Annotated in this window: 113 protein-coding genes, 4 tRNA genes, 8 pseudogenes and 1 riboswitch (1 of these 126 running past the window's edge); of the genes and pseudogenes, 48 read left to right on the top strand and 77 right to left on the bottom strand. The window is 39.3% G+C overall.

What is annotated here, in order from left to right:
* The 8 genes from F908_RS16215 to F908_RS02085 all read right to left on the bottom strand — a co-directional run.
* Positions 1-112, bottom strand: a 112-nt coding sequence (locus F908_RS16215; RefSeq protein WP_228127616.1) for a helix-turn-helix domain-containing protein, incomplete at its 3' end; no start/stop codon positions are given.
* A 3-nt stretch (positions 113-115) separates the two neighbouring features.
* Positions 116-409, bottom strand: coding sequence for a helix-turn-helix transcriptional regulator (locus tag F908_RS02060; protein WP_005156672.1), 294 nt, complete (start codon positions 407-409; stop codon positions 116-118).
* 126 nt (positions 410-535) lie between these two features.
* Positions 536-1,378 carry a hypothetical protein gene (locus tag F908_RS02065; RefSeq protein ID WP_005156675.1) on the bottom strand — a complete coding sequence of 281 codons (843 nt, stop codon included), beginning with the start codon at positions 1,376-1,378 and terminating at the stop codon, positions 536-538.
* 194 nt (positions 1,379-1,572) lie between these two features.
* Complete coding sequence (locus F908_RS15860) at positions 1,573-1,710, bottom strand: type II toxin-antitoxin system Phd/YefM family antitoxin (protein WP_155756591.1); 138 nt, start codon at positions 1,708-1,710, stop codon at positions 1,573-1,575.
* 24 nt (positions 1,711-1,734) lie between these two features.
* The gene (locus F908_RS02070) at positions 1,735-2,949 is read right to left on the bottom strand and encodes a tyrosine-type recombinase/integrase (RefSeq protein ID WP_005156680.1); all 1,215 of its coding nucleotides are present in this window, start codon (positions 2,947-2,949) and stop codon (positions 1,735-1,737) included.
* A gap of 227 nt (positions 2,950-3,176) precedes the next feature.
* Positions 3,177-3,252 (bottom strand) — tRNA-Phe (locus tag F908_RS02075).
* A 138-nt stretch (positions 3,253-3,390) separates the two neighbouring features.
* Positions 3,391-3,466: transfer RNA gene (locus F908_RS02080), tRNA-Phe, on the bottom strand.
* A gap of 109 nt (positions 3,467-3,575) precedes the next feature.
* On the bottom strand, positions 3,576-3,953 hold the full coding sequence (locus F908_RS02085) for a GNAT family N-acetyltransferase (RefSeq protein ID WP_005156683.1): 378 nt from the start codon (positions 3,951-3,953) through the stop codon (positions 3,576-3,578).
* Positions 3,954-4,057: 104 nt separating this feature from the next.
* On the opposite strand from F908_RS02085, the gene hisB reads away from it, so the two are divergent.
* The 4 genes and pseudogenes from hisB (at position 4,058) to hisA (ending at position 6,452) form a co-directional block, all read left to right on the top strand.
* Positions 4,058-4,651 carry an imidazoleglycerol-phosphate dehydratase HisB gene (gene hisB / locus F908_RS02090; RefSeq protein WP_000194096.1) on the top strand — a complete coding sequence of 198 codons (594 nt, stop codon included), beginning with the start codon at positions 4,058-4,060 and terminating at the stop codon, positions 4,649-4,651.
* Entirely contained in the window at positions 4,651-5,268 is a 618-nt protein-coding gene (gene hisH / locus F908_RS02095; RefSeq protein ID WP_005156686.1) for an imidazole glycerol phosphate synthase subunit HisH, read from the top strand. The genes hisB and hisH overlap by 1 nt, the downstream gene beginning before the upstream one ends.
* A 153-nt stretch (positions 5,269-5,421) precedes the next feature.
* Positions 5,422-5,633: pseudogene (locus F908_RS16220) on the top strand (3'-5' exonuclease domain-containing protein 2); the annotation flags it as partial.
* 87 nt (positions 5,634-5,720) lie between these two features.
* Positions 5,721-6,452, top strand: a complete 732-nt coding sequence (gene hisA / locus F908_RS02100) for a 1-(5-phosphoribosyl)-5-[(5-phosphoribosylamino)methylideneamino]imidazole-4-carboxamide isomerase (RefSeq protein WP_004659990.1) — start codon at positions 5,721-5,723, stop codon at positions 6,450-6,452.
* 43 nt (positions 6,453-6,495) lie between these two features.
* On the opposite strand, the gene F908_RS02105 is transcribed toward hisA, so the two are convergent.
* Positions 6,496-7,047 carry a helix-turn-helix domain-containing protein gene (locus F908_RS02105; protein WP_005156701.1) on the bottom strand — a complete coding sequence of 184 codons (552 nt, stop codon included), beginning with the start codon at positions 7,045-7,047 and terminating at the stop codon, positions 6,496-6,498.
* 102 nt (positions 7,048-7,149) lie between these two features.
* On the opposite strand from F908_RS02105, the gene F908_RS02110 reads away from it, so the two are divergent.
* Positions 7,150-8,037 (top strand): DMT family transporter, encoded by an 888-nt coding sequence (locus tag F908_RS02110; RefSeq protein ID WP_005156703.1) that lies wholly within the window; start codon positions 7,150-7,152, stop codon positions 8,035-8,037.
* 84 nt (positions 8,038-8,121) lie between these two features.
* Here F908_RS02110 and F908_RS02115 read toward each other — a convergent pair whose 3' ends face one another.
* Genes F908_RS02115 through F908_RS02125 form a run of 3 tightly spaced genes read right to left on the bottom strand, consistent with a single transcriptional unit; the run spans position 8,122 to position 10,124 of the window.
* Positions 8,122-8,514 carry a DUF4870 family protein gene (locus F908_RS02115; RefSeq protein ID WP_005156704.1) on the bottom strand — a complete coding sequence of 131 codons (393 nt, stop codon included), beginning with the start codon at positions 8,512-8,514 and terminating at the stop codon, positions 8,122-8,124.
* Between the two features lie 31 nt (positions 8,515-8,545).
* Positions 8,546-9,163 (bottom strand): DUF1294 domain-containing protein, encoded by a 618-nt coding sequence (locus F908_RS02120; protein WP_005156707.1) that lies wholly within the window; start codon positions 9,161-9,163, stop codon positions 8,546-8,548.
* A gap of 4 nt (positions 9,164-9,167) precedes the next feature.
* The gene (locus F908_RS02125) at positions 9,168-10,124 is read right to left on the bottom strand and encodes a homoserine kinase (RefSeq protein ID WP_005156711.1); all 957 of its coding nucleotides are present in this window, start codon (positions 10,122-10,124) and stop codon (positions 9,168-9,170) included.
* Between the two features lie 101 nt (positions 10,125-10,225).
* Here F908_RS02125 and hisF point away from each other — a divergent pair, with 101 nt between their 5' ends.
* Entirely contained in the window at positions 10,226-10,984 is a 759-nt protein-coding gene (hisF, locus tag F908_RS02130; protein ID WP_004659983.1) for an imidazole glycerol phosphate synthase subunit HisF, read from the top strand.
* A 326-nt stretch (positions 10,985-11,310) separates the two neighbouring features.
* Here the strand turns inward: hisF and F908_RS02135 are convergent, their stop codons facing one another.
* On the bottom strand, positions 11,311-11,955 hold the full coding sequence (locus F908_RS02135; protein WP_005156713.1) for a sterol desaturase family protein: 645 nt from the start codon (positions 11,953-11,955) through the stop codon (positions 11,311-11,313).
* A gap of 115 nt (positions 11,956-12,070) precedes the next feature.
* Here F908_RS02135 and F908_RS02140 point away from each other — a divergent pair, with 115 nt between their 5' ends.
* The gene (locus F908_RS02140; RefSeq protein WP_005156716.1) at positions 12,071-13,078 is read left to right on the top strand and encodes an AraC family transcriptional regulator; all 1,008 of its coding nucleotides are present in this window, start codon (positions 12,071-12,073) and stop codon (positions 13,076-13,078) included.
* Between the two features lie 39 nt (positions 13,079-13,117).
* Here the strand turns inward: F908_RS02140 and F908_RS02145 are convergent, their stop codons facing one another.
* From F908_RS02145 to F908_RS02155, 3 genes are all read right to left on the bottom strand, one after another.
* Positions 13,118-13,360 (bottom strand): hypothetical protein, encoded by a 243-nt coding sequence (locus tag F908_RS02145; RefSeq protein WP_005156717.1) that lies wholly within the window; start codon positions 13,358-13,360, stop codon positions 13,118-13,120.
* 71 nt (positions 13,361-13,431) lie between these two features.
* Positions 13,432-14,505 carry a DNA/RNA non-specific endonuclease gene (locus F908_RS02150; RefSeq protein ID WP_034602596.1) on the bottom strand — a complete coding sequence of 358 codons (1,074 nt, stop codon included), beginning with the start codon at positions 14,503-14,505 and terminating at the stop codon, positions 13,432-13,434.
* 155 nt (positions 14,506-14,660) lie between these two features.
* Complete coding sequence (locus F908_RS02155) at positions 14,661-16,538, bottom strand: potassium transporter Kup (RefSeq protein WP_005156719.1); 1,878 nt, start codon at positions 16,536-16,538, stop codon at positions 14,661-14,663.
* Between the two features lie 122 nt (positions 16,539-16,660).
* On the opposite strand from F908_RS02155, the gene F908_RS02160 reads away from it, so the two are divergent.
* The 3 genes from F908_RS02160 to F908_RS02170 all read left to right on the top strand — a co-directional run bounded on the left by F908_RS02160 (position 16,661) and on the right by F908_RS02170 (position 18,837).
* Positions 16,661-16,750 (top strand) — tRNA-Ser (locus F908_RS02160).
* A gap of 183 nt (positions 16,751-16,933) precedes the next feature.
* Positions 16,934-18,109: a tyrosine-type recombinase/integrase gene (locus tag F908_RS02165; protein WP_005156720.1), complete on the top strand. Its 1,176-nt coding sequence runs from the start codon at positions 16,934-16,936 to the stop codon at positions 18,107-18,109.
* 134 nt (positions 18,110-18,243) lie between these two features.
* Positions 18,244-18,837 carry a hypothetical protein gene (locus tag F908_RS02170; protein ID WP_005156723.1) on the top strand — a complete coding sequence of 198 codons (594 nt, stop codon included), beginning with the start codon at positions 18,244-18,246 and terminating at the stop codon, positions 18,835-18,837.
* A gap of 123 nt (positions 18,838-18,960) precedes the next feature.
* Here F908_RS02170 and F908_RS02175 read toward each other — a convergent pair whose 3' ends face one another.
* The 3 genes from F908_RS02175 to F908_RS02185 form a co-directional block, all read right to left on the bottom strand.
* On the bottom strand, positions 18,961-22,095 hold the full coding sequence (locus F908_RS02175) for a type I restriction endonuclease subunit R (RefSeq protein WP_005156726.1): 3,135 nt from the start codon (positions 22,093-22,095) through the stop codon (positions 18,961-18,963).
* A gap of 85 nt (positions 22,096-22,180) precedes the next feature.
* Positions 22,181-23,446 (bottom strand): restriction endonuclease subunit S, encoded by a 1,266-nt coding sequence (locus F908_RS15245; RefSeq protein ID WP_005156729.1) that lies wholly within the window; start codon positions 23,444-23,446, stop codon positions 22,181-22,183.
* Between the two features lies 1 nt (position 23,447).
* Positions 23,448-26,204, bottom strand: a complete 2,757-nt coding sequence (locus F908_RS02185; RefSeq protein WP_005156731.1) for a type I restriction-modification system subunit M — start codon at positions 26,202-26,204, stop codon at positions 23,448-23,450.
* Between the two features lie 290 nt (positions 26,205-26,494).
* Here F908_RS02185 and F908_RS02190 point away from each other — a divergent pair, with 290 nt between their 5' ends.
* The gene (locus F908_RS02190) at positions 26,495-27,562 is read left to right on the top strand and encodes a hypothetical protein (RefSeq protein ID WP_005156734.1); all 1,068 of its coding nucleotides are present in this window, start codon (positions 26,495-26,497) and stop codon (positions 27,560-27,562) included.
* Positions 27,543-28,139 (top strand): hypothetical protein, encoded by a 597-nt coding sequence (locus F908_RS02195; RefSeq protein ID WP_005156739.1) that lies wholly within the window; start codon positions 27,543-27,545, stop codon positions 28,137-28,139. The genes F908_RS02190 and F908_RS02195 overlap by 20 nt, the downstream gene beginning before the upstream one ends.
* Positions 28,140-28,170: 31 nt before the next feature.
* Here the strand turns inward: F908_RS02195 and F908_RS02200 are convergent, their stop codons facing one another.
* The 5 genes from F908_RS02200 to F908_RS02220 all read right to left on the bottom strand — a co-directional run bounded on the left by F908_RS02200 (position 28,171) and on the right by F908_RS02220 (position 32,124).
* Positions 28,171-28,398 carry a helix-turn-helix transcriptional regulator gene (locus F908_RS02200; RefSeq protein ID WP_005156740.1) on the bottom strand — a complete coding sequence of 76 codons (228 nt, stop codon included), beginning with the start codon at positions 28,396-28,398 and terminating at the stop codon, positions 28,171-28,173.
* Positions 28,399-28,413: 15 nt separating this feature from the next.
* Entirely contained in the window at positions 28,414-29,310 is an 897-nt protein-coding gene (locus tag F908_RS02205) for a recombination directionality factor (protein WP_005156741.1), read from the bottom strand.
* A 242-nt stretch (positions 29,311-29,552) separates the two neighbouring features.
* Positions 29,553-30,641 carry a YqaJ viral recombinase family nuclease gene (locus F908_RS02210; protein ID WP_005156743.1) on the bottom strand — a complete coding sequence of 363 codons (1,089 nt, stop codon included), beginning with the start codon at positions 30,639-30,641 and terminating at the stop codon, positions 29,553-29,555.
* Positions 30,642-30,802: 161 nt separating this feature from the next.
* The gene (locus tag F908_RS02215) at positions 30,803-31,852 is read right to left on the bottom strand and encodes a DUF932 domain-containing protein (RefSeq protein WP_005156745.1); all 1,050 of its coding nucleotides are present in this window, start codon (positions 31,850-31,852) and stop codon (positions 30,803-30,805) included.
* 38 nt (positions 31,853-31,890) lie between these two features.
* A complete protein-coding gene (locus F908_RS02220) occupies positions 31,891-32,124 on the bottom strand; it encodes a hypothetical protein (RefSeq protein WP_005156747.1) in 234 nt (77 codons plus the stop codon).
* A 577-nt stretch (positions 32,125-32,701) separates the two neighbouring features.
* Between F908_RS02220 and F908_RS16390 the strand changes: the two genes are divergently transcribed.
* From F908_RS16390 to F908_RS02240, 6 genes are all read left to right on the top strand, one after another.
* Entirely contained in the window at positions 32,702-32,836 is a 135-nt protein-coding gene (locus tag F908_RS16390; RefSeq protein ID WP_005156748.1) for a hypothetical protein, read from the top strand.
* Positions 32,837-32,881: 45 nt separating this feature from the next.
* Complete coding sequence (locus F908_RS02225) at positions 32,882-33,154, top strand: hypothetical protein (protein ID WP_005156749.1); 273 nt, start codon at positions 32,882-32,884, stop codon at positions 33,152-33,154.
* A gap of 19 nt (positions 33,155-33,173) precedes the next feature.
* Positions 33,174-33,323: a hypothetical protein gene (locus F908_RS16065; RefSeq protein WP_005156752.1), complete on the top strand. Its 150-nt coding sequence runs from the start codon at positions 33,174-33,176 to the stop codon at positions 33,321-33,323.
* A gap of 75 nt (positions 33,324-33,398) precedes the next feature.
* Positions 33,399-33,818, top strand: coding sequence for a hypothetical protein (locus F908_RS02230; protein WP_005156754.1), 420 nt, complete (start codon positions 33,399-33,401; stop codon positions 33,816-33,818).
* Between the two features lie 60 nt (positions 33,819-33,878).
* Positions 33,879-34,514, top strand: coding sequence for a hypothetical protein (locus F908_RS02235; RefSeq protein WP_005156755.1), 636 nt, complete (start codon positions 33,879-33,881; stop codon positions 34,512-34,514).
* 17 nt (positions 34,515-34,531) lie between these two features.
* Positions 34,532-34,720, top strand: a complete 189-nt coding sequence (locus tag F908_RS02240) for a hypothetical protein (protein WP_005156756.1) — start codon at positions 34,532-34,534, stop codon at positions 34,718-34,720.
* 84 nt (positions 34,721-34,804) lie between these two features.
* Here the strand turns inward: F908_RS02240 and F908_RS02245 are convergent, their stop codons facing one another.
* Positions 34,805-35,950, bottom strand: coding sequence for a hypothetical protein (locus F908_RS02245; protein WP_155756592.1), 1,146 nt, complete (start codon positions 35,948-35,950; stop codon positions 34,805-34,807).
* 199 nt (positions 35,951-36,149) lie between these two features.
* Here F908_RS02245 and F908_RS02250 point away from each other — a divergent pair, with 199 nt between their 5' ends.
* The 6 genes from F908_RS02250 to F908_RS02275 all read left to right on the top strand — a co-directional run bounded on the left by F908_RS02250 (position 36,150) and on the right by F908_RS02275 (position 41,430).
* Positions 36,150-36,380, top strand: a complete 231-nt coding sequence (locus F908_RS02250; protein WP_005156758.1) for a helix-turn-helix transcriptional regulator — start codon at positions 36,150-36,152, stop codon at positions 36,378-36,380.
* A 309-nt stretch (positions 36,381-36,689) separates the two neighbouring features.
* Positions 36,690-37,847, top strand: coding sequence for a YagK/YfjJ domain-containing protein (locus F908_RS02255; RefSeq protein ID WP_005156759.1), 1,158 nt, complete (start codon positions 36,690-36,692; stop codon positions 37,845-37,847).
* A 23-nt stretch (positions 37,848-37,870) separates the two neighbouring features.
* Entirely contained in the window at positions 37,871-38,869 is a 999-nt protein-coding gene (locus F908_RS02260; RefSeq protein WP_005156760.1) for a hypothetical protein, read from the top strand.
* Positions 38,870-39,226: 357 nt separating this feature from the next.
* The gene (locus F908_RS02265; RefSeq protein WP_005156761.1) at positions 39,227-39,535 is read left to right on the top strand and encodes a DUF4031 domain-containing protein; all 309 of its coding nucleotides are present in this window, start codon (positions 39,227-39,229) and stop codon (positions 39,533-39,535) included.
* A gap of 6 nt (positions 39,536-39,541) precedes the next feature.
* Complete coding sequence (locus tag F908_RS02270; protein WP_005156762.1) at positions 39,542-40,546, top strand: thymidylate synthase; 1,005 nt, start codon at positions 39,542-39,544, stop codon at positions 40,544-40,546.
* On the top strand, positions 40,543-41,430 hold the full coding sequence (locus tag F908_RS02275) for an alpha-glutamyl/putrescinyl thymine pyrophosphorylase clade 3 protein (RefSeq protein ID WP_005156763.1): 888 nt from the start codon (positions 40,543-40,545) through the stop codon (positions 41,428-41,430). Before F908_RS02270 ends, F908_RS02275 begins: the two co-directional genes overlap by 4 nt.
* On the opposite strand, the gene F908_RS02280 is transcribed toward F908_RS02275, so the two are convergent.
* Together F908_RS02280 and F908_RS02285 are read right to left on the bottom strand one after the other, a co-directional pair.
* Positions 41,427-42,539 carry a hypothetical protein gene (locus F908_RS02280; RefSeq protein WP_005156765.1) on the bottom strand — a complete coding sequence of 371 codons (1,113 nt, stop codon included), beginning with the start codon at positions 42,537-42,539 and terminating at the stop codon, positions 41,427-41,429. The genes F908_RS02275 and F908_RS02280 overlap by 4 nt on opposite strands.
* Positions 42,529-42,858, bottom strand: a complete 330-nt coding sequence (locus F908_RS02285) for a hypothetical protein (protein ID WP_005156766.1) — start codon at positions 42,856-42,858, stop codon at positions 42,529-42,531. Before F908_RS02285 ends, F908_RS02280 begins: the two co-directional genes overlap by 11 nt.
* Positions 42,859-42,891: 33 nt before the next feature.
* Between F908_RS02285 and F908_RS02290 the strand changes: the two genes are divergently transcribed.
* Both F908_RS02290 and F908_RS02295 read left to right on the top strand, forming a co-directional pair.
* Entirely contained in the window at positions 42,892-43,284 is a 393-nt protein-coding gene (locus F908_RS02290) for a (deoxy)nucleoside triphosphate pyrophosphohydrolase (RefSeq protein WP_005156767.1), read from the top strand.
* 444 nt (positions 43,285-43,728) lie between these two features.
* Positions 43,729-43,804: transfer RNA gene (locus tag F908_RS02295), tRNA-Thr, on the top strand.
* A 48-nt stretch (positions 43,805-43,852) separates the two neighbouring features.
* On the opposite strand, the gene F908_RS02300 is transcribed toward F908_RS02295, so the two are convergent.
* From F908_RS02300 to F908_RS02325, 6 genes are all read right to left on the bottom strand, one after another.
* The gene (locus F908_RS02300) at positions 43,853-44,680 is read right to left on the bottom strand and encodes an SAM-dependent methyltransferase (protein WP_005156768.1); all 828 of its coding nucleotides are present in this window, start codon (positions 44,678-44,680) and stop codon (positions 43,853-43,855) included.
* A 2-nt stretch (positions 44,681-44,682) separates the two neighbouring features.
* Positions 44,683-45,981 carry an FAD-dependent oxidoreductase gene (locus F908_RS02305; protein ID WP_005156769.1) on the bottom strand — a complete coding sequence of 433 codons (1,299 nt, stop codon included), beginning with the start codon at positions 45,979-45,981 and terminating at the stop codon, positions 44,683-44,685.
* 435 nt (positions 45,982-46,416) lie between these two features.
* Positions 46,417-47,277: a pirin family protein gene (locus tag F908_RS02310; RefSeq protein WP_005156771.1), complete on the bottom strand. Its 861-nt coding sequence runs from the start codon at positions 47,275-47,277 to the stop codon at positions 46,417-46,419.
* Positions 47,278-47,556: 279 nt separating this feature from the next.
* Complete coding sequence (gene ssb / locus F908_RS02315) at positions 47,557-48,141, bottom strand: single-stranded DNA-binding protein (protein WP_005156773.1); 585 nt, start codon at positions 48,139-48,141, stop codon at positions 47,557-47,559.
* Between the two features lie 51 nt (positions 48,142-48,192).
* Complete coding sequence (locus F908_RS02320; RefSeq protein ID WP_034602552.1) at positions 48,193-49,557, bottom strand: MFS transporter; 1,365 nt, start codon at positions 49,555-49,557, stop codon at positions 48,193-48,195.
* Positions 49,558-49,708: 151 nt separating this feature from the next.
* Complete coding sequence (locus F908_RS02325) at positions 49,709-50,791, bottom strand: DUF475 domain-containing protein (protein ID WP_005156777.1); 1,083 nt, start codon at positions 50,789-50,791, stop codon at positions 49,709-49,711.
* A 170-nt stretch (positions 50,792-50,961) separates the two neighbouring features.
* On the opposite strand from F908_RS02325, the gene tenA reads away from it, so the two are divergent.
* Positions 50,962-51,636, top strand: a complete 675-nt coding sequence (gene tenA, locus F908_RS02335) for a thiaminase II (RefSeq protein WP_005156779.1) — start codon at positions 50,962-50,964, stop codon at positions 51,634-51,636.
* A 156-nt stretch (positions 51,637-51,792) separates the two neighbouring features.
* Here the strand turns inward: tenA and F908_RS02340 are convergent.
* Both F908_RS02340 and F908_RS02345 read right to left on the bottom strand, forming a co-directional pair.
* A pseudogene (locus tag F908_RS02340) lies at positions 51,793-52,056 on the bottom strand (DUF1304 domain-containing protein); the annotation flags it as partial.
* A gap of 30 nt (positions 52,057-52,086) precedes the next feature.
* Positions 52,087-52,313: pseudogene (locus tag F908_RS02345) on the bottom strand (TetR/AcrR family transcriptional regulator); the annotation flags it as partial.
* A 367-nt stretch (positions 52,314-52,680) separates the two neighbouring features.
* On the opposite strand from F908_RS02345, the gene uvrA reads away from it, so the two are divergent.
* Together uvrA and omp33-36 are read left to right on the top strand one after the other, a co-directional pair.
* Entirely contained in the window at positions 52,681-55,512 is a 2,832-nt protein-coding gene (gene uvrA / locus F908_RS02350; protein WP_005156792.1) for an excinuclease ABC subunit UvrA, read from the top strand.
* 711 nt (positions 55,513-56,223) lie between these two features.
* Positions 56,224-57,093 carry a porin Omp33-36 gene (gene omp33-36, locus F908_RS02355; RefSeq protein ID WP_005156794.1) on the top strand — a complete coding sequence of 290 codons (870 nt, stop codon included), beginning with the start codon at positions 56,224-56,226 and terminating at the stop codon, positions 57,091-57,093.
* Positions 57,094-57,209: 116 nt separating this feature from the next.
* Here omp33-36 and F908_RS02360 read toward each other — a convergent pair whose 3' ends face one another.
* Positions 57,210-57,860 carry a response regulator gene (locus F908_RS02360; protein ID WP_005156795.1) on the bottom strand — a complete coding sequence of 217 codons (651 nt, stop codon included), beginning with the start codon at positions 57,858-57,860 and terminating at the stop codon, positions 57,210-57,212.
* 351 nt (positions 57,861-58,211) lie between these two features.
* Between F908_RS02360 and msuE the strand changes: the two genes are divergently transcribed.
* The gene (gene msuE, locus F908_RS02365) at positions 58,212-58,952 is read left to right on the top strand and encodes an FMN reductase (protein WP_005156796.1); all 741 of its coding nucleotides are present in this window, start codon (positions 58,212-58,214) and stop codon (positions 58,950-58,952) included.
* A 121-nt stretch (positions 58,953-59,073) separates the two neighbouring features.
* Positions 59,074-59,520, top strand: a pseudogene (locus F908_RS02370) (LLM class flavin-dependent oxidoreductase); the annotation flags it as partial.
* A gap of 79 nt (positions 59,521-59,599) precedes the next feature.
* Here the strand turns inward: F908_RS02370 and F908_RS02375 are convergent.
* Positions 59,600-60,012, bottom strand: a pseudogene (locus tag F908_RS02375) (Lrp/AsnC family transcriptional regulator).
* A 104-nt stretch (positions 60,013-60,116) separates the two neighbouring features.
* Between F908_RS02375 and F908_RS02380 the strand changes: the two are divergent.
* Positions 60,117-60,659 (top strand): cysteine hydrolase family protein, encoded by a 543-nt coding sequence (locus F908_RS02380; RefSeq protein ID WP_034602602.1) that lies wholly within the window; start codon positions 60,117-60,119, stop codon positions 60,657-60,659.
* A 55-nt stretch (positions 60,660-60,714) separates the two neighbouring features.
* On the opposite strand, the gene acs is transcribed toward F908_RS02380, so the two are convergent.
* Complete coding sequence (acs, locus tag F908_RS02385; RefSeq protein WP_005156805.1) at positions 60,715-62,658, bottom strand: acetate--CoA ligase; 1,944 nt, start codon at positions 62,656-62,658, stop codon at positions 60,715-60,717.
* Between the two features lie 282 nt (positions 62,659-62,940).
* Here acs and F908_RS02390 point away from each other — a divergent pair, with 282 nt between their 5' ends.
* Both F908_RS02390 and F908_RS02395 read left to right on the top strand, forming a co-directional pair.
* Positions 62,941-63,510 (top strand): DUF805 domain-containing protein, encoded by a 570-nt coding sequence (locus tag F908_RS02390; protein ID WP_005156807.1) that lies wholly within the window; start codon positions 62,941-62,943, stop codon positions 63,508-63,510.
* A gap of 134 nt (positions 63,511-63,644) precedes the next feature.
* Positions 63,645-64,616 (top strand): mechanosensitive ion channel family protein, encoded by a 972-nt coding sequence (locus tag F908_RS02395; RefSeq protein ID WP_005156809.1) that lies wholly within the window; start codon positions 63,645-63,647, stop codon positions 64,614-64,616.
* Here the strand turns inward: F908_RS02395 and F908_RS02400 are convergent.
* Both F908_RS02400 and F908_RS02405 read right to left on the bottom strand, forming a co-directional pair.
* The gene (locus F908_RS02400; RefSeq protein WP_005156814.1) at positions 64,605-65,315 is read right to left on the bottom strand and encodes a 16S rRNA (uracil(1498)-N(3))-methyltransferase; all 711 of its coding nucleotides are present in this window, start codon (positions 65,313-65,315) and stop codon (positions 64,605-64,607) included. The two genes, F908_RS02395 and F908_RS02400, sit on opposite strands and share 12 nt — an antisense overlap.
* Entirely contained in the window at positions 65,312-66,628 is a 1,317-nt protein-coding gene (locus F908_RS02405; protein WP_034602556.1) for a 3-deoxy-D-manno-octulosonic acid transferase, read from the bottom strand. The genes F908_RS02400 and F908_RS02405 overlap by 4 nt, the downstream gene beginning before the upstream one ends.
* Positions 66,629-66,782: 154 nt before the next feature.
* On the opposite strand from F908_RS02405, the gene F908_RS02410 reads away from it, so the two are divergent.
* Entirely contained in the window at positions 66,783-67,040 is a 258-nt protein-coding gene (locus tag F908_RS02410) for a hypothetical protein (RefSeq protein WP_005156819.1), read from the top strand.
* A gap of 166 nt (positions 67,041-67,206) precedes the next feature.
* On the opposite strand, the gene F908_RS02415 is transcribed toward F908_RS02410, so the two are convergent.
* From F908_RS02415 to prfB, 3 genes are all read right to left on the bottom strand, one after another.
* Positions 67,207-68,271, bottom strand: a complete 1,065-nt coding sequence (locus tag F908_RS02415) for an alkene reductase (protein WP_005156821.1) — start codon at positions 68,269-68,271, stop codon at positions 67,207-67,209.
* A gap of 26 nt (positions 68,272-68,297) precedes the next feature.
* Positions 68,298-68,600, bottom strand: a complete 303-nt coding sequence (locus F908_RS02420) for an ArsR/SmtB family transcription factor (RefSeq protein ID WP_034602558.1) — start codon at positions 68,598-68,600, stop codon at positions 68,298-68,300.
* Positions 68,601-68,866: 266 nt separating this feature from the next.
* A protein-coding gene (gene prfB / locus F908_RS02425; protein WP_111313900.1) for a peptide chain release factor 2 occupies positions 68,867-69,962 on the bottom strand; the annotation gives its coding sequence in 2 pieces (ribosomal slippage) (positions 68,867-69,889 and positions 69,891-69,962; 1,095 coding nt in all).
* Positions 69,963-70,362: 400 nt separating this feature from the next.
* Between prfB and F908_RS02430 the strand changes: the two genes are divergently transcribed.
* Positions 70,363-71,169: a putative porin gene (locus tag F908_RS02430; protein WP_005156830.1), complete on the top strand. Its 807-nt coding sequence runs from the start codon at positions 70,363-70,365 to the stop codon at positions 71,167-71,169.
* A 76-nt stretch (positions 71,170-71,245) separates the two neighbouring features.
* Here F908_RS02430 and recJ read toward each other — a convergent pair whose 3' ends face one another.
* The 14 genes and pseudogenes from recJ to F908_RS02495 form a co-directional block, all read right to left on the bottom strand.
* Positions 71,246-72,946, bottom strand: a complete 1,701-nt coding sequence (gene recJ / locus F908_RS02435; RefSeq protein ID WP_005156831.1) for a single-stranded-DNA-specific exonuclease RecJ — start codon at positions 72,944-72,946, stop codon at positions 71,246-71,248.
* Between the two features lie 19 nt (positions 72,947-72,965).
* Complete coding sequence (locus F908_RS02440; RefSeq protein ID WP_005156833.1) at positions 72,966-73,940, bottom strand: HaeIII family restriction endonuclease; 975 nt, start codon at positions 73,938-73,940, stop codon at positions 72,966-72,968.
* Positions 73,940-75,022 carry a DNA cytosine methyltransferase gene (locus F908_RS02445; RefSeq protein WP_005156837.1) on the bottom strand — a complete coding sequence of 361 codons (1,083 nt, stop codon included), beginning with the start codon at positions 75,020-75,022 and terminating at the stop codon, positions 73,940-73,942. Before F908_RS02445 ends, F908_RS02440 begins: the two co-directional genes overlap by 1 nt.
* 145 nt (positions 75,023-75,167) lie before the next feature.
* Positions 75,168-75,254, bottom strand: a pseudogene (locus F908_RS16475) (hypothetical protein); the annotation flags it as partial.
* Positions 75,255-75,908, bottom strand: a complete 654-nt coding sequence (gene pdxH / locus F908_RS02450) for a pyridoxamine 5'-phosphate oxidase (protein ID WP_005156839.1) — start codon at positions 75,906-75,908, stop codon at positions 75,255-75,257.
* Between the two features lie 12 nt (positions 75,909-75,920).
* Positions 75,921-77,258, bottom strand: coding sequence for a phosphoglucosamine mutase (glmM, locus tag F908_RS02455; protein ID WP_005156841.1), 1,338 nt, complete (start codon positions 77,256-77,258; stop codon positions 75,921-75,923).
* 126 nt (positions 77,259-77,384) lie between these two features.
* The gene (gene guaB / locus F908_RS02460) at positions 77,385-78,851 is read right to left on the bottom strand and encodes an IMP dehydrogenase (protein ID WP_004659900.1); all 1,467 of its coding nucleotides are present in this window, start codon (positions 78,849-78,851) and stop codon (positions 77,385-77,387) included.
* A gap of 141 nt (positions 78,852-78,992) precedes the next feature.
* Entirely contained in the window at positions 78,993-79,358 is a 366-nt protein-coding gene (locus tag F908_RS02465; RefSeq protein WP_005156844.1) for a YkgJ family cysteine cluster protein, read from the bottom strand.
* A gap of 104 nt (positions 79,359-79,462) precedes the next feature.
* Positions 79,463-80,260, bottom strand: a complete 798-nt coding sequence (locus F908_RS02470) for an oxygen-binding di-iron domain-containing protein (protein ID WP_005156846.1) — start codon at positions 80,258-80,260, stop codon at positions 79,463-79,465.
* A gap of 160 nt (positions 80,261-80,420) precedes the next feature.
* Positions 80,421-80,996 (bottom strand): TMEM165/GDT1 family protein, encoded by a 576-nt coding sequence (locus tag F908_RS02475; protein ID WP_004659895.1) that lies wholly within the window; start codon positions 80,994-80,996, stop codon positions 80,421-80,423.
* An 84-nt stretch (positions 80,997-81,080) separates the two neighbouring features.
* Positions 81,081-81,221, bottom strand: a riboswitch (yybP-ykoY riboswitch).
* Between the two features lie 34 nt (positions 81,222-81,255).
* A pseudogene (locus F908_RS02480) lies at positions 81,256-81,543 on the bottom strand (hypothetical protein).
* A gap of 136 nt (positions 81,544-81,679) precedes the next feature.
* Positions 81,680-83,635 (bottom strand): 2-oxo acid dehydrogenase subunit E2, encoded by a 1,956-nt coding sequence (locus tag F908_RS02485; RefSeq protein ID WP_005156849.1) that lies wholly within the window; start codon positions 83,633-83,635, stop codon positions 81,680-81,682.
* A gap of 2 nt (positions 83,636-83,637) precedes the next feature.
* Positions 83,638-86,361: a pyruvate dehydrogenase (acetyl-transferring), homodimeric type gene (gene aceE / locus F908_RS02490; RefSeq protein WP_005156850.1), complete on the bottom strand. Its 2,724-nt coding sequence runs from the start codon at positions 86,359-86,361 to the stop codon at positions 83,638-83,640.
* A 205-nt stretch (positions 86,362-86,566) separates the two neighbouring features.
* The gene (locus F908_RS02495; RefSeq protein WP_005156851.1) at positions 86,567-87,271 is read right to left on the bottom strand and encodes a M23 family metallopeptidase; all 705 of its coding nucleotides are present in this window, start codon (positions 87,269-87,271) and stop codon (positions 86,567-86,569) included.
* A 107-nt stretch (positions 87,272-87,378) separates the two neighbouring features.
* On the opposite strand from F908_RS02495, the gene F908_RS02500 reads away from it, so the two are divergent.
* Complete coding sequence (locus F908_RS02500) at positions 87,379-87,819, top strand: hypothetical protein (RefSeq protein WP_005156852.1); 441 nt, start codon at positions 87,379-87,381, stop codon at positions 87,817-87,819.
* A 98-nt stretch (positions 87,820-87,917) separates the two neighbouring features.
* Here F908_RS02500 and lpxC read toward each other — a convergent pair whose 3' ends face one another.
* From lpxC to F908_RS02545, 9 genes are all read right to left on the bottom strand, one after another.
* Positions 87,918-88,820: a UDP-3-O-acyl-N-acetylglucosamine deacetylase gene (gene lpxC, locus F908_RS02505; protein ID WP_005156853.1), complete on the bottom strand. Its 903-nt coding sequence runs from the start codon at positions 88,818-88,820 to the stop codon at positions 87,918-87,920.
* A 111-nt stretch (positions 88,821-88,931) separates the two neighbouring features.
* Positions 88,932-90,113: a cell division protein FtsZ gene (gene ftsZ / locus F908_RS02510; protein WP_005156855.1), complete on the bottom strand. Its 1,182-nt coding sequence runs from the start codon at positions 90,111-90,113 to the stop codon at positions 88,932-88,934.
* A 166-nt stretch (positions 90,114-90,279) separates the two neighbouring features.
* Positions 90,280-91,542, bottom strand: a complete 1,263-nt coding sequence (gene ftsA, locus F908_RS02515; protein WP_005156862.1) for a cell division protein FtsA — start codon at positions 91,540-91,542, stop codon at positions 90,280-90,282.
* Positions 91,543-91,607: 65 nt separating this feature from the next.
* Positions 91,608-92,465 carry a cell division protein FtsQ/DivIB gene (locus tag F908_RS02520; protein ID WP_005156864.1) on the bottom strand — a complete coding sequence of 286 codons (858 nt, stop codon included), beginning with the start codon at positions 92,463-92,465 and terminating at the stop codon, positions 91,608-91,610.
* 6 nt (positions 92,466-92,471) lie between these two features.
* A complete protein-coding gene (locus F908_RS02525; protein WP_005156868.1) occupies positions 92,472-93,398 on the bottom strand; it encodes a D-alanine--D-alanine ligase in 927 nt (308 codons plus the stop codon).
* Between the two features lie 46 nt (positions 93,399-93,444).
* Positions 93,445-94,890 carry a UDP-N-acetylmuramate--L-alanine ligase gene (gene murC, locus F908_RS02530; RefSeq protein ID WP_005156872.1) on the bottom strand — a complete coding sequence of 482 codons (1,446 nt, stop codon included), beginning with the start codon at positions 94,888-94,890 and terminating at the stop codon, positions 93,445-93,447.
* Positions 94,891-94,903: 13 nt separating this feature from the next.
* Positions 94,904-96,001: an undecaprenyldiphospho-muramoylpentapeptide beta-N-acetylglucosaminyltransferase gene (gene murG, locus F908_RS02535; RefSeq protein ID WP_081399858.1), complete on the bottom strand. Its 1,098-nt coding sequence runs from the start codon at positions 95,999-96,001 to the stop codon at positions 94,904-94,906.
* A 226-nt stretch (positions 96,002-96,227) separates the two neighbouring features.
* A complete protein-coding gene (gene gshB, locus F908_RS02540) occupies positions 96,228-97,172 on the bottom strand; it encodes a glutathione synthase (protein ID WP_005156877.1) in 945 nt (314 codons plus the stop codon).
* A 222-nt stretch (positions 97,173-97,394) separates the two neighbouring features.
* Positions 97,395-97,877, bottom strand: a complete 483-nt coding sequence (locus F908_RS02545) for a glutathione peroxidase (protein WP_005156879.1) — start codon at positions 97,875-97,877, stop codon at positions 97,395-97,397.
* Positions 97,878-98,056: 179 nt separating this feature from the next.
* Here F908_RS02545 and F908_RS02550 point away from each other — a divergent pair, with 179 nt between their 5' ends.
* From F908_RS02550 to F908_RS02560, 3 genes are all read left to right on the top strand, one after another.
* On the top strand, positions 98,057-98,509 hold the full coding sequence (locus F908_RS02550; protein WP_005156881.1) for a MarR family winged helix-turn-helix transcriptional regulator: 453 nt from the start codon (positions 98,057-98,059) through the stop codon (positions 98,507-98,509).
* Complete coding sequence (locus F908_RS02555; RefSeq protein WP_005156883.1) at positions 98,510-98,707, top strand: DUF3565 domain-containing protein; 198 nt, start codon at positions 98,510-98,512, stop codon at positions 98,705-98,707. It abuts the gene before it with no gap.
* Between the two features lie 220 nt (positions 98,708-98,927).
* On the top strand, positions 98,928-99,335 hold the full coding sequence (locus F908_RS02560) for a hypothetical protein (RefSeq protein WP_005156886.1): 408 nt from the start codon (positions 98,928-98,930) through the stop codon (positions 99,333-99,335).
* Between the two features lie 83 nt (positions 99,336-99,418).
* Here F908_RS02560 and F908_RS15865 read toward each other — a convergent pair.
* Both F908_RS15865 and F908_RS02565 read right to left on the bottom strand, forming a co-directional pair.
* Positions 99,419-99,484, bottom strand: a pseudogene (locus tag F908_RS15865) (type II toxin-antitoxin system RelE/ParE family toxin); the annotation flags it as partial.
* 242 nt (positions 99,485-99,726) lie between these two features.
* Entirely contained in the window at positions 99,727-100,101 is a 375-nt protein-coding gene (locus tag F908_RS02565) for a DUF1413 domain-containing protein (RefSeq protein ID WP_005156891.1), read from the bottom strand.
* A 198-nt stretch (positions 100,102-100,299) separates the two neighbouring features.
* Here F908_RS02565 and F908_RS02570 point away from each other — a divergent pair, with 198 nt between their 5' ends.
* Positions 100,300-101,328, top strand: coding sequence for an IS701 family transposase (locus F908_RS02570; RefSeq protein ID WP_081399852.1), 1,029 nt, complete (start codon positions 100,300-100,302; stop codon positions 101,326-101,328).
* Positions 101,329-101,589: 261 nt separating this feature from the next.
* On the opposite strand, the gene pyrE is transcribed toward F908_RS02570, so the two are convergent.
* Complete coding sequence (gene pyrE / locus F908_RS02575) at positions 101,590-102,240, bottom strand: orotate phosphoribosyltransferase (protein WP_005156895.1); 651 nt, start codon at positions 102,238-102,240, stop codon at positions 101,590-101,592.
* Positions 102,241-102,281: 41 nt separating this feature from the next.
* On the opposite strand from pyrE, the gene F908_RS02580 reads away from it, so the two are divergent.
* Both F908_RS02580 and F908_RS02585 read left to right on the top strand, forming a co-directional pair.
* Entirely contained in the window at positions 102,282-103,106 is an 825-nt protein-coding gene (locus tag F908_RS02580; protein ID WP_005156898.1) for an exodeoxyribonuclease III, read from the top strand.
* 440 nt (positions 103,107-103,546) lie between these two features.
* Entirely contained in the window at positions 103,547-103,897 is a 351-nt protein-coding gene (locus tag F908_RS02585) for an arsenate reductase (RefSeq protein ID WP_034602562.1), read from the top strand.
* Between the two features lie 57 nt (positions 103,898-103,954).
* Here the strand turns inward: F908_RS02585 and F908_RS02590 are convergent, their stop codons facing one another.
* Complete coding sequence (locus F908_RS02590; protein ID WP_005156909.1) at positions 103,955-104,392, bottom strand: DUF2147 domain-containing protein; 438 nt, start codon at positions 104,390-104,392, stop codon at positions 103,955-103,957.
* Between the two features lie 187 nt (positions 104,393-104,579).
* On the opposite strand from F908_RS02590, the gene F908_RS02595 reads away from it, so the two are divergent.
* On the top strand, positions 104,580-105,491 hold the full coding sequence (locus tag F908_RS02595) for an alpha/beta hydrolase (RefSeq protein WP_005156912.1): 912 nt from the start codon (positions 104,580-104,582) through the stop codon (positions 105,489-105,491).
* Between the two features lie 278 nt (positions 105,492-105,769).
* The gene (locus F908_RS02600; protein WP_005156915.1) at positions 105,770-106,939 is read left to right on the top strand and encodes a GGDEF domain-containing protein; all 1,170 of its coding nucleotides are present in this window, start codon (positions 105,770-105,772) and stop codon (positions 106,937-106,939) included.
* 62 nt (positions 106,940-107,001) lie between these two features.
* Here F908_RS02600 and F908_RS02605 read toward each other — a convergent pair whose 3' ends face one another.
* The 5 genes from F908_RS02605 to F908_RS02625 all read right to left on the bottom strand — a co-directional run bounded on the left by F908_RS02605 (position 107,002) and on the right by F908_RS02625 (position 111,489).
* Entirely contained in the window at positions 107,002-107,700 is a 699-nt protein-coding gene (locus F908_RS02605) for a glutathione S-transferase family protein (protein ID WP_005156916.1), read from the bottom strand.
* Positions 107,697-109,547 (bottom strand): protein-disulfide reductase DsbD, encoded by a 1,851-nt coding sequence (dsbD, locus tag F908_RS02610; protein ID WP_005156919.1) that lies wholly within the window; start codon positions 109,545-109,547, stop codon positions 107,697-107,699. The genes F908_RS02605 and dsbD overlap by 4 nt, the downstream gene beginning before the upstream one ends.
* A gap of 82 nt (positions 109,548-109,629) precedes the next feature.
* Positions 109,630-110,397 carry a transporter gene (locus tag F908_RS02615; protein WP_005156922.1) on the bottom strand — a complete coding sequence of 256 codons (768 nt, stop codon included), beginning with the start codon at positions 110,395-110,397 and terminating at the stop codon, positions 109,630-109,632.
* 31 nt (positions 110,398-110,428) lie between these two features.
* Positions 110,429-110,974: an ankyrin repeat domain-containing protein gene (locus F908_RS02620; RefSeq protein WP_005156927.1), complete on the bottom strand. Its 546-nt coding sequence runs from the start codon at positions 110,972-110,974 to the stop codon at positions 110,429-110,431.
* A gap of 140 nt (positions 110,975-111,114) precedes the next feature.
* Positions 111,115-111,489, bottom strand: a complete 375-nt coding sequence (locus F908_RS02625) for an HPF/RaiA family ribosome-associated protein (protein ID WP_004909977.1) — start codon at positions 111,487-111,489, stop codon at positions 111,115-111,117.
* A gap of 373 nt (positions 111,490-111,862) precedes the next feature.
* Between F908_RS02625 and F908_RS02630 the strand changes: the two genes are divergently transcribed.
* From F908_RS02630 to F908_RS02640, 3 genes are all read left to right on the top strand, one after another.
* On the top strand, positions 111,863-112,588 hold the full coding sequence (locus tag F908_RS02630) for an outer membrane protein OmpK (RefSeq protein ID WP_005156941.1): 726 nt from the start codon (positions 111,863-111,865) through the stop codon (positions 112,586-112,588).
* A 92-nt stretch (positions 112,589-112,680) separates the two neighbouring features.
* Positions 112,681-113,229, top strand: a complete 549-nt coding sequence (locus tag F908_RS02635) for a GNAT family N-acetyltransferase (RefSeq protein ID WP_005156944.1) — start codon at positions 112,681-112,683, stop codon at positions 113,227-113,229.
* A 77-nt stretch (positions 113,230-113,306) separates the two neighbouring features.
* Positions 113,307-114,044 carry a hypothetical protein gene (locus tag F908_RS02640; protein ID WP_004909982.1) on the top strand — a complete coding sequence of 246 codons (738 nt, stop codon included), beginning with the start codon at positions 113,307-113,309 and terminating at the stop codon, positions 114,042-114,044.
* A 294-nt stretch (positions 114,045-114,338) separates the two neighbouring features.
* Here F908_RS02640 and urtE read toward each other — a convergent pair whose 3' ends face one another.
* Positions 114,339-115,037: an urea ABC transporter ATP-binding subunit UrtE gene (gene urtE / locus F908_RS02645; protein WP_005156948.1), complete on the bottom strand. Its 699-nt coding sequence runs from the start codon at positions 115,035-115,037 to the stop codon at positions 114,339-114,341.
* 9 nt (positions 115,038-115,046) lie between these two features.
* Positions 115,047-115,343: the 3' end of an urea ABC transporter ATP-binding protein UrtD gene (gene urtD, locus F908_RS02650; RefSeq protein WP_005156952.1), read on the bottom strand. Its footprint extends 531 nt past the window's final position; the window shows 297 of its 828 coding nt (coding positions 532-828); its start codon lies beyond the right edge, outside the window; it ends in the stop codon at positions 115,047-115,049.

The raw sequence follows: 115,343 nt of genomic DNA on the forward strand, positions 1-115,343 counted from the left end.
ATCGGTCAATGACAGCCGAAAGGCGGTAGCAGTCGCATAGCTCTATGGCTTCGGCTTGGCTTATGGTTTTGCCTTGTTGGAGGTGGTCTAGGATGACAGTTTGATGATTCATTGATTATGCCCCCAGTCCTTGCGCCTGCATCCATGCCTGCACATCAGATAAACGCCATACAGTGACGTTGCCTAGCTTGATCGGTTGAGGAAATTCACCTTGTTTCACCCATTGCCATATCGTCTTGTCAGATACGCCTAGAATGCCCCTGGATGCTGGACGTGCTGATATACGCTTGGTTTGCCCTTTACACTTGCCTGCTTTATGGAGTTGGATGCGTTCCTTGCGTTCAGGGAAATTAGCAAGGTCTTTGATGCGTAGGAAAGCGTCAGGGTTTTGTAGAATGGCTATTGTCATAGATTCACCTATCAATTAAATGTTTCCCCTGTCAGTTCGTGGCAAGGGTTGATAGGTGAAGTATTTATCTTGTTGTTTTTTAATTCATTTCATGCAATGAACATAAAATTGCATTGCAATATTAAATCATTGCATTTTATTTGTTATCAAAGACTTATAAATACCGTTTGCCTTTTTCATTATCTTATCAGTCGTACTTTTTGATAATCCACTCCCAACGCCGTATTCAGTTTCGATAGACTGCAATATAGCATTTTGTGACTTGTGTCTTTTTATAGTGATTGCACTTTGTAGTTTTTTTAATAGCACAGCAATAAATAGTAGTTCACTGTTTTTCAAAGATATTTCAATATCATTTATTGCATTTTCAGCTACAAGACTGCCATTTTTCTGCTGTAGTTCAGCTATGGTTTGATCTTTACTAACCATTTCCTGCTTTAATCGTGCAATTTCAGCATTCAAGTTTTCAATGGTTGGCTCGGTTTGTTGGATGGTTGGATTTCCACAGCCTATAGGCTCTTGGGTTGGTAATTCATCAAAATTAGGCGGGGGAATGTCTTTAAATGGTGTAAAGCTGTCATGACCTGCTTTGATATAATGATAGTTTAGATAATGATCTATAATTTCGTATGTTATCCCGATTTTTCTTATTGACTCAAGTTCTAAAAAATCCGATTTTTTCCAATATTTTTCATGAATTGAACCAGGGAAATAGCTTGTTGTATCAACTCCTCCAGACAATACATAATCATCCGCCTCAACAAAAGTACCCCCTTTGTCGATGATATTAAAAGAAAGGTTTTTCCCTTTTTCATAAACTTCTAGGTCGCCAAATACATGATTTTGACTAAGATAAATCCATGTAGTTCTGTAACTCTCACGAAAAAGGTGTTTAACAATTAATATTGCTTGATCTATTTTTAAGAATTTTTTAGCTTCATTTTGAATTATTTTGGCTAATAATCCCATATACGCCTCCCACAGCACCCCAAAGTAGCTAGGTCAACATATTGGGTATATGCTTTCGGATGCCTCCTAGACCTAGCTTATCCAGTATATTAAACCGCTTAGGTAATGGCTAGGCGTGGAAAGTATTAGCACGGCGTTATTTGTCGTTTATGTGTTATGCGGTCTTATGCTTGGGATAAATATAAACTATCACACTATTTCAACTCTTTTAGGTCTTTAACCTTTACAGCATATAAACCGTCTTTATGCTGTTGGATAGATTCCATTAAATGTTTGGTATTGGCTGGATTAGACATTAAATATTTAGTGTCATTACGGCATTTTTTGGTCATGGATTCTTTATTCATTGGGTATATTTACGCTCGTTTGTTTTTAGGGAATGGAATGACATCCTGTTTTAGACTATCGAGATAGTCCGCCCATTGCTGCATCATCTTTTTACGCTGCGCTATAAACTTGGTACGGTTGTAGGCTGTACCCAAGTTATCAGGTACTTTGTGGGCCAGTTGATGCTCAATAACACTTACAGGGATGCCCATTTCTTCATTCAGAATGGTTCTGGCCATTGCCCTAAAACCATGTCCTGTGATTTCTTCCTGTGTGTCATAACCTAAACGGCGTATTGCTGCATTGATTGCGCCGTCACTCATGGGAATTTTATTGTTTCGGTAGCCAACAAATATATATTCATGCTGACCTGTTAAGCATTGCAGTTCTTTTAAAATCTCGATTGCCTGTTTTGACAAAGGTACAATATGGTCTTGCTTGGTTTTGGTAATGAAGTAACGCCATTCCTGTTTATCAAAGTCTATCTCGCTCCATTTGGCTTTTCTTAATTCGCCAATTCTCACAAAAAACAAAGGTGCTAACTTAAATGCACTTTTTACAACAAGTGTTGTATTGGGAATGCTATCTATTGCCCTTAAAAATTCGCCTACTTTGCTTGGGTCTGTAATCGCTGCAAAGTTCTTTGTTTTTACGGGGAGTAATAAACCGTGTAATGCTTGGCTTGGGTCGTTTTCATTTTTACCTAATGCCATGCCGTATCTAAATATCTGCCCACATTCCTGTAATGCTCGTTTGGCTGTATCAGGTGAGCGTCCCTCAATACGTTTAATCACGCTCAATAGATCAGGTGATTTAATACTGGCAATATCCATTGCGCCGATAAACGGAAATATATCCGCCTCTAAACGTGCTTTGGTTTTTACACTGGTGCTTTGCGCCCAGGTCTCTACTTTTTTCCTATACCACTCCATTGCCACATATTCAAAGCTATGCTCGCCGTTTAACTGAGTTAGGTTGCTCTTTTTGGCTTGGTTTGGGTCAATGCCCTCACTCAAGTTCTTTTTTGCTTCTGATAGCTTAATCCGTGCATCTGCTAACGATAGGTCGGGATAACCTCCCAAAGTGAGTGAACGTTGCTTATTTTGGTATCGGTAGGCATATATCCAAGTCTTACGACCAGTCGGAAAAACATGCAGTTGTAGCCCGTTGGTATCGCTGTATTTATCAGGCGTTTTTTTATTGGGATTGGCTTTAATTCGTCTTAGCTGTGCATCAGTCAACATAAGGCTTTCCCCCTTATTTGTTGGTATAAAATCTAGCGGACTGTTGGTATGAAATTAGGGCATTTGTTGGTATTAAATTGTTGGTATTGCTTTATACCAACAAAAATACCAACAAAGTATAGGTGATTAAGGGGGATGGATGGTAGTGGCTAGGGGTATAAAAAAAGGCTTAAACCTTTATGATTTAAGCCTTTGGTAGTGTCTAGTAATATCTATTCTTATCAATTTGGTGGCGGGACCCAGGATCGAACTGGGGACACACGGATTTTCAATCCGTTGCTCTACCGACTGAGCTATCGCGCCAATGGGGTGTATTAAGCCGTATCTCAGCTCAATAGTCAATAATTATCATGAGCTTTTGATTTGATTGCCCATTTTTCACGCAATCAATTTTGGGTAAAAAAAATCCCCGATGGGATCGGGGATTGAAAATACAAATTATGGTGGCGGGACCCAGGATCGAACTGGGGACACACGGATTTTCAATCCGTTGCTCTACCGACTGAGCTATCGCGCCAAAGTGGGCGTATTAAACAATGTTTAAACACGTGCGTCAAGCAAATTTGCGGATTTTCCTATCAAACGTCTAATTTTACTGCAAATCGCAAACCAATTAGACTTTAATTCTAGATTTTGCCCAAATGCGATAAACAACGATGAATTGCTCCACAACCTGGTTCAAAATGCTTTACACCTTGTTCCTCTTCTATACGGCACACTTCTTCAACCAAACGCTCTGCAACCCCACGTCCACGATTGGATGGATGTACGACAATATATTCTAAAACACGGCTTTCACCTTGTCCTGTTGCCCAAATTGCACCTATAATTTTGGTGTTAAATTCAGCGGTATAAACTGTGGTATATTGCTGTAGATTTTGCGCAAGTTGCTCCATTGCATCTTGCCCATCACCAAACTCTGGGCTGGTATCGTAGAGTCGCTCGAGCTGAGTACGAATTCCTAGATTATCTAGTGTACTGTAAGCATGTACGGTAATAGGCATTGATAAACCCTCCTGAGCAAACTATGATGCTGTCACTTTTTCGTCACAGCGAAACTATCGGTTTTTAATTCTATCATTTTTAACGTTTTTTGAGGAACGTGTCCATGACGCAACGTATCAGTGAAGTGGTAAGAAACACCAACGAAACCAAAATTCGAGTTCGTCTCAATCTCGATGGTACGGGTCAAGGCACACTCAACACTGGGGTTCCATTTTTAGACCATATGATTGATCAAATCAAGCGTCATGGTCTATTTGATATCGATATTCATTGTGATGGTGACCTTGAAATTGATGACCACCACACGGTGGAAGACTGTGGAATCACGCTGGGACAAGCCTTTGCGCAAGCTTTAGGTGATAAAAAAGGCTTACGTCGTTATGGTCATTTTTATGCACCATTAGACGAAGCATTGTCCCGTGTTGTGGTTGATCTGTCTGGTCGTCCGGGTTTATTTATGGATATTCCATTCACTCGCGCTCGTATCGGCACGTTTGATGTCGATTTGTTCTCTGAGTTTTTCCAAGGTTTTGTCAACCATGCGTTAATGACCCTGCATATTGACAACCTGAAAGGCAAAAACAGCCACCACCAGATTGAAAGTGTGTTTAAGGCGTTGGCTCGCGCATTGCGTATGGCATGTGAAATTGATCCACGTGCAGAAAATACCATTGCTTCGACCAAAGGTAGCTTGTAATGACACGTATTGCTTTACTTGATTATGGTATGGGTAATTTACACTCTGCAGCAAAAGCTTTAGAGCATGTGGGTGCAACTGTCGATGTGACCAATGATCCAAAACTGATTGCTAAAGCAGATAAAATTGTATTTCCTGGTGTTGGTGCAATGCGTGACTGTATGCAAGGCATGCATGAGGCAGGAATCGATGAGGTAGTACGTCAAGCTGCGTTTAACAAACCTGTATTAGCCATCTGTGTCGGCATGCAAGCACTACTGCAAAGTTCAGAAGAAAATGGCGGTGTCGATGCTTTAGGTATTTTTGACGGTGTTGTTAAACACTTTCCTGAAATCCCAAATTTAAAAGTACCGCATATGGGCTGGAACCAAGTCCATCAACTTGATCCAAGTCATCCGATGTGGAATAACATTGAGCAGGACGCACGTTTCTATTTTGTGCATAGTTATTATGTTGAGCCAAAAGATCCAGCGATCACGGCAGCAACTTGTGATTATGGCGTGAATTTCTGTACGGCGATTCACAAAGACAATTTATTCGCGACCCAATTCCATCCTGAGAAAAGTCATATTGCTGGTTTGCAGTTGTTAAAAAACTTTGTGGAATGGAAGATTTAATCCAATCAAACAGCAGCAATACGCTGAATAACGATTTTCCATAATGAAAAAGCCAAGTTTTCTCACTTGGCTTTTTCATTTCCATAAAACTGTTTAAGCTCAACCAAAAGTTTTGAGTTTCATAAAATGGAAATGCAGCAACAAACAACTCTTTTAAAAACGGCGATTGCTCTACTTTTCCAACATTTTTTTTGTCAAAAGCAAAAAAAATCAGCACTTCAAACTGGTCTGTCAAACAGCTAAGTCCCCAACAAATCAATTATGCTGCCGCCGATGCTTATACCGCATTGTTGATATACCAATACCTATATCATCAGCAGTTACTACCTCCTCAAATTCGACAACAAATTGCAAGAATACTTTAAGGTTCAACAGACAAGGCTTAGCGATTGATCAATACTTTGTTAATATGTAGCCAATTTAAACTTTATGATGACGCTAGGAGCGAAAGCATGCTAATCATCCCTGCAATAGACCTGAAAGATGGTAAATGTGTTCGTTTAAAACAAGGTCGTATGGAAGACGATACCGTTTTCTCTGATGATCCTGTCGCAACTGCACAACATTGGGTTGATGAAGGCGCACGTCGTTTACATTTAGTTGATTTAAATGGTGCTTTTGCAGGTACGCCAATTCATAAACCTGTGGTGGAAGCGATTGCACGCGCACAACCAGAACTTCCAATTCAAATTGGTGGTGGTATTCGTTCACTTGAAACCATCGAACATTATTTGGAAGCAGGTGTATCTTTTGTCATCATCGGTACAAAAGCAGTAAAAGAACCTGAATTTGTTGAAGAGGCATGCAAACGCTTTGCAGGTCATATCATTGTTGGTATTGATGCAATCAATGGTATGGTTGCGACAGATGGCTGGGCAAATGTAACTGACGTGAAGGCAACTGATCTTGCAAAACGTTTTGCAGATGCTGGTGTTTCAAGTATTGTGTATACCGATATCGCACGTGATGGCATGATGCAAGGTGTTAACGTTGAGCAAACTGTTCATTTAGCACAATACTCTGGCTTACCTGTGATCGCTTCAGGTGGTGTGACCAATCTGGATGATGTTCGCAACTTAAAAGGTCAGCAAGGTATTTTAGGTGCTATTACAGGTCGTGCAATTTATGAAGGTACATTAAACCTTCGTGAAGCACAGCTCTTGTTGGATGATAATCGCCTGTAATCTAATGCAAAAGAAGCTATCTTTTCGATGGCTTCTTTTTTATTTAATACAACACATTACGAATAAATTTTAATACGCATGTGCCACGATTAATATAACGATAGCTCACATCACTTTCAAAAAAAATTGACTGACCTGCGCAAATCACACGAGTTTCATTTTCAAACTCAAGGCTTAACTCACCTTCTAAAACATAAATGAGTTCTCGCCAGCCGATTGGATCTGCATCGGCACAATATTCCTCTCCTACCGCAAGTGACCAATTCCACAACTCAGTTTGGGTATGTGTTGGTACAGCAGCCAAAAGTGTCGCATGGCTGTCTTGAGCTTTTCCTTGCCATGCAAGCGCATTCACAATTGCGTTTTCACTTACATCAGGATTACTCACAAGTCTTTTAAAATCGACAGCCAAAACAGCAGCAATCGCATCTAGCTTGGCTAAACTAATATTTACTTGTCCTGCTTCCAAGGCAGCAATAGTCCGTCGACTCACACCTGCCCGATCCGCTAATTCTTGTTGGCTGAGTTGTGATTGATCGCGGAAATAACGAATATTTTTTCCTACATATTGCAGAACAGTTTCAGCTTGGTTCATTTACATTCGTAATCAAATTAATTTAAGTGCAATATATTGCACAAAACTCTAAAATAATACAATATGTGCAATATATTGCACTCCCATCTTAGGTTTGTTGTTGTGACATCTTTATCTCAATCTCCCAAAGCAGCTCAATTTGCACTCATTTTCATTACCATGATTTGGGGTGGAACTTTTCTAGCGGTGCAATACGCTCTGAATTTTAGTAGCCCTATGTTTTTTGTGGGCTGTCGTTTTGCTATCGCAGCCTTGGCGATTTTTTTAATCTCAATGAAATCAATGCGTGGATTAACTTTAAAAGAAATACTTGCAGGAACGGCGATTGGTATCGTGATTGCGATTGGTTATGGCACCCAAACCATTGCGTTACAAACGATTTTAAGTAGTGAATCTGCCTTTTTAACCGCACTGTACGTGCCTCTTGTCCCCATTTTAATGTGGGTTATTTTCCAAAAAAGACCTTCTCTGATGACATGGTTAGGAACTGCACTCGCTTTTACTGGATTAGTGCTTTTAACTGGAAATGGCATCTCCAATATCAGTTTAAGCTATGGACAAACACTGACCTTAATTTGTGCCTTTGTGATTGCGCTAGAAATTATTTTGATTGGTTATTTCGCAGGAAAAGTTAATTTAAGACGAGTCACCGTTATTCAATTGGCTGTTGCATCATTTTTATCATTTGCCAGTATGCCATTGGTTGGCGAACATAATATTCCTAGTTTTTCATGGCAATTAAGCATTCTAGTGCTTAGTTTGGGTTTAGCCAGTGCACTGATTCAATTTGTAATGAATTGGGCACAACGAATGGTCGATCCAACCCGTGCTGCAATTATTTATGCAGGTGAGCCTGTTTGGGCAGGCTTATTTGGGCGCATTGCGGGTGAGCGACTGCCTTTACTGGCATTGCTGGGAGGTTTAATGGTGGTTCTAGGGGTGTTGGTCAGTGAGTTAAAATGGAACAAGCCTAAACAAAAAGAGCGCTAAAAAGCACTCTATGCTGCTGATGACTCTTTCTTTTTGATTAACATACACGAATGCACATGCTCAATAATCATGCTTTATTCTATTTTATTGGTACATGGGTTTATTATCATTTAATGCGATTAAACCTCGAATTGCTCGATATACAATCCACACCCATGCAGCAAAAATCACGAACCCACAAAATATAGTACTTGAGAGTGCGACACCTGCAAAAGCATTGGCATTATCGCCTGTAAAAAACAGAAAGAAAAATGGGATAAATGCAATGATATTCCAAGCCAAATACCACCAAAAGGTACGAATTTGCCAAGTAAAATGACTCTCAAAAATTGAACCTTGCACATCACTACGTTTTACATAGTTAATAATTAAAGCAATAATCGCCAACAAACCACCACTAAAAATCGCAATGATATAAAGGACATAGAGAACCAAAGTTAAGGTGCGGTTTGGATCTTGATCAACGGAATAATTCATTTTTATTTATCTCCAAAAACTCCCCTCCCAATCAATAAAACACATTGAGTGGAGAAATTAACCAACATATCAACAATATATGAAAGACTATGGTACAGAAATAAATCTTACGAAACGGTTGTTTTTGTGTTTTATGTCTCAGTTTTTGTTGAGCAAGCCACCCTCCACACCAACCACCCAAAGAATCCACGATATGCAAAGTCTGCTCTGGAACACGGCGATTTCCCAATTGTGCTGCTTCTTTGTCTTGCGCATACAACCAATAACTAACGACATTCATCAAGCTAACAAACAGCAAAGTATACGGCGGCAGTAATTTACTAAAACTTGCAATCAGCATAAATACAATATAAATCACAATACCAATCTGCATCGCTGACCAACGCTTGGCAGATGTCGGCTGAGCAGGTTTACTGCGATGTTCAATTACTTGTGATGCTTTTAAATAAGTTGCTTGCTGAGCGCGATAACGACCGCGCTCATCCAAAATGACCACATATTCCAAGGCACACCCCACAATTGGACGCGGCCCTGTGCGAGCAAAGTCTTTGATATGGATAAAAACACGATCTTTATGTGCATCATTCGGTTGAATAAAGCCATAGCCTTTATCATCGAACCATTCAACTAAACGCCCTTGATCTCGCATATTCCTACCCTAAACCTAAAACTTGTTGTAAACGGTTTTGTAACATCATGCGCATTTCCATAGGGTCTTTTTGTGAAATATCTTCACCTGTCCGCCCTTCTGCTGCATTTTTCTGTGCGACCTGTAAACGCATACACCAAAAACGACAAGCAGCCATTGCTAGGAAAATATCCAGACAAGCCAATTCATCTTGTGTCAGTGGACGAATGCTTTGATAAGCACCTAAGAATGCCTCAGCTTTTTCTATATCCAAATGGGCTTGGGGATAAGCTGTACAGAAGTCATTGATACTAATCGCAATATCAAATAGCCATTCATCTTGATTGAGTTCATAAAAATCAAGAATACCTTGTAATTGATCTCCCTGAAACAAGGTATTATCCCGAAATAAATCGGAATGAATAAAGCCTATTGGTCTGTTTGGATATGCTTGCGTAATCACTGTAAATAAGTGAAAGACCTGATTTAAAAGTTGTTGATCTGCTTGAATCAATTGAGGACGCAATTGGTTTGCTACTTCAGACCAGTATTTATGATTGCGATTAAAATCACGTTCCAAAGGAAAGCCCTGCAAAGCCAAATGCAATTTTGCCTGCGCTTGAGCAATCGCCTGTACTTGTTTAATACTGGCTTGTTCAGGATGTTCACCCATCAAACGAGGTGCAATCTGAGCAGGTTTATCTGCAATGCTATGAATCGCCTGCCCATTGTATTTTAAGGGCACCGCCACAGGTACGCCTGCCTTACCCAAACAATCCAGTACAGGTACCAGTTCACCTGCCCCCTCAGCATCTAATTCTTCAAAAACCGTTAAAACATAGTGTTGTTTTGATTGATCCACCAAAAAATAATTGGTGTTTTGAATACCGCCCTGGATTGGAATCAGGTCAATGATCGCTAAACCATAAGGCTCAGCGAATGCTTGAACTTCTTCTAAACTCAACGGGGTATAAACCGACATGGAAAACCTGCAAAAAATAGCTGTGAAGTTTGATAGAATACCTGTTCCCTCCATGAAGGTGTAGCACCCCTTTCTTTATTGGCGATTTTTTGGAAAATTTTATGCTCGCAAAACGTATTATCCCTTGCTTAGATGTTGATAATGGTCGAGTCGTCAAAGGCGTTCAATTCCTTGATATTCGTGACGCAGGTGACCCTGTCGAAGTCGCACGTCGCTATAACGAACAAGGCGCCGATGAAATTACCTTTTTAGATATTACTGCTACCCATCATGGACGCGATACAACTTACCGTACGGTAGAACGTATGGCTGAAAGCGTGTTTGTACCTTTAACTGTTGGTGGTGGTGTCCGTAAAGTTGAAGATATTCGCCTATTACTAAATGCGGGTGCTGATAAAGTCAGTATCAACTCGGCAGCGGTATTTACACCTGAGTTTGTTCAAGAAGCTTCTCAACGTTTTGGCGCACAATGTATTGTGGTCGCAATTGATGCGAAAAAAACTGGCGAAAATAAGTGGGAAATCTTTACCCACGGTGGTCGTAAGCCAACAGGAATTGATGCGATTGAATGGGCTGTGAAAATGGCTGACTTCGGTGCGGGCGAATTGCTGATTACCAGTATGGATGCCGATGGTACCAAAGCGGGTTATGACATTGCCTTGATGCGTCAGATCAATGATCGTGTCAATATTCCGACCATCGCATCAGGTGGCGTAGGCAATTTACAACATTTGGCTGACGGAATTTTGAAAGGCGGTGCAGATGCGGTACTGGCTGCTTCAATTTTCCATTTTGGTCAACACACGATTCCAGAAGCTAAGCAATATTTGGCTGAGCAAGGGATTGAAATGCGTCTTTAAACGCGAGTATTACTCAAAAAACCAACCTCTCAAAATCATCGTTTGAGAGGTTTTTTTATTCACTCAACATTTCCTCAGACAAAAAAATACCTTGCCTAAGCAAGGTATGGAAAATGCGTTTATTCAACGCTAGAGGGTAAGAGAAAATACAGCCATTTTGAGTAAATTCCGAGCATCTTCAATGCTTGAGCCAAAATAACGGGATAGCACATAAAAATATTGACATTAAAACCAGATTTTATTGACAATTCACGACATGACTCATGAAAGCATCGTCACGATTCGTCACAATGCTTATGCTTTACGGTCACATGTCGCATTTTCCTCTAAACCACTGATTCTTGTTGCTCAGTTTCTACTACAGGTGCTTTGACTAATTTTAGTTTTTGCTCAACCCATTTCGCTGGAAAAACCGACTCGATCGCTTGCGTCAATCCTTTTGAAAGTGGTGCAGGTAACGGTAGACCGAGTGGATTGGCTTCTTTTAAATCAGCCGAGGACACCACACGCGTTCCCATCACATAATCAAACCATGGTCGCGTTACACACCAGTTAGCATCTTGATTCGAATTCATATGATGATCATAATGCCAGGGAATACGTTTTTTTGCCCATTCTGGCTCTAAATGAGAACGGCGATGCACATAATAATAATTACCTGCACAATACCAAAATGACAGCGCCATCCCTTTGGAGAATGGATAGGCTGCCGCACTCGACACGGTTGCAACCGCAGCCAGTGCTATCAGTTCGTTACGAGTACGCCAGCTCTCCAAACCTTCAACATAACAATCATCAGAAAACTCTTGCTTACGAACCTCACAATGATGTGCCCAATGCGATTCCATCTGTTTTGGCGTTGGACTGAAACGTGGCTTGCCTTTACGGTGTACCCCATGCAATAGATATTTATGAGCAAACCATTCAAATGCATTTGCAACTGCCAAACCTGCAACAAAACCCTTCAACATGGTTTTCTCCAAATGTTTCCTTATTTTTTTTAAAGATATAAATTTTTGTAGGCGAAGTATTGACGATACGATATATTTATATTGACAAAACACGACAGAATAAGGAGTAGACAGGATGTCCCAACTCAAGAACTATACAGGCTCTGTTTATGGCGGATTAGGGCATTTATTAAAGGCTTATTGCGAAACAAAAAATATTGAAATTCCTGAGCAATTACAACAAGTCCAAAATCTTGAACGTTTTGATTACGTCATTTGGCGTGACTTACTTGAAGATCTTAATCGTTTAAATCCCAAGATAGGTTTAGGCTTAGAAATTGCAGAGCACGTACAACCCAAACATTTAGGAATTATTGCTTATCTCGCACTATCGTGTGAAAACTTGGGCGAAGCATTGGCGCGTTATCATGATTTTCATCGCTTAATTTATGATGGTAGCCCTCTCGTCGTTGAATTTAACCCACCCTACGCATCAATCCGCTGGGAAGCTCCAGAACCCAACCCAACCCAATTAACAGATGAAATTGCAATTGCGTTGATGGTGCAATTCCTTAAGTTATTTATGTCAGGTGAAGATCTCAATCTACACGAAGTGCATTTTGTGAATACCGCACCGAAAAACATTATGGTTTATGAGCAGTATTTCCGTTGTAAAGTCCGTTTTGATCAGCCTAAAACTCAGCTACTTCTACCTGTTACCGAAGCCTTTAAGCCACTTCGAACAGGCGATCACACTTTACAGCAATTGTTGCTACAACAAGCTCAAGCTTTATTGGATAAGCTTCCCAATTCCACTCAACTCGATCAACGTCTGCAACATGCAATTTTGACTGGATTACAAAAAAATCAATATCAAATCGATTTTATTGCAGAAAAATTAGGATTATCGGTAAGACAATTACAACGCCACTTACAACAGCAAAACACCACCTTTCAAGAACGTGTGCAACAAGTACGTTTTATGCTCGCAACGGAATATTTAAAAGATCCGCATTTGAGCCTACAAGAAATTGCCTTGCTACTTTGCTATTCGGAACAAAGTGCTTTTCAACGTGCATTTAAAATTTGGACTGGTTTAACTCCACAACAGTGGCGAAAGAACAATACCATTTATAGTTCTTAATCAAATTGATAAGGAAACGATGGTTTCTTAAAGCATTTTTTATAGAAATGGATTTTCGATTTCCTGTTCAGGTGGGCGCTGAATTTTCTCAGGGAGATTTTCCTGCTCCAGGGCTGTCACTACCTCATTCATAAAGGCCTGCAACTTTCTGGCAGCCTGTAAACCAACCTGATCTTTAGTGATCTGTAGGTTTCCATATAGACTGACACAATCGACCTGATTTTCCAGCGTCAGGTCATAGATTGCCGAAGACTCATTTCCATCCACAAAAGGCTTAAACATCTCGTTCTCTCATTGTTATTCTCTTTTCATCACAGTGAGCCAAACCCTGATAATTTTCAATAGGCCCTACATTATCTCAACAATTGTAAAAAATACTGAACCAATGCATCAATCAATTGCTTGATTAAAGCTTGTTTGGTTTCCTCATCAATCTGCGGCAAATTAGTCTCATCAGTTTGTGTCTTCCCAGAAGAGAATTGCTGCTGTTGTGCTTGAATACTTGCCGTGGTTGCTTCTTCAGCACATTGACTTTGTCTATCCCAACTCACATAGCTAATTTCTTTATTGGCTTTAACTTGTTGTGCCGATGTAGGCAATTGATAAACATTACGCTTTTGTTGTTCTGTGAGTTGTGGAAATAAATTAATTCCTAACTTTTCTTCTAAATAACAGATGCTCACCACTTTAACCTGTAATGAATCATTATTCGGTGCATAGTACGCCCCAATAATCCCCTGTTTAGGTAAATACACGGCTTTGTATACCGCTGTAGGAACTATTACGCCATTCCCTATGGTTTTTAAACGCTTATCTTCAAAGATCGGTCCAGTCACAACATAGGCATCTTTATGCTGTTTAGTCACAATAGAACGCACCGCTTCTTCGAGTTTACGCCAAACTTCCTGATTATTCTTCGGTGATTGTGGCACCATATTGGCTAAAGAAAAACTGTCATGTTGTGCCGCAGTGTTATTCATATCACCATTCGGTGCCATATGTCCACGATCGTACCCAGAACCACGGTAGTCCGCTAACAATGCACGATGAGCGAGAGGCACTCGTGTTTCTTCGTGAAAACTATCTTCGCGCTTGATTTTAATACTTAAACGATCTGGGGTAAGGTATTCCGCTGACCACAATGGTGTTTTTGAAATACCTGAATACATCACATTAAAATCATTAAAACACAAAGCATAACTATCTTTTTTTAGACTTTCTTTTGTAAGTAAAGGAGGAACATCTCGATAAAATTGTTCTAAGCAAGCACCATGACTCGATGGCAAAGGAATTAATTTAGAAATTTTTTCATTACCAAATGCAATCGCGAAACTGCCTGTTGCGATCAAAGCAAGAACAATTTTTCCAAAATTTTGGCTCAAAAAAGCAAATTGTGTTTTACTCTTTTTGGTTGTTTTCTTCGCCATAACTAAATCAAAATCAATATGAATGCGAAGCTTAGCAATTCCATATTCAACTGTATATTGAGATAAAGCAAAGAACGACACTTTATGTCGCAAAACTGTTCACTTGATCACCAGATAATAGAAAAGGCACTCTAAAGTGCCTTTTTTTATGTTACCTAAATTTCAATTTGACTGCCTAACTCCACAACACGGTTGGTTGGAATTTGATAGAAGTCACTCACAGGGCTAGTATTACGTTGCATTGAGATAAATAAGCGTTCGCGCCACGGAGACATACCATCTCCCACACTATGAACAATACGATCACGTGAAATAAAGAAGCTAATTTGCATCAAATCGTATTCAAAGCCTAATTCTTCGTAAGCTTGAATCAAGGCTTTTGGCACATTAGGTTCATCTTTAAAACCGTAGAAAATTTTGATGCGATAGAAATGTTCATTCAACGTTTCAACACTAATTCGCTCCTCTTGAGGAACAAATGGAACATCTTCAATCACAACCGTGACTAAAATATTACGCTCATGTAGTACTTTATTGTGCTTAATATTATGTAGCATCGCATGCGGAACAACATTAGGTGTTCCGGTTAAAAAGACTGCATCGCCAGGTACCCGATGAACATTGTCCCCAATACTTTTCACAAATAAATCGAGTGATAGGGTGTCATGTTCAAGCTTAGCAAAAGTAAGCTCACGACCACGTTTCCACGTCATCAGGATCATAACCGCGACTGCACCGATCAATAACGGTACCCAACCACCTGAGAACATTTTTAATGATGCTGCTGCGACCAGTACGGATTCCAAAATAAAGAATGGAATAATCAACAGCATCACTTTTGGTAAGCTCCATTTCCATGCATAGTATATGAATACAGCAACTAAAATTGTGTCACATAACATGGTTAAGGTCACAGCCAAGCCATAAGCACTTGCAAGGTTTGAGCTGGTTTTAAAAATTAAAATTAAGATGACAATCGCGATCAGCAATAACCAATTCAGAAATGGCACATAAATTTGTCCTTCTTCAGAATCAGAAGTATGTTTAATGCCTAAACGTGGTAAATAACCCAATTGGATTGCTTGACGAGCTAAAGAGAAAACCCCAGAAATAACGGCCTGTGATGCAATCACAGCTGCCATCGTTGCCAAGATAATCATTGGGTACAAAGCCCAACTTGGGACTAGTAAATAGAATGGATTTTCAATCGCCGCAGGATTGCGAAGTAACAGCGCACCTTGTCCAGCATAATTTAATACAAGGCAAGGCAAAACGACACTAAACCAACCGAAACGAATTGGACGCGATCCAAAATGCCCCATATCTGCATATAAGGCTTCACCACCTGTGACCGTCAGAACAACAGCACCCATAATAAAAAATGCTTGTACAGGATGAGTGAAAATAAACTGAATTGCCCAATGAGGACTAACCATACCGAGTACGATGGGTGTTTGCACGACGCTAATGACACCCAAGATCCCCAATGACAAAAACCAGAGTAGCGTAATTGGCCCAAAAAATTTACCAACAAACGCGGTTCCGTGTTTTTGCATTAAAAATAATGTCGTTACAATTACAATTGCAATTGGCACAATAAACGGATCAAGTACATTGGTTGCAATTGATAGACCTTCAACAGCGGAAAGTACTGAGATTGCAGGCGTAATAATACCGTCACCAAAAAATAGCGATGCCCCAACAAAACCAATCGCAATTAAATAAATCTTCTTACTATCGGATATTTTTGCTTTGCGTAGATTCAAAGCAAGTAAAGCCATGATTCCACCTTCACCATTGTTATCCGCACGCATAATAATCGCGATGTATTTAATACTGATAATCAGCATTAAACACCAAAAAATAATCGACAAGATTCCCAATACATTTTCAGGTTGAATTCCTAAGCCATGTGCAGCATGGAAGGATTCTTTCAAAGCGTACAGAGGACTGGTTCCAATGTCTCCAAACACCACCCCTAATGCTGCCAATGCAGTGGCAGGTAAGGCTGCTTTTTTTGCAGTACTTTGCATATATTGTCTTCAATATAGAACGTTATATTCCTTAATATTATCATTAGCCAAGAAGTTTTTCTGCAAATCTGTTCGACTACAACTTGGCAGTCTGCTTTTTTTTAGTTACTATCGCACACCTTGGTGAGGTGTCCGAGTGGCTTAAGGAGCACGCCTGGAAAGTGTGTATACGTTTGCGCGTATCGAGGGTTCGAATCCCTCTCTCACCGCCAAGATACATTCCTGCGATGTTCCGCAGAATCTAAAAAGGCTTAAACTGCAATAGTTTAAGCCTTTTTTATTGTTTCACACAATCCCACCCCATCCGTTGCAATCCCCCTTATTGTGGGGGATAATTGGGGGACAAAAATTAAATGTAAATAATCATCCCCCAATCTGTACGGATATCGCTCAAAATGCTGACGGATGCTCAAGTTAGAAAGATAAAGCCACTTGATAAGAAAAAACGTTATTCAGATGAAAAAGGACTGTATTTAGAGGTCACTCCATCGGGTGGAAGATTCTGGCGTTTAAAATATCGTTTCAATGGTCGTGAAAGCACTTTAACCATTGGAAGCTATCCAGAAATATCGCTTGCTCAAGCTCGCCGTGCTCGTGATGAAGCACGTATTCAGCTTTACAATAATATCGATCCCAATGCTGTGAAAAACCAACGCCTACAGCAAATGGATGAAAGTACTCTTTTCAAATCACTTGCTATGGAATGGATGGAAGATCGGAAAGCTGTCATTAAAGAAACAACTTACCTACGTGATTTATCTGTATTTGAAAAAGACCTATTCCCTGCTTTAGGTGATATACCTATCGATCAGATCAAGGGTAAAGATGTGCTTGCCTGTGCAAAAAAAATTGAAGAGCGTGGCGCACAGGAAATGGCGAAACGCTCAATTCCACTAGCTGGCAGGATTTTCCGCTTTGCGATTCGTAAAGGTATTATTGAAAATGACCCAACGCCTCACCTACAAGAAGCTTTAAAGCCTCGTAAGGTAAAGCATATGGCACGTTTGGACATTTCCGAATTTCCGCCATTTCTTGAGCGAATGGATCGTTATCATGGCAGTCCAATGATTAAAACAGCAATTCAGTTGATGACCTTAACTTTTGTCCGTACTGCTGAACTTAGAATGATGGAATGGGATGAAATTGATTTTGAAACCAAATTATGGCGTATACCTGCTGATAAAATGAAGATGACTCAACCACATATTGTTCCTTTGTCGAAACAGGCAATCGAGTTAATAGAGAGATTACGCCCTCTTACAGGAAACAAGCAATACGTATTCTATAATCACAGTACAGCTAAGCCTATGAGCAGTAATGCTCTTTTATGCGTAATTCGTACAATCGGGTATAACGGTAAGATGACAGGACATGGCTTTCGTGGGCTTGCTTCTACAACCTTACATGAACAAGGTTATATGCATGATGCGATAGAGATCCAACTTGCCCATAGAGTAGGTAATGCCGTTTCTCAAGCTTACAACCACGCTCAACACCTAGACTACCGTATCAAGATGATGCAGGAATGGTCTGATTTTATTGATGGTTTGAGAAATAAAATTATAAGCTGATTATCAATATAACTAAATCAAAATTATAGAATTAAAGAACTCATCATCTTGCTTAAATATAAAGGATACCCTATATTAAAAGCCACAGTAGGATATCCTACTATGGCTTAATAAAATTTTACAAGAGTTTCCTTATGGTAAAAACTAGAGCAGAAATCAATCAAGAAAGTAATGAACGCCGTGGAATAATTAATAAAGCCTTTAAATTACATCAGAATACCGTTGATGCTATTCGTAACTTTGCTGATGATTCTGAAAAATCTCAAGCCCAACTTGTAACTAATGCATTTGATGGCTTTTATACCCCTTTACCTGCGGGTTATGAAAATGAAGATGGTGAATATATTTCAGCGGATATTTATATATATCACCCATATAGCTTAGAAACATGGCTAATTATCACAAATGTAAGTGATGAATATGATGAAGAGAGAGAAATTGATTTTTATCAAATTAACTTTGAGGACATGATTAATTATTTTATTAGCCAGCATTTGCCAGGTCTTCATATCAATCATATCAAGATTTTCTACACCCCAATACTCGGCTCAGGTGAGTTCTACAGACCAAATTTCTCTAAATTAAAGCAAGAAATGTATAAAGAATCCGTATCTTTTTTCTATGACATATTCCATGAGATGCCTACATTATTTAGATACAAAAATCTTGAAATGGTTCCGATGTCGAAAGATTCGATAGAATTTGAGAAATTAGTAAAGCTCTATTAATTCTCTACGGCATATCTGTGCTTTCAACCAATATAAAGAGAGCTTGCTAAGATAGCAATCTCTCTTTATTAAAAAGCGAAAACTTGTGACTTATCAAAGAATATGTTGCCATAATTCTCAAAGCTAGCCTATTTGTGAATTCTTCAAAACAAACTCTTTTAAAAATGCTGCAACTTTCACATTGACTTTGAAAGGTGGTATTGCCTTCCCATCTTCTTGCTCAAAATATTGCTTTGCTTTAGTCTTATCTACGGTATTCAATAATGCATCAAAGCGTGCAAATTCATTGATATTATTTTCATTGACATGCGCGCTGATCAACTGTCTTAGTTTAGGCTCATCTAAACCCAAAGAAGTCGAGATAGCATGTATTTCATCTTCCTTGGCTTTAAATTGATACTCTGTAATATAGTCTCTAAATGACTTAGCTTCTTGCAATTTCACATCGCCACGTTGAACGTCATGCAAAAAAATATTTGCAATTCTTTGCTCATCATGCGTTAAAGCTGCAAAACTCTTATGCAGTTCATTTAATGCTTCTTCAACCGAGATTGTCTTTTCACCATCATGTAATGCTTTTAAGTATTTAGTAAAGCGACTGTTCATGTAATCTGAATCAATTTTATCGGTATCAATTTCAGTCAAATAGCCATCTATTTCAAATGGAACACTACCCCCACCGCCACCACTTCCACCTTCAGAAAATAATTCCTTATAACGTAAAGCAAGAATGAGGTAGGTTTGTTCACCTATTGCAACATGAACGGGTAGTTTACTCGCATCATTGTCGTCAAAGTAATATGTCAGTCTGTTCCAATTAAAGCCTTGGATTTTTGCAGCTTCTAAATGCTCATTGAATTGTTTAAATAATTTTGCAAACTGACCACAAGCCTCTTTGTCTTCAGGTAACTTTTCAAAGTTTTCGATACCCGCATTTTTAAACAGTTGATCTATATCAGTAAAAATAGCGTTTAATTTTTTTAGGTTGTCTTGCAATTTATCTACAAATAAAGCCAAAGGTTTATCGCCTGAATACAACTTTACTGCTGCATCAATATTACGTTTCATCGTATGAGGGCGTCTGTAATACCGAATGATGCCGAATGGCTTATCTTTACCAAATAAGCGGTTGGTGCGTGAGAATGCTTGAATCAAGTTTGCATACTCAAGCATTTTATCTAGGTACAAGGTATTGACCCATTTAGAGTCAAAACCTGTTAGCATTTGATCAACCACAATGAGTAGATCAAGCTGTTTTTCAGGCGTATGTTCTACACGTTTATATAACTCTTTATGCGCTAAACGGTCTGCAATATCACGCTTCATTTTGGCATGCGTTGCAAGGCTGAACTCCATGCCATAACGATTGTTATAGTCGCTAATGATCTCGACTAAACCATCTTCTTTGAATTTAGCATTTTCATTATTATCAATATTCGGATCAAACAGTGCTGTAATTTTTAGTACAGGTTTTAGTTTTTTAAATAAACGATAATATTCAATTGCTTCAGCTATACTACTGGTGGCAAACATGCCATGAAATTTATTATTTTGGCTATATTGAATCCAGTTATCTAAAATATCCTCAACCACTTTATTTTGATGCGCTGGACGACGATACTGTTCTGTTAGCAAGTAATCTTCAATTCCTCTGACATAGTTATTGGCTTTGTCCCAATGACCTGCCATAGTCACCTGACTTTTATCCATAAAACGCGAATAAATTTCTTTCTTTTTAGGGTCAGCCAAAGCTTCTTTAATCGTATTGGCTTTTGCTTCATCTAAAGCCACGACTTCACGTAATTTTGAATCTTTATAAGTTGAAATCAGGTAAGGATCAAAACCGAGTACGTTTTTATCTCGAATACCATCTGCGATACTGTAACGGTGCAATTCATGACCGAATATTGTCGCTGTGGTATTCATATTCTTTTCGTTTTCGTCTTGAATCGGTGTGCCTGTAAAACCAAAGAAGACTGCCTGAGGAAAGGTTTGTTTAATGGTAATGAGCATATCGCCAAAGGTTGAACGGTGTGCTTCATCTACAATAATGACGATGCGCTTTTTCTGCATCTGCTCAATATCATGCGCTTTGATTCCACCCTCTTCATCTTTGATATTACTCATTTTTTGAATTGAGCTAACAATCAAGACTTCGTTCGGATTGGTACTTTTGAGTTTGCTAATCAGCGCATAAGTATTTTCAGTGGATTGTACAAAGTCGTCCGTGTCTGCAAAGTTATTGTATTGTTCTAATGACTGCGTGCCGAGTTCAATACGATCCATGAGGAAAATGACTTTATCAGCATCTTTAGAGGAGGCGATGAGGTAGGCTGATTTAAAACTGGTCATGGTTTTACCCGAACCAGTGGTATGCCAGATATAACCACCTAAACGGTCTCTTCCATCCCATTCGATACGTGCTACACGGTCGGAAATAGCGCGGACTGCAAAGTACTGGTAACTACGCATAACCTTTAACACGCCATCAGTTTTATCCGCTACGGTATAGAAACCTATGAGCTGATGTGCCATCGGAATAGAAAGCAAATGCGCTGCAATGTCTTTCCAATAGTTAATTGGTTCGTTGTTAAAATCTGCCCAGTTAAAATAGTAGTCTGAATTAAATTTGCCTTCAGGCCCAGGATTAGCAAAGTATTTTGTTTCTTCAGGATTCATCGCCACAAAGATTTGTACCAATGAAAATAGTCCTGAAAAGATGCCTGAACGGGCATAGTTTTCAATTTGATGTGCTGCCTGACTGACAGGTACACCAGAGCGTTTCAATTCGATATGAAACAATGGCATACCGTTGATCAGCAACATAATGTCGCCACGTCGGTCATTTAAAATTGGTGAAGACGTTGGAAACTTTGGTTGTTGCACGATTTGGTAACGACTTTCGCCTGCTGCAATTTGTTGTCGGTCATAAATACTGAGGCTGATTTCTTTACCCAAGTGTGCTGCATCATTTGGGTTATCTCGTTTGATAGACACTGTTTTACCGTTAATAAAACCATTGAGTGCCAACGGTGTACGCAAGTTTTTAATTTGTTCGAGTATTTGCGCCATTTCGGAGTCGGTCAGTGGCTGACCATTGAGCCGATCTATACCGCTATTATTTTCAAATAAAATTTTTGCCCAGTTATTGATTAAATCCTGTTCCGTTGGATTTTTTAAAATAGTATTTTCCCAGCCCTTATTAAAAAGAGTTTCGATAAATGCCTGTTCAAATGCTGCTTCGTTTTTAAATGTCATGGTCTATTTGCTTTTATCAAGTCAATTTATAAAAAGTCTCCCTTTGAAAAGGGGAGCCGCGATTAAAGCGGCGCAAGGGAGGGATTCAAACAAACATTTTTTCTAAAAATGCCTGCTTTAGATTTTTTAAGATCTGAAGCTGCTGCTGTTGTAATACAAGGGTTTCGTCAAGTCGTTTAAAAAAATGACCAATTTGTGATTGCTCTTGTTTAGATGAAGGATATAAAACTTGTGTTCTAGCAAGATTGGTTTTGCTAATAGAGAGCACTTTGATACCTTGCATCAGTGATAAAAGTTGGGAGTGATACGATTCTGAATTGAGATAATACCCTAAGTAATAAGATGATAATTTTATCTTTGGACGATATGCCATTGTATGTAAGCCAGATACAACAAATGCACTATCAGGAATATTTATTTCAATAGCCTTGCCAACAGTTTCATCCTCTGCGGTATCAGCAAAAATGACATCACCATTTTGCAATTGCTGATTTTTGAAATCGTCAATTTTACCATTTGTAATAAATGGTATCTTATCGTTCTGATAATCTGTAACAGCACCGAATTTTACAAGAATATCGCCATAGTGAATATTCTTTATCTGACCATTACAGTAATTCAGATTAGCTCTTGAAAGTGTATTATTAGGTAATGATATAAACATATCACCAATTGATTTGCTCACCCAATCCCCACTAAACCCTCTTAAACGAATTTCAGGCTGCTTACTTCCTTCTTTGGGAAACATTTTTTCCAACATCGCCTTTTTTAGGTTTTGTGTTTGGCTAAGTTTCTTTTCCTGTAAAGCAATGGATTGGTCAAGGTTTTGGAAAAAGCTGCCGATTTGAATTTGTTCACCTGATTCAACTGATGGAACCAAAAACTCCATTTGAGCAAGCTGATTTCTTGAAATCTCTAAAAAAGTTGAGCCAGACGCTTTACTTAATGCAAATTTCTTGATTTTAGCTCCCATCGAATATAGGAAATAAACATCAATATTATTGGCAATAAAAGACTGAAAACCTTGATTCGTCGCAGCAGGCTTATTCAGAATTGCCATATCGCCAATGCCAGCTCTTGAACTGAATAACACTGTTTTTTTCGCAGGCAATATTTTTGCAGAACTATTTTTTAATCCTAATGCGGTGATCTTTTTTATACTTCCATTAGCGTAGACATTTTCACCAATTTCAGTTGGTGAATACCAATCTATATCACCATTCCAAAATTCAGAGACGTTAGTATCTGGTGTTCCTCCACCTACAATATCTACAACATCTCCTAATGTTGTTTCATACCAATCATTTTTATACTGACTAAAACGAAGCTCAGGGCATTTTTGCTTTTCCACATTACGCCCCTTTTAACAACATTTGAAACTGTGCTAAACCCTGCATATCAAAATCATCGCCTGTTAAATCATCAATCAAGTTGGCAAGACTATGCTCTGCCTCGGTCAACTTTTGCGTGGTTTCGGTATAGGTCACTGCATACTTATCTGCCAAAGCCTGCACCACATCAGTCAAATGCTCAATCACTTCATTCGGTAACGCCAAAATCGCACTTACAATCGGTTGTACCCACTTCGCTTCCAACAATTCTAAAACTTGTGAATCTTGCAAGGCTTCAATCGTGGCCTTAGTCAACAGATGCAAAGCATTGGCATCGGCTTTAATCTCAGCTTTCAGCTCTTTCTCCTGTGCAAGCAAATCTTCCACTTGGAACAACTTAGCTTCCAGAGAGTCTTTCGCAAAAGTAAAATTAACTTGCAAAGTTTTTAAATACGCTTTTACCTTACCTACAGCATAAGTGCCGTTTTTATTGGCTTCAATCTTGGCCCATTGCACCTCAGGGTGTGCCTGTACAAACTGTTCCTGCTCGGGCTTTTTCACTTTATTCGCAAGTAATTCCAACAATTCATTGATCGCACGAATTTCAGGCGTTTCAATATCTTCAAAAGCCTGCCTTAATGCCTTGTTAATCTCTGCTGTTACAAAAGCGTCATTGGCATCATTCAATAAAGTGTCTTTTTCTTCCTCAGACAATGAGTCCATAATCGCTTCAATTTCAGCACTTGCTTCGGTTAAAGCTCGTTCTTTACTTTGTAAAGCGGTGAGTTCGTCAATGAGTAAATGCTGTTGTACCAAATCAAACGGCAACACATAACCCACCCAACCGTCTTGAACTTCCTGCTCTTTACCGTCTTTCTTTTTAATGACGATATTCGGACTGACAATCTTTGCAGCAGCTAAACCTTCAGACTGAATAATCTCTAAGTCCCCTGCGATGCTTTGCCATTGATCATCCAAGGCTTGATAGGCTTGATACTTGTCAACTAGAGGAATATTTTCCAGACGCTTAAAAATATCCTGACTTAAAACATTTTCCTGCTGTGCAATATGCAAAGTCTGCATCTTACCAATCAACTCAGCTTTTAAATAATCATGGAAATTAGCAAAAGCAGTATTAAATTGCGTTTTGAATGTTTGAACATTGGCATGCTGATGAATAGCTTTACTGATTTCTGTCGTGGCTAAATCGACATAAGGCGTGTCACTGTCAGTAAATAAGTCTTGGCGTAACTGCGGAAATGCCTTCCAATACTTGGCATAAGCATCAATTTCTTTCTTTGGAATACCCCCAAACATGGTGGCATAAATATCCCAAGTTTCTGCTGTTGCAGACGAGTCCACATAACGAGGAATATTTAAATTATAGCCTTGCTCACGAATTTCTTCCAAACTGACCAATTTAGAAAATTGCTCAATATCTTTACGCTGTACAACAGCATCAACAATTTTCTTGATATTCGATGCTTGTAGATGGTTGTTTTTACCAACTTTGATAAAGCCTTTGGATGCATCAACAATGAGAACATCACTACTTTGGCGACGTTGTTTCAAAATAATGATCACAGTTGGAATACCTGTACCAAAGAAGATATTGGTAGGCAACCCGATGATTGCCTCAATATGTTTATTTTCAAGCAAGTTTTTACGAATACGCTCTTCTTCACCACCGCGGAACAATACGCCATGTGGCAGAACAATCGCCATGATGCCATCTGGTTTTAAGTGATATAGATCATGCAGTAAGAATGCATAGTCTGCTTTAGTTTTTGGTGCTAAACCAAAACGGGAATAACGTGGATCAGATTCTTTATTTGCAGGATCCCACGCTTGCGAGTATGGTGGATTAGATACCACTGCATCGACATACAATGGCTCGTATGTATTGATCGGATCATTGTCATCAAAATACGGCCAATCATCCTCTAAGGTATCGGCATTTCGAGCGACAATATTGGCAGGGAGAATGCCACGCATGACCAAATTCATACGGGTTAAATTATAGGTATTTTCCTTTAACTCTTGTGCGTAATATTTGATTTTATTTTCATCGTTGACATGTTTTGCAACAGAACTACCAATGTTAATCAGCAAAGACCCCGACCCACTTGTTGGATCGTAAATTTTGATTTCTTCTTGATCTTTTAAATGATGTGCAATGATCTCAGACATCAACACCGATACTTCATGCGGTGTATAAAATTCACCTGCTTTCTTACCTGCATTTGCAGCAAAAGAACCAATTAAATATTCATAAATAAAACCAAGCACATCATAGTCTTGTTTATTATTCATCGGAATAACTTTGATCAATTGCAATAAATCACTGATGGCTTTGGTTTGACTGTTTGAGTTGTCACCAAGTTTACTTAAACCTGTTTCCAGTGTTTTAAAAATGCCATCGAATACTTTTTTATGTGATGGGCTAATTAGACGTGCAAAAGCAGAAAGTGCATCACGGACATTGGCAACGTTAAAATCGTTGCCTTTTTTCAGCCATGTCGAAAACAGATTGTCATAGGCAATAAAATAACCTATACCATCTTTAATAAATTCAACAGTTTCAGAATCTTCTTCTGTTAGTGCTTCAATATCAGCCTGACTAAAGTCGTTAGCTTCTAAAAAGGATTGCTCTTTGTCTGATAGAAATTTATAGAACATGAATCCTAAGATATAGTCTTTGTATTCATTTGCCTCAATCTTTGAGCGCATTCTGTTTGCTGAGTCCCAAATTTTGGAAGCGAGTTGTTGCTTGTTCATAAGTTGTCTACAGTTCTAAAAGAAATTTCAAGCCTTTTATGTTACGAAGGCTTATGTTTTCTGTATTCTCGTTGATTTGATAGAGGTTCTCAACCCATTGTTTTATTCTAATGAAAACATCTAATCAAAGAAATTTAGATGCAAGATCATTGTATATCATCAATACTATAATTCACTTTCATCCCATTAACTTTTACAACGCAAGATACCACCAAGCTTCTTGTTATTACTTTTAATATTTTATATTATTTTCAATAATATATTTTAAAAACAACCAGTAATGAGGCAACATGACAACAAGTTCACGGAAAGTAGTTCATGATATAGCTTGTGCATTTTATAAAATTAGTTTTAAAAATGAAAAACTACCAAAACAACCTCGTGGAAAATTTACTCATTTTTTTAGTGTAGAACAGGTTTTTGACTTTATCGCTAAGAACAACCATAAAGATTTAACAGTTTCATCCGTGAAAGGACGTTATGTTTACTCAATCACTGAAATTACTAAAAAAGACAATGCTCTATATCTGTTAATTGAACGATCTGATAAAGAAAGCGAAGATGTAAGAATTTTTAACAGACCCAAAGCCAAAACAAAATTAGTTCCATTTGAAGATGGAGACGAATTGCAAAAATTTTTCCATGTAGTCATTCAATTAGATCCAAAAAATAAAAATTCTGCATTGATGGTACTTGAACAATATGCAGGTGGTACAGGATTTACTTTAGGCTATATCATCACAAATATTTTACATAATTTACGTGAATCAAACATTGAACCTGACTTTTTTAAAGCTCAATATGAAGGTGGTGGAACAAATGAAGATGGTACTCCACGTATGGTTGAATTCGCCACAAAAGCTGAAATAGATAATGTTTGCGGTTTATCAATTCTTGACAGAGCAGCACAAGGAAATTTACTTAGTATTAGCGCAATTGAAGAAAAAACACAAAAACAAATCGAAAATGATCCATTGTTAATTGTTGCAAAAAAAGAATTTAAATATATTCCAGATCGTACAATTTTCTTAGATCAAAATGGGCAAGAATTGGAAAAAAGTTTACTTAGTAAAGCTTTTAATGGTGTATTAAGTAAAATTAAAAGTGATGCATCCTTAGGAGAAAATTTATTCTACAGAGTCCGCTGTAAGGAAAAATTTCGTACTATGAGCATTGATATTAAAGGTGACTTTACTGAATCTGATTTCGGCGTAAAAATTGAATTTATTGAAGGCTTTGAGCGTCAACCTGTGACGCAGGATGCAACTTCTGATCAAAAACTTTTTAGCAGAATGAATACAATATTATCTCGTCACAAAAGCTCGGAGATATTACCTAATGATGGAACTAATTCTTAAGCCATTAGCGTATTTATCTATTAAATGGGCGATTGATGACTTAAAGGGACGAAATAAAAAGCCAATTTTTGATTGGATTCTACCTATTTTATTCTCAGTTTTCGTAACAATTTTTCTGTATCTAACATTAGATCTTAATTCATCTGAATTTAAAATTTTTTTTGAATCAAAGGGTTTTGAAGTTCTTGGGAACTTTATATTAGCGCTACCAGGCTTTTTATTCGCTGCATTGACAGCCGTAGTATCGTTTGGCAACAAAGAACTTGATATTACAGCAAAAGTTAATCCGCCCATTAACAAAGATGGTCATGAAATTTCAAGAAGGCGCTATCTATCTAATGCCTTTTCATACCTAACTTTTCTAAGCTTAGCATTACTAATAGCAACGGTTTTTATAAATTATGCTTATAACTCAAACATTTTAAATTTTGGAATTACGTACTATCAATGGGGATATTTATTAACTTCTTTCATTTATTTTACTTTTGTTTTCCAAATGCTTTTCATTCTTATAATTACCCTTTATTACATTGGTGATAAAGTCCATCAACCATCACACTATCCACAAGATAAATAAACAAAAAATAAGGGAGCTTTCGCTCCCATATTCATCGACATTCCAACTTAGATTCAATCCACTGATGTATTTCCAAAGCTGACCAACCGATGCGTGATTCGCTCAACCGAATCGGTTTTGGAAAGGTTGGATCATAATATTTTGACTCCTTATTTATGAGTTCGTAGATTTTGGAGCGACTAATGCTGGTAAACTTCATTACATCCTTAACCGTAATAATTTGGTTCATCTGAAAAGATTGAGCTATAAGGACATCCATGGCGTTTTCTCCTGATCAATTTAAAGCTTGTACTGATTGCTGCAAGACTTTCTGAATGTCCTGAACATGAGTTAAATCATTAGGTTGCTGACGCTGCTCTAAATTCGCTTCATCCGTATAAAACCCCTCAACAATGTCCAAGCCCTCTTCACCTCCCACCTCAAATCTGGCATTACCATAACCCTGTCGTGCCACATAATCTAAAGCCTCCTGATAAAACCCTGCTGTCTTACTTTGCTCATCGATTTGCTTAGCTGAAGTAATCGCTTCTTGCAAATTAACGCCATCACGTAAAGTTAAATCCACGTAATAGATTGGCGTACGATAACTTTGTGTGGTGCTTTTTCCTCTCAGAGTGAGTTGCAATGGCAGACATGAAAGTAGGTCACCTGAAGCTGCATGATAGTAACGTAGTCGTGCTGCCAAAGTACGGATGCTGTTAAAGCCTGTGGTTCTAAAAATGAATGTACCTAACTCATCCGATTCATCCAAGTTGACGTACAGCCGTCCATAAGGCTTGCATTGGCCACCCTGAGCTAAAGGACATAAATCAGGTGATGGACATGGGTGTTGTTCAACCCCGTTCTGTCCAAGTCGCTGACAGGTTTCACCATTACCCGTACAGATTGGTCGGCCAGTTTGTCTGTCAAATAAAGTATATTCCGCACGCAAGTTGAGTTCAGGATCATTAAAGATCATCCGTACTGGAATAGTTCTGAGTTTCTGGTTTTGTGCCTTGGTACGGAGTTGTTCATCCAATGGATGTTTCACCCAGCCATCCTTGTTCTGGATTTGGCTGGTAATGGTAAACTGGTCATCCTTTTCAGGGAGTCGTTTGCCATTCTTTTCCACGATCTTTCCAATACTGATACGTCCTAATACAGGCGGAGTAATTGCTAAACCTTTAATCATAGTTAAATTCCTCTTTGGTAATTTTTGACTGATGCCCCTTTGATATGAGTAAGAAGCAGTCATTTTTTGAAATGCATATAAATCTCGCAAGGCAGTCCATTTGCTCTCTATAGGTACGTTTCCTCAACGTGCTTATGGGGAGCGGGGGCTGTTTTGCGCTTTTTTGATGAATTGGGTTTTGAGTGGATTAGGTAAATAAAGTCGAATGGGTTAAGAATGTTTGGGATGTCTGCTTAGGCTAATTAACTAGACTGATCATCATCCGCATAAATCTGAAAACGCCGTGTGCCCTGCTTGTTTTGAGGGAACTGTTGTAAAAACTCAGGATGCTGTTGCAACAAGGCTTTACTGTCCAGGCTGGTTGAATCCTTGGATTTTTTCCATGTCACTGAACCTGTTTTAAAAGTCGCTCGTTCGCTGTCCTGCATCTTGACCTGTATCTGGTGCTTGAGCTGGTCAAAGCTGGCTTGGTGCTGTTCGATCAAATGACGTTGCTTTAGCAATTGCTCAAAGTCCTGATTGGCTGCCACATCTTCAGATAAATCTGTCGTGCTAAGTGGGATATGCGCTGGATATAACAGTTGTAAAGCCTTGGCTGCTGATTCAGAAGCATCCACATCAGGCGGTATATCCTTTTCCACACACTCCCAGAAATAGCGTTCGGCATTGATGAGATATTTGATCACCGTTTCATTTCTGGTTACCTTAAAGATTCGGGTTTCATGCCCACAGATCAGGGCACAGATATGTGCTGCCTGCTTGCCTGTCACCGCCAGTTGATGCTGCACCTGACACAACACATATAAAGGCACGCCATCTCGCCATAGCTTTGCTCCATATTCTCCAACCGTTTTACATTCCAGAATTTGCACCTCCTCATTGCCCACCACGGCATAATCTAAATTCGCTAACATAAAGTGTTTATCTTCATCGGGGTGCTGTAGCACGGCATTGACCCGACGTACTTTATTGTTGGTGTGCATGCTGTAGTATTCCGCCACCAAGGGTTCTAACTGCTTGCCCCAATACAGCGGTGCATAGCCTGTGCTTTCATCCTCGATGTTTTGTTGCATCCGACCTGTCTTGATCATCCACAGTTCCAGCATCGACATATAGGGATTCAGTCCACAGGCAGTAGCGGCATCACTGCTGCCAATGCCCTGTTTTCTGACTTCCAGCCATTGCTGGTAATTCATCTGTTTGGTGTTGGCTAATCGTTTGGCTGTAAGGGCTTTGGTTTTACGTGGTTGTTTAGCTTGCTTTAGATTGGGCGAGTAAGGTTGTAACGGTGGATTGTTTAAAGTGTCCTGAATTTGGGTATGACTATTCATTAGAAATATTCCTGTATAGGTAAAAGCGTAAAAGCTGAATTTCGGGCATAAAAAAAGCCACGTCGGGGGAGACGTGGCGAAAGGGTTTTGCGGTTCAGGTTTTACCTGATGGTTAAATTAATCGGTTTAGCTTAAATAAAACTGAACAATGACAAAGTTTATTAAGCCATCATTCTTAATGCCTGTTCCAGACCTCGTTGTTTAATGGCTGCCCCTGCACCAAACCAAGCTGAATCGAGTCGGTGATCAATACTCATAGCTCGACGTTCGTGATCTGTGAATTCGGTAATGGCACACAGTAAACCATAAGCGGTATCTTTAGCTGAACTCAGCTCTGCCCCACGTCCATGTCCGTTAAACATGGTCATGACTTTTGACATCGCCCGTCCATTCGGTTCAGTTTTATTGTCTGATCTGGCTGGGCTAGGTTGATTCGGCATGGCTGCATTACGGTAGTACTGGATAATGCTTTCATCCTGTTCAGCCATACTGAGACTGGTATTGTTAAACACCGCATCAAAGTAGGCTGCTGCTTCTTGCTGCGTCACCTTGCGCTGACTGAGTTGTTTCATCTCATACATGTGTTCATCCCATGCACGGACAGAAATCCCCAGTTGCCGTTTCACCCGTTCCGCATCGAATCGGGTACTGTGTGGAACTTTGACCACACCACTATTGCCGTGCTGTCCACGTAAAGCGATTGCCAAAGTGTTATTACACACCACACGGATTGAGGTAAATTGTGCCGTGGTGGCTAATGTGCCATCACAAGCAGTAGCTAAAAGAATATAGCCATTACTGACATCCTTACCTTTCAAAGCGGAGCTTTGTCCTGTGCGTGCCAATGCCCAGAACTTTTTACCGCCTTTCAGTACCCCTGCGGTTTCCAGTTCAAAGCCTGATTGTTCGGTCAGGTCACGGTAGAAATGTAATATTTCCATCGGCTGTACTTCCTGAAAGCGCTGGCTTACCACTGATAAGGGTGCATGGGTATCCGAACGATAAAGTACCCGTTGTTCTTCAAAGGGCATAATAATATTCTGCCCCCGATGGTTCTGCGCCATATAGCTGACATCGGAGGATTCAATCCGCCAATCCATGCCAGCCTGCTCTGCCCAGACCTCCAAGGGTTGATTTGGGGTGAGTTGATTGCCGAGTCCATGCCAAGGGGTTTGTCCAGTAAATGCCATTGTTTCAACTAAATGTGCCATAAGATGTGTCCTTTATTCTGATTTGAATGATGTCTTGTTCAGTATTTATGTGTGCTGATACTGGATCGGGTTTGATCCGCCAGTACCAGAATCACCCCACCCAAGGCTGCGCCTGCCACGCCACCGAGCATTGGTGAAAAGCCCATCGACTTGGCGAGGTTCATGCCCAGCATTGCTAAAGTGGTTGGTGCGCTGGCAAGGCTGAGTTGCAGTGGTTGGGGTTCCCGAAAGCGTGGGTTATACGATTCTTCTTCTGTATCCAAATACGACATGGAGTTTCTCCAATAGTTAAGAAATGAGTGTTTAAAACGCTGTAGCAATGCCCCTAAGTTCAGTGCTTGACGTTGCTTCATTTCAGTAATATGTATTTGAAATAATTTGGAATCGTATGCCTGTTCATTTTTTACTGAGTTGTACAAAACATCGGGACAAATCGAATTGACCTGTGAAATCGTTATGATTATGATGAGCTTGCTGACCCTCATGGTCAGTCGGTTTTGACAGACCGCTTCATACAGCGCATCAGGGTTTATTCATCTGAGTATTCTTCGTATGCGTAAAAACCTTCTCGTCCCCCTTTGCGGTAGAACGGGAGGGGGACGCGTTCGCGCGTGCTGGTTCTGTATGTCCAGTCTGTCAACCCCTTTTCGTTCTGCCACCATTATTTGACAGTGATGCGGTAGAACTCCATATACATACAGGAGTCAATCATGACTGTTTTCTTTATTTCAAATCACGCCCCACCCTTACCTCTCTGTTATCACAGCTTGCCTGATCACATCGGTGCTTTTCCACGCACAGATTAATCCCGTTTTGCCACAACTTCGTGGTTAATCAGGAGTTTCAGGCATGAAACTGATTGCTAAATTGATTTTGATCATTGGCTTTATTGTCATGGTCGGACCCAGTTTTGTTCTGATGTTGCTCGCCATTATGTTTCTGATGGCTCTGGCAGGCTGGGACAACAAGTCGGACGATCAATAGCATCAAATCATTCTAAAAGTAATAACAATATTAAGGTGACAACGAATGTTCACGCTCAATCATACACATCTCATGGGTGGGGTTTTATTGTGTCTGTTTGCCCTTACAGGCTGTGACAGTACAACCAAAAAAGAATTTAAAAAAGGCTGTGAAATGGGAGGTGCAGATAGTTCCACCTGTTCATGCGTCTACGACCAATTGGAAAAGCGTTATTCAGAAGAGCAAATGCAGCGCATCGGCAAGATGACCCCGATGGATATGAATCTGCCATCCGATTTTGACCGTGCCATCGTTTCTGCCATGCAGCAATGCCAATAACTGAATAAGGATATTTCCCATGCAAGCCAAACATTACCTCATCGGCATCTATGTCGTGATTGCCCTGCTGTTCTCAGTTTACCTCAAGGGTTGCAGTGATACCTCAGATCGTCCTTATACCTACAACTTGGGTAAGGCAATCGTCTGGCCGATCTCCATGTTTAGTTGAGAATGACAGTCCCATCAGGGTTGATGATGTCCATCTCAATCCTACGGTCAATAACAATAATCAGGATTTAACACAATGAACAACATCATCAAGACTATTTTGCAATGTGCTGCGGTTGCAGCTTGCATCTCATTCACCAGCCTCAGCCATGCCGATATCAAAAGCATGACCAAGTTTTATAACAATCCTGCCAGTGCACCTAAAGTGACCCGTTGTAAAGGCAACGTCAACTGTAATGCCTTTTTTGCCTTGTCCAAGGAATGGCAGGTCATTCCCAAGAACTACAAACTCAGCGATTACAACCTGAGAAGTTTTATTGAGGACAATGATGGTGATGGCTTATATCGTGGTTTTGCTCCGCCATATAAAGTAAATTCATCAGAAATTCTTGATGCTGGCGCTTTTACCTTTAAAGAGAAAGCTCGTAATGATGCTGACTTTCTGATCTTTGTGAAAGGCTTAGCCGTTCTTCATTATATTGATCGTGCTCAGTAAGGCTGAGTCAATGGTGTATCTCAGCACGACACCATTGATTCCTCAAAATAGGAATACACCATGAAAACCCAATTATTAATCTTGGCTTGCAGCTCATTCATATTATTCGGCTGTAACAAGAACACTGCATCACCACAAACTAAAGATAGCACTGAAACTCAGGCGGCCAGTGCACCTGCAACGATTGATCCTGATCGCCAGCAACTGATGGATGAGCTGGCAGAATATAAGGACAATCCTGATATTCCACCCGTACAGGAAAAATTAGCCCGTGCCTATTACCAAATGCTTAAAACAGGTGGTGGTGACTTAAAAGAGATTCGTGGCTTTATTAGCGAACTACAGGACACCGAACAGGCTGCGGTGGAACAGACCGCACAGCAGGAAACGCCATCCGCCAGTGAAAATTTTGAAGTTCGTTTGTCCTCACAAGAAGTGCCTGGCACAGAAACTGCTCACTACGCAGCAATGGCTGTGAACAAACTTGAAATCATTTCCCTCAATGATGCCAGTACCTCTATCACAGGGGTTAAAGTGAATCGTGGTAACTGCCCTATTGGAAGTGGTGAGGGTTATAAAAATATGCGCTATGGCAGTATCGGTCATGTATTTTTACGATGTGATCCTCGACAAGTCCGTGAAGTCACATTAACCACAGTCAACGGTGAATATACCTTCAACTTGAATGGACAATAAGAATGAGAAACTCTGCCATGAAAATCGATTCATCAATTACAATGATGTTTTTTACGATTCTCATAGTTTTAACATTTACAGGTTGTACTCAACAATCAGCCCCAAATGACGCGTCGCCATCGGCTGAAACACAGGCTATTTTAGATAAAGATTTAAGTGAATTATCGGCACCAAAATCTGACCATTCACCCAAAGCCCCTGACTAGCAACACCCAATAAAAGTGTATTTCCAACCCCAAAGCATAGAAAATACTACAGGTACGTTCTATGCTGAACTTATGCTAATAGATTCATATATCTATTTTTTTCATATGATTTCGGAAATTAATTCTCAGTGAAGCACCTTTGATGATTGCGTCATGAGGTAGCTTTATTTTCAACTCCCACTTGTCTGTTTTACCAATTCGTCTACTCATAAATTTAATGTGATGTTCTTGAAATCCTGATTCCAAAAAGTCAAAAAATCTCTCATACAGCTTTCGGGCTTGTGCATCCGACAACTCTTTTTTTTCACTTTCTAAGTGTGCCTCACCTGCTATCAAGGACGATTGAATACTTCTTATAAAATCTGTCTTGAAGTTGTAAAATACCAAACTCAATAAAACTGTTTTTTTAGATTCACCTTTCTGATTTTTTATTAATTTATAAATCTGCTGTTGCTGTTTTGGTAATGTAGAAAATAATGAAACCAGTATCTTGCCTGCTTGCTCCAGTTGTTCCAATTCATTTTGTAAATAGGTTTGGGTTGGTTGATTTCGTCCCTCAGCATTCCAGCCCCCTATATGTTGGATATGCTGAAAAATAAATTGCAGTAATGTATCCAGTAAGTGTATAGGGACATGATTGAGCGGCGTATAAACAATATCGATTTCATGGCTGAGCAAGGAGTAATTAAGTGTATGAGTGGTTGAATGACTAATTTTTTCCTGATTACCTGCCATAAAGGAGTCAAGATCAGTGACTGCTTTAATGAGATATGGAGAATAATAAGGAATTTTACTTAGCAAAGCATGGAACTTCTCTAAAAATACTTTCTCACTTTCTTTCTTATTTAATGAATAAGTAACTGAATGATAAGTAAAGAAAATATCATAAAATTGATCATCTGATAGCAAAGCGTAAATATTATACTGCCATTCAAAACTTCGTCTTTCTGTAAAGGACTCGCCATTTAATTGTTCTTCTTGGGCAAGAGTGAAATCGGACAAGCATTCTTTGAGTCTTTCCTGAGAAAATCCTAATGCATTAAACATTGCGGGATTGGTTGGTACAAATCCATATTGATAATAGTTCCAAAAATATCGCTCTAATGTCTTGCTAAATTTATTAAAAAAATCATTTCCATAACATCCTGCCTTATCAGCATGGCATAAATCAAAAAACTTCTTAATTTGTACATCAACAATATTTTGATTCACCTTACGGTAGCTTTCCATCAACTTGGGATGCTTATTCACGATCTTTATTCGCTCAAATGAATAAATAGCGACTAAATGGATTAAGTGATCCAACATGGACCTAAGGTGTTCAATTTTTGTAGTCATCTTTAAGGTGTAATACATACAGGGCTTACCTTTACACCTTAAATCTTATTTAATTAGTTTTCAACAATCTACTGCTAAATCGGAAAAAACTATGCAATACCAAAATCTAGAGAATTTTAATGAAATTAATGAACTACGATTGATTAAGCTCAAGACTGTCACAGATAAATGCCAGATCAGTCGTTCGACCATTTATGACAAACTCGACAGCAAATCTAAGCGCTATGACCCTGAATTCCCTAAACCACGAAAACTGGGGCAAAACAGTGTGGCTTGGATCGAGGAGGAAATTAATACGTGGATACGAACACGTCTCACCTAATCAGTGAGGGGGATAACTTTCAGTAAATCTGGTCTTTTCAGTTGCCCATTTTTCAGGGGGTCACATTTATCGTTGCAACCTGAAGATGGGATATCCCCACATCAGAGCAATTTAGGTTTTTTAATTTAATTAATATTTAAATCAATATATTAGAACTATTGAATTATCAATACATTAGAAATATTGATCTAGTAATACACATATTAGATTAATCAACCTTTTCATCTAACACTTTGTTTATGAATCAATCATTAACTTGATTGATGAATAGACTCGTCTTTAAAAAACTAAATACTCAATAGGCTATTTATGACATTTGAAATAGATCAATCTTATATATCCATATTACAGGAACAATCAGTCATTCAAGACAAGATCATCAAGGATAAAGCGGTCATTGTATCTAGTCCAGTTATTGAACTAAACTTTTTAATTATCAGGATAATAGAATATATAAGAAACAATTTCATTCAGTCACTTTACAAAATTGGAGCGAATGGTCTTGTTACTAACACTCTTGATAGACACCTTGATTGTTTATTGAAATCTATTACATCGATTGAGGCATTAGAGAATTCCAGATATTACTGTGCTGAAGTTGAGATTTTTATTCGGGCATATCGGCATGTTATTCAATCCTACATAGACTCCTATGATGAGCGTCACTTTTGGGAAAGTGGTCCAAATCTTCAATGTATCCATGATGGGGATGAGTGCATTCCTCCAGAGATTGTTAGAAAAGGTGTGCTGATAAATAAACTCATCAGTAAGCTTGATGAATTGATCAACAATGAACCTTATAAACAGATCACACGAAATCGGGCAGATAAATCGAAACATCAATACAAACGAGGCACAAAATTAATCAAACGACTAAGAGAGATTCACAGCAAGCTTTTAGTTCTTCGCATCGACTTCAGTCTTAAAGGTCAGGAGTTCAATGCCACCTCACTAGAGGAGATAAGGGAATATTTATCCAAACTCTTAAAACGCTTTCACTTCGACACCGCACTACCAGAAATCGTTGGATATATCTGGAAACTCGAGTTTGGGGAACAAAAGGGCTACCACTACCACTGTATCTTCTTTTTAGACGGCAATAAGTATCAAAAAGATGCTTATTACGCTGATCAAATTGGTCGAGTATGGCAACAAATCACGGAAGAGAAAGGAATCTACTTTAACTGCCATCGGGATAAGTTCAAATATCGTCATTTGGCCATCGGCATGGCTAGACATGACGATCAGGAATTCTTCGACAATCTTGATCAGGTGCTCATCTACATCTGCAAACAGGACCAGTTTCTGATCGAAAATTCGCTCAATGGTGAAGATATCAGAACATTTCAAACCAGTGTTATCCCGAAAGAGGCAAAGCCTTTGGGACGTCCTCGTAATACACCAACCTATTCAGAAACTAATGATGACAATCCACAAACAGATTCGTCTTTAGAAATTGACGCTTAATCAGACACTTAAAGGAATTTATCATGTCTACAGCTAAAATCAACTTTGATATTATGGTACAAAATAACTTAATGGACCTCATTGGAGGTCCCAGTCAACTGCTATTTATGCAACATCTCGAAGCGATTGATGGCTTGGCTCATCAAATCAGCTTAAAATCATCTACGCCCTTAAAGGTCAAAGACAACATCTTGACCCCTACCGATACGCTCTACAGGCTAAATCATTGTGTGCAAATGATCCTCGCATTGTATCGATTATCTCACATAAACTTTCACTCTCTTGAAACGTTAGGTATCAATCAAAGAACTTTTTTTCTTTTATCTAAAATCCTAACAACCCTACAACAACAAAATGGCTGGTTTGACATTACACAAATTCATTACCACACTCATAAAGATAATATTTGTGCCATCTTAGAAAATCTGTGGAATGAAACCCGTGGCTATATTGTAAGCCCCCATATAGAAAAAGATCTGAAAAAACGAGAGGATTTAATTAAGACTGAACGTACAGGGAATTCTAAGATTGTGAGTAAGTTACTGCGTCAGCATACGAATATTCAGGTATCTAGATTTTCATGCTTAATTACGATTCAAGGCAATGATCCATCCTTAAGCATTAATGAGTTGGAAACCAATATTCTTAGGCTCAAAAGTAAGTGTCTGGACCAAATCCAGCAACTGAACACTGGACAATTGCTTTGTATCCAATGGCGTGTACAGCGCAGCATGGGTAGCTATTATCTTAATATGCTGGTTTACCATAAAGATGAAACCTTCATTGTTTTTCCTGAAAATGCAGAAGACTACACACTCACCCTGAATGGAGATTCACCGAATGCCGTTATGTTTATTTTAGATCAACGTATCATCAGCATATCTAGACTTCAAAAAGATAACTATCAAAGTGACAATCTGGAAAACTGGAAAGTTATTTTTAACGCAATGTTATATCCTTTGAGATATTGCGCTTATCAGTCCAAAACTATTTCAGCTAATTTTCAAAACATCATCTACTAAGCTTTGGATGAGCTAACTAAAAACCCGATAATAATTTATCGGGTTTTTTACACTTTTTTGCACCAAAAAATATAAACAACAACATGATTTTAAATAATTTTTAACGAAAAAATAATTATCATCTTTATATCATTAGCGTATCCTAGTCATCATATCGATATTTTTTCATTTTTATTGATATGATCCCATCATTTAGTTTTTAGTGCATATTTGCCACTATTGATCTATATCAATAATGGCAAAACCGACTAGCTAGAAATAGAAATAAGTATTATTATCAGTAAAATTTTATAAATATATAATTGGAACAACCAAAAAAAATATATAGAATCGTCAAAATTTCTACTGGAGGTCAGTATGCCAATCTATGTTGACAACTCGAAAATACCCTATAAAGGGAAACATTGGTGTCATTTAATGGCTGATAATTTAGAAGAATTACATAGCTTTGCGGCTGAAATAGGTGTAAAAAAGTGCTGGTTTCATCACTCTGCATCTTATCCACACTATGATATTACAATTGAAAAACGAAAATTAGCACTAGTTCAAGGAGCTTTACTTGCTGACAGAAAAACTATTATAGACTGTGGGAAAAAATTAAAAATAGAGTTAGATAAGTATCAAAACAAAAATTATAATAGATCACAAATCGAACTATTCCAATGATGAAAAATGCATATAACAGCAGAATCACTAGATGATCTATTACATGAAACTTACGACTATATTTTAGCTCATGGAGAAAGAGCAAACCCAACTAGAGGTACTATTCTAGAAGTCAGGAATTGTACTCTCACTCTCTTAAACCCTCGATCTCGTATTAGCCTATCTGAAGTCAGAAGCAAAGTTATAAGCTGCTTAGGTGAATTTCTTTGGTATGTGTCAGGCTCCAACTCAATTGCTTTTATTGAATACTATATTAAAGATTATAGAGATCGGATAGGGTTTACTGAAGAGAGTTCAGACCCAGTACCAGGAGCTTATGGTTCAAGAATATTTCGAGAACCAAGTCAATTTAATAAAATAGTGGAATTATTAGAAAAATCTAAAGATAGTCGTCGTGCTGTAATAGCAATTTACTCAGAAAATGATCTACTAGGTGAGGACTCTAGAGATATACCTTGTACTTGCACTTTACAATTTTTTATACGAAACGATAAGTTACATCTAACATGTTACATGCGTTCAAATGACGCAGCTCTAGGATTGGTACATGATATTTTCAGTTTCACTCTATTTCAGGAAATAATGCTTGCTAGATTAATAGCAAAATATCCTAATCTTGAATTGGGTGAATATACGCATATAGTTGGTAGCCTACACATTTATGACGAAAATATGGGACAGATCTCCCACTACCTATCAAAGGAAGGTTGGCAATATCATGCTTCAATGCCTCCAATCAACCCACAACTATTAGAAGATAGTTTGGAAAAACTTTTAGAAATTGAAACGGATATTAGAGTACATGGTAATTGTGACTTTAGTAAGCTAGATTTATTAGAAGATCAAATGTTCAAAGAAATGGCTATCATCTTATTCGTATACTACTTCGTTAAATTTGATAAAACTAACATTTCTGGTTTACAAGAGTTAGAAACTAAATGTTCTAGCATACCTATTAAAGCTTTTATTAATAAACGAATCCAAGGATTATTGACAAAGGGGTTAAAATGAATTCCAATCAAAAAGATATAATGGCTAATAATATCACCACAAGAATCAATGACTTTAGTCAAAATATAAGAAATATACCTGCTACATCCTTTCCTCTAGAAATTGATGTATTAAGTAGACAATTAGTAGATAGCATTAATCGTGTTAACTATTTTCAATTAATTCAATCCAGACCAATAGATGTAAAACGAACAGATCCCAATAATTCTCTTTTCGATCCACTTCGTTCAATTATATATTTAAAAAATAGCAACTTAGATGAGGCATTTTGGTTAGCCTTTTTGACAATTCATTTTGGGGAAAATTATCACTCCAAATGGAAACTAACTAGAAATTTCTATAATAATTTAGGGCAGTCTCCTCAACTAACTTGGTCTAATGTTAGCAGCAACCCTACTTTAGTTGATAATTGGATTTCACGTTATCGCTCATCAAACATAAAGCTAAAATTTGGGAATCATAGGAAATACGAATCATTTTCACAACTAAGAGATGTAATAGATTCATATATTCAACTTGTAAATAATAGTGGTGGTCACCAACAGCTATTTCAGCCTAATCAGAATGAACAACCAAAAGAACAATTCAAGCGCCTAACTAGAGAACTAAAATTTTATAGATTTGCAAGATTAGGTATGTTTGATTATCTTTCATTAATTTATAAGACTCAACTTGCACCTATACAAGCCGATTCGTGTCATATTGCAGGTTCAACAGGACCTAAAAAGGGAGCTAAAAGGCTTTTTGGACAGCAAACCACTAAGCAACTAGATCAACTTTCAATTCAATTAGCAGATCATTTAGGTATTGGTTATCAAGAGTTTGAAGATGCTATCTGTAATTGGCAAAAATCTCCAGACATCTATGAGCCTTACAAAGGTTAATCGAAAATATTCTGATGCCTATCAGTATAATAATTATATGGAATTAATTTCATTTTTTTTAAAGTTCCCGTTAATAGGCTAGGTGAGATATTAAGCTCCCTAGCTTTCTTACATATCTCTTTCCATCCATCTATTTTACTTCTTCTTATTACTTTTAAATCTATATAACCCTCTAAATCTCTATGAGAAATAGGATGCAATAATTTATCAAACATAAAAGTATCTGCTTCTACTTCTATAAATGACTTTTTCTCATCTTCTTCATCAGCATCACAAAATACCATTTCATTTTCATGCAAAACTAAATGACCTAATTCATGGAATAAAGTCTGCCAAAAAATGTAGTCCTTATTATATTTTGGTGTCAATGCTATCACTGCTTTTCCATTTTTCAGAAATTTGGCCAATCCACAAATAGGAGTTTTTGGCATAGTTGGTGCCAAAACTAAAGCAACTCCACATTCATTTAATAAACTAATAAGTTCTGGAAGAATTTTTATGATATTACGATTTTTTGTGAGTTCTTTTATTTCCTCAATTCTTGATAAGAGCCTATCTTTATTCCAAACTAACTCACTAGAACCAAACTGCTTATTCGCCTCAAGCTCCACTTTTCGAATATACGTGGCTAAATTTAGATCAGAAATAGAATACTTTCCAATAGCTTTAAGTCTAGAACCTAAAATATTAGATATAACCGTTTTACTATCTAAAGATTGGAATTCATTAATTCCATAAAATGATTTTAAATTCACTTGATCTAAATAATCAAGCTGATTTGATGGCAAGAATTTCTCTGACTTTAACTCACTTACAATATATTTAAAATCGCTAAAATGAGGATCAATACTTTTATAATTTAAATGACCAAGATACTCGTCATACTGATTTTGTAAGTTTAGCCAAAAATTGTTTGATCCTCCAAAAATTTTAGTTAAGACATCAATATTATCTATATTAATTTTTGTATTTTCTAATTTTATTTTTTCCAACAACATTAAGTCATTATCAGGAATTAATTTTAAATCAATACCTGATAAAATAATAAATTGGTTAATTATGTCACTAGGAGAATAAATCCAATTAGGCTGAAAACCATTAACTAGCATTTTTTTCCCCTACATAGATCAATTGCAAACGAGAGATAAGATTCCAGTCTATTGTACCATCTTGAGCCCTTGGAGGCTTCTCATGAGCAATAATAAAATGTAAAACAAAATCACCAAACACACACAAGACCTTGTTTTCATTAGTATAAGTTATTCTTTCAAGCAAGAGTCTTGGTAGCTCATTCAGACTTGCAGCGACACTAAATGATGTTAGAATTGTTTTTAATACTGCTAGTGACATCGGGGGAAGGCTTTGCATCCCCAGAAATTCATTAATTGCATTATCTCGTAATTCTTTTGATATAAATGAAATTATCATTGTTGTCGGAAACACCTTTTATCGAGGCACAAGTTGAAATATATCGAAGTTGTTGCAGCTGTCATTAAAGATAATGATAAATTTTTATGTGCTCAACGTAAAGATAATAAATTTGAATATTTAGCATTTAAATTTGAGTTCCCTGGGGGTAAGATTGAAGCTAATGAAACTTCTGAAGCTTGCTTAAGGAGAGAAATCAAAGAAGAACTAAGTACATCAATACATTCTATCAGTTTTCTAATAGATGTTTATCACGACTATCCTGATTTCAGTGTCCATATTACTTTTTTTGAATGTGCAATTGATAAAAGTAAAATTACCCTGCTCGACCATAAAAAAATTGTTTGGAAAACTGCAAAAGAGCTAAAAACACTTGATTGGGCAGAGGCAGATCTACCTGTTGTTAACTTACTCTGTAACCAATAAAAAACTCATGGGGGACGATTGGGGGATTAAATAAAATCACCTAATTTTTATTTAAATATTATCAATATATTAATTTAAAAATGTGATTCCCTCTCTCGCCAAGTTTACTTTCTATGATATCTCATAGAGTCATAAAAGCTTAAATCTAAAGGGTTTAGGCTTTTTTTATTGCCTTATGCTTTCCAAGAAATACTATTGAATCCTGAGATAGTTGGGGGTATAACTGGGGGCATAATAAATTACCCCTATTTTTTACCCCCAAATTTCAATGGAATTAGCTTCAAATCTTAGGTTGAAAGCTATTTAAAACCATTGATTGATTGGAATTTACTGCGGTCAATTTGGGGAAAATTGATAAAAAATCAACAATCAAATTAAATTTATCTGTTTGCTCATTTTTTCGCTTGTTTTTTTAAATAGATTCTGTAGAATTCTCGCCACGTTGCCGGCATAGCTCAGTTGGTAGAGCAACTGACTTGTAATCAGTAGGTCCACAGTTCGAATCCGTGTGCCGGCACCATAAAATTCAAAAAAGGCTTAATTTTAAAGATTAAGCCTTTTTTATTGCCTAATTTTTAACTGCGCTGACCTGAATATAATGCACTAAACCATCTTGATAGAGTTTTCTACATAACTTTGCTGTCATATCAATTTTCAATTGTGCCAAGTCAAAATGTTTCCTTTCTTTTCTCTTATTTTCAATATAGACAGCAAAACCATTTAAAACAGGTTCGGAAAAATCCTGAATTTCAATCTGGGTAAATCCTTTTTGTATAAGCTTTTGTGTTAATTGTTGTTTATCCATTAAATTTTGCCAATTTACATCAGCGCTTTTGAGCAAATAACGGTATTGTTGTTTTTTTAAATTTGAACACTCTCGCCAAGCATCTGACCACATCAAATAATGAAATGCAATTCGCCCTTTTGAATTCAAAACCAAAGATGTCGAATTGAGAAATGAATTCAAATCACTGTGATAAGCTGCATCTATACACAGCACTACATCAAATAAATTTAAAAGTTGCAGTGCGTTTAAATTCAAAAATGATCCACAATGAATTTGAACTTGGGCTAATTGTTTTTGAATTCGTTTGGCATATTCTGACTGTAGCTCAACCGCACTGAGTTGTTGAATCTGATAATACCTAAGCCAATGTAAAAGACTTGCTCCCTGTCCACAGCCCAGATCTAAAACATGATCAGATTGTTTGAGTTGAATAGAAGCAGCGATTTGATCCGCTAGGCTTTGGCAAGCCTGTGGGTAATCATCATATTGGTTGTGCCAATAACCTAAATTACTCCAAGCAAGTAGAGAATCATCTCCGAGACGTTTTGCATCTATTGCATATTTATGTCCGAAAACTTTCTCAATCCATCCTTGCTTGGAGTAAGCCATATTTAATAACCCAGTTCTGGCGCAACTGAAACTTTCGGTTTAAGCCCAACGAAAGGCAATGGCGCACCTAAAATTTCAGAAATATGCATCGCCGAGGTCACCGCAGATTCTAAAATTGGTAATCCATCACATGACCACGAACCACAATAAAACACTTTACGATTGAGGTCTAAATGACGTTTTTGAATTTGTTTATTCAACGCAACAGTCTCTGAATCAACAACAGCACGGGTGAGCTGTACCTTAGAAATAATTTTTTTAGGGTCAATATCAATTACAGGGCACCAAGTTTGGAATACGGCATTTTTGCCGACTAGGCTTGGTTCGATTGAATTAATCCACACAGTGAATTGCTGGCGGCTAAAATTCCGATCCATCATATAACTTAATACTGCCCAATCTTTACGGCGTTGTGGCATCACGATTGGATCGGTGTGAATAACCAAATCACCTTGTTCAAAACGGAACTTTTTCAGTAATGCAATATCATCTGCAAATTGTGGTTGCTTGAGAAAATTTTCAATGGCTGGTGTTGGTGTTGCAATAACAACTCGATCGAACAATTGGCTTGCACCTTGTCCATTTTCTACCAAAATCTTATCGCCTTGTTCTTCTACTTTTTCAACAGGTGAGCCACTATGGATAGCAATTCCATCAATCAGTCGATTCACGAGTGCAGGTGTTCCCCCTTTCATTCGCAATAGAGCTTCACCTTCTGTGAGTTGGCGAATAAATTCTAATAGAGGCTTGGCTGGCCACTCACCAATCGTTTTTGGATGGCATGTGCAAATGGTATAAAGCACTGGCATTACCGTACCATGCCAGAACACTTCCTCAATATGGTATTGATTCATGAACTCAGCTAGGGTGATGTCTTGATTATCTGATTTGAAAAATTGATGTACAGCTGTTTTGAGTTGTAGCATCCCTTTTACCAGACGCCAGCCATATTGCTGTATCCCTTTACGGTTATTAATAATTGGGAAATTTCCAATTCGGCTACGTGAAGTTGTTAGCCAAGTATCTGTTTTATCTTCAAATAACCAACTACAAGCCATAAATGTACGCACAGGGAACGTTTCTATTCCCAAATAGCTGGCTAAACTTAAAGTATTTTTCCAAAGTTTTGGGTTCATCACACGTAATGGTGCATCAATTAAGCCCCCATCAAAGTCTATACTGTGACTATCCATGCCGCGCCCAGCAAGTGCTTCGAATATCGTTACGTTATGTCCTGCATCATGTAGGATTCTGGCTGAGGCAAGTCCTGCCATACCACTGCCGATAATTGCAATATCCAAAATTATGTCCCATCAGTTGATGATTTTTCTTGATTATGACTGATAGTTAACCTAAATACGGTATTAAAAAATACCAGATTCTGCATTTAAGCTAGACTTTTGTCTTAATGTGTCCATTCACTTATTGTTACATTTTAACACACTTCTTATTTTAAGCTTAAATCAATGATAATATTAACTATATTGTTTTATACATTAAATAAATATACATAACATTCTTTATTTTTCCATTTTTACCCTGTTAGGGACTTTGCAAAGCTGAAATTTAGCGCTATTGTGATTAAACAATAATCAGAATCGAGTCACGTAACAAACTTGATAATAATAAGTGACCTAATATTAAAACAATCAATAGAGAGTCTTATAGCGAAAGCCCATAGCTTTAAAGGAGTTATGGGCTTTCTTATATGTGTCTGTAATAAGGAAAATTAAGCTTTACATGCTGCCAAATTTACCACGATTGAAATCATTGATCGCATCTGTAATCTCAGCTTTGCTATTCATAACAAATGGCCCATAACCTTCAATCGGTTCATTCAAAGGTTGACCTGTTAAAATCAAGAATTTACTGTCTTGCTCAGCCTTGATCGTAAAATCAATTTCTTCACGGCTCAGTACAACCAAACTTGGTGCTGCAATGTGTTGAGCATCATTTAAAATCACCTCACCAGAAAGTAGCACCAACAATGTGGTATGTCCTTCGGTCACATAAAACGTGTGCGCTTGATCTGCCACAACTTTACCATCCCAAACATTGACTGGACTGAATGTTGTAGCTGCGCCAATTGTCTCTTGATATTGCCCAGCAATCACACGCAATTCACTCCCTACATCATCCAAGTGAATGCTTTGGATATCTGTTGCTTCAATGGCTTGATATTTTGCAGGCGTCATTTTCGAATGAGCTGGCAAATTTACCCATAGTTGTACCATTTCAAACAAACCACCTTGATGAGCAAATTCAGGGGAATGAAATTCTTGATGTAGAACACCGCCTCCAGCTGTCATCCATTGCACATCACCAGCTTTAATTGTACCACCGCCACCACTTGAATCCTTATGTGTCACTTCACCTTGATAGGCAATCGTTACGGTCTCAAAACCGCGGTGCGGATGGGTACCCACTCCTTGTTGAGCAGTTGTTGGTTCAAAACGGTACGGCGCTGCATAATCTAAAAGTAAAAATGGGCTAATCGCTTGTCCCAAACGATCATAAGAAAACAAATTGTACACAGGGAAACCATCACCAACCCAGTGCATATTTTTATTTTGATAGATACCAAGAACTTTCTTCATTTAGTTTCTCCTATTCAGGTAGAAATTCTTTTCTTGAGACTCATTTTACGCCTTGATGATCAACGCTTATAGATATGGATTAACAACAAATTATTCCACAAACAGGACAATCTTAAATTTTATAGATAATTTAGTACTAAATTAGGGTCTGTTGACATTTGCTGTATAAAAAATGGCGAGTAAGTAAAATTCAATATTTTTAAAAGAAATAAAAAAAAGAACTTGATATAAATCAAGCTCTTTTTCTTTAATAAATACAATATTTACATATTATACAATTTAAAATGGTAAATCATCATCTAAATCAGCAGGGGCAGTCGCAGGCTGAGGTGCTGATTTTGGTGTATTAAAACCATTTCCTGCTTGTGGACTACCTGCATAATTACCTTGATTACCACCAGCAAAACCTCCGCCCTGACCATAACCATTTTGGTTATTGTTATAACCCGTATTTTGGTAACCACCACCTTGGTTATTGTTGTTATTAAAACGTGGTTGATTAAAGTCACCGCCGCCTTGTTCGCTTTGTTGACGCGTATCTAACATTTGCATTTGATCGCCACGAATTTCAGTACTGTAACGCTCTTGACCGTTTTGATCTGTCCATTGACGAGTACGTAATGAACCTTCGATATAAACTTTTGAACCTTTACGCAAATATTGCTGTGCAATTTCGCCTAAACGGTTGTGTAACACAATACGATGCCATTCTGTTTGTTCTTTACGCTCGCCTGTATTCTTATCTGTCCAAGACTCACTTGTTGCAATCGAAAATTGAGTCAGGGATCCACCATTTGGAAAAGTTTTGGTTTCAGGATCTTTACCCAAAGTACCTACTAAAATAACTTTATTCACACCACGCATTAGCTGTCTTCATCCTATATATTTCTATGTTTTACTTTATAAGAGTTATGTTTAAATGGCTACCTCTTTGCCAATCAAGTGCGTTAAATCTTGTCGTCCAGCATCATCTATACACTGTTTATCGACTTTAATATAAGCAACTTGTTGTTCAGGCATCACCACGACTTCTTCAATACCACGAATTGCCAACAATTTTGAAGTCCATTCATCCGTTTGTGTCATTTGAGGTAGAGGCAACACAATTGAAGACAAATATCGAGGTTGAGCCAGCCCAAAACTGACCAACAACCAAAGTATAGCAATCCCAGAGAGGACACTCCAGCCAAGTGCAGTATTCTGTAACATCAGAAGCTGTCCACCCAAAGTACCACCAAAAAAAGCACCTAAGAATTGGCTACTGGCATTTATTCCCATCGCAGTTGCTTTAGATTGAATAGGTGCAACTTTCGATAACCAAGATGGCAATAACGCTTCCATGACATTGAAGGCGATAAAGAAAATACCAAGCCCTGCGAGCAATACATATTTCGATTCATAACCAAAAATAAGAATCAGTAAACCCACAATAATTCCAGCAATTGCTGACAAGAAAATACCACGCATTTTGCGATATTTTTCAGCAATAATAATACTTGGGAAAGCAAAGAACAGACTCAGCACCAATAATGGCAAATAAATCAAACCATGTTTTGCCAGTGGAATTTGTGCATATTCAATCAACTGAGAAGGAATATAAATAAACATTGCCGTGAGCAATAAGTGCAGAGAAAAAACAGAGACATGTAAGCGATTCAAATCGCCCATTTGAATGACTTGTTTCAACTGCGATAAATAACCTTGTTGGAAATTGCGATGATGTCGTGTGACTTTAGGCACGAGCAATAACATCAAAATCGCAGCCAATCCCATAATCGTTGTCACGAAAAATAGCCCAGAAATACCGACTAAGCTAGTGAGCCAAGGTCCTAAACTAAATGCCACTACGAAAGACAAGCCAATACTCATCCCCATCGCTGCCATGGCTTTGGTCCGCTGTTCTTCACGAGTCACATCAGCCAGTAAAGCCATGACTACGGCTGAAACTGCACCTGCACCTGCAATCGCACGACCAATAATCACACCATAAATTGTGTCAGATAAACCTGCTATCGCACCACCAATCGCAAATAAGAGTAAACCCAGTACAACCAATGGTTTACGACTAAAACGATCAGCCAACAAGCTAAACGGAATCTGCAAAATTGCTTGTGTTAAACCATAGACCCCTACAGCTAAACCAATGAGGGCAGGTGTGGCATATTGATAAGATTGTCCTGCCACTGAAAAGACAGGAATAATCATGAACAAACCCAACATGCGTAAGGCAAAAATGCTGCTTAAGGCAAAAGTTGAACGGCGTTCTAAAGCATTCATTATTGATAAGACACTATAACTGGCTTAGCGAATTATAAGCGATTCGCTTAACAAGGTTGTAAGTAGATTATGAAAAACACAATCTTTAGGAGAAAAAATAAAGGAGCAAATCGTGCTCCTTTATTTAAAATATACCACTTAGCTGAAAATAAGCTTAAGAAGCTTGCTGTTCTCGCTTGCTATATTGAATAGATGCGATCACTGCCCAAACGATAAAGGCAACCCCGATCAGGCCCGTTACAACTTCAGGTACATGTAAGCCTGTACCACTTGCGATCATGATAAATGCCAAAGCGCCAATCGCATAATGCGCACCATGTTCCAAGAAAATATAAGCATCTAACGTGCCCTTTTCAACAAGATAGATGGTCATTGAACGGACAAACATTGCGCCAATCGCAAGACCTAACATGATAATGACAACATCACTGGTAATCGCGAATGCACCGATCACACCATCAAAACTGAACGATGCATCTAGGACTTCAAGATATAAAAAACCACCAAAACCAGCTTTCACGACACCTGAAGCAGCGCCATTTGCATCATGCGTAACCGCATTACCATTTTCATCAATCTCTGGCTCACCACCTAAGAGATGACTAAGCACCTGTACGCCAATATATACGACAATACCCCAAATCCCTGCCATGGTCACAGCCAAACGTACAGACTCTTCAACATTGGCTGCCATAATAATCATGGCAATCAATGCGAGAAAAACAGACATGGCGGGTACACTGGCTAAATTTGCTAATTTTGCTTCTAACCACTTAAACCAATGGGTTTCTTTACCATCATCAAAGAAGAAATTTAAAAACACCATTAACAGGAAAGTACCACCAAACGCTGAAATTTCAGCATGATGTGCCATTAAACGCTCTGAATAGGTTTTTGGATCATTCAATGCCATTTTAGCGACTTCAATCATGCCCATATCTGCCGTCACAGCAACAATAACGACAGGGAAAATCAAACGCATTCCAAACACGGCGATTAGAATACCCACCGTTAAAAAAATCATTTTCCAAAAATGATCCCAATTACGTAATACCGAAGCATTTACCACAGCATTATCAAAGGATAGCGAAACTTCCATTACAGCCAAGATCGCAGTAATGGTCAATGCTTTAAGCATCGTAGCTACGCCTGCTTCAGGGCCATGCGTGTAGCCCCAATAGGCAGATAGTGCTAAACACACTACCGTAAAGAATATAGAAAAACGAAAATGCTTCATGAACAGCCTTATGCGAAATCGTTGAGTTATAAAAATGTAGCTATTGTAGGCGAGTTTCGACCCAAAAAGAGAAAAGATTGTTGGACTTGTTTGGCAAAAGAAACCATCCAAACCAGACTCTGTTATAGTGCTGAAAGATTTCTTTATATGTACTTTAATAGGTTCATTTCATGACGTTTTCTCAAGATGTATGGCAACGTAATCACGATTTATATCAAAAAATATTAGCTCTACCATTCAATCAAGAACTAGCTAAGGGTACTCTAGATCGTAAAGCATTTTGTCATTATGTGATTCAAGATGCTCACTATTTACTAGCTTATGGTCGTGCGCTTGCTGTAGCTGCGGCAAAAGCCTATGAAGCAGATGATGTGATTCAATTTTCGGAAGCAGCAAAAATTGCGATTATTGTAGAACGTAGCCTGCATAGTGATTTTATGCAGGAGTTTGATGTCAGCAAGGCTGAGTTTGAAGGCACACCATTAACACTTGCCTGCCACCATTACACCTCTTTCCTAACCGCAACAGCTTGGTCAGAAAGTTATCCTGTGATTTTGGCAGCTTTGCTTCCCTGTTTTTGGATTTATGCTGAGGTTGGTAAAGACATCGTAAACCAATCAGTTCCTAATAATCCGTATCAAGCATGGATTGATACCTATGCAGGTGAAGAATTTAATACGGCAGTGCGCAATGTGATTGCAACTGTAGATAAAGTGGCAGCACGTTGTGATCAAGACACTTTGGCGAAAATGCATGCTGCATACACTATGGGTGCAAAACTAGAATGGTTATTTTGGGACAGCGCGTACCAGCAACGCCAATGGTTAGGTTTAGATCAAGCTTAATCGTCTATCAGACCTTCATTTACATTTTTCACAGACATAAAAAAGCCCCTCATAGGGGCTTAGTCGTATATCGTATTGTCCGATATACTGTATGAGGCTCATCTCAAACTGGCTGCATTAAAACATAAATCAGATCGAGTGAATACCTTTAATTGCTTAAAAAAAGTTAACCGCAATTAAGGCAAGCAATGCGGGTACAGATTGGGTATAAATAATTTTTTTGCTTGCCGTCAAAGCACCATACATACCTGCAATCAACACACACAATAAAAAGAAATTTGCCAAAGCCACCGCATAGGTTTCAGGTGCAATGAGTGCCCAAAACAAACCTGCTGCAAGAAACCCATTATAAAGACCTTGGTTCTGCGCTAAAACTTTAGTGAGTTGGGCTTTTTCCAAGCTATTACCAAAAGCCTTTAAACGTGCATACGCACTTTGTTCAGTATGCTACCAAAGCTGTTCGACTTGTACTTTATAGTCAGCCATGTATGTTCTAATATGGCACAACCAAATGCCTCTTTAGACGCAAAATACTGGTAGAACGAACCTTTTGGCACGCCACAGGCTTTTAAAATTTCTTGTAAACCAACTTCCACAAAACTTTTACGCAATAACAATTCAAAACTAGTATCCAAGATATGTTGTCGAGTTGCTTCACTCTTGATTGATTGTTTCATAGCCACACCATAAATTAATATTAGACCAGTCATGTAGTAAATTTATGTATTTTTATTCTGCAACAGCTTTACGGTAGTAAAATCAGAAAAGGAATGATAAAAATACAACTCGGTCAGGATGTGATACTCGTTATAAATGTGATTTAACCGTCACAATTTGTCGTTTTAAATATTTTTATACCACTTGAACAATTTTAAGGCGCTATCATATAAGACCCATTCAACAGCAAAATGCTGCTCAGAAATTATTTTAAATTGATTAGTACTGAGCTTTCTTTCAATACATTCAACTTAAATAATGAATGATCTATGAGATTGCTGTTCAATGTATTTTGATCTTCTATTTGCACATTACTGAGATGTTTTCATGAGCCAAAGTCATATCCGTATTCGAGGCGCACGTACCCATAATTTAAAGAATGTGTCACTCGATATTCCACGTGACAAATTTGTGGTGATCACAGGGCTTTCAGGTTCAGGAAAATCATCCCTTGCATTTGACACTTTATATGCTGAAGGTCAGCGTCGCTATGTGGAATCACTTTCAGCTTATGCACGCCAATTCCTTTCGCAAATGGAAAAACCTGAAGTTGATTCGATTGAAGGTTTATCACCTGCAATTGCAATTGAGCAGAAGTCAACCAGCCATAACCCTCGTTCAACTGTCGGGACAATTACCGAAATTTATGACTATTTGCGTTTGCTTTACGCACGTGTTGGAACGCCTTACTGTCCTGAACATGATCTCCCAATGGTGGCACAAACCATTTCAGAAATGGTTGATGCGGTAAAAGGATTAGAAGAAGGTACGGCACTGATGTTGCTCGCACCTGTGGTCCGTGAGCGCAAAGGCGAATACAGTAACTTATTTGAACAATTACAAAGCCAAGGCTTTGTGCGTGCGCGTGTCGATGGCGAAATTATTGATATTGATACCCCACCTGAATTAGACAAAAAGAAAAAACATACCATCGAAGTCGTCGTCGACCGTTTCAAAGTCCGCGATGATCTTGGCAATCGAATTGCTGAATCCTTTGAAACTACCTTACGTTTAGGTAGCGATATTGCAATTTTATCGTGGATGAATGGCGAACACCCTGAACGTGTCTTTTCAGCGAAACACTCTTGTCCTGAATGTGACCGTGCGGTTGCTGAACTCGAGCCTCGTTTGTTCTCGTTTAACAATCCTTTTGGTGCTTGCCCTGTCTGTGATGGTTTAGGGACGCGTAGTCATTTCAGCGCCGACAAACTTATTCCAAACCCAGAAGTATCGATCAGCCAAGGTGCAATTCGTGGTTGGGACAGACAGCGTCCGTATTACTATACGATGCTTCAAAAAGTCGCAGATCATTTTGATATTCCACTCGATACCCCGTGGAATCAACTGGATAAAGAGACACAAAAGAAATTCTTACAAGGTACAGGCAAAGAAAAAATCGACCTCAGTTATATTGATGAACGTGGTCGTAAACATAATCGTGTGCAACCTTTTGAAGGAATATTGCCACATTTGGAACGTCGTTATCGTGAAACGGAATCGAATTATGTCCGTGATGACTTAGCCCAATACTTATCTAATGCCGCTTGTGATGCGTGTGGTGGTTCTCGTCTCAATGAAATCTCGCGTCATGTTCGTGTTAAAGACAAAACCATTGCTGAAATCACCAAGATGTCGATTGGTGATGCAGAAAGTTATTATCAAGACCTCAATCTCGAGGGTGCTAAAGGCGAAATCGCCGATAAAATTTTTAAAGAAATTCGTGAACGTTTACACTTTTTGGTGAGTGTTGGACTCAATTATTTAAGCTTAGCACGTTCGGCTGAAACCCTTTCAGGGGGTGAGGCACAACGTATTCGTCTCGCTTCGCAAATCGGTGCAGGCTTAATGGGTGTGATGTATGTGCTTGATGAACCATCGATTGGTCTACACCAACGTGATAATGATCGCTTATTACAAACGCTCATTCGCTTACGTGATTTGGGTAATACGGTGCTTGTGGTTGAGCATGATGAAGACGCGATTCGTGCTGCGGATCATATTATTGATATTGGTCCTGGCGCAGGTATTCATGGTGGTGCAATTATTGCTGAAGGGACTTATGACGAACTTGCGAATCATGCTGACTCACTCACTGGTCAATATCTTTCTGGCAAATTAAAAATTGAAGTACCGAAACAACGTACTCAATCACCTCGTCCAAATGAAGTCATTCAATTGTCTGGCGCAAGCGGACACAATTTACAAAATGTCGATCTGACCATTCCTCTCGGCATTATGACCTGTGTGACTGGGGTTTCAGGTTCAGGAAAATCAACGCTGATTAACCGCACCTTATTACCTTTGGCTGCGACCCAGCTCAATGGTGCAACCACACTGACCGCAGAAAAGTTTGATTCGATTGATGGTTTACAGTACTTAGATAAAGTGGTTGATATTGACCAAAGTCCGATTGGTCGTACCCCACGTTCGAATCCTGCCACATATACAGGCTTATTTACCCCAATTCGTGAGTTATTTGCACAAACGCCTGAAGCCAAAGCACGTGGTTACAGCGCAGGTCGTTTCTCGTTTAACGTGAAAGGCGGACGTTGTGAAGCCTGTGAAGGCGACGGCATGATCAAGGTCGCAATGCACTTCCTGCCTGATATGTATGTGCCTTGTGATGCCTGCCATGGCAAGCGTTATAACCGTGAAACTTTAGAGGTTGGTTATAAAGGCAAGAACATTTCAGACGTGTTAGAAATGACCGTAGAAGATGCTGCTGAATTCTTTAGTGCCATTCCTGTGATTCACCGCCGTTTAGATACCTTAATTCAAGTAGGTCTAGGCTATATTCGTTTAGGTCAAGCAGCAACCACGCTTTCAGGTGGTGAAGCGCAACGGGTTAAATTAGCGCGTGAGTTAGCAAAACGTGATACAGGTAAAACCTTATATATCTTGGATGAGCCGACAACAGGTCTACATTTCCATGATATTGCTAAGTTACTCGACATTTTGTATGAGCTACGTAATAAGGGTAATACCATTGTGGTGATTGAGCATAATTTGGATGTGATCAAAACCGCAGACTGGGTAATTGACCTTGGTCCTGAAGGTGGTTCTGGTGGTGGTCAAATCATTGCCGAAGGTACACCTGAGCAAGTCGCTGAAGTCGAGATTTCTCACACAGGGCGTTTCTTGAAGCCAATGTTGAAATAAATTTAATGGGTTCTCAAGTACTGGCGTAAATTTAGGTTGATTTCGTTTCTCTAGCTTGAATTTACGCAAACTCAAAGGTCATATCTTAAAAAATGATAAAGAACTGGGCAAAAAAAAGCTCAACCTTGGGGAAAGTCGAGCTAGTAAAACACAATATATTGAGAAAATGTTACGAGAGAATAAAATGCAAATTAAATACCTCTCTGCAACCATTATGTGAATTATATCTCAAAAAGTAAAGTCGATTAAATAGATCAGGTTTAAATTTACAATCGTTTTTCCAAATTAAATTAGCTCTTAAAATTGAACTTCCCAAATTTTTTAATTGTCATGCTTCATTTAAAAATTAAATTAATCACATAACACAATTTTAATGAGATTAAAATCACATTTTTATTGGTGATTTATTACAGTTTTACGACATATTAAAACGAAAAAAACGATAAAATCAATCGAATTAAACAATTAAGATACATCGTTTCAAAACAAGATTACTCGCTTAAATAAACATAAGAAAATATCTTATCTATATATAAATATTATATTTTTTCTAAAGTTGACAACCGCAACTCTAGCAGAGCAATTTTTAACCACCATTATTATCTTACATGATCATTTGTCGGAACATGTCATTTATTACATTGACATCATATTTTGTTACAATAGAATGAAATCCAACTTTACTCCTTACTGTAAAAGCTGGAAATTACTATGAAAAAACTCGGTTTAGCCACTGCTTTATTATTAGCCATGACCGGTGCTCAAGCTTACCAATTCGAAATCCAAGGTCAGTCTGAAGCTCTAGATTCTAACGATGAAAACAGAGATTTTAATAATTACACTGTTGGCGGACAAGCAACTTACTACTTCAAAAATGTAGATGCTTCTAAAGGTCCTTTAGCTGAAGCAGCTTTTGTTAACCAAGCTTCTAACGTATCACTTGGTTATAACTTTGCTAATCTTGACGAAGTTAAATCTCAAAACGTAGGTGTTAAAGCTGAAGCTTATGTACCAACTCCATATACACCAGCGTATGCAAGCTTAAGCTATAGCGCGACTGACAATGACGGTAAATATGGCGAGAATGATGACCGTGGTCAGCGTTGGGCTGTTGAATTTGGTTCGGTAATCGCTCCAAACTTCCTCGTAGCGGTAGGTTATACGAACGTTGTTGAACAAACATCTTTGGATACTTTCAAAATCTTAAATAAAGGTTTTGGTAAAGCAGTTGGTGAAACAGCGACTATCGCTGACAAGCAAGATGCAATCACTGCTCGTACTAAATACGTTGGTGCTATCGATGGCACGCCTATGTCAATCGGTTTCGAAACAGGTATCGTTTACGGTGAAGACACTGCATACGAGTTAAAAACTGATTTGTACCTAAACTCTAAACTTAGCACAGGTGTTTCATACGCTAAATCAAGTTTTGCAGATACACCTGATTCAGCTTGGGGTGTTAATGTAAACTACTTTATTACCCCAGCAGTTGCTGTAGGTGCAAGCTATTTAAATGCTAATGCTGTAGGTACTGATGAAGATATGCAAACTATTGGCTTAAACGCTAAAGTACGCTTCTAATGCAGTCATAGATGTTCTAATTCAGCATCTATGCATAAAAAAACCCAGTTCATGAACTGGGTTTTTTTATTGTCTTTAAACATTTGAATAAACAAATGAGTTATTCAACTTGTTAATTACATCTTTTTATCTTCGATATTTAATGCACTAATTGCTAAAACAGCTTGCGTACGGTTTTGTACGCCTAATTTGCGGAAAATAGCCGTGACATGCGCTTTGATCGTGGCTTCTGATACGTCTAACTCATAAGCAATTTGTTTATTGAGCAGACCTTCTGCCACCATCATCAATACACGGAACTGTTGTGGTGTAAGCGATTGCAGACGTTCTGCCAACGCGGTTTCATCCGCAGCTCTTGGATCGAAACCATGATGCATGGCTAAATTCGGTGGTAGCCAAATTTCACCCTCTAATACATGTTTAATTGCTTCGCCAATATGACTTGGGTGTGATGATTTCGGGATATACCCCATTGCACCATGTGCAATTGCACGTTGGATAATCGAGACTTCTTCATGTGCTGATACAACAATGATTGGAATCGCTGGGTATTGTGCTCGTACGTATACCAAGGCAGAAAAACCAGATGCGCCGGGTAAATTCAGATCAAGTAATACGAGATCAGGTTCTGCACCATGCTCTAAGCGCTCGTAGAATTCATCGACATCCGCAGTTTCCTGAATCTGTGCTTGAGGAAGACTATATCGAACCGCTTGAATTAAAGCATGTCTAAATAAAGGGTGGTCGTCTACAATTAAAATATTCATAAGCGCTGAGCTGTCTGCGAGTACGTCACTGTACGGTGTTTATTCAAATTTAATCTATCTTAGCCTATTTTTTAAATGAACTGTTGGTTAGACATCAAAACTTGTTTATTTCATCATAAATGCAAAACAATAAAAATATTGATATAACTCACACAACATAGACCAATCAATACACACTATACAGAAATAACCAATAGAAACAGAGTATTAAATTCATTTAATTTTTTCTACTGAATCCTTTATAGGTATATATACAAAACAGATAAGCTTGCAGCATTTCCTTATTTTACAACTTGGCATGCGGTGTAGATAAATAAATAGCAATTCGAAATGATCTTTTAGGCCGCTATTATGTCCAATCACAATACTCTCTCTACTCCCCTTAATATTGTTGCAGTATCTGGTGGTTTAAACAGCCCATCAAAAACAGAAAGTTTAGTTCAGGCGATTCTTGATGAACTTTCGGAAGCGATTAATATCAAGGTGCATTTCGTCAAACTGAGTGAAATTGGGCCTTTACTGGGTGGGGCAATTTATCGTAATCAGCTGCCACAACGGGTACAAGATGATTTGGCTGCCGTTGAAGCCGCAGATGCATTGATCGTGGGAACACCTGTTTACCGTGCTTCGTTTACGGGCTTATTTAAGCATTTCTTCGACTTTGTTGAGCAAACAGCTTTGGTTGATGTACCTGTGTTACTCGCCGCTTCAGGTGGCAGTGACCGTCATGCACTGGTGTTAGAACATCAATTACGCCCTTTATTCAGTTTTTTCCAAGCACAAACCTTACCGATTGGGGTCTATGCCACTGATCGTGATTTCACGCCTGAATACACGGTAAAAAGCGAACAATTGTCTGATCGCGTTACCTTGGCTGTGGCACGTGCTTTACCAATTTTGGAATGGGCACCTGCCAAAGGCCAACATGCTGCTGCCATCAAAGCCAAAACTGAGCAAGCCAATCAGAATCTCGGCATCAATAAACAAATCGAACAAGCAGAAGTCTTACCATCTGCGGCAGTACCGAATCTGGATGCAGCTGAATCTCGCTTACACCCGAAGTCAGCCAAGAAGTTAACCCACGTCGCATAAACCATATCTTTTATGGAGGATACAACGATGACAATAACAACATCAGCAATTAAATTTGCCTACTGGGTTCCTAATGTGAGTGGTGGTCTCGTTGTAAGCAATATTGAACAACGTACTGACTGTTGATGATGTCCGCAGCAAAGCAAAGTTAGCCAACAGACAAGTCCAGATTGGGGTTAATGCCTTTATGATTGCCCGTGATACTGAGGAAGAAGCTAAAGCTGTACTGAATGAAATCATAGCTCAAGCCAATGTCGAAGCGGTGAATGCCTTCGGTGATGCCACCCGTGAAGCAGGTGCAGCAGCCCCTGAGCGTGAGGGCAATTGGGCAAAATCGACCTTTGATGATTTGGTTCAATACAATGATGGTTTTAAAACAAACCTGATCGGTACGCCGCAACAAATTGCGGAACGGATTGTGGCATTACAGAATGTTGGCGTTGATTTGGTTCTTTCAGGCTTTCTACATTTTATTGAAGAAGTAGAATATTTTGGAGCAAAAGTTCTACCGTTAGTCCGTCAACTTGAGCAACAACAGGAACAGCGTCTCGCAGCAAAATCAGCTTAGTTTTCAGTGCTGAATAAGAAGAAAAACAAAAGAAATGGCAAATCTTCCCCCCAAGGCTCGGCTTGGGGCTTTTTTTATTTTAACGGGTCTCAATTTCCCGCATAACCGTTTCAACCGAATACGGCACCACTGCGACAGTTGCTCAATAAACTCATTTAATTGTGATGGATTAAAATGGCTAACAATCATATAGCAGGCGTTGCCGAGAATTTTAAAACATTCATCCACCTGCTCATATTGTTTGACCAAACGCTCAACCTCAATAAAAGCCTGCTGATCATTCATAAACAGTTGGATGAATTGTTTATGTTCATATTTTATCGCGATGGTGTAATTTTTGATAAAGCCTGCATCCATTAACTGTGCAATACGAGCGCCAACGGCCTGCCCAGTCCGATGCACTCGCTGTCCTATTTCTTTATGGCTTAAACGAGAATCTTGTTTTAGCAATTCAATAATTTTCAGATCAATCGGATCAAGTTCAATATTCATTTTTCATTACGAAAGAAAACCAGCAACAATGCTTTCATCTGAATATAGCGGATTTTTCACACTTCCCCTACTCTTGTTTTATCTTAACGCTGGAAGAAAAAATGATGAAACAAGCCTTACTGATTATTGATGTCCAAAACGATTATTTTAAAAATGGCAAAATGGAATTGGTCAATCCAGAGCTTGCTCTAGCGCAAACCAATCTATTGGAAGACCATTTTATTCAAAACAATTTACCGATTATTTATATTCAGCATATTAACCCTGCCTCTGCTAGTTTCTTTCAGGAAAATACCGTGGGTGTTGAATTACATCCTCAACTTAAAGTCACAGATCAATCAGTGATTGTCGAAAAGCATTTTCCCAATAGCTTTTTGGAAACCAATCTTCAAACCATCCTTAAACAGCATCAAGTTGAACAGTTAGTGATCACAGGTATGATGACCCATGTCTGTATTGACTCAGGGACACGTGCAGCCAAAGAACTTGGATACCAACCCATTGTGATCGCAGATGCCACTGCAACCCGTGATCTTGAACATGATGCTAAGATCGTCAAAGCAGCCGATGTACAAACGGCATTTTTATCTGCACTCGGTTTCTTTGCCACAGTACAAAACACGGCTGATTTTTTAGCACAGAATTAAATCATGCAGAAAAAAAGAGCGTTCCATCGAACGCTCTTTTTAAATTTGAATAGGTTTATCGGTTTGGATAAACCGTGGCAATCAGATGTTCAACCACAGCCGGCTCAGCCAATGTTGAGGTATCGCCTAAGTTATCCAACTCATTGGCAGCAATCTTTCTTAGGATACGGCGCATGATTTTACCTGAACGAGTTTTCGGCAAAGCAGGCGCCCAATGCAGTGCATCAGGGGTAGCCACTGGCCCAAGCACTTTACGCACCCAGCTCACCAACTCCTTGCGTAGCTCCTCAGATTCCGCCACATCGGCTTGCAAGGTGACAAAAGTACAAATCCCTTGACCTTTAATGTCATGTGGCATACCAACAACTGCCGCTTCAGCCACTGCTTCATGTGCAACCAATGCACTTTCAATCTCGGCTGTCCCTAAACGATGACCTGAAATGTTCAGTACATCATCAACACGCCCAGTGATCCAGTAATAGCCATCGGCATCACGGCGTGCACCATCACCAGTAAAATAATAGCCTTTAAAAGTTGAGAAATAAGCTTCAATAAAGCGCTCTGGATCGCCCCAAATGGTTCTCATTTGGCCCGGCCATGAGTCTTTAATGACCAAATTACCTTCTGTTGCTCCGTCCAATTCATTTCCTTCGCCATCGACTAACGCAGGTTGTACTCCAAAGAATGGACGTGTTGCTGAACCCGGTTTGAGTGCAGTTGCACCCGGCAATGGTGAAATTAAAATACCACCTGTTTCTGTTTGCCACCATGTGTCGACAATTGGACAACGGCCTTCACCTACGACCTCGTGATACCAATTCCATGCTTCAGGGTTAATTGGTTCACCGACTGAACCCAGCAAACGTAAACTACTCCGATCACTTTCACGCACGTAGGCATCGCCTTCACGCATCATGGCGCGAATTGCAGTTGGTGCAGTATATAAAATCGTGATGTTATGTTTATCAATCACATGACCAATACGTGCCCAAGTTGGATATTGTGGAATTCCCTCGAACATGACCGTAGTAGTGGCATTACTCAACGGACCATAAAGTAAATAACTATGTCCCGTAATCCAGCCTACATCTGCAGTACACCAATACACATCATCTTCTTTGAGATCAAAGACTTCTCTAAAAGTAGTGTTGACATAAACCAGATAACCACCTGTGGTATGTAACACGCCTTTCGGTTTTCCTGTTGAACCCGAGGTGTACAGAATGAAGAGCGGATCTTCTGCTTTCATCGGTTCTGGTGGACAGTGTTCATTTACTTCCATAATCGCAAGGTGATACCAAACGTCACGCTTAGCATTGAACTGAATCGGATTCCCTGTACGATGCACCACAATCACATTTTCGACACTACTGGTGCCATCAATTTCTAAGGCTGCATCTACATTTTCTTTCAGTGGAATAAGCTTACCGCCGCGCATGCCCGCATCCGCAGTAATCACTAATTTTGCTTGACTATCTTCGATACGGCTAGCCAATGAGTCTGGTGAGAACCCACCAAACACCACACAATGCACAGCACCAATTCGTGCACAGGCCAACATGGCAATCGCTGCCTCAGGCACCATTGGCATATATAGCACCACACGATCACCCTTGCGAATGCCTTGTTTTTTTAGCACATTGGCAAAACGACAGACTTCATCGTGTAGTTCAGAAAATGAGATGATTTTATGACGTGAAGGATGATCACCTTCCCAGATAATCGCAGGCTTTAAAGGATTATCTTTAAGATGACGATCTAAACAGTTGGCTGAAACATTCAGTTCACCATCGGCGAACCACTCAATTTTGAAATTATCTGCGTTAAAACTTGTATTTTTAACCTGTGTGAATGGTTTGATCCAATCAATATTTTTTGCTTCCTGTGCCCAAAATACTTCGGGTTGCTCAATTGAATCCTGATAACGTTTGAAATAGTCTGCTTCCGAGATTCTTGCCATTTCTTTGAATTTATCAGGCACTGGGTAGATTTCTTTCATAGCTCACTTCCTTTGTTTTTTATTTCATACCTTAGATATACACATCTATTTTTCGGGTATATTTTGTTTTCTCTTGCAGTATGGTCATCATTTACAATAGCAAACAATGCGGCTTTGGTCGTAAGAATGTTATGCTTTAGCAACCAAATTTTTTTCAAAAATTTACTCAAAATAATTTAAATTTGAACTGCTTGTCTATGCTTTTTACTTTTAAAATAAGTGATTATTTTGATCATTGCTAAGACCTTAAAAGATTTAATAATCAAAAAATAGGAATTCATCATGTTCGATCAAACACTATCTGCCCCAATTCAGCCTCAATACGATCATCCTTTATCTGCTAAAGGACGTTTTAATCGCTTAAGCTATCTAGGTTGGTATGGTTTGTTGAGTGTCAGTTGGACGGTTCTTTTCATTCTTATTGCCACAATTTCGGCGAGTCTAAGTGTAAATGATGTACAGATTCATGAACCAATCTTATCTGCATTTTCAGGAATCGGAGGAATTGCGCTGATTGCACTATGGTTTGCTGGTTTTTATTTTCAGATCATTTTTTTAATCCGACGTTTACATGATCTGAATAAAACAGGGTGGCTATGTCTATTATTACTGGTGCCAATCCTTCAATTCTTTTTTACACTTTATGTCTTATTTGCAGCAGGCACACCTCATCGCAATGATTATGGCGATGTCCGCCCATCCACCATATGGGAAAAACTATTTGCATGGATCATGATTATATTCAGTTTAATGATGATATTTGGCATGTTTATCTTTAGCTATTATTTTGCTAGCCCTGACTTTTGGGGTACACCAACCCAGATCTTACAAAATACAACTGAGTATTTTTAATACTTTATCGAACAGCCAAATTTGAACTACTCAATAAATAAAACCGTTACGGAATTTATCATGCATGATCAGCATAAATTCATTATGATAGCTCCCCTAATAAATTCCTTACGTTGCGAAATAGAGATTTTCCCGTGGCAAATGAGCAAACGACATTAACTGAGGTCGCTAAAGATACTGGTGAATTGATTCATCAAGCAGGTGCAAAAACCACGCAAACGGTATTGGCCCATACTGAAAAATACCATGATGCCTATACCACGATTGACAAGATCATCGACAGTTTCTGGCAACGGGTTCCCTATATTTGCATCGCCATTGCGGTGTTTGTCATTTTTTGGCTACTGACTAAGTTATTTAAATTCTTTATTCACAAAACTTTGGAAAACCGTAGCTACACCCGACAAAACTTGGTATTAGTGCTTAACCGTGTCGGAAGCACTTTTATTCTATTCTTTGGTTTTTTAATTGGATTGGTCATCGCTATTCCAGGTTTCACCCCAAGCCAGTTAATCGGAGCATTGGGAATCGGTTCTGTTGCAATCGGTTTCGCTTTCAAAGATATTTTCCAAAACTTGCTATCAGGTATCTTAATTTTACTCAGTGAACCTTTCCGCATCGGCGATGATATTGTTGTGAATGGTTTTGAAGGCAATGTTGAAGATATCCAAATTCGCGCAACCTTTTTACGCTCACCTGATGGTCGCCGTATCGTGATTCCAAATGCCACGGTGTATACCAGTGCCGTGACAGTGAACAATGCCTACCAGCGCCGCCGTTGTGAGTTTGTCGTTGGTATTGGCTATGAAGATGATATGCAGAAAGCAAAAAAAATCATTATGGATATTTTAGACCGTAATCTCAATGTACTGAGCCAACCCAGTTTCTCGGTCAATGTCACCGCACTTGCAGATTTCTCGATTAATTTAACCGTCCGTTGGTGGGTAAATACCACAGAAACCACTACATCTGCATCAATTAGTGAAATTCAAGAACTGGTTGTAACAGCCTTCGATGAAAAAGGAATTTCGATTCCTTACCCAGTACAAGAAGTCAAAGTGTATCGTGGTGATCAATCTGATCATACAGAGAACTTAGATAAATAATCGCCCTAAAATATGTGATACTGCCGTTTCAGTTCGTAAAATTCGGTTGCCTAAGCTCATTGCTTGGCAGCCGTTTTTTATGAGCAGATCAACCTCATACGGAATAAATCCACCTTCTGGGCCAACAATTAAGTGACATGAATGTTGAATCGCATAAGGCATCTGCTGTTCTGCATAAGGGTGTGCGACATAAGCAGGTTTCTGATCCGAAATAAATGTAGGTAAAACATCTTCAACAAAAGGTTTAAAGCGTTTATACAATTGAATTTCAGGTGCAATCGTGTCACCTGCTTGCTCTAAACCTAAAGTCACATAATCATCGAGTTGCTGTAAAAATGGGCTTTGCCAATAGCTTTTATCCACTCGATAACTATGAATCAAACTGATCCGTTCCACACCTAAAGTCACCGCATCCATGATGATACGGCGTAACACTTTAGGACGTGGCAAAGCAAGAATCAAATGCACAGGGAGTTTATTCGGCACACTTTCTGTTTGAATGGGTCTTAGCATAATCTGCTGTGCTGTAATACTCTGCACCTCAGTGAGATAACGCTGACCATCACGAACGCCTACCTTTAAAGTATCTCCAGCCGTTAATTGAAGGTGTTGATTCAAGTGCTTGATTTGACGTTGATCCTCGATTGACCAAATATCCCTTGAGCAATCTTGGTTCGCGTCCAGTAAAACGATATTCATGAAGCAGTTCGTTGCGCTAAATAATGGTCAATTAATTGAATATGTTTTTGCAATGAGCCTTTATTGCGTTGTAACACCAATTCAGCTTGATGAATCAATCGCTGGCTTTGCTCTGGATGATTTAGGCAACTCATCAGATTTTGTATAACTAGTTCAGCATTTTCAGCAACAAGGATCCCTTGTTCAGCCACAAACTCATCGACAATCGTTTGAAAATTAAAATAGCGAGGGCCAATCACAGTGGGTACATCTAAAACCATTGGTTCTAAGATATTGTGCCCACCGCCTGGCTCATTGAGTGAACCACCGACAAAACATGCCTGACTTAATGCATACCATAACCACATCTCACCCATACTATCTGCAAGATATACCTGTGTATCCGCTGTAATCTCTTGTTTAAGACTACGCCGCTGCGTATTTAAATTCAGGGTTTGGCAGATCTTATGTACCTCATCAAAACGCTCTGGATGACGTGGTACAACGATACACAACAAATGAGGGTTTGAATTTAAATGTGGCTGTAACTGTTTAAGTAACTGTTCTTCTTCAGGTGCATGTGTGCTGGCTAAAGTAATTATTTGGCGTTTCTCTAACTGCCATTCCTGTTTTAACTGTTCAGCTTTTTCTACATAAGATTGCGGTGCTGTAATATCAAATTTAATATTACCAACCACCTGACTCTTGGCTTGATCTAGCCCCAAATCCATATAACGCTGTTGTGTCGCGATGTCCTGAGCCAACAACCATGTGAGTTGCTGCAACATCGGCTGTGTTAAACGACGAACTTTGCCATAACCTTTCGCTGATTTTGCTGAAAGACGAGCATTGAGTAAAATACAGGGAATATTATGCAGCCGTGCTGCCGCAATCAAATTTGGCCAGATTTCAGTTTCAACTAGAGCAAGAAGTTTCGGTTGATACAACTCAAAAAATTGTTTCAGTAATGGTTTTTGATCAACAGGCAAATAGACCGCCTGAAAAAGTGTCGGATATTTTTCGGAAAATAAACTCTTGGCTCTGGCTTGTCCTGTCTTGGTGGTGTTGGTGACCAGCACAGGCTGGCCCAGTTTTAAATAATGTTCAATCAAGGGCTGGGCGGCATTGGTTTCACCCACTGACACCACATGAAACCAAATCGTATTTAAATTTTTAGGGGGTTGAAATGGTCCAAAACGCTCTAGACACTCTTGCTGAAATAGTGCATCACTTTCAGCCCGTTGTTTAATTTTCCAACGGTATAAAGGCTTGAGACATATCAGTAAAAAGTTATACCAAAATGGTGTTTGCTGTACTGCGTTTTGCTGCGCCATCCTAGACCATAATTTAGAATTTGATTTCAGCTCATTATGCGGAAGTTTCATATGCATTGACAATTGATTATTGTATGTTGCACTTTGATTAAATATTTCTTTATAAAGAAAAATGATATCTTAGAACAAAGAATAATCCATTTTGAGAAAAACAATGCAACCTGATTGGTTCCAACAAATAAAGCAACCTTCTGATGAAACAACACAAGAATATCTACCCCGTCATCCATTTAAAATTATTCTCCCTTTTTTTAATTCTAGCGTTACTGTGCTGCTTATGGGCGCTTCTAGCCAGTCACTTAGGCGCATTAATGAAAGCCTGTTTTTTACTTATGGTTCCCTTTATTATTGGCGCACTGATTGTATATATCCAGAATTACCGAACGACTGTTTCATTTATACAAAGTTTTAAAGTGATTATTATTTTCCTCGTTTTGATCTTCGATATACCTCGTTTGAATTGACACCAATCAATGATCAGCAAAGTAAGTCTTAAAAGTAAAAAATCAAGCGGCTAATGATCCGCTTGATCTTTCATCTGAGTTCAGTCCAGATTATTTTTATCCAGCACAGGTTGCTTAGGCTTCCAACTGTTCAAAGGTAGGATAATCGGTATAACCTTCTGCACCTGCACCATATAAAGTATCGAATTGAACCTGATTTAAAGGCAAATCATGTTCCAAACGTTCTAATAGATCTGGATTGGCAATATAAGCTAATCCAAAAGCCACAGCATCTGCTTGCTTAGTTTCTAAAATCTGTTTTGCTGATGCTGGTGTTAATTTCTCGTTAGCAATCCACACCCCTTTGAATTTAGGGCGGAGTTGCGGCTGTAAACTATCTTCCGCTTCATATTCACGGGTAAAGATAAAGGCCACATTGCGCTGATCAAGTTGTTCAACCACATAACCAAAAGTTGCGAGTGGATTATCATCACCCATGTCATGTGAATCACCACGCGGTGCCAAATGCACACCCACCCGACCTGCACCCCATACCTCAATAAAGGCATCGACAATTTGCAACAACAAGCGCGCGCGGTTTTCAACTGAACCACCATACTCATCATCACGAATATTGGTGCTACTTTGCAGGAACTGATCGATCAGGTAACCATTGGCTGCATGCAACTCAACACCATCAAAACCTGCTGCTTTCGCTAACTCAGCCGCATGTTTATATTGTGCGACGATTTCTTGGATTTCTTCATGCGATAAAGCACGAGGTGTAACGAAAGGACGTTTTGGACGCAGTAAACTCACTTCACCCGCAGGTTGAATCGCACTTGGTGCAACTGGAATATCACCATCTAATAAGTCAGGATGTGAAATACGACCGACATGCCATAGCTGAACCACAATCTTTGAACCTTGCGCATGCACCGCTTCAACAATTTTGTTCCACGCCTGAGCTTGTTCTTGTGACCATAAGCCTGGCGTATTGGCGTAGCCAGCAGCTTTCGGACTAATCACCGTCGCTTCAGTGATAATTAAGCCCGCATTGGCACGTTGTTGATAGTATTCCACCATTAAATCGTTTGGAATACGCTCAACACCACTGCGAGCTCTCGTCAAAGGTGATAAAACCAAACGGTTTTTAATCGTAAAATCACCCACTTGTAACGCAGAATTTAGTTCAGCCATGATCGCCTCAATTTACACTTATTCAGTTAAAGTGTTTGTTTTAAATGTTCGATATATTGCTGAATCAAAGCTTCATTTCTGGTGAAATAGGACCACTGCCCATATTTCTCAACTTGAATCAAACCTGCCTGCTGTAACACAGACAAATGATTTGACATGGTTGATTGTGCAACTTTGCCTAGACGTTCAATATGACCCGCACATACGCCTCGTTCAAAACTGCCACCACATTCCTGCACCGGTAAAAATTGCTCAGGCTGTTTTAGCCACTGCAAAATCTGTCGGCGTAATGGATTGGCTAAGGCTTTGCTAATAATATCAATATCCATAGACTCACCATGTTGATCAAGCGGCAAAACTTTGTTCAGCACCTAAACCCAGTATATCGTATTTTTTAAATATTAATATCTATTTTTTTCGATATTAATATCCTATTTTTTCGATTAACTAAACAATGCTGAACGAAGCCACTTTGATATATTTGTTTTCATTGAATAAAGTCTCCATCCGCTCAGGAATAGGAGACTTTTTCTCACACTTTAAATTCGAGTATTCCCTCTCCTGACAGGAGAAGGCTAGGGAGAGGGCAAGAGATTTATAGACCTTGCTTTAAACTTGCTTCAATGAACTTATCCAAATCACCATCAAGCACGGCTTTGGTGTTTGAATTTTCAATCCCTGTACGCAAATCTTTAATACGTGAATCATCTAGGACATAAGAACGAATCTGACTGCCCCAACCAATATCTGACTTCGAGTCTTCCAATGCTTGAGCTGCTTCATTACGTTTGCTCATCTCTAACTCATAGAGTTTGGCACGTAATTGCTTCCATGCATGGTCACGGTTCGCATGCTGTGAACGTTGGTTCTGACATGCCACCACAATGCCTGTTGGTGCGTGAGTGAGACGAACTGCCGAATCGGTTTTGTTAATGTGCTGACCACCCGCACCCGAAGCACGGTAAGTATCGGTACGGACATCCGATGGATTAATATCAATTTCGATATTGTCATCAATCTCAGGTGAGATAAATACCGCAGAGAATGAGGTATGACGGTTGTTATTACTGTCAAATGGTGACTTACGTACTAAACGGTGTACGCCACTTTCGGTACGTAACCAGCCGTAAGCAAACTCGCCATCGACACGGATAGTTGCTGATTTAATGCCTGCCACGTCACCATCAGACACTTCCATCAATTCAGCTTTAAAGCCATGACGTTCGATCCAACGCAGATACATCCGCAGTAACATCGATGCCCAGTCTTGTGCTTCCGTACCACCAGAACCTGATTGGATTTCAAGGAAACATGGATTTGGATCCATTGGATTACTAAACATGCGGCGGAATTCTAAATTACCTAAAGCCTGTTCAGCGCTATCAAGTTCAGCCTGAACATCTTCTAGTAAAGTTTCATCATCGGCTTCTACAGCCAAATCAAGCATCGCTTTAGCATCATCTAGCTGCTCTGCAAGACGATCAAACACACCTAAAGTATTTTCCAAACTGCCCTTTTCTTTCGCAATGGCTTGCGCACGACTCTGATCATTCCAAATCGTTGGGTCTTCTAGTTCTCTTAAAACTTCTTCTAAACGCTCAGCCTTTAGATCGTAGTCAAAGATACCCCCGTAGTGTCTGGCTACGATCAGATAAATCTTTCAATTGGACTAAGTACGGATTAATTTCCACGCGTATTTTCTCACAATATTTTTCACTCAATCTCATATTTTAACATAACTGGTTTGTACGACACAGCCATGTCTTTTTTTGTGAGAATATAAGGCAAAAATGCCCTTCAACTTGATTTCTGTTAGACACATTTGCTAATAAAAATTTGCAAAAAACACACCAAAGCCATCTAGATAAACAATTTATCTAGCCGTTTTAACAAAAGCTCACATTTATATTAAACAATAAATATCAAATAGATACGTCCAATAACTTACAAAAAAACCACATTGCTACAGTTTGGTTACGTTCTCAAGATTGACTCGCGGTTTTTTTCTACTAAACTAAAAATGTAACAAAAAATGTAACAAAAAATGTAATCACTTATAAATTAGTATATTATCTCAAAAAGGGGTTAACCATGAAAAAATTAAGTTTTGCTACCGCACTTCTTGCTTCTGTTTTTGCCATGAATGCTCAAGCTTACCAATTTGAAGCTAATGCGAGCTATGAAAATACTGATTTTGATGGTTTAGATGCTGATCTTGATACAGTCACTGTCTCAGGTAAATACTATTTAAATCCAGTAAATACTAAAAATGCGCCCTTAGCTGAAGCTGCATTCTCAAACAAAGCTTCTAATATCGGTGCAGGTTACGCAAATGCGAGTGGTGATGGTCCTGAAGATATTGATGTTTACGGTGTATCAGGTGAATTTTTCATTCCAGATACTCAATTCTATGTATCTGGTGCATTAAATCAGGTCAAATTCGCGGGTGATAAGAATACTGGCTATGCAGTAGAAGTAGGTTTCTTACCTATTGATGGTCTTCTATTTGCAGTTGGCGCATCCAAAGAAAGTCTTGATCCTACCTTTGTTGCAAATCATGGTTTTGCGACCTCGGCAGGTTATATAACAACCGTTGGTGAAGATACTGCCGCGACCTTGCGTGCTAAATATGTTACCCAAATTGGTGGTTTCAATACTAACTTTGAAGCTCAAACAGCAATTGGTGATGAAACTGCATACAAATTAGGTGCTGATCTTTATATCGATCCGACTTTGGGTGTAGGTGTATCATTTGCTGATTCAACTGTTGAAGACTCCGATACTATCTTTAGTCTTCATGCCAAAAAATTCTTTACACCTCAAATTGCTGCTGGCGTAAGCTACACAACAACGGACGGTGCTGATTCTTTCGGTCTGAATGGTACATTCCGCTTCTAATTCTCTCCAGAGAGAATATAGGGTCTGTTGATCTTTAACAGACCCTAAGGAATCCACCCTTTATGGGTGGGTTTTTTTATTGGCTTAAATATACAACCTGAAGTTGCAGGCTGGTGATGCCATTAAAGACATTGCGTTCCAATGTATAAACGAGATCAACATAACCCAGCATCGGGTTGAACTCAAAACGGTCTGCCGCATTAAAAGCGATTGCATCGATAATTTGCTGTCCTAAAGATACTTTCAGTTTTAAATGCTGATCTTTAAGCCAGCGATAATCCATCACTTTAAATCTTCCCTGAAATTGGGGAATTGGAAATTTTTGTCCCCAAGGACCTAGCCGATCAATCCAGTCTAGCGTTTCAAGATGTAAACTAGCATCAGTTAACTCACCATCTGTCCATAGAGTCGCTTGGAATAAATTTTCATCCATTTCAGCAATTGATTGAATAAAAACTGTTTTAAATTCATCAAAATTATCTTTTTTTAAGGTCAAACCTGCTGCTGCGGCATGACCACCAAAATGGCTAACTAAATGTGGGTATTGTTCTGCGACTTGCTCAATAGTATCGCGAATATGAATACCTTCAATCGAACGTGCAGAGCCTTTAATATGTATCCCATCTTCATCAGGAGCAAATACTAAACTTGGTCGGTGAAACTGTTCCTTTAGACGCCCAGCTACAATCCCTATTACCCCTTGATGCCACTGTTCATCAAACATCACCAGTGCAGCAGGTAAAGAATCTGCCTGTAGCTGCACATGCTGTAATGCACTGATCGCTTGCTGTTTCATCTCAGCTTCAACTTGACGACGTTCTACATTCAGTTGATTGAGCTGCTGTGCAATTGGATAGGCTGTTTCTAGATCTGGAGCCAATAAACACTCAATACCTATTCGCATGCTCTCCATACGACCGGCCGCATTAATTCGAGGGCCGATCACGAAACCTAAATCTTGAGCGCGTAAACTTGCGGCGTCTCGTTTTGCAATATCCAATAATGCTAAAATTCCTGCACGACATTGATATTGCTGAATTCGTTTTAAGCCAGCATCCACTAAAATACGGTTATTATAATCAAGCGATGCAACATCAGCATAAGTTCCCAACGCAACCAAATCCAGATATTGCGTGACCTTACTGCTACTTTTTCCCTGCTGAGCGCGGTAACTGGCTAATTTTGCTAGTACATAGAAGGCAACACCAACACCAGCCAATGCTTTGCTTGGAAAGTCACAGCCCAGTTGATTGGGATTCACCACTGCTTCAGCATTTGGCGTAGGTTTCGTCGTCAAATGATGATCAGTAATGATGACCTGCATACCCAACGCCTGTGCGGTTTCAACACCTGCATGACTGGAGATTCCATTATCCACCGTAATCAGTAAATCTGGCTGATAGGTCTGCTGCGCCAGTTCAGCAATTTTTGGCGTAAGTCCATAACCATACTTAAAACGGTCAGGCACCAGATATTCAACCACCGCACCCATCTCTTGCAGCACTAACACCATCAGGGCGGTACTGGTCGCACCATCGGCATCATAATCGCCAATAATGACAATCTTCTGCTGCTGGTCAATCGCCTGATCGATCAGTTCAACCGCCGTATCCAGCCCCTTAAGGTTCGGGGCAAGCAGATGCTTAAGTTTAAGCTCAAGCTCTTGTTCCGATTGTACTCCACGTCTCGCTAATATCTCAGCAATAAACGTAGGCACGCCCTGAAATTGTTCAGGGCGTGTAATGAATGGTCTTGTTTGAGTTTGAATCTGTGTCATCTATAAAATTAATCGACCGTTAGCTTACAAACAATTGAGTTACGTGAAGAGAATGAGGAGCTGAAACCAAATTAATATCAAACTTTAATGAAGGCTCAATTCTTGAACTTGCATTATGAATTCTAAAAGAAATTTGCCATCCTTCATTTAATGTGACTAACAAAGTTGTTTTTGAATTCTCTTTATATACAACTTCAATTAATCGATTTGGGAGTTTAAGTTTCGGTACTTTAGCTTTAGGTTTAATACTTCCGAATGGTAGATTCAACGTACCATGTAAATTATAAGATTGAATTTCAACCTTGTTATTTCCCTTAATAACTTTATAAAAATCTTTATTACCTATTAAATACTCTACCAATCTTGCGGCAACAATCCCTGGATTTTCCTTATCTAAGCGAATAAGCTCTTCCTTAAAAGCATCTAAAACTGGTATGTATACAGAATTATGGTAATCCCCTAAAGTTTCCCATTTTTGTGTTGATTTACTATCTTTCTTGATTTGAGCCAAATTATCAAAGATAGGTTTGATTTTATTAAAATAAGCATGAGTACAAGACAAACCTAACCATTTCTGACCAAAATCAATATCATTAGATAAACGAGAATGTTTTACTGCTCGATGATTATTCTTTGCAGATATACCAATTTCCCAATTTTGTGAGGAACGCAATGCCAAAACATCACGAACATCTCCTGATTCTCCAGCTTTATCAGGAACAATTTCTAATTGTAATACATCATCGATATCAATTTGATTAGAAAGACGTGGTTCTATATCAATCAAATAGTTAATAGCAAAACTTGCAATCAATCTAAATTTTTCTTGTTCAGTTTCAATAAAACTATTAAAACAATTCAATGCTGTGCTATAGGGTTCATTCTCAATAATCTCTATTACTGAAACAAGAGATTTCAAGCGAGCTTGAAATTCAAGTAATACCGCATATTCAAAAGCTTTCCCATTAATTGTTTGCTTTGCCACTTTCACCATTATGCAGACATCCTGTTTACAATTTCACTTAATTTTTCTTTTACAATCGTCCCATTAACTTCTTCAGAAAACGTTCTATTAGTTGATATCTTTATTGCATTTAAATCACTATAAATTTTTTCTGCTAAAATTTTTCCCATTCTTACTGGAACAGCATTTCCAATCATTTTGTAGGCGGCACTAACTTTTGTGTAATCAAAGAAAAAATTATCAGGAAATGTTTGAATTCTTGCACACTCACGAATACTTAATCTGCGATACAGATGCTCTTGTCCTTTTATAAATTCACGGACATTTTGTTCTACCAACTTCATCTTAGGCGCTTGTGGATGCAATGGGGCATGCCGACCACCAGCTTGAATTGTAAAAGAAACTTCATCCCACGTTCTAACTCTATTCCTCGACATATAAATGGATGAAAATCCACCAGTCATATATTCATGATTTAGGAATTTGCAATCAGCTCCATTGGTGAGGTTTCCATCTTTTGCAGGTAAGACATTCTCACTTAAATCACCAATTGCTTGTGCTAATGTAATTTTATCAACAGGTGTTACTGGCTTAGGAAACTCAAATTTCTTACCTAAATCCTCTCTATAACCTACAAAAAAAACACGCTTTCTATCTTGAGGCACACCAAAATCCGCAACGTTCAAAAGCTCAAAAGAGAGTTCATATCCAATATCTTGAAACATTTGTTTTATATGTTCCAAGGCTTCCTTATGTGCGGGCAATAACATCCCTGAAACATTCTCTGCTAGAAAGAATTTGGGTTTTTTATCAGCGAGAATCCTCATAAATTCATAAAAAAGCTGTCCTCTTTTATCCGCAATACCGCGTTTCGACCCAGCTTCTGACCAACTCTGACAAGGTGGCCCACCAATAATTCCATCACAATCAGGTACTTCATCTGATGAAATGTTAATAATACTTCTCTTATCTAAAACTGTGTTCTTGTGGTTCAGTTCGTAGGTTGACCAGATTTCTTTATCATATTCATTCGCCCAAACCACATCAAAGCCGGCTTGTTCAAAACCTAAATCGAGACCACCAGCTCCTGCAAAAAACGATACGACTTTCATATACTGATACTTTACGCTGAACAACTTGTGTAATGATCTAACCATTATCACCAAATTGCAATGTAAAACTTAAATCATTGCGACAAAAAATGTCGTTCACAACTAAAAATCTATATCAATAGCTTATATAAAACAATCAAATAAATAGATTCTCACAAAAAAATATAAGCACGCCCTGAAATTGTTCAGGGCGTGTAATTAATGGTCTTTGTTGAATTTGAATCATGGTCATTTATGGCATCAAGCGTTGAATAATCCAAAGTCCATTTTGTTTTTCATAACTTAAACGATCATGTAAACGATTTGGTCGTCCTTGCCAGAATTCATAATAATCTGCATCTAAGCGATAACCACCCCAAAATTCGGGTTTATCCAACTCAGCTTCATGTACTTGGTTTTGTAAGTTTTGAAAACGCTGTTGTAATAACTCACGGCTTTCAATGACACCACTTTGTGGCGTACTAATATGTGCTGCAATCTGACTATCACGTGGACGCTTATGGTAATAATCCGTCGATTCCTGTTCTGGAATCTTGGAAACCTGACCACCGATACGTACCTGACGTTCTAAACTCGGCCAGTAAAATAAAAGTTCAGCATAAGGATTTTCCGCAAGGTCTAATCCTTTCTGACTATCATAATTGGTGTAAAAATCATAACCAGCTTCTGTTGCACCACGTAACAAAACGGTTCGGACGTGTGGGCGACCTTGAGTATTTGCTGTCGCCAAAGACATCGCATAGGGTTCATGTAATTGAGCAGTGAGCGCATGATTGAACCAATTCAAGAATTGCTCATGGGGATTTACACTGATCTGGGATTCGTGTAACTCACCTTGTTCATAACTTAAACGAAGTTCACTCAGGTCTTTAATGACATCATTCATTATTACTCTCCTTTAAGCAGCTTGAGCATGAGCTCTGACTGCATCGGCTAAATGATTTGCGATGGCATCCACTTCCTGCTGTTGATCTCCTTCTACCATAACTCGAATCACAGGTTCAGTACCTGATTTACGAATCAAAATACGTCCACGCCCAGTCAATTGTTGTTCAGCTTTTTCAAATTCAGCAACAAGAGCAGGAACAGCATATGGATCAATCATATGCTGTAAACGAACATTGATTAACACCTGTGGAAATAATTCAAAGTCTGCAACTAATTCATGTAATGCTTTCTCTTGCTCAACCATCACCGTTAATACTTGTAGAGCGGCAATAATCGCATCACCAGTTGTGCTCTTATCCAACGTTAAGATATGACCTGAAGGCTCACCACCTGTGACCCAACCATTTTCTTCTAATGCCTGTAATACATAGCGGTCACCGACTTTTGCGCGTACAAAACCGACATCCGCTTTTTGTAATGCTAACTCAAGTGCCATATTACTCATGACTGTTCCAACAATACCTGCTGGTTTATTTTTCGCCTGAGTAGCAAGGATATACAGAATATGATCACCATCTACCAGTTGACCATTTTTATCTACCATTACGACACGATCTGCATCACCATCAAACGCAATACCTAAATCAGCTTGGTGGTTAACCACAGCCTTTTGTAGAAATTCAGGATGGGTTGATCCACAATTTTCATTGATATTTAAACCATCTGGTTCATTAAAAAGCGGGATTACTTTTGCACCTAGCTCTCTAAAAACTGAAGGACCAACGCTATATGCTGCGCCGTTAGCACAATCCACTACAATTGTGAGATTACTAAGATCGAAGTGATATGGAAATGTTGATTTACAGAATTCGATGTATCGACCATTTGCATCTTTTACACGAACACTTTTACCTAGGTTAGCCGTATCATCAATCACTAAATCTTTTTCTAATTCTTGATTGATCTCATTTTGTAAGGCATCTGGGAGTTTTTTACCTTCACCTGAGAAAAATTTAATCCCATTATCAAAGTAAGGGTTATGTGATGCTGAAATCACAATACCTGCATGTGCATGTAAAGCACGTGTTAAATGCGCTATAGCAGGCGTTGGTAATGGCCCCAACAAATGCACATACACACCTGCTGCGTTTAAACCTGCTTGGAGAGCTGCTTCTAGAATATAACCTGATAAACGCGTATCTTTACCCATAACCACAATTGGTTTGTTTTTAGGACTATTTCTTTTTAATACTTTTCCTGCTGCAAATCCTAATTTTAATGCAAATTCAGGGGTAATCGGCATTTGTCCAAATTTGCCACGAATTCCATCAGTTCCAAAATAGCTCATTCTTTACTCGCTTTCTTATCTTTATATGACGTATCGTCATATCATTTTTCATCTGTTTTACTTTACACCAAAACAAAAAAACCGTCAGTGCACTGACGGTTTTTTTATTGCCAAAATTACTAAAGATCAACCTACACGATAGTTTGGTGCTTCTTTAGTAATCGTCACATCATGAACATGTGATTCAGACATGCCTGCCGAAGTAATTTTCACAAATTTTGCATTTTGACGAAGATCTTCAATCACAGATGAACCTGTATAGCCCATAGAAGAACGTAAACCACCCATCATTTGATGGATGATATTGCCCATTGGACCTTTATATGGAACACGACCTTCGATGCCTTCTGGGACCAACTTTTCAGCACCCGCTTTAGAGTCTTGGAAATAACGGTCAGCAGAACCTGTTGCTCCCGCCATTGCACCCAATGAACCCATACCACGATACGCTTTATAGTAACGACCTTGGAAAAATTCAACTTCACCTGGCGCTTCTTCAGTACCAGCAAGGAGTGAACCGACCATGATTGTGCTCGCACCTGCGCCAATCGCTTTCGCCATATCGCCAGAGAAACGAATACCGCCATCTGCGATCAATGGAATTTGATCTTTTAGTGCATTGGCAACACTATCAATTGCCGAAATCTGCGGCATACCAATACCTGCCACAATACGTGTCGTACAGATCGAACCAGGACCAATACCCACTTTAACGGCATCTGCACCTGCATCTAACAATGCTAAAGCTGCATCACCTGTTGCAATGTTTCCACCAATCACTTGAACTTGTGGATAATTTGTTTTTACCCAACGTACACGTTCAATTACGCCCGCTGAGTGACCGTGTGCCGTATCTACGACAATCACATCTACACCCGCATCGACTAATGCTTCCACACGGCTTGGTGTTTCTACACCTGTACCGACCGCAGCACCCACACGTAAACGACCAAGGTCATCTTTACAGCTGCTTGGATAGCTTTCCGCTTTACGGAAGTCAGTGACTGTAATTAAACCTTTGAGTTCATTGTGTTCACCAACAACTAGAACTTTTTCAATACGATGCTTTTGTAGCAATGCTTGAATATTTTCTTTCGACTCACCTTCACGAACAGTCACTAAACGGTCTTGACCTGTCATGATGTTGCTTACTGGTTGTTCAAGATTGGTTTCAAAACGTGTATCACGACCTGTGACAATACCCACAACTTTGCCATCTTTTACAACAGGTACACCGCTAATATTATTCGCTTGGGTAATTGCAATAAGTTCACGTACTGTCGTTTCAGGTGTTACTGTGATTGGGTCTTTCACCATTCCAGCTTCGAATTTTTTTACACGGCGTACTTCCGCAGCTTGTGCAGCGATATCCATGTTTTTATGCAAAATACCAATACCACCATTTTGCGCCATTGCAATCGCCATACGAGACTCAGTCACCGTATCCATTGCAGCAGAAACGAGAGGGATATTCAGTTGAATTCCGCGAGTTAAACGTGTCTTTAAGGAGACATCTTTTGGGAGAACAGTTGAGTAGGCAGGAAGTAATAAGACATCATCGAAGGTTAACGCTTCTTGAACGATGGTCAGCATAACAATCTCACTGGTAATTTCCGTGAGCTATTATAAACAAATTTCGATGTGATTTTCATTTTCTATGATGAAAATAATTTGATAAGCGCGTAGAAACGCTTCACTACGACGCCTTATGTCATTTAAGCAACATCGATGCAGTTAACAAACTTGATCATAATTCTCATTATTTTCTGAATCTTGTTGTTCAATATTAATCAATGGGATGAGATTGTGCGCAAGTCGTGCTTTATTACAATGATCATCCGCAATCTGAACCTCTTTACACGTTGAGCTTCGAATGACGTAGATCGAACAACTGACTTGCTGTCCTACTTCTCCTTGTAATGCGATACATTTGACTTGAGCTTGGTTGGTACCTTTCATACAAGAATAAACGGCTGTGAGCGGTTCGACCATGTTTGCAGGCATCCGTTCTGCTTCAGCCCAATAAAAAGAAACACGATAATTTGCACAGCATGCACCACAACTCACGCATGCATCTGAGCTTGCAACTTGAGACAACATTTTTCTTAAAATTCTCGTTATCAAATTAATTTTTTGTAACTTGAATCCTAAGAAAAGTTGTTGATGAACACAATAGATTTATAGAAAAAATATTATGAATTCATTTAGGTAGGACAACTAAACACATACTCATTCATCAGGTCCACTCCACATTCCAGACCCTCAATCCAGTCCAGAAACTGGTTGATCATCTCTTTTCCAACAAATGCGGTGCCATGCTGCGGCACAATCATGTCGAGGTCCATCTGGCGAACCATATTCACCCATAAACGGATGACCTTGTTGGAACACATATAACGCTGGTGGAAGCCTTTCATCTTCTTGATGTGAGCTTCAAAATCGGAAATCGGCTGGCTGGCATCATCAACAATTGAGGCACCCATATCCCCTGAAAAAAGAATTTTGGCGACTGGATCATAAAACTGGAAGTTGCCCACCGAATGCAAAAAGTGAGCAGGAATCGCTACGATTGCTGATTCACCTAAAGGAATCACTTGTCCAGTATCGGCAAGCTCAATTAAGCGATCTTCCCAATTCCCTTTCATTCGATCACTCATAAATGCTGAGTTTAAATGCGGTAAAAAGCGTGCCCATAATTTAGATGCCACTACTTTCGCATCGGTATAAACTAACCAACGTGGCATCGAAGTAATAATATCGGGGTCTTGATGGGATGCCATCACATAATCCAAATTTTTCAATTTGGTATAGCGGTTTAACTCCATGGTTAAAGGAACATAGGTCAGATCACCACCTGGATCTAGAACCGCTGCACGATCGTGATCAATAATTAAAAATTGATTGGCTTGAATGCCTTCGCCCTTGACCAAACTAGTAAAACTAATGCATTTATGCGTACCATTATCAAATAGTATTTGCGACGTAGTCCGCTCAAAACTCATATCAACCCCATAAAAATTCTTTAAATATGAAATATTTTAATTCCTTGATAAAATAATGGGATTTTATTATTGTTTCAATCAGATATTGTATTTTTATCATAATTTATGCAAAAAAGATCCATGCATAAATGATGGATCTTTTTTGCAATTTAAAACTTAATTAGAAGAAATAATGCTGTACCAAAGTTGAAACACCAACGACTAAGAAAATGGCAGCACCAATTTTATGAATAAGTGAAATTGGTAACTTATCTGCTAACTTATCGCCGATAAATACTGCTGGCGCATTCGCTAACATCATGCCAAGCGTTGTACCACACATGACCCAAAAAATACTGTCAAAACGTGCAGCTAAAGCAACTGTAGCAATTTGGGTTTTATCACCAATTTCAGCCAAGAAAAATAGAATAAAAGTTGCACCAAATACGCCGAATTTTTGCCATTTATTAATACTTTCAGTTTCATCCCCTAATTCATCAGGAATGAGCATCCAAATCGCCATACCGATAAAACCAAGTGCCAAAATCCATAATAGAATTTCAGGACTTAGGACAGTCGTAATCCATTGACCTAATACTGCAGAGATACCATGATTAATCGTGGTAGCCAGTAAAATTGCAATTAAAATCGGAACGGGTTTACGGAAACGTGCGGCGAGTAATAATGCCAGCAATTGCGTTTTATCGCCCATTTCAGCAAGGGCAACAATTGATGTGGAGATGAGGAATTCATACATAGTTGAATGCTCTGGCTAGCAAAATATACCGATGACCTACCCCTCCTGCTAGCCAAAATCAAGTAGATTGATGCAGAGTGGTAAATCAAAGGTCTTGCCAACAAAAGCACAGCTAAACAGCTGTTCTTGGTTCTTTGCTATGATGACCATGTTCTGTGGAACAATTATGTTGACCATCACCTCTTTACTTTGCGTAAAGAGCGGCTACTCCCCAATGAAGTGATATTAGTTTATCAAACTCTTTAAATTTTTTAAATCACTACGCCCAAAATTTTTGGTAACCCCAAATTAGCAAACGGGCAATCCCCAATAACAAAGCTAAATTCACACTCAAGCCAAAAAAACCAAAAATCCCCCAACCACTTGCACCGCCAACATTTTGAGCTTGATATTCCATGCTAACCACAATTGTTGCAGCTAACACTTCCAAACCCATGACGATGTACATCACCCAATCTGATGCAAAATGTAGAAAATTGACCTACAAGCCCATTAATACAAAAATAATCAGTAATATCGGTAATACAACTCGATAAATGATTAACATCCTTGCTCCTTATTCCGAATAAATACTTCTTTCAACTATATTAATTTTAGACAAAAGCTTGCACAAATAAAGTCGATTTTTTAATGCTATAAAATAGAAAACCTCGCATATGCGAGGTTTCCATCGTTAAAAAGTACTAGAGCAATAGGCTACGAATATCTTTTAAAAGCTTGGTCAACTTATTGGTAAAACGTGCTGCGTCAGCACCATTAATCACACGGTGGTCATAAGACAATGACAACGGCAACATTAAGCGCGGATCAAAGTCTTTACCATTCCACACAGGTTGCATGGTTGCAGGGGATATACCTAAAATCGCGATTTGCGGCCAATTGACCAACGGCGTAAATGCAGTACCACCAATACTGCCTAAGCTGGTAATGGTAAAATTGGCACCTTGTAGATCTTTCGGTGACAATTTACGATCACGGGCTTTTTGGCTGAGTTCAGCCAATTCTGCTGCAATTTGCTTAATTGATTTTTGATCAGGATTACGTAATACAGGCACTGTTAAACCATCTGGGGTTGCAACCGCAATACCCATATGAATTTCGTTACGCAATAATACTGACTTCTGATCATCAGCCAAATGCCCCGCAAAATACGGCTCTTCTTTTAACAAGTGCGCAACCGCTTTGGCAATAAAGGCCAAGATGGTTAAGCTCAAGCCTTGTTTTTTAAAGCCATCTTTCAGTTCGCCACGCCATGCTTCAAGCTCGGTAATATCCGCCAAGTCAAACTGCGTCACTTGCGGAATAAAGTTATTCAATGACAGCTGTGGCACAGACACTTGCTGTAAACGCGTCATCGCTTTCACTTCACCGCCACCAAATGAACTAAAGTCTGGTAACTTCGGCAAGCCTGAAGCCACTGGAGCGGCTTGCGTTGCAGCAGTCGGTTGTGGTGCGGTCAGACGTGTTTTCACATAAGCAAAGACATCGTCCTTCATCACACGACCGTGCTCACCTGATGCTTTGACCTGCCCAAGAACAACACCTAACTCACGTGCCAGTTTACGCACGGCTGGACCCGCATACACCTTGGCATTGTCAGCTTCTTGCGCTTTGGTCAGTTTCTCAGCTTGTGCAGGCGCACTTGGGGCTGCTGTCGCTGCCGCCTGTGGTTTTGCTGGTACTACTTGAGTCGCAGGCGTAGCGGTTGGTTGAGCTTTTGGTGCAGTGGTCGAGCCACTCACTTCAATCGTTGCTAATGCCATGCCTTGACGAACTTCTTGATTCGCAGACACATGGATTGCTTTCACAATCCCTGCAACCGAGCTTGGTACTTCAACCGATGCCTTATCTGATTCAACCACGCATAGGCTTTGTTGAGCTTCAACACGATCACCAACATTGACCAAAATTTCTGAAACAAGAGCTTTTTCTACACCTAGATCAGGTATTTCAATTTCAACATGACCCGTTGAGCTATTCGTTGCAACTGGTACCTCAGTCGTTGCGACTGGCGCTTCTGTTTGAGTTGGAGTTGCTTGTGGTTCTGGTGCAGCAGCCAAACTTGCAGTCTTGACCTGAATCAAGACCACACCTTCCTTAATGCTATCGCCTTCTTTAATCTGGATCGCTTCCACAATCCCCGCAACCGAGCTTGGGACTTCTACAGTCGCTTTGTCCGATTCAACCACCACAATACTTTGTTCAGGTTCAATCTGATCACCCACTTTGACCAATACTTCTGCAACCAGCGCTTTTTCCACACCGATATCGGGAACTTTTACATCCACAATCTGGCTTGCTGTCTCTGTTGGAGCAGCAACTGGTTGTGCTTTTGTTTCAGCTTCGACAGGTTTTACTTCTGCTTTTGGCGCTTCTGACTTCGGTGCATCGTTTGCAGGTGCTTCAGCGGCAGACTCAGACTCTAACTCAATCAATGCGATGCCTTCAGTCACTTCATCGCCCTGTTGAACCAGAATACTTTTAATGATCCCTGCCGCAGTGCTTGGTACTTCTACCGTTGCTTTATCTGACTCTAAAACTAGAAGGCTATCGTCAACTGCAACATGATCGCCGACTTTGACCAAGATTTCTGCAACAAGTGCTTTATCTACGCCAATATCAGGTGCTTGGATTTGCATAATTATTTCCCCTCACCTGTTTGTGTTTCATTGTATTCAGCAACTGCCTGGACTTCTGGATGAGCTTGTGGCGCCCATGCCACTGGACGATCCGTATCTAATTCAAAATTAGAAATTGCATCTTTCACTAAACGTGCATCTACCTCACCTTCGTCCGCTAATTTTTTCAAAGTCGCAACCACGATATGTGCAGCATCAACACCAAAGAAACTACGTAAGTTGGCACGTGTATCTGAACGGCCGTAACCATCTGTACCTAATGCAACAAATGGGCGACCATCTGGTAAATATGCACGGATTTGTTCACTGTACGCACGCATATGGTCTGTCGCAGAAACAACAATACCTTCAGTACCACGTAACTGTTTAGATACCCAAGATTCTTTCACTTCTTCAGCAAGCGCAAGTGGGTGTAAGCGGTTATATTCTTCGCATGCCATCCCATCACGTGACAACTCGTTGAAGCTAGTTACACTCCAAACGTTTGAATGGATTTGGTATTCATCACGTAAGATTTTCGCAGCTTTGATCACCTCACGAAGAATGACACCTGAACCCAGTAATTGAACTGTTGCTTTTTCATCTTTTTCGAACAAGTACATACCACGCTTAATGCCTTCCTCAGCGCCTTCTGGCATTGCAGGATGCTCGTAGTTTTCGTTCATTACGGTTAAGTAATAGAACACTCGCTCTTGGTTCACATACATGCGTTGTAAACCATCGTGTACGATCACAGCCAATTCATAACCAAAACATGGATCATAAGATACACAGTTTGGAATGGTGTTCGCCAAGATATGTGAATGACCATCTTGGTGCTGTAAACCTTCACCATTCAATGTGGTACGGCCAGCAGTCGCACCAAGTAAGAAACCTTGTGCCTGTGCATCACCCGCAGCCCATGCAATATCCCCAATACGTTGGAAACCAAACATTGAGTAGTACATGTACATTGGAATCATCGGCAAGTTATTGGTTGAATAACTGGTTGCCAATGCAGCCCACGCACTCATCGCACCTGCTTCGTTAATCCCCTCTTGCAGCATGTGACCGTCACTTGCTTCACGATAATGCATCAACTGTTCTTGATCTTCAGGCGTATATTTTTGACCGTGCGCAGCATAAATACCGAGCTGACGGAACATCCCTTCTAAACCGAAAGTACGTGCTTCGTCTGGAACGATTGGAACGACACGGTCTTTAATTGCTTTTTCTTTCAATAATGCAGCAATTAAACGAACCATCAGCATCGTGGTCGATTGCTCTTTACCGCCAGAGCCATTTAATACAGCATCAAATACTGATAATTCAGGAATCGCTAAAGTTTCACTCTCTTTACGACGTGCAGGTAGATAACCGCCTAACGCTTCACGACGCGCCTTCATATATTTCAATTCAGGCGAGTTTTCGCTTGGACGATAGAAAGGTACTTCTTCTAATTGCTCATCGTTAAATGGCAAATTGAAGCGATCACGTACATATTTTAAAGATTCGATTTGCATCTTTTTGATTTGATGCGTTTTGTTTACTGCTTCAATTTCATCAGACAAGCCATAACCTTTAACAGTTTTCGCTAAGATTACAGTTGGTTGACCTTTGGCTGTACATGCTTCTGCATAGGCTGCAAAAACTTTGTAAGGGTCATGACCACCACGATTTAGATTATCAATATCTTCATCGCTTAGGTCTTTAATCAACTCAGCCGCTTCTGGGTATTTACCAAAGAATTTTTCGCGTGCATATGCACCGCCCTTCACTTGTAAGCGTTGGTATTCGCCATCCAGTGTTTCTTCCATAACCGCTTTTAAAGCACCAGTGCTGTCTTTAGCCAGTAGTGGATCCCAATGACGGCCCCACACCACTTTAATCACACGCCATCCCGCACCACGGAATAAAGATTCTAATTCTTGAATAATTTTACCGTTACCACGTACAGGACCATCGAGACGCTGTAAGTTACAGTTCACCACCCAAATCAGGTTATCCAGCTTTTCACGACCAGCAAGTGAAATTGCACCCGTACTTTCTGGCTCATCCATCTCACCATCGCCCAGATATGCCCAGACTTTACGATTTTCTTCTTTGATCAAACCACGATTCATCAAGTACTTTTGAATGTGTGCTTGGTAAATCGACATAATTGGACCCAAACCCATGGATACAGTTGGGAATTGCCAATAGTCCGGCATTAAATACGGATGTGGATAACTCGGAAGACCATTACCACCCACTTCACGGCGGAAATTATTCAATTGATCTTCAGTTAAACGCCCTTCCAAAAATGAACGTGCGTAAATACCAGGGGCACAATGACCCTGATAATAAATCATGTCACCGCCGAAATTGTCCGAGGCAGCACGAAAGAAATGGTTAAAGCCCACATCGTACAAAGTGGCGGAAGATGCGAAGCTGGCAAGATGCCCACCAAGATCATCGCCTGTTTTATTGGCACGTAATACCATCGCCAAGGCATTCCAACGAATCAAAGCACGAATACGACGCTCCATATCTTGGTCGCCTGGCATCGCTGGTTGTTCTTCAACAGAAATCGTATTGAGATAAGGTGTATTTAAGCGTTGGATCGGAACATGTTTTGCAATAGCCTGTTGATAAAGTTTTTCTAATAAGAATGCGGCGCGTTCCGTGCCCATATGTTGTAATACTGAATCAAATGCTTCTTGCCATTCCTGGGTTTCCTGCGCGTCTGAGTCGCCATAAAACGCCATACAATTCACCTTTTCCCTTAAGTTATTTTGACCTTATATATTTATCATGTTTTGGTGCTATGGAGGTATCGCCCCAAATGAATACAAATTCCCTTAATATTTTCTTGCTAAATAGTCATTGACTCAAATGAAACAAAAAACATAAAAAAACGCCAATTAAGGCGCTTTCTTTTTAAATTTAATATACAACTGTTAACAAATTAGCTTAAGGCAACATGGCAAGATAAGTTGTTGGATTTTTACGTTGACCATTTTTGACAACTTCAAAATGCAAATGTGGTCCTGTACAACGTCCAGTACAGCCTACATTGGCAATATGTTCGCCTGCACTAACGCGATCACCCGCATTCACCATTAAGCGTGAAGCGTGAGCATAACGAGTGATATAACCGTTGCCATGATCGATTTCAACATATTGACCATAACCTGACCCCCAACCTGATTTGGTTACAACACCAGAACCTGTTGAATAAATAGGTGTACCTGATGGTGCCGCTAAATCAACACCCGAATGATGACGTGTCGTTCCTAATAAGGTACGGTTACCCCATGTTGAACTTACCCGCCCTTCTTGAAGTGGGTGATTAACTAACCACGAATAACCTGTATTTGCTGAAAAAGATGGTGCATTATCTTCGGCAGTCGATGAAATCGCTGAACGACCATATTTTCTTTCGATCGTAGCATTATTCAATTCAATGGTTTTTTCGCGCAATTTAACTGATACATTCGATACGGCAGGCAAATCAATATCATCAGGATGGCTATAAGAACCTTGTGCTAAGGTTTTAGATAATTGCTCTAGGCGGTCACCATCTGTTGCTTGACCAATATTTTGATAATCTGCAAAAGCAACCGAAGCGGCTGAAGCAGCGAGTGAGAATGCAAGTAAAATACGACGCATATGCATAAAAAAACCTCTTGAAACAGTCCTTAAATAGTTCCTTTATCATCTCTTCCTTGATAACAGTTAAAATGAACGCTTAAGATGAGCAGATAACCTCGAAGGAAGTTAACATGTCTGAACCTAGCAACGTTTTTCAACAGAAAGGACAACACATAAAAACTGGAAACTTAACGTTTCTGACTACGCAAGTGACTCGATGGAAACAACTTACGAAAATTATTCAACCTATACTGCCCCAACCAGAGCAATGGCAGGTTGTTTGTTATCAACATGGCGTTCTGATCATAACTGGTGAAAATCAAGCGATGATTAGTCAACTCAGCTATTTACAAAGCAACTATGTTGCGCAGTTAGCTCAATTAGAAGGACTCAAAGACTTACGAAAAATCCAAGTTCGCCTAAGAAACAAAATGAATGTTCCTCGTGAACCTTCTCCCCCATCTAAAACACTTTCTTCAGAAACCCAAGAGCAGTTACGCAGCGCCGCTGAATATGTGAGCGACCCTAAGCTTAGCCAAGCTTTACTACGTTTGGCAAGCAATAAAAAGTAAACTACTTATCTTAGGTATTGAAATATACACTTATTTTATGTGAACTAAATCTCAACTTTTATTGTTATAATATAACATAACCAATAAAAGACAATGACTTATATCACACTCACATAAGAAATTGGACAATCATTATCGTTATTAAATGTTACAATTTCATAACTGCTCGGATCATTTTGAACATTGCGCAACAGCTGATTATTGAGTGCATGCCCTGATTTATAGCCATCAAACTTAGCAATTACCTGATGACCCAATAAATATAAATCACCAACAGCATCTAAAATCTTATGACGCACGAACTCATCAGCAAAGCGTAATCCCTCTTCATTGACCACACCTGTATCATCAACACCAATCGCGTTCTCTAAACTCGCCCCTAAAGCCAGATTATTCGCCTTTAAATAATCAAGATCTTTCATAAAGCCAAAAGTTCGCGCTTCACTGACTTCGTATACAAAAGTTTCCGTTGAAAAATCAATCGACACGGATTGGTATTCTTTAGCAAATGCGGGATGATCAAAATCAATCGTAAAATTGAGTTGAAAACCTGAATGCGGGGTGAAAATAGCACGCTTATCTTCAATAAGTGCTTCAACAGGTTTTAGAATTCTAATAAATTTCTTTGGTGCATCTTGCTCTGCTAACTCACCTTGCATGAGTAAATAGATAAATGGACCTGCACTGCCATCCATAATAGGTACTTCAGAAGCAGAGACCTCGATGATTAAATTATCAATGCCTAATCCCGCTATAGCACTCATCACATGCTCAATCGTACCGACTTTTATATCTTCTCGCACAAGATTGGAACACATAAATGCTTCTTGAATGAGTAAAGCATTCGCAGGAATTTCTACAGGAGGATTGAGGTCAATACGGCGAAAGATAATACCTCCATCAATATGGTGAGGAACAAAATTAATCAGCACCTTTTGACCACTATGCAGACCAATACCGCTCGCTTTCACCACACGCTTGAGAGTACGTTGTTTCACCATACCATGACAACTTCATTTGCAAAAACCGATATAACTTAGCATATTTTGCCATTTTAAAAAAATAAAAAAGGGAGCAATTACTTACCCCCTTTCTCTAAACATATGATTTTATTATTTACGCTGCTGATTTTTCAGATAGTCTTGAATACTCATTGGCGATGAACGTGGTGTAGAACTTGGCGCTGCTGTAGCAGGTGCGTCTACATTTGCACGTTTACTGATCGCCGGAACATCATCTTCATCTACAGGTTGTTGGGTTTTAGCGATTGTTGTTGGCGTATGGGTTACTGTACGTTTTTTGGGTTCGGTATCATTGGCATTACGTGTCAAACCTGTTGCAATTACAGTCACACGCAACTCATCACGCGAATCTGGGTCAAATACCGTGCCATAGAAAATTTCACCTTCATCCAAATCAACAATCTGGTTGACCACTTCTGAAATAATGTCAATTTCGCGTCCAGTAATATCTTCGCCACCTGTGATATTCACCAATGCACCTTTTGCATTAGTGAGATTCACATTATCAAGCAACGGGCTACGGATAGCCTGTTCAGCCGCTTGACGAGCACGATCTTCACCACGTCCTGTACCCGATCCCATCATTGCGTAACCACGAGTACTCATAGCTGTTTTCAGATCAGCGAAGTCGAGATTCATATGACCATGGTTCACTACAAGATCAAAAATACTCCGTACCGCATTAAGTAATACATCATCTGCCTTTTTATAAGCATCTTTCATTGAAATATCACCATAAACGCTGAGTAAGCGTTGGTTTGGAATAATAATCAATGAATCAACATGCTCTTCTAAAGCTTCAATACCTTTTTCTGCTAACTTTTGGCGGCGGCGACCTTCAAAATTAAACGGAGTTGTTACCACACCCACGGTCAAGATGCCCATTTCTTTGGCGACCTCTGCAACCACTGGAGCGGCACCTGTACCAGTACCACCACCCATACCGGCGGTGACAAAGACCATATCTGTGCCTTCAAGGTGCTGGCGAATCACTTCGCGACTCTCTTCACCAGAAATTTGCCCCATCTCTGGTTTACCACCACAACCTAAACCACGCGTACTTTGTTCACCAATCTGAATTTTAAAAGGCGCATTCATGCTATCGAGTGCCTGTTTATCAGTATTGGCACAAATAAATTTTACACCTTGGATATCTGATTGCACCATATGTTGGACGGCATTACCACCACCACCACCGACACCAAATACTGTGAAACGGGCTTGACCGTTGCCATCGTCTAGTTCATCTTCTACCAATTCAAATGAGGTCATGACCTTTAGATTTCCTAATATATAAAATGGCAGTCACTTCAGCCCGTTACTGCCCTGATTTTTAAAACAACCGATGTTAAGATGCTGTTCAATAATAGCTAGCTTGTCAAGTACAACGGCTCACTATTACAACTTCCTAACAAATTTTCCCCAAAATACGTACAACTTAAAATATAGCTTTTAATTTGCTATTTAATGCATTCCAACCATTAGTCACTCGATCCATAAAACTTCGATCATTCGATTCTTCTGGTTCTTCTACTGCATCCTGCAAATCACTTTGGCTAAACATCAATAATCCTGACGCTGTCGCATACATCGAACGACGTAATGCAGCAAGATGTTGGTCTTCAGCGTAGACCTGTAAAGGTGGATTACCTAAATGTGCAGATACTCCAAGCATACGACGTGCCAAATTCACCATACCTTCAATTTGACAAGCATCACCTGTGAGTACTACACCATGATATAAACCATATATTGCCCCACTATGCTCTAACTCTTCACGAATTAATGTAAAGATTTCTTCATAACGCGCAATAATAATTTCTGCAAGCTCAATACGACTAATGGTCTGCTGTCCATCAATCGCTTGCACTTGAATCATATGGTCAGGTTTCACTACACTGAGATCAACACAACCATGTAAAATTTTAATACGTTCAGCTTCTTCAGTGGTCGTTTGTAAAACCGCTGCAATATCGCGGGTCACATTTTCACCACCACGTTGCAAGGTACGTACTAATGCTAAACGACCATCTAAATATACTGCGATATTGGTAATCCCTGCACCAATATCAACTAAGCATACGCCATATTCTTTTTCATCTTTGAGCAAACTAGCTTCAGCCGTAGCTAAACTAGATACCACCATTTTCTCTACCCCGATATTCGAACCTTTCATGGCACGATCAAGGTTTTGCATAGTATTAATCGGCATCATCATCAATTGATAATGCCCAGTCATGCTATGAGCCGACATATTGACTGGGTTCTGCACCCATTCAGCCGAATCGCCCAACTCGAAGCCTAATGGAACAGCACTTGCAAAATAATAATCTGGCGATACATGGCTCGCTTTGGCTAACTCTAATGCTCTAACCACTTCATTTGTCGTAATAATATGATCATGATTAACTACTGGTGTACGGCCTGATGCGTAAAAACTTTGCAATTCAGTACTTGGAATTGACACCCATGCGCTATGGATACGACACTCCGCCATATCTTCGGCTTCAGAGACTGCATTTTTAATCGCAGCAATCACCTTATCCAAGCTCACAATTTTGCCTTTAACCATGCCTCGGTTGCGAGCAGTTGCCATGCCAATCACTTGGATCTTATCCGGTGCATGGACCTTACCAATCAAAACTGAGACTTTATGCGTCCCAATATCAATCGCAACAACTGAGGAAACAGCTTCACTCATTACTTCATTACCATATCTTTTGTTGTTTAGTACGGGCAAACTGCCTGTTATTTTCAAGCCACGTATTATGGCTTTGCCTCAATTGCCCCTGCAAGGCTTGTGTCATCAATCGTTACAACTAACTGACCATTGACAATCTTTGGCGGGATTGCGTTTTTCCATTGAATAGCGAGACCATTCCGATAACGCAAATCAATTGCTGAGATTTTCGACCATACAGGTTTGAGATCCGTTTGTGCCAAATGGCTTAAGCGTTGAAGCTTATTCATGGTCTGATCTTGATCAACAATAATCCGTAGACCTGAATCAAACTGCATAAACCACGTCATTCGCTCTGTTAAATACAATTCTTTTAATCTTAAATTCGCTGGATGAAACAGTTGATTAATTTCATTATAGCGACGCATCATCATTTTGGATTGGCTGACTGGCCCATGTAAAAGTGGCAAGTTTGGATGTACTTTTAATACAGCTTCACTAAAGACATCACCATTGTCACTGAGCAAACGCCCTGTTCCCCAACGCGCAATTGCGTGACGCGGCATAACTCTTACACGAATCCCATTCGGCCAAGCTCGTGATACCACGACACGGTCAACCCATGAGACCTTTAACGCCTGGTCCCGAATCTGCTCTAAATCGGAAGTGAAATAGTTATCTTTGATCATTGGACTTAGATATTGTACTAACTGCTGATTTTCAATATCCGAGTTAGTCCCAACCACCTGTAATTGTGCGACTTTTGCATCAGTCATCACTTTATATAAGCCATATAGACCAATTGCCAATACAATAAAAGCAATGATCAACAACGCCCAGCCACCCGCGTTCACCATTTTTTGTTTAGGCGAAGGCGGTTTCTCATGAATAGAGCTGATGGCAGGTCGTGTTTTACGACGCATTGATGCAGGAAGTTGAGCCATGAATAATTAAGCCGACTTTGCTAAAGTTTGCTCTAAAATTGCTAGGCAAAGCTCATCAAAACTATAACCGACCGCTTGTGCGGCTTTAGGTACAAGCGAGTGGCTGGTCATTCCCGGTACGGTATTGACTTCTAACAACCAGAAATTTCCTTGCTCATCCTGCATTGCATCAATACGCCCCCAACCTTCTGCACCGACTGCTTGGAAAGCACGTAGACACAATGCTTGTAAGCTTTTCTCTTCGTCTTCGCTTAAACCACAAGGAATGCCATATTCCACGTCATTGCGTTGATACTTTGCCTCATAGTCATAGAAAGCCACGTCTGCGGGTGGTTGTAAACGAATCACAGGCAACGGCTGACCATTCAAGAATGAAATGGTGAATTCACGACCCGTAATCCACTTTTCAGCCATTACCACAGCATCATGCTGTGTCGCTTTTTCGATTGCAGCCGCAAAATCCTCTGCTTTCTCAACCTTGCTCATCCCGACACTCGAACCTTCGTGCACAGGTTTGATAATCACAGGCAAACCTAAATCTGCAATGACTGCATCCAGATCTGAGTCTTTCGTAATGATGCGGTATGGTGCGGTTGGTAAATCACTGCCCTGCCAAATTTGTTTGGTTTTGACTTTGTCCATCCCAATCGCAGAACCCTGCACACCCGTACCTGTGTATGGAAGGTTTAACCACTCCAACACACCTTGGATCTGACCATCTTCACCACCACGACCATGCAATACGATAAAAGCACGATCATAACCGACCAACTCAGTCACGCTTCGCTCTTGTGGATCAAATGCTTCTGCTTGCACACCTGAGCGCAACAAAGCCTCTAAAACGGCTTGACCACTATCCAATGACACAGCACGTTCAGCTGACTTCCCACCAAACAACACAGCAACTTTGCCGAATTTTGCAGCATTTGACACGTTTATATCCTTAAAACTGTAAAACTTTTATATTCACGAAAATAAATTATTTGGCATACAAACGATGCTGAGCCAATTCTACCGAAATTGCGCCCACGTTACCCGCGCCTTGTGTTAATAACAAGTCATTCGCTTGTAACACTTTTTGTAAAACATGCGGCAAATTGCCATCAACTGGATCAACTAGAATCGGTTCAACTTGACCACGTAGACGAATACTCCGTGCCAAAGCTCGACTATCCGCCCCCACAATCGGTTTTTCACCCGCTGGATAGACTTCCAGTAATAACAGTTGATCCACTTGTGATAACACATCGACAAAATCATCAAAACAATCACGAGTACGACTAAAACGGTGTGGTTGAAACAACATCACCAAACGACGGTCTGGATGGCTGGCACGCGCTGCTTTAATCGTTGCTTCTACCTCTTTCGGATGGTGACCATAGTCATCCACCAATTTCACCAAGCCTTCGCCCACTGCAAATTCACCTTGAACTTGGAAGCGACGACCCACTCCACTGAAGCCTTCTAAAGCACGGCAAATCGCACCATCAGAAACACCTTCATCAGTTGCCACACCAATCGCAGCCAATGCATTCAAGACATTATGCAAACCTGGCTGATTGATGGTGACACGTAATGGCTCACGATCTTTACGCAGTACAGTAAAGTGCGATTGCATACCTTCTTGTAACACATCCACAGCACGAATATCGTTATCTTCACCAAAACCATAGGTCAACGTTGGACGACCAATACGAGGAAGAATTTCACGGATATTGGCATCATCACCACAAACGACTGCCAAACCATAGAATGGTAAATTATGTAAGAACTGAATAAAGGTATCTTTTAACTTATCAAAGCTACCTTCATAGGTGTCCATATGATCTGCATCAATATTGGTCACGATCGCAGCCATCGGTTGCAAATACAGGAAAGATGCATCTGACTCATCAGCTTCTGCTACGATAAAACGGCTTTCACCCAGTGCGGCATTGACACCTGTGCTATTCAGCAAACCACCAATCACGTAAGTTGGATCTAGATTTTCTTCTGCCAACATCGTCGTTAATAAACTAGTCGTTGTGGTTTTACCATGCGTTCCAGCGACTGCAATACCATGACGGTAGCGCATTAACTCCCCTAGCATTTCTGCACGACGTACAATTGGGGTACGTTGTTCAATCGCAGCTTTAATTTCTGGATTTTCAGGATCAATCGCAGTTGATACCACGAGCACATTGGCATTTTTAATATTTTCAGCCGAATGCCCAATATAAACTTTAATACCATTGCTTTCGAGTTGCGCTGTGGTCTTTGAGGCTTTGATGTCTGAACCAGAAATTTTATAACCTTGATTGGCCAATACCTCGGCGATACCACACATCCCCGCACCACCAATCCCAACAAAGTGGATATGTTTAATACGGCGCATTTCTGGCACTTTGATGAGCTTTTTGGCTTGGTTTGGATTTGTTGGAGACATAAATAAACTCGAATTACAATTTTTTAATCAGATCAACCACATGCTGAGTTGCATTCGGTTGTGCTTGTTGACGTGCTTTAATTGCCATTTCAGACAGTAGTTGGCGATTTAATAATGTGGCTAACAACTCATCTAAAACAGTGGGTGTCATGTCTGCTTGTTGACAAATTTTCGCAGCGCCGACATTTGCTAAAAATTTCGCATTTGCAGTCTGGTGATCATCCACTGCGATAGGCAGCGGAACAAACACTGCAGCAAGACCCGCAGTTGCGACTTCTGTAACCGTTAATGCACCAGCACGGCAAATAATTAAATCAGCGTCACTGTAGGCTTTTGCCATATCATGAATAAAAGGCTCAACCTGAATATTTAAATTTGCAGATGCACCCTGATAACGTTCACGCGTAATCTCTTGCTGATTTTGGCCGCATTGATGAAACACATTCAATGGAACATTGACTTTTTTCAGAGCTTCAGGCAAACGCTCATTCAGTGCTTGTGCACCCAGTGAACCACCAACAATCAAAATATTCAGTGGTAATTGTGCTTGCTCACGGGTTTGATAACGCCATGATGGGTTCAAAATCGCAGTAATCTCAGCACGTACAGGATTACCTGTGGTCACGACTTTATCACTGTTTGCAAATGTATTTGGAAAAGCCTGACACACGGTCTTGGCAATACGCGCCAGTTGGGTGTTGGTAAATCCTGCAATCGCATTCTGTTCATGGATTAACACAGGAATACCGAGTAAACGTGCTGCTAAACCACCTGGTCCAGCGACATAACCACCGAAACCCGCCACAGCATCAATGTTTAATTGCTTCATATAGCGCATCGCGCTTAATGTTGCTTTTAGAATTTTAAATGGCGCACTCAGTTTACGTAAAATACCATTACCGCGTACGCCTTGAATATCAATTTGATAAATCGGAATATTTTGATCTTTGAGTAACCGATTTTCCATTCCCGTAGGCGTTGCTAGCCAAGAGACTTGGCAGCCATCCTGTTGCAGTTGTTTGGCAACAGCAAGCGCAGGGAAAACATGTCCACCTGTGCCAGCGGCCATCATCATGACATGTTTAGGTTTATTCTGTAGCGAATTGATCACGGTCTAATTCTTCAACTCAAAAGAAGGTTATCGTCTATTGTTTTCGGAAGTTATTCTAATCCTAAAGCTTCATTCACGAAAAGCGAATTTCACCTGTTTACAACAGAAAGCTGAGCTTTTTTTAATTCTTTGTTGAAAACAAGGTTCTAACAATATCCAAACGCCCATTTGCACATAAATTTAATCCAAATACAAACGGGCAGTTTGGTCAAAAAATGGCGTAATCTTAGCTGTTTCGCCCTGCTTCTAGCACATCAAATAAATTATCTGCAATCGAGGTACCAAACTGAGCATCAATCTCACGAATACAGGTTGGACTGGTGACATTTATTTCAGTCACATAATTACCAATCACATCAAGCCCCACAAAAACCAAACCTTTTTCACGTAAGAAAGGCCCTACTTTTGCCGCAATCATTTTGTCATTTTCAGTAAGTGGACGCGCTTGACCTAAACCACCTGCCGCCAAATTACCTCGGACTTCACCATTTTGCGGAATACGCGCTAAACAATATGGAATCGGTTCACCATTCACCATCAAGATACGCTTATCACCTTCAACAATTTCAGGAATATAACGTTGTGCCATGATTGGACATGTGCCCATTTCGGTAAGCACTTCCAGAGTTGAACCAATATTTACCCCATCTTGGTATAAACGGAAAATCCCCATCCCACCCATACCATCCAAAGGTTTCACAATCACATCGCCATGTTCTTTGATGAATTCACGAATTAGGCTTTGTTGAGACGTCACCAAAGTCGGTACTTGTAACTCTGGGAATTGAGTTGCGAACAGCTTTTCATTACAGTCACGTAGCGATTGTGGTTTGTTAATAATCCACGCGCCTTCACGTTCAGCCTGTTCCAAAATATAAGTGGTATAGACAAAATTCATATCAAACGGTGGGTCTTTACGCATCAACACCACATCGTAATCCGCCAATGACTCTTTGCGCTTCTCACCCAACTCATAATAATGATCGTAATCTTCAAAGACTTTAAGCGGTGAAATCAAACCAAAGGCTTTACCCTGATCAATATATAAATCGTGTTGTAATACATAACCCAATTCATGACCGCGACGGCTTGCCGCCCATAACATTGCCATGGTTGAATCTTTCTTAAGATTCACCGTTTCAATTGGATCCATCACTACAAGTACACGCATAATTTAACGCTCATATTTTTAATCTTGGCAAAAGTATAGCGAAGTTTGTTGATGTTGTTTAAACAAGTTATGTAATTATTAAATCTAAAAAATTCTAATTTATTCAAATCACTAGATTCGATTTATTTAAATAGACGATTTTCTGAGTGATAAAAATTATAAAATTACTGGCAAATGATTTCATCGCCAGTAATTCGTGCAACATTCGCTTTCAGCGTCGAATTAAGCCAAAAGTTTTTGAATATCTTTGCCAATTTTTTCAGGTTTGGTCGTTGGAGAATAACGTTTAATCACTTCGCCATTTTGATTAATCAAAAACTTGGTGAAATTCCATTTGATGCTTTCACTACCTAAAATACCTTTGGCTTCTGAGGTGAGGTATTTATAAATCGGATGTGCATTTGAACCATTCACATCGACTTTGGCAAACATAGGAAATGACACACCATAGTTGCGTTGACAGAAGTTGCCAATTTCTTCATTGCTTGATGGGTCTTGGTTAGCAAACTGGTTACATGGAAAGCCTAAAATCACCAAACCTTGTTGTTGATAGTCTTGATATAGCTTCTCAAGTCCTTCAAATTGTGGGGTTAAGCCACATTGGCTTGCCGTGTTCACCACCAATAAAACCTTGCCTTGATAGTCTGCAAAGTTCTTTTGCTCGCCTTCTAAAAGTTCAGCCTGAAAATCATAAATTGTGGTCATACAACATCTCGCTCTGATTCAATCAATCTTATTTGCCCAATAGCTTTGTGTATTTGTTCAGCTATGCAAATTAATATTGCACACAATTATATTGTGCGCAAGTTAATTATGCGCAATATACTTTTGCGATTAATCAAACTATACTGTGAGTTCGCAAAGATAACGTTGAGGAGCAAAGCATGACTGAATTTTCTTACTTGGATAATCAAGTGTGTTTTGCAATGTATTCCGCGACCAATGCGATGATTCGTCAATATCGTCCATTGCTTCAGGAATACGACCTGACCTATCCGCAATTTATTGTGCTGTTGGCTTTATACGAAAAAGACAATGTGACGCTGTCTGAAATTGGTCAAAAGACCTTTTTTGATTCGGGCACGCTGACACCAATTATTAAAAAACTTGAAGAAAAACAGTTTTTAAAGCGCGTTGCAGTGAAAGAAGATGAGCGTATGAAAAAGGTGATCTTGCTTGAAAAAGCACTTGCTGCAAAAGATGAAATTACCTTAATTCCGTTTAAACTCGCCTGCTCTTTAGGTGTTGATCCGAATGATTTGGTGGCAATTCATAATCTATGTCATCGTTTTTTAAAGGGTTTGGAGGATTCTAAACTCGAAAGCATGAGTGAATAAATGCAGCAAGCTATTGTTGGATTTCACCTCGATGAAGAAAACCACTGGGTTGCTGACCTCGCCTGTGGTCATGGTCAGCATGTGCGCCATGACCCACCGTGGCAAAATCGCCCTTGGGTGTTGACTGAGCAAGGGCGTAAGGAAAAGTTAGGGGTGATGTTGGAATGCAAGACGTGTGAGGAGAAGCGATTCGCATAAGAGATTTTATGTTAAAAATAGGCAATATTTTAATGTGACAGAATTAATTTAAGAAGACATAACACATTGTTTTTTGATATGAAACAAGAGGAGTAATTTTATTATTGAGCGTTAAATAATTTTGATTTATATATATTTTCTGAAAAATAACTAAAAAATGAAAAATCCACTATATACTGCGCGGCATAAACTTACTTAGTGTGTTTTTAGGGGGATTTATATGAAACCAATTGCTAAATTAGGTCTTTGTACGTTACTTATAGTAGGTACGTTTAATATCACGGGCTGTTCAGTATTTATGGCTGCAAAACAGCCTGAAAAAAAAGATACTAAGATGCTTGCTGTTGGTGTACCGAGAGCTGTGATTTTAGCTGAATTCGGTGCTCCTGTTTCAACTGTAAAGAATGGTGATGAAACTGTCGATATTTTTTCTTTTAAACAAGGTTATGGTAAGGCAGCAAAATTTGGGCGTATGATGTTTCATGGAGTAGCTGATGTTGCTACTTTGGGACTTTGGGAGATCATTGGTACTCCAGTTGAGTCAGGATTTGATGGCAATAATATTGCCTATCAAATTACTTACGATCAAAACGATAATGTTAAAACAGTTGTGCAATTAAAAAAGTAACTGTGAAAATAAAAAACTGACATCCTGATCTGACCCCTAAAAGTTAGACAGGAAGTTATGCAGTATTTAAGGACTGATTTCTTGAAAGCTCTCAGTGGTTTACCTCGATGTTGAACACGAAGCTCTTTCATGTTGGTAAATTTAGAGTCTAGGCTGAAAGCCTTATAGAGTGTATGTGATTCTTAGTTTTGATCATTTTTTAAGCAAAAGTGTTGGCAAAAACTATCAAAACTGCTCATAAAAAAGCCGACTTGTTTCAAAATCGGCTTTTTGGGCATTTTTGGATTTTTCTTGTTTTATTAAGTATCTGATATTTATATTAATATACAAATGTATTGTGCATAACCGCCATTATGTTAAATGGTGTCAAAAGCTAATTTGAATATTAACTTTAGAGACGTTTATAGATCGCTTTATTCGCACTAGTGCGTCTTACAAACGTAGCAATTTTTCTAGATTCAACTTCCTGACGAAATAGTCTACCCAATCGTTTACGTTCACCACTTGATAGTTGCTCCCATATTTGATCAGAACAAACATCATTAATATGGAACTCAGCACCTGATGCTTTTTTTTCTGAATTTTGAATTGCTTGATTAATTAGTGAATCTAGAGCCAACGGTTTTTTAGGCTCTATTGGTTTAAGCAGAGTCTTATTTAAAGCATTTTCGATGTATGTATTTAAATCAATATTCTGCTCGATAGCTTGATTTAAGCTCCCTGCTAACACTTTTTCATCTAACGTGATCATTAAGTCTGTAGCCATGTTCATCTCCATAAAATTTGTAATGAGTTGTCTCATTTGCATAATGAGAATTGATATGGAATATAAATTTTTTTAAATCATTAGTCAATCATTATTTTAATGAGATGTAATGAGAAATTTGTTTTTTATTTTTTAAAGATTATAGGACTTACGCATTGACGGATTCAAAAAAGTATTAAAATAGTTTATAAAGTATCTGTGATCAGACGAACTAAACATGCTTCTACAGCAACTTGTACATTACCCATTTATATGGGCTTTCTCATGACAGAACCGAACTCTATTAGCTGCACACAACTTGCCGAGACTTATAATATCTCGCATGATAGTGTAAATCGCTTTCTGGAGCGTGAAGACTACACACCTCACGACCTATATCAAGAAGCAATTCAACATATTGATAATAATAAACTTATAGTCAGTATTGATGATACTGTTTTAGATAAACCATATAGTCAACATATGGACTTGGTTAGCTATTTTTGGTCAGGCAAACACCACCGATCCGTCAAGGGGATTAATCTCATTACCCTGTATGCGACAGATCAGAATGGTCAAAATATTCCAATTAATTTCCGAATTTATGACAAATCTGAGGGTAAAACCAAGAATGATTACTTTATGGATATGTTAAGTGAAGTACTTAGTTGGGGTGCAAAGATTCAATTTATTACAGGTGATAGTTGGTATTCATCGACTGGAAATCTAAAAACCATAAGAAAATATGGTATTCGATTTATGTTTGGTATCGACTGTAACCGTAAGGTTTCCCCAGAAAAAGGACAATGGTTTCAACTGCGTTTATTGCCAGATTTTCATCAGGGTCAAGTGGTCTGGCTCAAAGATTTTGGCTTTGTACAATTATTTAAGACTCAGTTAAAAGAACAGCAGAGGTTTTATATTGTGCATCAAGATGAAGATGATTTATTGTCCTTTGAGGGTTTTCATGAATTACATTCAAGTCATTGGAAAATAGAGCAATATCACCGAGTGATTAAACAGGTTTGTCATATTGAAAAGTTTCAAGTAAGACGATCTAAACTGATTTTGAATCATATTTTTGCAGCCTTGATGGCCTACGTCGAGATACAAAAGAACCAGTTTGAGCGGATCTTTGAAAATGTATATCGTTGGCAGAAGAAATTATTTAGACCAATCATCAAAGACTTCATTGATGACTTTATTCTCGATAAAAATCATCTCCTACCACAGAGAATCTATAAATAATAGTGCGTAAGTCCTAGATTAGAAGGGGGAATTTTTAAATATTTCTACACTTAACATAATACACCTTATACGAAATGCGTTATAATTTTCTTTAGAAATCAATACTGTAGTTTCTAGTTTATAGCCCAATCGAGCCCGTTTGGGCTTTTTTTATGATTTTTCACGTTCCACGCTTATTTTTTAATCATTATTTTCAATAATCTATTAGCTCAACTCAACAAAAAAGGAAGCTTTCGCTTCCTTTTCTCTTACGCTTAAAATTTAGATGCCATATTTTTCACGATAAGCCTGCATATTTGCCAACGCCTCTTTTTCACCTTTGGCATCCAAATAATCCATCAAATCTTTCATGGTGATTAAAGCGTGAACTGGTATTTCTAATTCTTTTTGCACTTCCTGAATCGCAGAAAGTTCACCCTGCCCACGTTCCTGACGGTCTAACGCCACCAAAACCCCTGCAATGGTTGCTCCCGCATTTTTTAAGATGGTCACAACTTCACGAATCGCAGTTCCCGCGGTGATCACATCGTCAATAATCCAGACTTTTTGACCTTCAACTGACGCCCCAACCAACACGCCGCCTTCACCATGATCTTTGGCTTCTTTACGGTTAAATCCCCACGGTACGCTCTTGCCATGCACTTGCGACAACGCCACTGCGGTAGCCGCCACAAACGGAATCCCTTTATAGGCTGGGCCAAAAATCACCCCAACATTGTCACACTGAACCAATTTATCGGCATAACCTTGTGCTAACAAAGACAACGCTTCACCGTCATTAAGCAAACCTGCGTTAAAGAAATAAGGACTGACACGACCTGATTTTAAGGTAAACTCACCAAATTTAAGCACACCACGTGATAATGCGAGTTCGATAAAAGCTTGCGGATGAAATGACACAGGCGTTGTCATATAAGGTGCTCCAAATTCTTTAATTGAGGTTAAACAGACGTATGATACCAAAGGATAGCTATCCAAGTGATGTAAAAATTCTTCGAGTGGTTTCAATTAACGTAAATGGTCTACGTTCATCTGTGACCAAAGGTCTGCTGGAGTGGTTAGAACAGTCCGATGCCGATGTGGTGTGTATGCAAGAAAGCCGCATCACCCATGAACAATGGACGCATAAATTTAAACCAGAAGGTTGGTATACGCATCTGTTCCCTGCTGAACGTGCAGGCTATGCAGGCACAGCGATTTATAGCCGCTTACCTTTTGTCTCTGTGCAAAATGGCTTAGGTTTTGAACTGGCTGATTCGCAGGGGCGTTTTATCACGGCTGAATTCGATCTAGGATTGTCACAGCCTGTTCATATTGCTTCCTTATACTTACCATCAGGTTCAAGCGGTGATGAAGCACAAGCACGTAAAGATTTATTTCTTCAAGAATACGCCCAAATACTCAAACAATGGCGAGATGAAAATAAATCGATCATCGTGTGTGGTGATTACAATATCGTGCATAAGCGTATTGATATTAAAAACTGGTCAGGCAATCAGAAATCATCTGGCTGTTTGCCACATGAACGTGCATGGCTTGATCACATTTATGATGAACTTGGCTATGTAGATACCTTCCGTGAGGTACGAAAAGAAGCCGAATTGTATTCATGGTGGTCAAATCGTGGGCAGGCCCGTGCAAAAAATGTGGGTTGGCGTATCGACTATCAAGCATGTTCTCCAGACTGGAAAGCACGTACAGCGAATGCATGGGTGTATAAAGAACAATGGTTTAGTGACCATGCACCTGTGATTATTGATTATAAAATACACGAATAAGTGAACACATGTTCACTTTGACCGCATCTTTAGCTTACATATTATGTCGTTTTTTGTGTATTTTTATTTACCAGCTGTAACGGCATTATAGCACCACGGCACAGGGAAGCGGTCAGGATGACCAGAAGGGATAGGACGCCGTAGGAAGATAAAATAAACTTAGTTTAAGTTTATTTGCAAGGATGAGACATTGGACGTTGAAATGAGACCCGCATGATCAGGAAGATTAAATGCGGGTTTTCTCTTTTTTAGATATTAAATATTTTTCCTCTGCTTTGTATTTAGCCATTTAGTTCAAAAAATAAGAAAGATTTGGTCATTTAATCTACGCTTAATACATAACATCGATTCACTTGATAAAAATTTTCAACTGGTACATTCCCTGCCTTTTAAGTTAGGCTTTAACGCATATCTTTCATTGTGTTGTTATGGTTTTCAGTATGTTTAAAATTTATGGAATTAAAAATTGTAATTCGATGAAAAAAGCCTTTGATGCACTACAGGCAAAAGGAATTTCTTACGAATTTCATGATTATAAAAAACAGGGGATTGATGCCGACACTTTAGCAATTTGGCTAAAAGAGATTGGCGCAGATAAGGTCCTAAATAAAAAAGGTACGACTTGGCGTAAATTAACCGAAGCAGAACAGGCTCATGCAACAAGTAATCAGGAAAATTTGATTGAAACTTTAATTGCTCAGCCGAGTTTGATTAAACGTCCCGTTTTACAAACACCGCAAGGCTTTGTAATTGGCTTTGATGAAGCGACTTATCAAAACCTCTCCGCTTAAAGAAATAAAATAAAAAACCGAGTCACAGGACTCGGTTTTTTTCAGTTCAAACTCAAATTAGTTGGCACGAACCCAGGTCTGGTTACGGCCTAGAGCGGCTACACCAATATAGCCACGCAGTTTAAGCTTCTTGCCACCTTCGATCAATTCAGCTTTCAACTTGTAGGTTTTGCCGCTTTTAGGGTCAAGAATTGAACCATTGTCATAATTTGTTCCACCCACGTTCTTCAGGTTACGCACAATCGTCAAACCTTTAAGAGGTTTGTTGTGGTAGGTTCCTTCACATTTAGAACAGGCATCTTCCTGCCCTGGAACTAAATACTTTTGAATAGACGCTGTTAACGAACCGTCCTTTTGCTCAGTAAACTTCACAATCGCCTTTGGCTGCTTCGTTTCATCATCGATTGTCTGCCAAACGCTACCGTTTAATGCATCTGCCGCATTGGCAAAAGTTGTTAAACCGAGCAATCCAAATGCTAAAGCAATTTTCTTCATTTTTGTAATATCCTTAAGGGGTCTTTTCAAGATTAAGAGTATTGAGAATTTCTGTCAATATTGCAATGCTTGATTATGACTATTGGGTATAGCCTGAGCAACAATAAAACATTGCTGTAATTACAGCGCAAGGCACATGAGTCAAAACTCTCTTAGTTATATACTGAACTAACAATATGGAAAAATTATGAAATTTGGTACTGTTTGGAAATATTATTTTACTGAATCATTACTAAAAGCGACCATTCGTACGCCGAGTCAGTTTAATTTAGCCCCGAATGCTTTGCGACCTTTATTAGACCAACTTTGTCGTCTATTCCCCCAAAATCCCACAGTACAAATTCGACCATTGCGCTTAGCAGGCGTGCGTGGTGAAGAAATCAAGGCGCAGGCATCGGCAACCCAGCTAATTTTTCACATTCATGGGGGGGCATTTTTTCTGGGCAGCCTGAATACTCACCGTGCCTTAATGACCGATATTGCTGCGCGTACACAAATGCAGGTGATTCATGTGGATTATCCGCTTGCGCCTGAACACCCTTTCCCAGAGGCCATTGATGCAATTTTTGATGTCTATCAGGCACTTCTGGTACAGGGGATTCAACCGAAAGACATTATTGTGTCTGGTGATTCCTGTGGTGCCAATCTTGCACTTGCACTCTGTCTGCGTCTAAAGCAGCAGCCTGAGCTGATGCCAAGCGGCTTAATTTTGATGTCACCTTATCTGGACCTGACCTTGACCAGCGAGTCACTGCGTTTTAACCAGAAACTTGATGCGCTGCTCTCTATTGAAGCCTTACAAGCAGGAATTAATCATTACTTAAAAGATGGTGTACAAGCGGATGATCCGCGTGTTTCACCTCTATTTGATGATCTTAAAGGCTTACCGCCAACACTGGTGCAAGTTGGCTCAAAAGAAATTTTACTGGATGATTCAAAACGCTTTAGGGAAAAGGCGGAACAGGCAGGTGTCAAGGTTCGATTCAAGCTGTACACAGGCATGTGGCATAACTTCCAGATGTTTAATGCATGGTTTCCTGAAGCCAAACAGGCACTGGCGGATATTGCCGATTTCGCCCATTCGCTTGACCGTGACTAAATCCTTTAAGTTTTATCCAAAAAAATGGTCAGCTATGTCTGACCATTGTCATTCTTAATTTAATTTTGTCATCATAAAATAAATTTGATTGAATATTTAGATCATTGCTTCTTTTTCAAAATATTTTTCCCGTTCTAATTTGCATTAAAAAGCCGATGGCTAGACTTTTTTCTCATTCTAAAGATGTTATTGTTATTTTAATTATTATTCTTCAATATTTTGACGACAATCCTACAGTTCCCACGAAATCTCATTGCATATAAGGAAACATGCCAATCATGAGGATTCATTTTAAGAGGTTAGTTGACAGAGAAAAATGGAATTTCTCGCAGTTCTGGGAACATGAACCATTAATTAATTGGAACATGTTAAAGAAATGTATTTTGTTGCTAATCTTAGCCTCACTTATAAGTCTATTTGGAATTATTTGGGACAGTTTTGTCTTGCTGAATCCATTTACATGGCAATGGGTAAATTTACCGTTGGTTCGATCTAAACTTTGGACCAATGTAATCATGCTTTTTGTCTTTTTAAGTTTGATTATGCCCTGCTTTATTTATAAAGATAAATCTTGGGTACAAGAAATCATTCCGATTTTAAGCGTACAGGTCGTTACTGTTTTACTCTGTCATATAGGCTATCTGATTGGGAGTTTTAGTCCAGCAACCATGGTTGCCTATGTCAGTGTTGTGGGAGTAGGTCTGGTTCTGTTTGATCGCAAAATGATTTATTGTGCACTGGTGCCAGCAACAATCGCACTGCTGTTTTGCAACTTTTTAAGTATGTATGGTGTCCTACAATATGCACCGATATTTAAGCTAGAAGTCCTGAATCAAGCTCAAATGCATCCTTTTTGGGTTGGCAGTATGTTTTTCTTCTTATTGCCAATTTTAATTGCTTGTTTGTTGCTATTTGAAAGTCTGCTCAAACAATGGCGAATTCGAGAAACGGCTATTCAAGTACTCAGTCTTTTAGATCCGCTCACGAATGTGATGAATCGTCGCAGTATTAGCAATCACTTAGAGCGCTTACATCAGCAACCAAATCAACTTTACTCGATTGTATTACTCGATTTAGATCATTTTAAGAATATTAATGACCAGTTTGGGCATAGTATGGGGGATCAGGTCTTGATTCAGGTCACGAGATGTTTGGCAAATAATGTGCGTGATCAAGATGTGATTGGTCGTTTTGGTGGCGAAGAATTTATTTTACTGTTACCCAATACTACCACTACACAGGCATATAGTGTGGCCGAGCGCTGTCGCTTAGCGATTGGTGAGTTAAAATTTACCTCAGAAGATCACCAAGAGTTTTCTATCAGTGCCAGTTTTGGCATCAGTAGCACACTCAGTGCCGATGAACCTCACTTAATTATTAGTCAGGCAGATCAAGCATTGTATGCGGTAAAAGCATCTGGTCGAAATCAAGTCAAAATTTTTACTTAACTTTTCTTAAATTAATCCAAAAATAAAGGCATCCAAAGATGCCTTTATTTTTGACCTGTTGTTTAGTCTTTTAAATATTCTTCACGATGATTACGATAAGGCTCATCAAAGGGTACAAAAATCTGTTCTTGTTTGGCTTCTGCGATCCACTCTTGAACTGATGCTAAAGCCAATATCTTGTGCATATAACTTTGGCTAGAAGCAGAGATGGGTAATTTATAACATTCAAAACGCATAGCCACAGGCGCATAAAATGCATCGGCAAGGCTAAACTCACCACATAAAAAGCTGTCCTCAGCTGGACGCTCAGACCAAATTTGTTCAATCCGCGCCACATCTGCACGAAGCTGGGCATTGTCCAGCCAAAGCTGTTGTCCAATATGGGACAAATCAGCCTCAACATTCATTGGACACAAATTACGTAAACTTTGAAAACTACTGTGCATTTCTGCACTAATGCATCGTGCTCTGGCTCGTTGTTTTCTATCTTGAGGTAGCACATTCTTTTCAGGATTTTGTTCAGCAATATATTCACAAATCGCGAGGCTATCCCAAATAATCAAATCATCATGCATGAGTGTTGGGACTTTGCCCGTTGAATTCAATTTTAAAATCTCAGTTTTAAATTGGCTATTAGGTTCAAAACTATCAAATTGAATTAAATGCTCCTGAAATGGAATGCCAAGTTGTTTTAATAAAATCCACGGACGCATTGACCATGTCGAATAGTTTTTATTCCCTATAAATAATTGATAGCTCATGGTGATTTCTCTTTTAATTGTGTGAGTTGTTGTAATAGCTCACTTTTCTTAAATGCACCAGTTAAACGTAATGCACGGATTTCTTGTTGTTGCGAATCTAAAAATAAATAGGTTGGTGGCCCTAAAATATCCCATTGATTGAGCAGTGCCTGATGTGAGGCATCATAATGGCTTAAATCCAGTTTAATCAGATAATAAGGTGCTAAAGCTTGCTGCACCTCTACATCCTTTAAAATTCGATGCTCAATCGGCTGACAAGCCACACACCAGTCGGCATAGACATCAATGACAATCTGTCGATCTTTGGGTGCATTTGCCAGAATTTGCTGAAATTCATCGGCGGTTTGCGCCACATGCCACTCTGCTAATTTATCTGCCTGAACTGCGCTTAAATTTTGAATATGTTGATATTGGTTAAAAGCTAAAAATGGAACTGAGATCATCAGCAACAATGCATATAACCACTGTAATTGCCCTTTCTTCACAAACAGACGATATATCGCGAAACCAATAAATGCCATGCCCAATACAAGACTAAGTATTTGAATCGCTAATTCAGGTAATAACGGACGGATAAAATAAATACTTAACGCCAACATCAAAAAGGCAAAAATAACCTTAATTTGATGCATCCATTCCCCTGCTTTCGGTAGTGCCTTTGCACCTAGAACACTGGCAAGCAGTAATGGAATACCCATACCAAATCCCAAGGTGAATAATAGTAGAGCACCTTGCCACTGATTTTGCGTTTGTGAAATAAAGAGTAATGTACCCGCTAAAGGTGCAGTCATACACGGACCGACTAACAATGCTGAGATCATGCCCATGATACTTGCACCAAGCAAAGTCCCACCTTGTTGCACTGACTGCATTTGGTCGAGGCGATTCACCCATTTCTGTGGCAGTTTCAATTCAAATAAACCAAACAGATTTAAAGCGAATACAACGAACAATAGACTAAATGCAACTAATGTCGCAGGTTGCTGTAACCATCGTTGGAAATTTAGCCCTGCCACAGAGGCAATTAAACCCAATACGGCATAGACCATTGCCATACTAAATACAAAAGTAAGTGCAATCGTCCACGCTTTAACGCCTTTATGTTCACGAACAATCAATGAGGTCAAAATCGGCAACATTGGTAAAGAACACGGCGTAAATGCCAATAAAATTCCTAACCCTAGAAATAATAACAAGCTATAAGCAAGAGAGTGCTGTGCCAATGTGCTTGACCACTGTTGGTCTTGCGCCATATTGGTTGAATTATTCAGCTTTACATCATTAGATTTTTCAGTTGTAAGTTCATCCCTCTCCGCGGTCTGAGCATTTAAGCTATTCGCAGAACGAGCAACATCTAAAAAACGTTTTTGTGAATTAGAACTGACATTTTCGACACTAACCAACCCATCAGCATCGGTTTGAAATTCAATATTTTGAGGTGGATAGCAAATACGGTCTTTGGCACAACCCTGCCATGTAACACGATAATGTTGAGATGCTTGAGTGCTAATCTCAAACTCTGCTTGCTGATAATAAACTTGGCTATGACCATAGTTTTCATCGTACTGTTCAATTGCTTTGGGTAATTTCAACGTAACAGGTTGATTGCCTTGTTGAACCTCAAATTTATGTTGATAGAGATAATAATTAGGCTGAATGGTCCAGTGTAACCGCGCTTGATTGGTTTTGGTCGATTCAACTGAAAATGCAAATGCCTGTTCAGGAGTCAGTAATGGTGCTGATAGATTGTCTTGAGCGTAAACCAAAGACGTACATAACAACAATAAAGTAGCCAAAAAGTAGCGCATTAATTGGCTAATGTACCCACCCTGAACAGACATTTTCATGTTCATCTCACTGTAACTCTCCCGATAACTTAAGACCTCATTCTGCCTGCAGAAGGATTTCAAAAGTTAGCGGAGATTTTGACTAGAATAAAACAGATAAACCTAAACCACCGTTATAGCTTTTTTGATCGCCATTCAAATCCACACCTATACTGGCATCAAGTTGAGCTCGATCATTTAAGCTATAGACTAAACCTGTCCCTAAACCATATTCATAGTCTTGGCTTTCTGCTTTACGATAAACAAACTCTGAAAAACCAGATAATTTACCCGCAATTTTATAATCAATGGTTGGAATTGCAGTCACGGCCCAATCACTGTTTTGTGCTTCATAACGCATGGTAATTGATGTACCCACCAAATCGCTGAACTTATACGCAACTGCTGAAGTGAGGCTATAAATATCATCTTGATTCGTGAATTCATCATTGCCAGTCGCAATAATCGCTTCTGCTAACAATGCCATTGTTAAACGATCATCTTTTAAATTAATCGCCTTTTTCAAACCAATACTGACATCACCCAAACCGTTGGTTTCTTTTTTCATGCCTGCATATTTATGTTGCTGCCAAACTGGCCCTTGCCAACCCAATTGTAATTCCAAACCATCAGCTAAACCTGTACGCAATAACATATCTGCATTCAGGGTTAAGGTTTTGTCTTTTGCCCCAGCAACATTGTCCTGCTGATAGCTGACCGAGGGTAGTCCTTGCTCCCACGCCAAGTGACCTACAGGTGTAATACCCGTACCTATACCTGAGCCTGGACGGTCAAAAGAAAATTCTGCTGCAAATGTTGCAGTTGTCATGATTGATGCAGCAACCAAGACTAATACTTGAAACTTTTTCATTGTTCTCCCCTTTATATCTTGTTGGCTAGACTTATGCCGTTAGCTCTTTTGACATTTTTGCGCCATGTTTGCGTAATAACTCGAGTGTTTCACGCTCTTCTACCAAAGATTCTGACCAGTCAATTTCATCAAAATCACAATCAAAAAACAGTTGGCTAATTGAAGACAAAATCGTTAGACCCTCTTCATCTCTTGTGTTTGGATCGACTTTTTCATCGAGTAAGCGTTGAACCACAGGTGCACATGCTGAACTTGCAGCATCCCAAAGCGGACCATAAAACTCTTCCGCATCCCATAAATGAAGATTGGCTTTCGCTTGAATTAATGCTTCTAAAATGTCTTGATAAACTTGTAATTGTTGTTGTTTGTCTGCTTCAGTCAATGGCTGACCTGCTTCATAAGCTTCACAGACATTCTCCCACCACACAAATAAGCCATCACATAAAATAGAGACTGGGAAACCATGTTCAGGATCAATAAAGTTCGGGTCGAGTCCTTCAGCAAGTAAAGATTGCACTTGGTCTAAATCGAGTTTTTGTATGGCTTGCACCAAGGCCTGCTGTTGCTTACTTAACATGACCAATTCTCACAAAGTATTTAATTCGCCTATTATGCCGAATATCCCATCGGGATTTTATAAAACGACCTAAAAATCATGTATAAATTTGATACAGGCATAAAAAAAGCCCAATACTGGGCTTTTTTTAAACGCGCTCACTACGCCTCATCATCTACTTTTATATCATCATCGACATCAACATATTCTGGTAAAGCTCCACGATGGTGGTCTTTTTTCTCATATAAATGTTCCAAACTACGTTGTAATTTATCAATTGCACCATGGATAGATGCATCGATATTTGCAGCTTTGTGTGTCACAGCTACAGGTTTCATACCTGCTGGACGGGCTTCGATCATACAGCGTTTGTCATGATCTCCCGTTTTTTCCCCATTTTCATCACTAATATGAACCGAAAAATGTGTAATACGTTCGCTATAACGTTGAAATTCTTGTTTAAGCTCTGCACGGATATAACTAATTAAACGTTCGCTACCATGGATGTTTTTATCTGTACGGATTTCAATATTCATAAATATCTTCCTCTCTTCTATATTGAGACGGTTCTACGAAGCTTTTTATTCAGCACACTTTGAGCATGCATTCATTCAGTGCAGTTGTATATTCTGATTATGTAAATGCTTGTCGTCTCCTTGCTTCACATCAGTTGTGTTTCAGTTATTTAGAAGATCTTCTATAATTCCAATATCTGTCTTTCATCAGAAATATGCAAGCTGATTTTTGACATTTTTATTAAAACTTGATCAAAAAGATTCTCTTACCGAATCTTATCTTTAGCAGACCTTTTACCGTATACAATTCTTTTGAGCATTTGGTCAAATTTGGCTTTATTTTTGCTTCATAACTTGTATGCTTTACACGCCTTTTGTGGGGGAGATTTTTTAAATGCAATTGAAGCAACTTGCGGCTACATCTTTATTGTTATCTACAGCAGTTTTCGCTCAAGCGAAACCAATTTGGCAGGATTTCAGCCTAACGGGTTTATACGGCGAAAACTACGAAGTGGTTGATGAAAAACAAACAACTTTAACAGTTGAATATGCGGCAAAAGTAAAATATGCCGATGTGTTCTTCTTTATGGATCGTATGCGTGGTAGCGACGATCATAAAAGCACTTATTTCGAGCTTTCTCCACGCTTGAGCTTGGGTGAGGTTTCAGGTCAGAAACTTGCTTTTGGTCCGATTAAAGATGTGTTGATCTCAACGACTTGGGAAAGTAACAATGATGACTTTTCTAGTTTTGATAACTTCTTATACGGCGTAGGTTTCGATCTTGCAATTCCTTATTTCCAATATGCGAATGTCAATTTCTACCGTGCAAACAATGAAAATACAGCAGATGACTATCAAATGACTATCGCTTATGCGGTTCCATTTAAAGTATCTGGCGAAGATTTCTTAGTTGATGGTTTCCTTGACTGGTCTACAGCAGAAAAAGACCATGCGAGTGAACTTAACTGGACAACCCAATATAAATGGAATGTAGGTAAACACATTTCACCTGAAACACGTTTATATTTGGGCGTAGAACATTCTGTTTGGAATAACAAGTTTGGTATCAAAGGCAGCGACGAAAATAATGTCAGTGCTTTAGTGAAATACCATTTCTAAACGGTTTTGACTGATCAAAACAGCAAGGAATTCCTTGCTGTTTTTTTTTAGATCGCGCATATTGAAATAGATGAATTTTCTTTTATTTTGTTATGTCTCACGATCTTATACTTGCAACGCACACACTACAAAACTCTTATCAAATTCGTTTTGCAACTACTGATGATCTTGAGCAGATTCTCACCATTTATAATCATGAAATCATCACGGGCACAGCCAACTGGAATGATCAAACCGTTACTTTAGCGCAATATCAACAGCGCTTTCAGGAGATGCAACAACAGCAATTTCCTATGATTGTCGTCGAAGATCAGTCATTGAGAAAAATTGCGGGTTATGCCTATTACTCTGCCTTTCGTAGTATTACAGGCTATCGACACAGTATTGAACATTCTGTTTTTATTGATCCGAATTATGCTCGTCAGGGTTTAGGCAAAGCCCTCATGCAACAACTGATTCATCTTGCGACTCAACAGCATATGCATGTCATGGTGGCAGCGATTGATAGCGAAAATACCGGTTCAATCGTATTACATCAACAACTGGGTTTTATTCAAACTGGTTATATGCCACAAGTGGGACAAAAGTTTGGCAAATGGCGTGATTTAGTTTTAATGCAACTACAATTGAGTCGTTCATAAACAGAACAATTTCATCTCTACTATACATATGTAGTTGGTTAGAATAAAAACATCTCATTTACAAAATAATTTAAAACATGAAAATTTCACAACTCGCTTTAATCATTACATGTGCTTCAGCAACAACCGTTAGTTTTGCAGAAACGTCTTTTGAGCAAGAATTACAGCAAGGCTGTGCCAAAGTAAAACAATACGCTCTAAATGGGAAAAAGCTCTACGACCAAAAGCAATATGCCAAAGCAGTGAAACAATTTGAAGATCAAGCCGCATGGGCACATTTCTGCCAAATGAATGCTGAAGAAAGCGGTATTAAAGTGACTGACCGTGAGATTGAAATAGCCAATAATAATGTCGGGTTGAGTTATGCAAAATTAGGCAAGCCACAATGGGCAAGAGTATGGTTTTTACGAGATGAAGATTCAAAAATCAGTCTATACAATTTAAAACAGCTTCCTAAACCGCAAATCACGAAAGACCTACAAGGCACTTATGTCCGAGCCAATGGTTTCGGACAATGGGATTACATCACGGTCAAGAAACAACAAAATAAATATCTAATTAATTTTGAAGGTTATTATTTTGGCATTCGTGGTCTTATTTATGGTCCCAATTTAGGTGAGTTTGATACCACAATGCCGATCACTGCAAAGCAAGCCAACTATCATTATGAGGACTGCCAGATTAAGCTTCAATTTACGAATGATACAAATAATGGTCAAAAAATTGAGGTGAAACAAAATAGTGGCGAGTCTGGATGTGGTTTTGGGCATAACGTCTATGCGGGCGGCACGTTCTATAAGGTTGAAGGTAAATAAATGATCTTTACCCTCAAACTCAACAAAAAATTTAAGAAAACTTATGAGTCTCGGAAACGTCATTCACAACCTGCGTAATCTTTGAAAGATATTGTTTCTGCGAAACAATAGAAAAAATCCAAGAATTGAACAGGTTTTGTGAATGACAATGCCTTTGGTTACTTTGGGCAAAACCAAAGTAACTCCAGCGGAAGGCGTATTTAAAAATTAGAAGACTACTAGGTATGACTCCGAAAGATAATCATTTTTTTAATATCTAGTTTCTAAATAGTAAAATGAGATATAGGGTCGATACTAAATCGCCACCAACTCCCTTATCCCCTTTTCAGGCATATCGCCCCCCTGTCCTTGCGCGATCACTTGTCCACGCGCCATCACCGTATAGTTATCTGCAAGCTCTTCAGCAAAATCATAAAACTGCTCAACTAAAACGATCGCCATTTCCCCTTGATCTGCTAATTTACGAATGACCCGACCAATATCTTTAATGATTGACGGCTGAATCCCCTCAGTTGGCTCATCCAAAATCAAGACACTCGGCTCAGAAGCCAACGCTCGAGCAATCGCAAGCTGCTGTTGCTGACCACCTGACAAATCTCCACCACGGCGATGCTTCATTTCATCCAAGACAGGAAAAATTTCGTATAAGTGACTCGGCACTTTTCGGGTTTTGGCACCAGAAAATTTCGCCATACCAATTAAGATATTTTCCTCTACGGTTAAAGTAGAAAAAATATCTCGTCCTTGCGGCACGTACGCCAATCCTGCACGTACTCGTTGCTCAGGGGACATTTTGGCAATATCTTTGCCATCTAGCAAAATCTGTCCTGATTTAATCGGGAGAATCCCCATCAAGCATTTCAGCAACGTGGTTTTACCAACGCCATTCCGTCCTAGAACGACACTGCATTCCCCTACAGGCGCTTGAAAAGACACGTCACGCAGAATATGACTACCACCATAAAACTGGTTAACTTCTTTCACTTCTAACATGGCAGTCTCCTAGCGTCCCAAATATTTTTCAATCACATCTTCATTGGCTTGTACCTCTGCCAATGTGCCTTCTGCCAAGATTGCACCCTGTGCTAATACCGTAACTTTTTCGCTGATGGTGTCAATAAAGCTCATGTCATGTTCTACAACCACAAGCGTATGATTTTTTTTCAATTCCAAACACAGTTCAGCCGTCCGTTCTGTTTCCGCATCGGTCATACCCGCCACAGGCTCATCCAATAAAATCAGCTTCGGACGTTGCATCAACAACATGCCGATTTCTAACCACTGCTTTTGACCATGGGA

Origin of the sequence: Acinetobacter sp. NIPH 284, from assembly GCF_000369425.1 — a bacterium.
In the GTDB taxonomy this organism is placed as follows: Bacteria; Pseudomonadota; Gammaproteobacteria; order Pseudomonadales; family Moraxellaceae; genus Acinetobacter.

Bases quoted from the DNA above. Each gene is read 5' to 3' on its own strand.
- F908_RS02630 (WP_005156941.1), top strand. From the start codon at position 111,863: ATGCAATTGAAGCAACTTGCGGCTACATCTTTATTGTTATCTACAGCA.
- F908_RS02555 (WP_005156883.1), top strand. From the start codon at position 98,510: ATGCAGCAAGCTATTGTTGGATTTCACCTCGATGAAGAAAACCACTGG.
- F908_RS02635 (WP_005156944.1), top strand. From the start codon at position 112,681: ATGTCTCACGATCTTATACTTGCAACGCACACACTACAAAACTCTTAT.
- hisH (WP_005156686.1), top strand. From the start codon at position 4,651: ATGACACGTATTGCTTTACTTGATTATGGTATGGGTAATTTACACTCT.
- F908_RS15860 (WP_155756591.1), bottom strand. From the start codon at position 1,710: ATGACCAAAAAATGCCGTAATGACACTAAATATTTAATGTCTAATCCA.
- tenA (WP_005156779.1), top strand. From the start codon at position 50,962: ATGACGTTTTCTCAAGATGTATGGCAACGTAATCACGATTTATATCAA.
- F908_RS02085 (WP_005156683.1), bottom strand. From the start codon at position 3,953: ATGCCTATTACCGTACATGCTTACAGTACACTAGATAATCTAGGAATT.
- F908_RS02190 (WP_005156734.1), top strand. From the start codon at position 26,495: ATGACAACAAGTTCACGGAAAGTAGTTCATGATATAGCTTGTGCATTT.
- F908_RS02265 (WP_005156761.1), top strand. From the start codon at position 39,227: ATGCCAATCTATGTTGACAACTCGAAAATACCCTATAAAGGGAAACAT.
- omp33-36 (WP_005156794.1), top strand. From the start codon at position 56,224: ATGAAAAAACTCGGTTTAGCCACTGCTTTATTATTAGCCATGACCGGT.
- ftsA (WP_005156862.1), bottom strand. From the start codon at position 91,542: ATGAGTGAAGCTGTTTCCTCAGTTGTTGCGATTGATATTGGGACGCAT.
- F908_RS02325 (WP_005156777.1), bottom strand. From the start codon at position 50,791: ATGAAGCATTTTCGTTTTTCTATATTCTTTACGGTAGTGTGTTTAGCA.
- F908_RS02125 (WP_005156711.1), bottom strand. From the start codon at position 10,124: ATGTCGGTTTATACCCCGTTGAGTTTAGAAGAAGTTCAAGCATTCGCT.
- F908_RS02115 (WP_005156704.1), bottom strand. From the start codon at position 8,514: ATGAATTATTCCGTTGATCAAGATCCAAACCGCACCTTAACTTTGGTT.
- F908_RS02445 (WP_005156837.1), bottom strand. From the start codon at position 75,022: ATGAAAGTCGTATCGTTTTTTGCAGGAGCTGGTGGTCTCGATTTAGGT.
- F908_RS02230 (WP_005156754.1), top strand. From the start codon at position 33,399: ATGAACAACATCATCAAGACTATTTTGCAATGTGCTGCGGTTGCAGCT.
- F908_RS02270 (WP_005156762.1), top strand. From the start codon at position 39,542: ATGCATATAACAGCAGAATCACTAGATGATCTATTACATGAAACTTAC.
- F908_RS02200 (WP_005156740.1), bottom strand. From the start codon at position 28,398: ATGGATGTCCTTATAGCTCAATCTTTTCAGATGAACCAAATTATTACG.
- F908_RS02600 (WP_005156915.1), top strand. From the start codon at position 105,770: ATGAGGATTCATTTTAAGAGGTTAGTTGACAGAGAAAAATGGAATTTC.
- F908_RS02590 (WP_005156909.1), bottom strand. From the start codon at position 104,392: ATGAAGAAAATTGCTTTAGCATTTGGATTGCTCGGTTTAACAACTTTT.
- F908_RS02170 (WP_005156723.1), top strand. From the start codon at position 18,244: ATGGTAAAAACTAGAGCAGAAATCAATCAAGAAAGTAATGAACGCCGT.
- F908_RS02215 (WP_005156745.1), bottom strand. From the start codon at position 31,852: ATGGCACATTTAGTTGAAACAATGGCATTTACTGGACAAACCCCTTGG.
- F908_RS02195 (WP_005156739.1), top strand. From the start codon at position 27,543: ATGATGGAACTAATTCTTAAGCCATTAGCGTATTTATCTATTAAATGG.
- F908_RS02560 (WP_005156886.1), top strand. From the start codon at position 98,928: ATGAAACCAATTGCTAAATTAGGTCTTTGTACGTTACTTATAGTAGGT.
- F908_RS02275 (WP_005156763.1), top strand. From the start codon at position 40,543: ATGAATTCCAATCAAAAAGATATAATGGCTAATAATATCACCACAAGA.
- F908_RS02255 (WP_005156759.1), top strand. From the start codon at position 36,690: ATGACATTTGAAATAGATCAATCTTATATATCCATATTACAGGAACAA.
- F908_RS02205 (WP_005156741.1), bottom strand. From the start codon at position 29,310: ATGATTAAAGGTTTAGCAATTACTCCGCCTGTATTAGGACGTATCAGT.
- uvrA (WP_005156792.1), top strand. From the start codon at position 52,681: ATGAGCCAAAGTCATATCCGTATTCGAGGCGCACGTACCCATAATTTA.
- F908_RS02415 (WP_005156821.1), bottom strand. From the start codon at position 68,271: ATGGCTGAACTAAATTCTGCGTTACAAGTGGGTGATTTTACGATTAAA.
- F908_RS02065 (WP_005156675.1), bottom strand. From the start codon at position 1,378: ATGGGATTATTAGCCAAAATAATTCAAAATGAAGCTAAAAAATTCTTA.
- F908_RS02105 (WP_005156701.1), bottom strand. From the start codon at position 7,047: ATGAACCAAGCTGAAACTGTTCTGCAATATGTAGGAAAAAATATTCGT.
- F908_RS02150 (WP_034602596.1), bottom strand. From the start codon at position 14,505: ATGGCGAAGAAAACAACCAAAAAGAGTAAAACACAATTTGCTTTTTTG.
- F908_RS02280 (WP_005156765.1), bottom strand. From the start codon at position 42,539: ATGCTAGTTAATGGTTTTCAGCCTAATTGGATTTATTCTCCTAGTGAC.
- F908_RS02250 (WP_005156758.1), top strand. From the start codon at position 36,150: ATGCAATACCAAAATCTAGAGAATTTTAATGAAATTAATGAACTACGA.
- F908_RS02235 (WP_005156755.1), top strand. From the start codon at position 33,879: ATGAAAACCCAATTATTAATCTTGGCTTGCAGCTCATTCATATTATTC.
- guaB (WP_004659900.1), bottom strand. From the start codon at position 78,851: ATGCTGACCATCGTTCAAGAAGCGTTAACCTTCGATGATGTCTTATTA.
- F908_RS02245 (WP_155756592.1), bottom strand. From the start codon at position 35,950: ATGGAAAGCTACCGTAAGGTGAATCAAAATATTGTTGATGTACAAATT.
- F908_RS02565 (WP_005156891.1), bottom strand. From the start codon at position 100,101: ATGGCTACAGACTTAATGATCACGTTAGATGAAAAAGTGTTAGCAGGG.
- aceE (WP_005156850.1), bottom strand. From the start codon at position 86,361: ATGGCGTTTTATGGCGACTCAGACGCGCAGGAAACCCAGGAATGGCAA.
- F908_RS02585 (WP_034602562.1), top strand. From the start codon at position 103,547: ATGTTTAAAATTTATGGAATTAAAAATTGTAATTCGATGAAAAAAGCC.
- glmM (WP_005156841.1), bottom strand. From the start codon at position 77,258: ATGAGCTATTTTGGAACTGATGGAATTCGTGGCAAATTTGGACAAATG.
- ftsZ (WP_005156855.1), bottom strand. From the start codon at position 90,113: ATGACCTCATTTGAATTGGTAGAAGATGAACTAGACGATGGCAACGGT.
- F908_RS02500 (WP_005156852.1), top strand. From the start codon at position 87,379: ATGTCTGAACCTAGCAACGTTTTTCAACAGAAAGGACAACACATAAAA.
- msuE (WP_005156796.1), top strand. From the start codon at position 58,212: ATGTCCAATCACAATACTCTCTCTACTCCCCTTAATATTGTTGCAGTA.
- F908_RS02060 (WP_005156672.1), bottom strand. From the start codon at position 409: ATGACAATAGCCATTCTACAAAACCCTGACGCTTTCCTACGCATCAAA.
- F908_RS02260 (WP_005156760.1), top strand. From the start codon at position 37,871: ATGTCTACAGCTAAAATCAACTTTGATATTATGGTACAAAATAACTTA.
- gshB (WP_005156877.1), bottom strand. From the start codon at position 97,172: ATGCGTGTACTTGTAGTGATGGATCCAATTGAAACGGTGAATCTTAAG.
- F908_RS02475 (WP_004659895.1), bottom strand. From the start codon at position 80,996: ATGTATGAATTCCTCATCTCCACATCAATTGTTGCCCTTGCTGAAATG.
- pyrE (WP_005156895.1), bottom strand. From the start codon at position 102,240: ATGACAACGCCTGTGTCATTTCATCCGCAAGCTTTTATCGAACTCGCA.
- F908_RS02430 (WP_005156830.1), top strand. From the start codon at position 70,363: ATGAAAAAATTAAGTTTTGCTACCGCACTTCTTGCTTCTGTTTTTGCC.
- F908_RS02140 (WP_005156716.1), top strand. From the start codon at position 12,071: ATGTCCCAACTCAAGAACTATACAGGCTCTGTTTATGGCGGATTAGGG.
- F908_RS02145 (WP_005156717.1), bottom strand. From the start codon at position 13,360: ATGTTTAAGCCTTTTGTGGATGGAAATGAGTCTTCGGCAATCTATGAC.
- F908_RS02625 (WP_004909977.1), bottom strand. From the start codon at position 111,489: ATGAATATTGAAATCCGTACAGATAAAAACATCCATGGTAGCGAACGT.
- hisB (WP_000194096.1), top strand. From the start codon at position 4,058: ATGACGCAACGTATCAGTGAAGTGGTAAGAAACACCAACGAAACCAAA.
- recJ (WP_005156831.1), bottom strand. From the start codon at position 72,946: ATGACACAGATTCAAACTCAAACAAGACCATTCATTACACGCCCTGAA.
- F908_RS02285 (WP_005156766.1), bottom strand. From the start codon at position 42,858: ATGATAATTTCATTTATATCAAAAGAATTACGAGATAATGCAATTAAT.
- F908_RS02440 (WP_005156833.1), bottom strand. From the start codon at position 73,940: ATGGTGAAAGTGGCAAAGCAAACAATTAATGGGAAAGCTTTTGAATAT.
- F908_RS02225 (WP_005156749.1), top strand. From the start codon at position 32,882: ATGTTCACGCTCAATCATACACATCTCATGGGTGGGGTTTTATTGTGT.
- F908_RS02545 (WP_005156879.1), bottom strand. From the start codon at position 97,877: ATGACCACAATTTATGATTTTCAGGCTGAACTTTTAGAAGGCGAGCAA.
- hisA (WP_004659990.1), top strand. From the start codon at position 5,721: ATGCTAATCATCCCTGCAATAGACCTGAAAGATGGTAAATGTGTTCGT.
- F908_RS02465 (WP_005156844.1), bottom strand. From the start codon at position 79,358: ATGTTGTCTCAAGTTGCAAGCTCAGATGCATGCGTGAGTTGTGGTGCA.
- F908_RS02485 (WP_005156849.1), bottom strand. From the start codon at position 83,635: ATGCAAATCCAAGCACCTGATATTGGCGTAGATAAAGCACTTGTTGCA.
- murC (WP_005156872.1), bottom strand. From the start codon at position 94,890: ATGTCTCCAACAAATCCAAACCAAGCCAAAAAGCTCATCAAAGTGCCA.
- F908_RS02550 (WP_005156881.1), top strand. From the start codon at position 98,057: ATGACTGAATTTTCTTACTTGGATAATCAAGTGTGTTTTGCAATGTAT.
- F908_RS02410 (WP_005156819.1), top strand. From the start codon at position 66,783: ATGCAACCTGATTGGTTCCAACAAATAAAGCAACCTTCTGATGAAACA.
- F908_RS02185 (WP_005156731.1), bottom strand. From the start codon at position 26,204: ATGAACAAGCAACAACTCGCTTCCAAAATTTGGGACTCAGCAAACAGA.
- F908_RS02165 (WP_005156720.1), top strand. From the start codon at position 16,934: ATGCTGACGGATGCTCAAGTTAGAAAGATAAAGCCACTTGATAAGAAA.
- F908_RS02405 (WP_034602556.1), bottom strand. From the start codon at position 66,628: ATGGCGCAGCAAAACGCAGTACAGCAAACACCATTTTGGTATAACTTT.
- acs (WP_005156805.1), bottom strand. From the start codon at position 62,658: ATGAAAGAAATCTACCCAGTGCCTGATAAATTCAAAGAAATGGCAAGA.
- F908_RS02400 (WP_005156814.1), bottom strand. From the start codon at position 65,315: ATGAATATCGTTTTACTGGACGCGAACCAAGATTGCTCAAGGGATATT.
- dsbD (WP_005156919.1), bottom strand. From the start codon at position 109,547: ATGAAAATGTCTGTTCAGGGTGGGTACATTAGCCAATTAATGCGCTAC.
- F908_RS02175 (WP_005156726.1), bottom strand. From the start codon at position 22,095: ATGACATTTAAAAACGAAGCAGCATTTGAACAGGCATTTATCGAAACT.
- F908_RS02240 (WP_005156756.1), top strand. From the start codon at position 34,532: ATGAAAATCGATTCATCAATTACAATGATGTTTTTTACGATTCTCATA.
- F908_RS16065 (WP_005156752.1), top strand. From the start codon at position 33,174: ATGCAAGCCAAACATTACCTCATCGGCATCTATGTCGTGATTGCCCTG.
- hisF (WP_004659983.1), top strand. From the start codon at position 10,226: ATGCTCGCAAAACGTATTATCCCTTGCTTAGATGTTGATAATGGTCGA.
- F908_RS02155 (WP_005156719.1), bottom strand. From the start codon at position 16,538: ATGCAAAGTACTGCAAAAAAAGCAGCCTTACCTGCCACTGCATTGGCA.
- F908_RS02310 (WP_005156771.1), bottom strand. From the start codon at position 47,277: ATGAAGAAAGTTCTTGGTATCTATCAAAATAAAAATATGCACTGGGTT.
- F908_RS02380 (WP_034602602.1), top strand. From the start codon at position 60,117: ATGAAACAAGCCTTACTGATTATTGATGTCCAAAACGATTATTTTAAA.
- urtE (WP_005156948.1), bottom strand. From the start codon at position 115,037: ATGTTAGAAGTGAAAGAAGTTAACCAGTTTTATGGTGGTAGTCATATT.
- F908_RS02070 (WP_005156680.1), bottom strand. From the start codon at position 2,949: ATGTTGACTGATGCACAGCTAAGACGAATTAAAGCCAATCCCAATAAA.
- F908_RS02640 (WP_004909982.1), top strand. From the start codon at position 113,307: ATGAAAATTTCACAACTCGCTTTAATCATTACATGTGCTTCAGCAACA.
- pdxH (WP_005156839.1), bottom strand. From the start codon at position 75,908: ATGAATGATGTCATTAAAGACCTGAGTGAACTTCGTTTAAGTTATGAA.
- F908_RS02580 (WP_005156898.1), top strand. From the start codon at position 102,282: ATGATACCAAAGGATAGCTATCCAAGTGATGTAAAAATTCTTCGAGTG.
- F908_RS02420 (WP_034602558.1), bottom strand. From the start codon at position 68,600: ATGGATATTGATATTATTAGCAAAGCCTTAGCCAATCCATTACGCCGA.
- F908_RS02360 (WP_005156795.1), bottom strand. From the start codon at position 57,860: ATGAATATTTTAATTGTAGACGACCACCCTTTATTTAGACATGCTTTA.
- F908_RS02390 (WP_005156807.1), top strand. From the start codon at position 62,941: ATGTTCGATCAAACACTATCTGCCCCAATTCAGCCTCAATACGATCAT.
- F908_RS02620 (WP_005156927.1), bottom strand. From the start codon at position 110,974: ATGTTAAGTAAGCAACAGCAGGCCTTGGTGCAAGCCATACAAAAACTC.
- F908_RS02300 (WP_005156768.1), bottom strand. From the start codon at position 44,680: ATGGCTTACTCCAAGCAAGGATGGATTGAGAAAGTTTTCGGACATAAA.
- F908_RS02495 (WP_005156851.1), bottom strand. From the start codon at position 87,271: ATGCATATGCGTCGTATTTTACTTGCATTCTCACTCGCTGCTTCAGCC.
- F908_RS02120 (WP_005156707.1), bottom strand. From the start codon at position 9,163: ATGCGAGATCAAGGGCGTTTAGTTGAATGGTTCGATGATAAAGGCTAT.
- F908_RS02470 (WP_005156846.1), bottom strand. From the start codon at position 80,260: ATGAGTTTTGAGCGGACTACGTCGCAAATACTATTTGATAATGGTACG.
- F908_RS02220 (WP_005156747.1), bottom strand. From the start codon at position 32,124: ATGTCGTATTTGGATACAGAAGAAGAATCGTATAACCCACGCTTTCGG.
- F908_RS02595 (WP_005156912.1), top strand. From the start codon at position 104,580: ATGAAATTTGGTACTGTTTGGAAATATTATTTTACTGAATCATTACTA.
- F908_RS02520 (WP_005156864.1), bottom strand. From the start codon at position 92,465: ATGGCTCAACTTCCTGCATCAATGCGTCGTAAAACACGACCTGCCATC.
- lpxC (WP_005156853.1), bottom strand. From the start codon at position 88,820: ATGGTGAAACAACGTACTCTCAAGCGTGTGGTGAAAGCGAGCGGTATT.
- F908_RS02210 (WP_005156743.1), bottom strand. From the start codon at position 30,641: ATGAATAGTCATACCCAAATTCAGGACACTTTAAACAATCCACCGTTA.
- ssb (WP_005156773.1), bottom strand. From the start codon at position 48,141: ATGCGTGGTGTGAATAAAGTTATTTTAGTAGGTACTTTGGGTAAAGAT.
- F908_RS16390 (WP_005156748.1), top strand. From the start codon at position 32,702: ATGAAACTGATTGCTAAATTGATTTTGATCATTGGCTTTATTGTCATG.
- F908_RS02605 (WP_005156916.1), bottom strand. From the start codon at position 107,700: ATGAGCTATCAATTATTTATAGGGAATAAAAACTATTCGACATGGTCA.
- F908_RS02615 (WP_005156922.1), bottom strand. From the start codon at position 110,397: ATGAAAAAGTTTCAAGTATTAGTCTTGGTTGCTGCATCAATCATGACA.
- F908_RS02135 (WP_005156713.1), bottom strand. From the start codon at position 11,955: ATGTTGAAGGGTTTTGTTGCAGGTTTGGCAGTTGCAAATGCATTTGAA.